Annotated in this window: 116 protein-coding genes, 2 tRNA genes and 2 pseudogenes (2 of these 120 cut by a window edge); 64 read left to right on the top strand and 56 right to left on the bottom strand. The window is 47.6% G+C overall.

What is annotated here, in order from left to right:
- The 4 genes from gcvH to VJ249_08125 form a co-directional block, all read right to left on the bottom strand.
- Positions 1-323: the 5' portion of a glycine cleavage system protein GcvH gene (gene gcvH / locus VJ249_08140; GenBank protein ID HKZ94531.1), read on the bottom strand. 94 nt of this gene lie to the left of the window's left edge; only the first 323 of its 417 coding nucleotides appear in the window; its start codon is at positions 321-323; its stop codon lies off the left edge, out of view.
- Positions 324-435: 112 nt separating this feature from the next.
- Positions 436-1,704 (bottom strand): replication factor C large subunit, encoded by a 1,269-nt coding sequence (locus tag VJ249_08135; protein HKZ94530.1) that lies wholly within the window; start codon positions 1,702-1,704, stop codon positions 436-438.
- Positions 1,705-1,716: 12 nt separating this feature from the next.
- Positions 1,717-2,679: a replication factor C small subunit gene (locus VJ249_08130; GenBank protein HKZ94529.1), complete on the bottom strand. Its 963-nt coding sequence runs from the start codon at positions 2,677-2,679 to the stop codon at positions 1,717-1,719.
- Between the two features lie 273 nt (positions 2,680-2,952).
- On the bottom strand, positions 2,953-3,528 hold the full coding sequence (locus tag VJ249_08125; GenBank protein ID HKZ94528.1) for a hypothetical protein: 576 nt from the start codon (positions 3,526-3,528) through the stop codon (positions 2,953-2,955).
- Positions 3,529-4,049: 521 nt separating this feature from the next.
- On the opposite strand from VJ249_08125, the gene VJ249_08120 reads away from it, so the two are divergent.
- From VJ249_08120 to VJ249_08105, 4 genes are all read left to right on the top strand, one after another.
- Entirely contained in the window at positions 4,050-4,361 is a 312-nt protein-coding gene (locus VJ249_08120; GenBank protein ID HKZ94527.1) for a hypothetical protein, read from the top strand.
- On the top strand, positions 4,358-5,695 hold the full coding sequence (locus VJ249_08115) for a DNA primase small subunit domain-containing protein (protein ID HKZ94526.1): 1,338 nt from the start codon (positions 4,358-4,360) through the stop codon (positions 5,693-5,695). The genes VJ249_08120 and VJ249_08115 overlap by 4 nt, the downstream gene beginning before the upstream one ends.
- A 163-nt stretch (positions 5,696-5,858) precedes the next feature.
- Complete coding sequence (locus VJ249_08110) at positions 5,859-6,038, top strand: hypothetical protein (GenBank protein ID HKZ94525.1); 180 nt, start codon at positions 5,859-5,861, stop codon at positions 6,036-6,038.
- Positions 6,039-6,071: 33 nt separating this feature from the next.
- On the top strand, positions 6,072-6,302 hold the full coding sequence (locus tag VJ249_08105; GenBank protein ID HKZ94524.1) for a hypothetical protein: 231 nt from the start codon (positions 6,072-6,074) through the stop codon (positions 6,300-6,302).
- A gap of 212 nt (positions 6,303-6,514) precedes the next feature.
- On the opposite strand, the gene VJ249_08100 is transcribed toward VJ249_08105, so the two are convergent.
- From VJ249_08100 to VJ249_08085, 4 genes are all read right to left on the bottom strand, one after another.
- Positions 6,515-8,956: a DUF87 domain-containing protein gene (locus tag VJ249_08100; protein ID HKZ94523.1), complete on the bottom strand. Its 2,442-nt coding sequence runs from the start codon at positions 8,954-8,956 to the stop codon at positions 6,515-6,517.
- A gap of 73 nt (positions 8,957-9,029) precedes the next feature.
- On the bottom strand, positions 9,030-10,085 hold the full coding sequence (locus VJ249_08095) for a hypothetical protein (protein HKZ94522.1): 1,056 nt from the start codon (positions 10,083-10,085) through the stop codon (positions 9,030-9,032).
- A 47-nt stretch (positions 10,086-10,132) separates the two neighbouring features.
- On the bottom strand, positions 10,133-11,209 hold the full coding sequence (locus VJ249_08090; GenBank protein HKZ94521.1) for an SPFH domain-containing protein: 1,077 nt from the start codon (positions 11,207-11,209) through the stop codon (positions 10,133-10,135).
- A 4-nt stretch (positions 11,210-11,213) separates the two neighbouring features.
- A complete protein-coding gene (locus VJ249_08085; protein ID HKZ94520.1) occupies positions 11,214-11,747 on the bottom strand; it encodes a hypothetical protein in 534 nt (177 codons plus the stop codon).
- Between the two features lie 226 nt (positions 11,748-11,973).
- Here VJ249_08085 and VJ249_08080 point away from each other — a divergent pair, with 226 nt between their 5' ends.
- Both VJ249_08080 and VJ249_08075 read left to right on the top strand, forming a co-directional pair.
- Positions 11,974-12,264 (top strand): hypothetical protein, encoded by a 291-nt coding sequence (locus tag VJ249_08080; protein ID HKZ94519.1) that lies wholly within the window; start codon positions 11,974-11,976, stop codon positions 12,262-12,264.
- 324 nt (positions 12,265-12,588) lie between these two features.
- Positions 12,589-12,813 (top strand): hypothetical protein, encoded by a 225-nt coding sequence (locus tag VJ249_08075; protein ID HKZ94518.1) that lies wholly within the window; start codon positions 12,589-12,591, stop codon positions 12,811-12,813.
- Positions 12,814-12,847: 34 nt separating this feature from the next.
- Here VJ249_08075 and VJ249_08070 read toward each other — a convergent pair whose 3' ends face one another.
- The 6 genes from VJ249_08070 to VJ249_08045 form a co-directional block, all read right to left on the bottom strand.
- Positions 12,848-13,504 carry an MBL fold metallo-hydrolase gene (locus VJ249_08070; GenBank protein ID HKZ94517.1) on the bottom strand — a complete coding sequence of 219 codons (657 nt, stop codon included), beginning with the start codon at positions 13,502-13,504 and terminating at the stop codon, positions 12,848-12,850.
- 52 nt (positions 13,505-13,556) lie between these two features.
- Positions 13,557-13,799, bottom strand: coding sequence for a hypothetical protein (locus VJ249_08065; GenBank protein ID HKZ94516.1), 243 nt, complete (start codon positions 13,797-13,799; stop codon positions 13,557-13,559).
- 151 nt (positions 13,800-13,950) lie between these two features.
- Complete coding sequence (locus tag VJ249_08060) at positions 13,951-15,561, bottom strand: glutamate synthase-related protein (protein HKZ94515.1); 1,611 nt, start codon at positions 15,559-15,561, stop codon at positions 13,951-13,953.
- A gap of 116 nt (positions 15,562-15,677) precedes the next feature.
- Positions 15,678-15,806 carry a hypothetical protein gene (locus tag VJ249_08055; GenBank protein HKZ94514.1) on the bottom strand — a complete coding sequence of 43 codons (129 nt, stop codon included), beginning with the start codon at positions 15,804-15,806 and terminating at the stop codon, positions 15,678-15,680.
- 15 nt (positions 15,807-15,821) lie between these two features.
- Positions 15,822-16,742 carry a trypsin-like peptidase domain-containing protein gene (locus VJ249_08050; protein HKZ94513.1) on the bottom strand — a complete coding sequence of 307 codons (921 nt, stop codon included), beginning with the start codon at positions 16,740-16,742 and terminating at the stop codon, positions 15,822-15,824.
- An 80-nt stretch (positions 16,743-16,822) separates the two neighbouring features.
- Positions 16,823-17,434, bottom strand: coding sequence for a hypothetical protein (locus VJ249_08045; protein ID HKZ94512.1), 612 nt, complete (start codon positions 17,432-17,434; stop codon positions 16,823-16,825).
- A gap of 506 nt (positions 17,435-17,940) precedes the next feature.
- Here VJ249_08045 and VJ249_08040 point away from each other — a divergent pair.
- Together VJ249_08040 and VJ249_08035 are read left to right on the top strand one after the other, a co-directional pair.
- Positions 17,941-18,420, top strand: a complete 480-nt coding sequence (locus tag VJ249_08040) for a PIN domain-containing protein (protein ID HKZ94511.1) — start codon at positions 17,941-17,943, stop codon at positions 18,418-18,420.
- Positions 18,417-18,623, top strand: a complete 207-nt coding sequence (locus VJ249_08035) for a hypothetical protein (GenBank protein HKZ94510.1) — start codon at positions 18,417-18,419, stop codon at positions 18,621-18,623. Before VJ249_08040 ends, VJ249_08035 begins: the two co-directional genes overlap by 4 nt.
- Before the next feature lie 150 nt (positions 18,624-18,773).
- On the opposite strand, the gene VJ249_08030 is transcribed toward VJ249_08035, so the two are convergent.
- Positions 18,774-19,043 carry a type II toxin-antitoxin system RelE/ParE family toxin gene (locus tag VJ249_08030; GenBank protein HKZ94509.1) on the bottom strand — a complete coding sequence of 90 codons (270 nt, stop codon included), beginning with the start codon at positions 19,041-19,043 and terminating at the stop codon, positions 18,774-18,776.
- Complete coding sequence (locus VJ249_08025; GenBank protein HKZ94508.1) at positions 19,043-19,261, bottom strand: ribbon-helix-helix domain-containing protein; 219 nt, start codon at positions 19,259-19,261, stop codon at positions 19,043-19,045. The genes VJ249_08030 and VJ249_08025 overlap by 1 nt, the downstream gene beginning before the upstream one ends.
- Positions 19,262-19,416: 155 nt before the next feature.
- Here VJ249_08025 and VJ249_08020 point away from each other — a divergent pair, with 155 nt between their 5' ends.
- The 3 genes from VJ249_08020 to VJ249_08010 all read left to right on the top strand — a co-directional run bounded on the left by VJ249_08020 (position 19,417) and on the right by VJ249_08010 (position 20,760).
- Positions 19,417-19,710, top strand: coding sequence for a nucleotidyltransferase family protein (locus VJ249_08020; GenBank protein ID HKZ94507.1), 294 nt, complete (start codon positions 19,417-19,419; stop codon positions 19,708-19,710).
- Positions 19,703-20,044 carry a DUF86 domain-containing protein gene (locus tag VJ249_08015; protein HKZ94506.1) on the top strand — a complete coding sequence of 114 codons (342 nt, stop codon included), beginning with the start codon at positions 19,703-19,705 and terminating at the stop codon, positions 20,042-20,044. Before VJ249_08020 ends, VJ249_08015 begins: the two co-directional genes overlap by 8 nt.
- Before the next feature lie 149 nt (positions 20,045-20,193).
- Positions 20,194-20,760, top strand: a complete 567-nt coding sequence (locus tag VJ249_08010) for a hypothetical protein (GenBank protein ID HKZ94505.1) — start codon at positions 20,194-20,196, stop codon at positions 20,758-20,760.
- Between the two features lie 67 nt (positions 20,761-20,827).
- Here the strand turns inward: VJ249_08010 and VJ249_08005 are convergent, their stop codons facing one another.
- The 4 genes from VJ249_08005 to VJ249_07990 form a co-directional block, all read right to left on the bottom strand.
- Positions 20,828-21,763, bottom strand: coding sequence for a DMT family transporter (locus tag VJ249_08005; GenBank protein ID HKZ94504.1), 936 nt, complete (start codon positions 21,761-21,763; stop codon positions 20,828-20,830).
- A gap of 183 nt (positions 21,764-21,946) precedes the next feature.
- Positions 21,947-22,333, bottom strand: a complete 387-nt coding sequence (locus tag VJ249_08000; protein HKZ94503.1) for a hypothetical protein — start codon at positions 22,331-22,333, stop codon at positions 21,947-21,949.
- Positions 22,334-22,391: 58 nt separating this feature from the next.
- Positions 22,392-23,159 (bottom strand): arginine deiminase family protein, encoded by a 768-nt coding sequence (locus VJ249_07995; GenBank protein ID HKZ94502.1) that lies wholly within the window; start codon positions 23,157-23,159, stop codon positions 22,392-22,394.
- 300 nt (positions 23,160-23,459) lie between these two features.
- Positions 23,460-23,828, bottom strand: coding sequence for a hypothetical protein (locus tag VJ249_07990; protein HKZ94501.1), 369 nt, complete (start codon positions 23,826-23,828; stop codon positions 23,460-23,462).
- Positions 23,829-23,982: 154 nt separating this feature from the next.
- Here VJ249_07990 and VJ249_07985 point away from each other — a divergent pair, with 154 nt between their 5' ends.
- Positions 23,983-24,252: a hypothetical protein gene (locus VJ249_07985; GenBank protein HKZ94500.1), complete on the top strand. Its 270-nt coding sequence runs from the start codon at positions 23,983-23,985 to the stop codon at positions 24,250-24,252.
- A 40-nt stretch (positions 24,253-24,292) separates the two neighbouring features.
- On the opposite strand, the gene VJ249_07980 is transcribed toward VJ249_07985, so the two are convergent.
- The 3 genes from VJ249_07980 to VJ249_07970 form a co-directional block, all read right to left on the bottom strand.
- Positions 24,293-24,907: a hypothetical protein gene (locus VJ249_07980; protein HKZ94499.1), complete on the bottom strand. Its 615-nt coding sequence runs from the start codon at positions 24,905-24,907 to the stop codon at positions 24,293-24,295.
- 99 nt (positions 24,908-25,006) lie between these two features.
- Positions 25,007-26,545 carry a hypothetical protein gene (locus tag VJ249_07975; protein ID HKZ94498.1) on the bottom strand — a complete coding sequence of 513 codons (1,539 nt, stop codon included), beginning with the start codon at positions 26,543-26,545 and terminating at the stop codon, positions 25,007-25,009.
- Between the two features lie 322 nt (positions 26,546-26,867).
- Positions 26,868-28,286 (bottom strand): sialidase family protein, encoded by a 1,419-nt coding sequence (locus tag VJ249_07970; protein ID HKZ94497.1) that lies wholly within the window; start codon positions 28,284-28,286, stop codon positions 26,868-26,870.
- Between the two features lie 938 nt (positions 28,287-29,224).
- Between VJ249_07970 and VJ249_07965 the strand changes: the two genes are divergently transcribed.
- The 3 genes from VJ249_07965 to VJ249_07955 all read left to right on the top strand — a co-directional run bounded on the left by VJ249_07965 (position 29,225) and on the right by VJ249_07955 (position 34,813).
- Positions 29,225-31,270 carry a minichromosome maintenance protein MCM gene (locus tag VJ249_07965; protein ID HKZ94496.1) on the top strand — a complete coding sequence of 682 codons (2,046 nt, stop codon included), beginning with the start codon at positions 29,225-29,227 and terminating at the stop codon, positions 31,268-31,270.
- A gap of 242 nt (positions 31,271-31,512) precedes the next feature.
- Positions 31,513-33,747: a DEAD/DEAH box helicase gene (locus tag VJ249_07960; GenBank protein ID HKZ94495.1), complete on the top strand. Its 2,235-nt coding sequence runs from the start codon at positions 31,513-31,515 to the stop codon at positions 33,745-33,747.
- Between the two features lie 553 nt (positions 33,748-34,300).
- Positions 34,301-34,813 (top strand): hypothetical protein, encoded by a 513-nt coding sequence (locus VJ249_07955; GenBank protein ID HKZ94494.1) that lies wholly within the window; start codon positions 34,301-34,303, stop codon positions 34,811-34,813.
- A 144-nt stretch (positions 34,814-34,957) separates the two neighbouring features.
- Here the strand turns inward: VJ249_07955 and VJ249_07950 are convergent, their stop codons facing one another.
- From VJ249_07950 to purB, 4 genes are all read right to left on the bottom strand, one after another.
- Positions 34,958-35,347, bottom strand: coding sequence for a hypothetical protein (locus VJ249_07950; GenBank protein ID HKZ94493.1), 390 nt, complete (start codon positions 35,345-35,347; stop codon positions 34,958-34,960).
- An 83-nt stretch (positions 35,348-35,430) separates the two neighbouring features.
- A complete protein-coding gene (locus VJ249_07945) occupies positions 35,431-37,518 on the bottom strand; it encodes a hypothetical protein (protein ID HKZ94492.1) in 2,088 nt (695 codons plus the stop codon).
- A 152-nt stretch (positions 37,519-37,670) separates the two neighbouring features.
- Positions 37,671-38,345, bottom strand: a complete 675-nt coding sequence (locus VJ249_07940) for a hypothetical protein (GenBank protein ID HKZ94491.1) — start codon at positions 38,343-38,345, stop codon at positions 37,671-37,673.
- Positions 38,346-38,532: 187 nt separating this feature from the next.
- Entirely contained in the window at positions 38,533-39,903 is a 1,371-nt protein-coding gene (gene purB / locus VJ249_07935) for an adenylosuccinate lyase (GenBank protein ID HKZ94490.1), read from the bottom strand.
- Positions 39,904-40,224: 321 nt separating this feature from the next.
- On the opposite strand from purB, the gene VJ249_07930 reads away from it, so the two are divergent.
- From VJ249_07930 to VJ249_07920, 3 genes are read left to right on the top strand one after another with little or no spacing between them, the layout of a single operon-like run.
- Positions 40,225-41,709 (top strand): hypothetical protein, encoded by a 1,485-nt coding sequence (locus VJ249_07930; GenBank protein ID HKZ94489.1) that lies wholly within the window; start codon positions 40,225-40,227, stop codon positions 41,707-41,709.
- A gap of 14 nt (positions 41,710-41,723) precedes the next feature.
- Positions 41,724-42,257, top strand: a complete 534-nt coding sequence (locus VJ249_07925) for a hypothetical protein (protein HKZ94488.1) — start codon at positions 41,724-41,726, stop codon at positions 42,255-42,257.
- Between the two features lie 8 nt (positions 42,258-42,265).
- Positions 42,266-43,333 carry an SPFH domain-containing protein gene (locus tag VJ249_07920; protein HKZ94487.1) on the top strand — a complete coding sequence of 356 codons (1,068 nt, stop codon included), beginning with the start codon at positions 42,266-42,268 and terminating at the stop codon, positions 43,331-43,333.
- Here VJ249_07920 and VJ249_07915 read toward each other — a convergent pair.
- From VJ249_07915 to VJ249_07905, 3 genes are all read right to left on the bottom strand, one after another.
- The gene (locus tag VJ249_07915; protein ID HKZ94486.1) at positions 43,330-43,641 is read right to left on the bottom strand and encodes a zinc ribbon domain-containing protein; all 312 of its coding nucleotides are present in this window, start codon (positions 43,639-43,641) and stop codon (positions 43,330-43,332) included. The genes VJ249_07920 and VJ249_07915 overlap by 4 nt on opposite strands.
- Positions 43,642-43,764: 123 nt before the next feature.
- Positions 43,765-44,301 carry a GNAT family N-acetyltransferase gene (locus VJ249_07910; GenBank protein HKZ94485.1) on the bottom strand — a complete coding sequence of 179 codons (537 nt, stop codon included), beginning with the start codon at positions 44,299-44,301 and terminating at the stop codon, positions 43,765-43,767.
- Between the two features lie 15 nt (positions 44,302-44,316).
- Positions 44,317-46,377, bottom strand: a complete 2,061-nt coding sequence (locus VJ249_07905; protein HKZ94484.1) for a DUF4910 domain-containing protein — start codon at positions 46,375-46,377, stop codon at positions 44,317-44,319.
- A gap of 736 nt (positions 46,378-47,113) precedes the next feature.
- On the opposite strand from VJ249_07905, the gene VJ249_07900 reads away from it, so the two are divergent.
- From VJ249_07900 to VJ249_07885, 4 genes are all read left to right on the top strand, one after another.
- Positions 47,114-47,191, top strand: a tRNA-Ala gene (locus tag VJ249_07900).
- A 46-nt stretch (positions 47,192-47,237) separates the two neighbouring features.
- On the top strand, positions 47,238-47,789 hold the full coding sequence (locus VJ249_07895) for a nucleotidyltransferase domain-containing protein (GenBank protein HKZ94483.1): 552 nt from the start codon (positions 47,238-47,240) through the stop codon (positions 47,787-47,789).
- A gap of 123 nt (positions 47,790-47,912) precedes the next feature.
- Complete coding sequence (locus tag VJ249_07890) at positions 47,913-48,122, top strand: hypothetical protein (GenBank protein HKZ94482.1); 210 nt, start codon at positions 47,913-47,915, stop codon at positions 48,120-48,122.
- A 5-nt stretch (positions 48,123-48,127) separates the two neighbouring features.
- Positions 48,128-48,382 carry a type II toxin-antitoxin system RelE/ParE family toxin gene (locus VJ249_07885; protein ID HKZ94481.1) on the top strand — a complete coding sequence of 85 codons (255 nt, stop codon included), beginning with the start codon at positions 48,128-48,130 and terminating at the stop codon, positions 48,380-48,382.
- A gap of 167 nt (positions 48,383-48,549) precedes the next feature.
- Here VJ249_07885 and VJ249_07880 read toward each other — a convergent pair whose 3' ends face one another.
- The 4 genes from VJ249_07880 to VJ249_07865 are packed head-to-tail and all read right to left on the bottom strand — an operon-like array spanning position 48,550 to position 50,313.
- Positions 48,550-48,936, bottom strand: coding sequence for a DUF6114 domain-containing protein (locus tag VJ249_07880; GenBank protein HKZ94480.1), 387 nt, complete (start codon positions 48,934-48,936; stop codon positions 48,550-48,552).
- Between the two features lie 15 nt (positions 48,937-48,951).
- Positions 48,952-49,599 carry a hypothetical protein gene (locus VJ249_07875; GenBank protein HKZ94479.1) on the bottom strand — a complete coding sequence of 216 codons (648 nt, stop codon included), beginning with the start codon at positions 49,597-49,599 and terminating at the stop codon, positions 48,952-48,954.
- Positions 49,600-49,610: 11 nt separating this feature from the next.
- Complete coding sequence (locus VJ249_07870; protein HKZ94478.1) at positions 49,611-49,967, bottom strand: DsrE family protein; 357 nt, start codon at positions 49,965-49,967, stop codon at positions 49,611-49,613.
- 16 nt (positions 49,968-49,983) lie between these two features.
- Positions 49,984-50,313, bottom strand: a complete 330-nt coding sequence (locus VJ249_07865; GenBank protein HKZ94477.1) for a metalloregulator ArsR/SmtB family transcription factor — start codon at positions 50,311-50,313, stop codon at positions 49,984-49,986.
- A gap of 208 nt (positions 50,314-50,521) precedes the next feature.
- On the opposite strand from VJ249_07865, the gene VJ249_07860 reads away from it, so the two are divergent.
- Complete coding sequence (locus VJ249_07860) at positions 50,522-51,028, top strand: chromate resistance protein ChrB domain-containing protein (GenBank protein ID HKZ94476.1); 507 nt, start codon at positions 50,522-50,524, stop codon at positions 51,026-51,028.
- Positions 51,029-51,089: 61 nt separating this feature from the next.
- Positions 51,090-52,295 (top strand): MFS transporter, encoded by a 1,206-nt coding sequence (locus tag VJ249_07855; GenBank protein ID HKZ94475.1) that lies wholly within the window; start codon positions 51,090-51,092, stop codon positions 52,293-52,295.
- A 103-nt stretch (positions 52,296-52,398) separates the two neighbouring features.
- Here VJ249_07855 and VJ249_07850 read toward each other — a convergent pair whose 3' ends face one another.
- The gene (locus tag VJ249_07850) at positions 52,399-52,887 is read right to left on the bottom strand and encodes a GNAT family N-acetyltransferase (GenBank protein HKZ94474.1); all 489 of its coding nucleotides are present in this window, start codon (positions 52,885-52,887) and stop codon (positions 52,399-52,401) included.
- A gap of 297 nt (positions 52,888-53,184) precedes the next feature.
- Between VJ249_07850 and VJ249_07845 the strand changes: the two genes are divergently transcribed.
- The gene (locus tag VJ249_07845) at positions 53,185-53,892 is read left to right on the top strand and encodes a hypothetical protein (GenBank protein ID HKZ94473.1); all 708 of its coding nucleotides are present in this window, start codon (positions 53,185-53,187) and stop codon (positions 53,890-53,892) included.
- 83 nt (positions 53,893-53,975) lie between these two features.
- Here VJ249_07845 and VJ249_07840 read toward each other — a convergent pair whose 3' ends face one another.
- Positions 53,976-54,143 (bottom strand): hypothetical protein, encoded by a 168-nt coding sequence (locus VJ249_07840; GenBank protein HKZ94472.1) that lies wholly within the window; start codon positions 54,141-54,143, stop codon positions 53,976-53,978.
- A gap of 200 nt (positions 54,144-54,343) precedes the next feature.
- Here VJ249_07840 and VJ249_07835 point away from each other — a divergent pair.
- Positions 54,344-55,516 (top strand): annotated as a pseudogene (locus VJ249_07835) (winged helix DNA-binding domain-containing protein).
- A gap of 1 nt (position 55,517) precedes the next feature.
- Here VJ249_07835 and VJ249_07830 read toward each other — a convergent pair.
- The 3 genes from VJ249_07830 to VJ249_07820 all read right to left on the bottom strand — a co-directional run bounded on the left by VJ249_07830 (position 55,518) and on the right by VJ249_07820 (position 56,363).
- Complete coding sequence (locus tag VJ249_07830) at positions 55,518-55,790, bottom strand: hypothetical protein (GenBank protein ID HKZ94471.1); 273 nt, start codon at positions 55,788-55,790, stop codon at positions 55,518-55,520.
- An 18-nt stretch (positions 55,791-55,808) separates the two neighbouring features.
- Positions 55,809-56,165, bottom strand: a complete 357-nt coding sequence (locus VJ249_07825; GenBank protein HKZ94470.1) for a hypothetical protein — start codon at positions 56,163-56,165, stop codon at positions 55,809-55,811.
- A 72-nt stretch (positions 56,166-56,237) separates the two neighbouring features.
- Entirely contained in the window at positions 56,238-56,363 is a 126-nt protein-coding gene (locus VJ249_07820; protein ID HKZ94469.1) for a hypothetical protein, read from the bottom strand.
- A 42-nt stretch (positions 56,364-56,405) separates the two neighbouring features.
- Here VJ249_07820 and VJ249_07815 point away from each other — a divergent pair, with 42 nt between their 5' ends.
- A complete protein-coding gene (locus VJ249_07815) occupies positions 56,406-56,741 on the top strand; it encodes a hypothetical protein (protein HKZ94468.1) in 336 nt (111 codons plus the stop codon).
- A gap of 71 nt (positions 56,742-56,812) precedes the next feature.
- Here the strand turns inward: VJ249_07815 and VJ249_07810 are convergent, their stop codons facing one another.
- Together VJ249_07810 and VJ249_07805 are read right to left on the bottom strand one after the other, a co-directional pair.
- Positions 56,813-57,079 (bottom strand): hypothetical protein, encoded by a 267-nt coding sequence (locus VJ249_07810; protein ID HKZ94467.1) that lies wholly within the window; start codon positions 57,077-57,079, stop codon positions 56,813-56,815.
- Positions 57,080-57,168: 89 nt separating this feature from the next.
- Positions 57,169-57,495 carry a MazG nucleotide pyrophosphohydrolase domain-containing protein gene (locus VJ249_07805; GenBank protein HKZ94466.1) on the bottom strand — a complete coding sequence of 109 codons (327 nt, stop codon included), beginning with the start codon at positions 57,493-57,495 and terminating at the stop codon, positions 57,169-57,171.
- A gap of 89 nt (positions 57,496-57,584) precedes the next feature.
- Here VJ249_07805 and VJ249_07800 point away from each other — a divergent pair, with 89 nt between their 5' ends.
- The 6 genes from VJ249_07800 (at position 57,585) to VJ249_07775 (ending at position 63,945) form a co-directional block, all read left to right on the top strand.
- Positions 57,585-57,842: a U32 family peptidase C-terminal domain-containing protein gene (locus VJ249_07800; protein HKZ94465.1), complete on the top strand. Its 258-nt coding sequence runs from the start codon at positions 57,585-57,587 to the stop codon at positions 57,840-57,842.
- A gap of 109 nt (positions 57,843-57,951) precedes the next feature.
- Positions 57,952-59,115: a S8 family serine peptidase gene (locus VJ249_07795; protein ID HKZ94464.1), complete on the top strand. Its 1,164-nt coding sequence runs from the start codon at positions 57,952-57,954 to the stop codon at positions 59,113-59,115.
- 131 nt (positions 59,116-59,246) lie between these two features.
- Positions 59,247-60,536, top strand: a complete 1,290-nt coding sequence (gene larA / locus VJ249_07790) for a nickel-dependent lactate racemase (GenBank protein HKZ94463.1) — start codon at positions 59,247-59,249, stop codon at positions 60,534-60,536.
- Positions 60,537-60,556: 20 nt separating this feature from the next.
- Entirely contained in the window at positions 60,557-61,066 is a 510-nt protein-coding gene (gene rimI, locus VJ249_07785) for a ribosomal protein S18-alanine N-acetyltransferase (GenBank protein ID HKZ94462.1), read from the top strand.
- A gap of 141 nt (positions 61,067-61,207) precedes the next feature.
- Positions 61,208-62,626 (top strand): TldD/PmbA family protein, encoded by a 1,419-nt coding sequence (locus VJ249_07780; protein HKZ94461.1) that lies wholly within the window; start codon positions 61,208-61,210, stop codon positions 62,624-62,626.
- The gene (locus VJ249_07775) at positions 62,623-63,945 is read left to right on the top strand and encodes a TldD/PmbA family protein (protein ID HKZ94460.1); all 1,323 of its coding nucleotides are present in this window, start codon (positions 62,623-62,625) and stop codon (positions 63,943-63,945) included. The genes VJ249_07780 and VJ249_07775 overlap by 4 nt, the downstream gene beginning before the upstream one ends.
- 209 nt (positions 63,946-64,154) lie before the next feature.
- Here VJ249_07775 and VJ249_07770 read toward each other — a convergent pair whose 3' ends face one another.
- From VJ249_07770 to kae1, 3 genes are read right to left on the bottom strand one after another with little or no spacing between them, the layout of a single operon-like run.
- The gene (locus VJ249_07770; protein HKZ94459.1) at positions 64,155-64,748 is read right to left on the bottom strand and encodes an XTP/dITP diphosphatase; all 594 of its coding nucleotides are present in this window, start codon (positions 64,746-64,748) and stop codon (positions 64,155-64,157) included.
- Positions 64,735-65,370 carry a KEOPS complex kinase/ATPase Bud32 gene (locus VJ249_07765; GenBank protein HKZ94458.1) on the bottom strand — a complete coding sequence of 212 codons (636 nt, stop codon included), beginning with the start codon at positions 65,368-65,370 and terminating at the stop codon, positions 64,735-64,737. The genes VJ249_07770 and VJ249_07765 overlap by 14 nt, the downstream gene beginning before the upstream one ends.
- A 9-nt stretch (positions 65,371-65,379) precedes the next feature.
- Positions 65,380-66,387, bottom strand: coding sequence for a KEOPS complex N(6)-L-threonylcarbamoyladenine synthase Kae1 (gene kae1, locus VJ249_07760; GenBank protein ID HKZ94457.1), 1,008 nt, complete (start codon positions 66,385-66,387; stop codon positions 65,380-65,382).
- A gap of 129 nt (positions 66,388-66,516) precedes the next feature.
- Between kae1 and VJ249_07755 the strand changes: the two genes are divergently transcribed.
- Together VJ249_07755 and VJ249_07750 are read left to right on the top strand one after the other, a co-directional pair.
- Entirely contained in the window at positions 66,517-66,894 is a 378-nt protein-coding gene (locus VJ249_07755) for a transcriptional regulator (GenBank protein HKZ94456.1), read from the top strand.
- A 2-nt stretch (positions 66,895-66,896) separates the two neighbouring features.
- Positions 66,897-67,505: an RlmE family RNA methyltransferase gene (locus VJ249_07750; GenBank protein HKZ94455.1), complete on the top strand. Its 609-nt coding sequence runs from the start codon at positions 66,897-66,899 to the stop codon at positions 67,503-67,505.
- 11 nt (positions 67,506-67,516) lie between these two features.
- Here the strand turns inward: VJ249_07750 and VJ249_07745 are convergent, their stop codons facing one another.
- Positions 67,517-67,726, bottom strand: a complete 210-nt coding sequence (locus tag VJ249_07745; protein ID HKZ94454.1) for a hypothetical protein — start codon at positions 67,724-67,726, stop codon at positions 67,517-67,519.
- 757 nt (positions 67,727-68,483) lie between these two features.
- Here VJ249_07745 and VJ249_07740 point away from each other — a divergent pair.
- Positions 68,484-68,620: transfer RNA gene (locus VJ249_07740), tRNA-Asp, on the top strand.
- A 268-nt stretch (positions 68,621-68,888) separates the two neighbouring features.
- The gene (locus VJ249_07735) at positions 68,889-72,851 is read left to right on the top strand and encodes a PKD domain-containing protein (protein HKZ94453.1); all 3,963 of its coding nucleotides are present in this window, start codon (positions 68,889-68,891) and stop codon (positions 72,849-72,851) included.
- A gap of 170 nt (positions 72,852-73,021) precedes the next feature.
- Here the strand turns inward: VJ249_07735 and VJ249_07730 are convergent, their stop codons facing one another.
- Both VJ249_07730 and VJ249_07725 read right to left on the bottom strand, forming a co-directional pair.
- Entirely contained in the window at positions 73,022-73,201 is a 180-nt protein-coding gene (locus VJ249_07730; GenBank protein HKZ94452.1) for a hypothetical protein, read from the bottom strand.
- A gap of 196 nt (positions 73,202-73,397) precedes the next feature.
- Positions 73,398-73,613, bottom strand: a complete 216-nt coding sequence (locus VJ249_07725) for a hypothetical protein (GenBank protein HKZ94451.1) — start codon at positions 73,611-73,613, stop codon at positions 73,398-73,400.
- A gap of 219 nt (positions 73,614-73,832) precedes the next feature.
- On the opposite strand from VJ249_07725, the gene VJ249_07720 reads away from it, so the two are divergent.
- Positions 73,833-73,958 carry a hypothetical protein gene (locus tag VJ249_07720; protein HKZ94450.1) on the top strand — a complete coding sequence of 42 codons (126 nt, stop codon included), beginning with the start codon at positions 73,833-73,835 and terminating at the stop codon, positions 73,956-73,958.
- 160 nt (positions 73,959-74,118) lie between these two features.
- Complete coding sequence (locus VJ249_07715; GenBank protein ID HKZ94449.1) at positions 74,119-75,060, top strand: CBS domain-containing protein; 942 nt, start codon at positions 74,119-74,121, stop codon at positions 75,058-75,060.
- Between the two features lie 407 nt (positions 75,061-75,467).
- Here VJ249_07715 and VJ249_07710 read toward each other — a convergent pair whose 3' ends face one another.
- A complete protein-coding gene (locus tag VJ249_07710) occupies positions 75,468-75,710 on the bottom strand; it encodes a winged helix-turn-helix domain-containing protein (GenBank protein HKZ94448.1) in 243 nt (80 codons plus the stop codon).
- A gap of 133 nt (positions 75,711-75,843) precedes the next feature.
- The gene (locus tag VJ249_07705) at positions 75,844-76,038 is read right to left on the bottom strand and encodes a DUF6485 family protein (protein ID HKZ94447.1); all 195 of its coding nucleotides are present in this window, start codon (positions 76,036-76,038) and stop codon (positions 75,844-75,846) included.
- A 323-nt stretch (positions 76,039-76,361) separates the two neighbouring features.
- Here VJ249_07705 and VJ249_07700 point away from each other — a divergent pair, with 323 nt between their 5' ends.
- Positions 76,362-76,625 (top strand): hypothetical protein, encoded by a 264-nt coding sequence (locus VJ249_07700; GenBank protein HKZ94446.1) that lies wholly within the window; start codon positions 76,362-76,364, stop codon positions 76,623-76,625.
- 12 nt (positions 76,626-76,637) lie between these two features.
- Here the strand turns inward: VJ249_07700 and VJ249_07695 are convergent, their stop codons facing one another.
- Positions 76,638-77,606, bottom strand: coding sequence for a GNAT family N-acetyltransferase (locus VJ249_07695; GenBank protein ID HKZ94445.1), 969 nt, complete (start codon positions 77,604-77,606; stop codon positions 76,638-76,640).
- Positions 77,607-77,686: 80 nt separating this feature from the next.
- On the opposite strand from VJ249_07695, the gene VJ249_07690 reads away from it, so the two are divergent.
- From VJ249_07690 to VJ249_07680, 3 genes and pseudogenes are all read left to right on the top strand, one after another.
- Positions 77,687-78,166: a DUF3795 domain-containing protein gene (locus VJ249_07690; GenBank protein ID HKZ94444.1), complete on the top strand. Its 480-nt coding sequence runs from the start codon at positions 77,687-77,689 to the stop codon at positions 78,164-78,166.
- Positions 78,167-78,263: 97 nt separating this feature from the next.
- Positions 78,264-78,410 (top strand): annotated as a pseudogene (locus tag VJ249_07685) (AbrB/MazE/SpoVT family DNA-binding domain-containing protein).
- A gap of 259 nt (positions 78,411-78,669) precedes the next feature.
- Positions 78,670-78,951: a cupin domain-containing protein gene (locus VJ249_07680; protein ID HKZ94443.1), complete on the top strand. Its 282-nt coding sequence runs from the start codon at positions 78,670-78,672 to the stop codon at positions 78,949-78,951.
- Positions 78,952-78,968: 17 nt separating this feature from the next.
- On the opposite strand, the gene VJ249_07675 is transcribed toward VJ249_07680, so the two are convergent.
- Positions 78,969-79,457: a peroxiredoxin gene (locus VJ249_07675; GenBank protein ID HKZ94442.1), complete on the bottom strand. Its 489-nt coding sequence runs from the start codon at positions 79,455-79,457 to the stop codon at positions 78,969-78,971.
- 209 nt (positions 79,458-79,666) lie between these two features.
- On the opposite strand from VJ249_07675, the gene npdG reads away from it, so the two are divergent.
- From npdG to VJ249_07660, 3 genes are all read left to right on the top strand, one after another.
- Positions 79,667-80,380: an NADPH-dependent F420 reductase gene (gene npdG / locus VJ249_07670; GenBank protein ID HKZ94441.1), complete on the top strand. Its 714-nt coding sequence runs from the start codon at positions 79,667-79,669 to the stop codon at positions 80,378-80,380.
- Positions 80,381-80,591: 211 nt separating this feature from the next.
- Complete coding sequence (locus VJ249_07665) at positions 80,592-84,311, top strand: DUF2341 domain-containing protein (GenBank protein HKZ94440.1); 3,720 nt, start codon at positions 80,592-80,594, stop codon at positions 84,309-84,311.
- Between the two features lie 349 nt (positions 84,312-84,660).
- Positions 84,661-84,909: a hypothetical protein gene (locus VJ249_07660; GenBank protein HKZ94439.1), complete on the top strand. Its 249-nt coding sequence runs from the start codon at positions 84,661-84,663 to the stop codon at positions 84,907-84,909.
- A gap of 16 nt (positions 84,910-84,925) precedes the next feature.
- Here VJ249_07660 and VJ249_07655 read toward each other — a convergent pair whose 3' ends face one another.
- Positions 84,926-85,978 carry a radical SAM protein gene (locus VJ249_07655; GenBank protein HKZ94438.1) on the bottom strand — a complete coding sequence of 351 codons (1,053 nt, stop codon included), beginning with the start codon at positions 85,976-85,978 and terminating at the stop codon, positions 84,926-84,928.
- A 71-nt stretch (positions 85,979-86,049) separates the two neighbouring features.
- Between VJ249_07655 and VJ249_07650 the strand changes: the two genes are divergently transcribed.
- Complete coding sequence (locus tag VJ249_07650) at positions 86,050-86,883, top strand: DUF2334 domain-containing protein (protein HKZ94437.1); 834 nt, start codon at positions 86,050-86,052, stop codon at positions 86,881-86,883.
- A gap of 20 nt (positions 86,884-86,903) precedes the next feature.
- Positions 86,904-88,049 (top strand): glycosyltransferase family 2 protein, encoded by a 1,146-nt coding sequence (locus VJ249_07645; GenBank protein ID HKZ94436.1) that lies wholly within the window; start codon positions 86,904-86,906, stop codon positions 88,047-88,049.
- Here VJ249_07645 and VJ249_07640 read toward each other — a convergent pair.
- Positions 88,020-88,886, bottom strand: a complete 867-nt coding sequence (locus VJ249_07640) for a DUF362 domain-containing protein (protein ID HKZ94435.1) — start codon at positions 88,884-88,886, stop codon at positions 88,020-88,022. The genes VJ249_07645 and VJ249_07640 overlap by 30 nt on opposite strands.
- 127 nt (positions 88,887-89,013) lie before the next feature.
- Between VJ249_07640 and VJ249_07635 the strand changes: the two genes are divergently transcribed.
- The 3 genes from VJ249_07635 (at position 89,014) to VJ249_07625 (ending at position 90,937) form a co-directional block, all read left to right on the top strand.
- Positions 89,014-89,199 carry a phenylpyruvate tautomerase MIF-related protein gene (locus tag VJ249_07635; GenBank protein HKZ94434.1) on the top strand — a complete coding sequence of 62 codons (186 nt, stop codon included), beginning with the start codon at positions 89,014-89,016 and terminating at the stop codon, positions 89,197-89,199.
- 210 nt (positions 89,200-89,409) lie between these two features.
- The gene (locus VJ249_07630; protein ID HKZ94433.1) at positions 89,410-89,754 is read left to right on the top strand and encodes a hypothetical protein; all 345 of its coding nucleotides are present in this window, start codon (positions 89,410-89,412) and stop codon (positions 89,752-89,754) included.
- 40 nt (positions 89,755-89,794) lie between these two features.
- Positions 89,795-90,937: a glycosyltransferase gene (locus VJ249_07625; GenBank protein HKZ94432.1), complete on the top strand. Its 1,143-nt coding sequence runs from the start codon at positions 89,795-89,797 to the stop codon at positions 90,935-90,937.
- 47 nt (positions 90,938-90,984) lie between these two features.
- On the opposite strand, the gene VJ249_07620 is transcribed toward VJ249_07625, so the two are convergent.
- A complete protein-coding gene (locus VJ249_07620; GenBank protein ID HKZ94431.1) occupies positions 90,985-93,072 on the bottom strand; it encodes a hypothetical protein in 2,088 nt (695 codons plus the stop codon).
- A gap of 60 nt (positions 93,073-93,132) precedes the next feature.
- Between VJ249_07620 and VJ249_07615 the strand changes: the two genes are divergently transcribed.
- From VJ249_07615 to VJ249_07595, 5 genes are all read left to right on the top strand, one after another.
- On the top strand, positions 93,133-94,767 hold the full coding sequence (locus VJ249_07615; GenBank protein ID HKZ94430.1) for a hypothetical protein: 1,635 nt from the start codon (positions 93,133-93,135) through the stop codon (positions 94,765-94,767).
- A gap of 269 nt (positions 94,768-95,036) precedes the next feature.
- Entirely contained in the window at positions 95,037-98,408 is a 3,372-nt protein-coding gene (locus tag VJ249_07610) for a DNA-directed RNA polymerase subunit B (protein ID HKZ94429.1), read from the top strand.
- A gap of 2 nt (positions 98,409-98,410) precedes the next feature.
- Positions 98,411-102,235, top strand: a complete 3,825-nt coding sequence (locus VJ249_07605; GenBank protein ID HKZ94428.1) for a DNA-directed RNA polymerase subunit A' — start codon at positions 98,411-98,413, stop codon at positions 102,233-102,235.
- Positions 102,232-102,591 (top strand): 50S ribosomal protein L30e, encoded by a 360-nt coding sequence (locus VJ249_07600; protein HKZ94427.1) that lies wholly within the window; start codon positions 102,232-102,234, stop codon positions 102,589-102,591. Before VJ249_07605 ends, VJ249_07600 begins: the two co-directional genes overlap by 4 nt.
- On the top strand, positions 102,584-103,021 hold the full coding sequence (locus VJ249_07595; protein ID HKZ94426.1) for a NusA-like transcription termination signal-binding factor: 438 nt from the start codon (positions 102,584-102,586) through the stop codon (positions 103,019-103,021). Before VJ249_07600 ends, VJ249_07595 begins: the two co-directional genes overlap by 8 nt.
- A 10-nt stretch (positions 103,022-103,031) precedes the next feature.
- Here VJ249_07595 and VJ249_07590 read toward each other — a convergent pair whose 3' ends face one another.
- Positions 103,032-104,909 carry an aldehyde ferredoxin oxidoreductase C-terminal domain-containing protein gene (locus VJ249_07590; GenBank protein ID HKZ94425.1) on the bottom strand — a complete coding sequence of 626 codons (1,878 nt, stop codon included), beginning with the start codon at positions 104,907-104,909 and terminating at the stop codon, positions 103,032-103,034.
- Position 104,910: 1 nt separating this feature from the next.
- On the bottom strand, positions 104,911-105,438 hold the full coding sequence (locus VJ249_07585; GenBank protein ID HKZ94424.1) for a 4Fe-4S dicluster domain-containing protein: 528 nt from the start codon (positions 105,436-105,438) through the stop codon (positions 104,911-104,913).
- A 169-nt stretch (positions 105,439-105,607) separates the two neighbouring features.
- Between VJ249_07585 and VJ249_07580 the strand changes: the two genes are divergently transcribed.
- From VJ249_07580 to purQ, 8 genes are all read left to right on the top strand, one after another.
- Entirely contained in the window at positions 105,608-108,073 is a 2,466-nt protein-coding gene (locus VJ249_07580; GenBank protein HKZ94423.1) for an AAA family ATPase, read from the top strand.
- Positions 108,074-108,150: 77 nt separating this feature from the next.
- Entirely contained in the window at positions 108,151-108,726 is a 576-nt protein-coding gene (locus VJ249_07575) for an AIR carboxylase family protein (GenBank protein ID HKZ94422.1), read from the top strand.
- Complete coding sequence (locus tag VJ249_07570) at positions 108,726-109,559, top strand: phosphoribosylaminoimidazolesuccinocarboxamide synthase (protein ID HKZ94421.1); 834 nt, start codon at positions 108,726-108,728, stop codon at positions 109,557-109,559. Before VJ249_07575 ends, VJ249_07570 begins: the two co-directional genes overlap by 1 nt.
- 104 nt (positions 109,560-109,663) lie before the next feature.
- Positions 109,664-111,100 carry a DUF1297 domain-containing protein gene (locus tag VJ249_07565; protein ID HKZ94420.1) on the top strand — a complete coding sequence of 479 codons (1,437 nt, stop codon included), beginning with the start codon at positions 109,664-109,666 and terminating at the stop codon, positions 111,098-111,100.
- A gap of 16 nt (positions 111,101-111,116) precedes the next feature.
- On the top strand, positions 111,117-112,214 hold the full coding sequence (purM, locus tag VJ249_07560) for a phosphoribosylformylglycinamidine cyclo-ligase (GenBank protein ID HKZ94419.1): 1,098 nt from the start codon (positions 111,117-111,119) through the stop codon (positions 112,212-112,214).
- An 87-nt stretch (positions 112,215-112,301) separates the two neighbouring features.
- A complete protein-coding gene (gene purS, locus VJ249_07555; protein HKZ94418.1) occupies positions 112,302-112,550 on the top strand; it encodes a phosphoribosylformylglycinamidine synthase subunit PurS in 249 nt (82 codons plus the stop codon).
- Positions 112,550-114,943, top strand: coding sequence for a phosphoribosylformylglycinamidine synthase subunit PurL (gene purL, locus VJ249_07550; protein ID HKZ94417.1), 2,394 nt, complete (start codon positions 112,550-112,552; stop codon positions 114,941-114,943). Before purS ends, purL begins: the two co-directional genes overlap by 1 nt.
- A protein-coding gene (purQ, locus tag VJ249_07545; GenBank protein ID HKZ94416.1) for a phosphoribosylformylglycinamidine synthase subunit PurQ crosses the window boundary here: on the top strand, positions 114,933-115,343 show its 5' portion. 408 nt of this gene lie beyond the right edge of the window; only the first 411 of its 819 coding nucleotides appear in the window; its start codon is at positions 114,933-114,935; the stop codon falls past the right edge of the window. Before purL ends, purQ begins: the two co-directional genes overlap by 11 nt.

The following is a 115,343-nucleotide window of genomic DNA, read 5'->3' as shown; positions in this document are numbered from 1 at the left end:
ACCAGCAGCCATCCTTTGTTGAAGGGGTCTTCATTCAGGATTTCAGGCTTGGACGTCACCTCTGGGTTGACTTGATCGATTGTGCCGCTTAACGGTGATATCAGGTCTGAAACTGCTTTGACTGACTCAACACTTCCGAAAGGCGTGTTGGCGCTGACTGTTCCGCCCGCGCTTGGCAACTCCACAAACACGATTTCTCGAAGTTGCTTCTGAGAGTAGTCAGTGACTCCCATTCTCACTTTGTCACCTTCAACTTTTGCCCAGAACCAGTCTTTGCTGTAGTATAAACCCTCAGGGATTTCATAGCCATCTACCTTGACCATTTTGAACATTTCACCTCTACTTTGAGTCTACCTATTGTGTACGGATAGTGTTTTAAAACTAACGATTGGCAGCTCGAGGGTTTCACTGAAGGAGAGCGATTCAACTCGAATTCTACTCGGTCTCAGAAAACTTCTTGACTATTGTCTTTGCCTGTTTCTTGCTTCCCGCCAAACACTCGATCATAGCTTCGTCCAGGTCTAGCCACTTAGCTAGGTCAGCGGCATTCTGTGCATTGTTTTCGAACATGATGCGTATGTAGGGCAGGATTTCCTTCGTCGCCAGTTTGACGGATGTGTGGCAGCGCTTCTTGATTTTGAAACCGATGGCTGACCGCATCTGGCGCTCTGCCCGAGTCTGAGACAGCGTCTTTATCCGCGTTGGAAACTTCAGGGGCACGAATCCAGCGGGCTGCGTTTTTTCTCGTGCCATGGCTACGCCTGCCGTCATGAAGTCAATCACGTAGCGCATTAAGGTCCAGTTTTGAGTTTTTGCGATTCGTCCACGGTAGAGGTCGGCTGTTGCCAGCGAGTCCATGGCATTGGCCAGGTCATGAGGGTCGCTCAGGTGGTGCGGGAGGTTCTCATAAATCCATTCGAATAACATGTCTGGGTCAACATCCGCCATGTCAACCGCATGCTTAGCTTGCTCTGCGCTCTTGCCATAGAAGACTAGGCGCAGGACGTTGAATATGGCTTCTTTTCGGTCTCGGTAAGCCAGCCAAGACACATCGTCGAAGGTCAGCGTCTGTTTGCCCTGTGCCAAAGCCTGCAGGTCGTTGACAGCTGAACGCACGTCGCCTTCGCTGCGTTGAGCAATGAATTTCAGCGCTGATTCTTCGGCTTTTATGCCTTCTCGGTCGCAGATGCGGTTGAGATGTTTCATAACAGCGCCTGCAGCGGGTTTTTTGAACTCAATGGTTTCGCAGTAGAAGCGCAAGGCGCCTAGTCGTGGGTCATAGGCGTTGTTAGCAATTAGTATGATGGGTACGAGCGCGTTTTTCGCGATTTGGGTGATGGCGCCGACGCCACCTCTATCTTCTCTGCCTGTCAAGCCATCTAGTTCGTCGAATAGGATTAAACGTTTTTTTCCGAACAATGTGCCAGACTGTGAGGCTAAGCCTGCGAATTTTTGAACTGCTTCTTCTGTGCGGTAGTCGCTGGCGTTCCGTTCGACCAGCTCCAAGTTGAGGTCGTTGGCTAAGGCTTCAACAGTTAACGTTTTGCCAATGCCCGGAGGACCAAAGAGAAACGCGGCTCGCCTTTTGGGTACGCTCTTATCCCATGATTTAACCCAGCTGACGAGTTTCTGAATTGCTTCTTCGTTGCCTACAACCTCGCTTAGCGAGCGCGGTTTGTGTTTTACAGTCCAGGCGGCATACATGAGAAGGTGACCTTAACGTGTATGTCTTATGTCGGAGCCTGCCTCAACCATTCTTGCCAGCAGTGAACTAAGTTGAACTTCCTCATCCGCGCCTTGAACTAGTCGGAAATCTACTTCGCCTATTACATCGGCGAGTTTGATTTTCCATGGTTCGGGCACGTCTTTCATCTTGAAGATTTCGATGTGCACTTGGCGGATTATGTCGCTGCCTGCAACTCCGTACTTAAGCATCATTTCGCGCAGTTTTTCACGTGAGCTTATGAAGTCGCCTTTCATGGCTACGTTGAGCATTTCGCGTACGTCAGCCGGGTTGGCTCTGCCGATAACTGAGTAAACCATTTCGTGGGTTATCGGTTTGCCCAACGAGGCTGCGGCTTGCAGCGCGTTTAAGGCTCGGCGTAAGTCGCCGCCGCTTACTTCAAAAATGGCTTCTAACCCGTCTGGTTGAAGCTTGATTTTTTCTTTTTCTGCTATTCCACAGAGGTATGTGTCTTGGTCTCCTCGGCTCAAGTACGTGAATCTAAAAGGTGCACAACGCGACTGTATGGGTTCGATGATTTTGCCGCTGTAATTAGCGATGAGAATGAACCTGCAGCTTGCACTGAACCGTTCCATCGTGCGCCTCAAAGCTTGCTGCGCGTCAGAGGTCATGTTGTCGGCTTCGTCGAGTATGAGGATCTTGAACGGGATTTCGCCTATCGACTTGATGCGGGCAAAGGTCTTCACGGTTTCCCGGACTACGTTTATGCCGCGTTCGTCGCTGGCGTTCAACTCCATCAGGTGTTCGCGGTAGCCTTCGCTGTACAGGTCACGTGCCAAGCACAGAGCGGCTGTGGTCTTGCCTGTGCCAGGTGGACCCGCAAAAATGCAGTGTGGCACGTTGCGGTTCTTGACGAAGCTTTTCAAGCGCTCTACGATTTCGGTTTGATCCATCATCTCGCTCAATGTCTTGGGGCGGTATTTCTCAGCCCACATCTCGTAGCTCAAGTAAGCGTTCACTCCCAGAGTAGGCTATATGCTTGTTGTGAACTGGAATAAAATACTATCCAATGCGTTTTTGAGTATATTGCAGTGGTTTCTTCACTGTGGCTTTCTAAAGATCTGGGCGCCTTCTATGGTCGTGACATATTAAGAAACAGAAAAAAAGGAAGTTGCGGTAGATTTCGCTACTGCAGTCGAGGAGCAAATCTCTCACGACCACCATGGGTCTTCTTTTGAGGAAGAAGCCATTAGCGCGTACAAGACAGATTACTCTAAGGGAGCCGCACAGTGGCTACACACAAAGTTGGTCGCAGAGTTGTTGGTATTACAGTATTTACAGCGAACCACTTGACGGGCACGTTCCAAGATTCCTTCTAATGCTTCCACTGCCCTCTCGTTCAAGGACTTAAGTTCTATGAAGCTCAATGATTTTGGGTTAGTAATCCGGACATTGAACACTGGTTGTTCATTAACTGTCCCAGCGGTCTGCTTGTCGAGGAACTGGCTGATGGGTTTTCCCATGAAATCTGCAAGTGCGATTTCTTTAACGATCTTATCAAATCTAGTTTCAACTATTCTCTGGTTTGTTAAAATATACTGGGTCGACTTGACTACTGCGAAGGAGATTGCTGTATAGCCGAGTCCCATCAGAATCAGGGCAACGCCTGTCCAGCCAAGAGTGGGGTTAGGTGGGAAGGCTTGACCGTCGGTCTTACCTCCAAGGAAGCAAAAAATCGCAAGAAAAGCTCCAACAATTGTACCAGAAAATGCTAGGACGAGAGAAAGGCTGAAAAAACCTTTTCGTGTTGTCCACTCAACGTTTTCATTTGGAAGCAAACGCAAACTAAACACCGTGCCAAGTATTTAATGAGACATGAGTCTAAATGCTTTTAGACGTCTTACTTGGAAATTCGTCCCGCAATATTGATTGTGAATGCAACGTTGAGCATTTATCTCTTACCGCCTGAATCGATCCGCCGTTACCTAGACATCAAGCGGGATTCCGCTTATGCGAGCTTGAGAGTCTGCTAAAAGATGTTTAAGGGTCGCAAAACATCGACGGAATACTTTGGGAAACTAGGAAAAAAGAGGGACTGGAAGTTATCTCGAGCGTTCATTGATTTCAAATGTAGAGGTCGTCCCTACCCCGTACCCCTTGCTTGAAGGATTCCTGCTGCGCTCGTGCAAGACAAAGCCTTTCTTTCCTGTGTACGCCCAGTTCAACAAGTTCATCGTGTTGTCTCTTCCTTCTTGCGGTGGTTTAGCCTATTGATTGTTAAGGATTTACGATTTTTCTTAAAGCATCTTTGGGGTAACCGCAAGAGTTTTATTTAGACTGGCGCAAAGTGGAGGGCATGGGCTTTTTGGATAAGCTTAAGAAAGGCTTGAAAGTAGAGAAAACTTGGGGGGGAAAGCCAACCCGCCCTGAACCGGAACGCGCACCCATACCAAGGGCGCAAAGCCGCTATGGTAGACTTGCTGCATGGATCAAAACAACGTATGGAAACCGATTTAGAGACGGCTTAACAAGCACTGAGGTTGAAAAACAGCTCCAAAACCTTTTGAAAGAACTGGAGAAAACGGAGGATTTCAAGAAATACCCCAATATTGCCAACGGTTTTCGGGCATACATAAGTGAAAGAAAATACGGTGACCTCGTCAGAGTAATCGAATGAAACTGGTAAATGAAAAAGAGATGGAAACGGATTCGATTCTCTCTACTTCCCAGCGCTCTCAGCTCAAGTGCTATTACAAATTCTGTCCTATAGATCTAGCCGTGGTACCGAAGGTCAATTTCCGCCACTTTCGATTTCGCCTGCCCGACGGCTCGTTCTACAAGGTTGAACGCAAAATCCGCGCGCTGAGTGACCTGCGAGAACATCTTGCAAGGAAGGTGCCTACAGATGTGTATTATTCTACCGCTTGTTGGCTCAACCCGCATCTACTGGGGAGCCGAGTTGAAAAGGATGTTCTAAAGAATGTGATGATTTCATGCGACCTTGCCTTCGACATTGATGTCAGCGGAGAAATAAAAACCTTGGAGGATGCGAAACGGCAAACTATGGCGCTGATTGATTTTCTCGAGTCGAGGAGAATCAACGTGCGGTATTCCGCATTTTCTGGAAGCAAAGGCTTTCATGTCGTGTGCGACGACCCGTGGAATAAAGAGATAACCGAAGAGAACCCCATGAAACGTGAGCTAGAGGCCGTTGAAAGAAGAAAGAGAGTCGTGAAAGAAGCGAAAGACGGGAACCTTGTATTCGATGAAAAGGTTACGGTGGACACGCGGCGCATAATCAGGCTGCCTGGAACGATAAACTCAAAGACTGGTTTTGTGTGCACTGTGCTTGAAAAAAAGGAGCTTCAATCCAGCACAGAAAAAATACTTAAGTCAGCGCAGCAGCATGGTATTATCACTCCCAGGATCCCGAGGCGTCGGGAGATGACACGCGATTTCATCGTGGCAAAATTCTTGGGGAGGCTGGGCCGATTGGGAGTAAGGCCCGCTCCCGAACGTGGACCTTGTTACTCTACGTTCATTACCAGCAATGTACCTGGAACTCTGCTCAAGATACCTGTGTTAGAGTTTGGGGACTGGAAGAAAATGGAGGAAGTGGTTGACGTTGCTGAGAAGGTTCAATGCCAGTACGACCTTGGTGACTTTCTGGTCTTCAGCGACGGCAACAAGTTTGACGCGTTTAGCCTCAAGGCAGTCTCAAGAAGAAGACTTGAAAAGATTCTTTTCGCAGCTGGTTCTATAAACTTGAATGCGTGTCGCAAGTACGGGTGCACGTACACTCGTGTTGGGAAAAGTATAGGGTTGGACGGTAAGATAGCGCGCAAGGAGCCTGAACTGGTCGGGGTGCTGGAGTCAGACCTGAAGGGTCAGGCGAGCAAGGCGCATTTCGAATTCTTTTCGTCATTAGGGATAAAGATCCGTGGAGAAAGGTTGAACTTTTGTGGTGCCGGAAAGGAAAAGCTTGAGTTGGTGCATGCTATCATTGAATAGCACTCGTGGGCTCTCTCATTGCGGGTGATTTTGCCACGCGCGACTTGGCAAAGATCGCTCAAAGACAAGAGAAAAAGAGAAAATTGTTGTCCAGACAGCGATGAAGGATACGCGTTAGCTGAAGATACACACTCTTATGGTGTTGGTGGTGAGGATTTCTGGCTTGTCAAGACTGATCCGTCTGGCAACCCGTTTGGAGTCAAACTTACGGTACAGGAAACTGTTTTTTTCTGTTGTTCAGACTGTTGACCGCAGCAACGCGCTGGCGACACCAAACCTCATCGTTCTAACAATGTCGATGCTTGGCTTACCAAGACAGACGTTGAGACAGGCTTGGCTTTAACTCGCCTAACAAATAATACAGTCATGCTCTGTCGTGGCAAAACAAACCCTCTACTGGAACTTCGTCCGCGTACGCGTCTGGGTAATAAAGGAACCCACTTGGCAGTGCAGCGACATCAACCAAGACGGCATAGTCGACGTCAAAGACCTGCACATACTTAGCAAAAACTATGGCAAGACCCTCAGCCTAAGGCATAGTAGCCATAGCAAGCATGCGAAGCGCGCGCTCTCTCGACTAGTTTGCACGCCTCTTCCAAGGTTTTAGCGACTTTGACATTGTATTCGTCGGTTTCTTGACTGAAGAGAGCTCTCTCGAGGTGAATGTAGCGCATGGTGTTCCTGGAGTCCCGTGTCTTGGGAAGTTCATGACATAGAACGGGTTCTTTGTTTGATGACATAGCACGCGCAAAGAGCTGCAAATCAAATTGAAGGCCATCATGTTTCAGTGGGCTAGGTTGCATCTTTCCTTTTCATATGTTATTGCCAAGCGGGGGTTGTTTTGTGCTGCTCATCTATCCAGTGTGGGGTCCATAGCAGTGCAACCAGCTTCGTTGAAATGTGGGCTTTGGTGGGTCTAATGGAAATGCTCTCTAGTTTTTCAGTCAATGGATTGATTTTCGCTTCAAGCAGGGATGTTTCGGATTGGAACTGTGCTTCAAGTTGGGCGCGTTGTTTTTGTAATGCTTTTAGCTTTTCCTGTGCATTCGCCTCAGACTTGGATTCCTTCATTGCGCGACCCATTCTACGTGCAGCTCTTGCTGCTCCCCTCGCGGACTTCCTTCCAAGAAAAGAACCAAGCAAGCTGGCTCCGAATGATACGGCGCTGTCATATTTCTGTTCACTATCCCTAGCTTTATGCCTCTCAAAAGCCGCTTGCGCGCTTCCAATGCGTTGATCCAGCCTAGCAAAGGCTGAGGCGTATTTGAAACGTAGTTTTTCTGCACTTTGGTCGCGGTGCTCCCTTGCGGCTTGTTGCAGCCGTACTCTGAAGTCGCGTTCTGCCTCTCCTGGTTTAGAGAGCTCTCTGAGGCTTGGGCTTCTAAGCAATTCGAGTTTCTGTGTCCTTAGCAACCAGTTGGTGAAGTCTTTTTGCCAGATGTCGTAGTTCTTCACGTTTGAAGCTGCAGGAGCTAGCTCAGCGAATTGTGCAGTTTCAGATGATGCGCTCTTTAGGTTGTCGAGTGTCAGGTTTGCCTCAGTTGAGTTGTCCCAATTGACGGGGACAGGGTCATTGGTGATTGAAGACAGAAAAACGGCATCTCGCGTCGCATCGATTCTGGTCTTCGCGTCTGCGAAGCGAACTTGGGCGGCGCCCAGAATCATCGGGCAGTAGGTAAGGGAGACTCCGTTGGGTTTGGCTCTAACTGTGGGCAGGAAATACTGTAGGATCTCGGGTGACAGAATTGGTCTTTGGCTTCCTATGGTTCCGCTTGGGATGGATAATGCTGCTACTGATGGTGCTGGTGAGATAGCAGATTCGGCTGTCGAAGGCGCCCATTGAGCCGTTCGTATGGGATCCATGATTGTCTTGATTTGGTTGCGCGTTAAGGGACCACGTAGATAAGACATTGCCCACCTAGTTTCAAACACTACAGGGGCATCTTCGTGCACATTATGCATTAGGAAAATCCGTTTTCCCAAGGAGCTGATAGTTTGATCCATTGTCTGTCGGTCGAATCGGGTGTCTGAGCTGGCTGAAACAGTTTCTAGAGCGTCTAGGACACGCATCTTGTCGCGGTCTGTTTGCAGACGGCCAATGAACCACGTGCCAGCGTTGGACAAACCCTTGTAGTCTAGATCCACTGGGTTTTGAGTGGCCAATAAGACGCCTAATCCAAAGGCGCGGGCTTGTTTCAGAAGAGTTAGAAGCGGAGTCTTCGAGGGCGGATTAGCTAATGGCGGTAAGTAACCGAAAACTTCGTCCATGTATACGATAGCGCGAAGGCTTGTTGTTCCGGATTGAGTGCGCATCCAACCTACGATCTGGTTTAGCAGCAGTGAGACGAAGAACATGCGTTGCGCATCGCTCAGTAGTGCAATATAGAATATGGACACTTTCGGCTTGCCAGAAGAATTGTACAATAGTTTAGTAATATCAAGCGGTTCTCCCTGCAGCCAGAGTTCGAATCCTGGGGCTGCAAGAAGATTGTTGAGGCGCATGGCTAACGCAAACCGTTCCTTAGACGGATAGAAGGATTCCAGTTCTAGCACTCCAACACGCGCAACTGGCGGGTTCTGGATTTGCTGGATTAGCTTTTCAAGATTCAGATCCACGCCCTGCTTCCAAGTCGTGGCCAGTATGGTCGATATCAGTATGTGCTCTCTCGACTGAATTGGATCTGCTTCAATGCCTAAAAGTCCAAGCAGGCTGGTTACAGTAGTGCTTATGCGTTCGTGGAAGAGTTCATTGTCTTCTATTATTTCGGGTGGCGGAGTGGAGAATGATTTGAGTATTGACACGGGCAGACCAGCGTTGCTGCCAGGAGTGTAAATAACCAAGTCGGCGACTTCTCGCAAGCGCTGAATGCGAGCACTGTCTTGGCCCCACTTGGCGAGTCCGTCCTTCCACAGTTGAGCCTGTTGAACTGCGTAGTCTTGTGAAGAAAGCCCTTGCTTGACTGCGTCATCTTCGTTTATCCATGGGGCGAAATCTTCGGCTCGCAGTTCCGGAAAAGTGAGAAGAAGATTTGTGATGTCTCCTTTTGGATCTATTACAATTGATGGAATACCGTCTAAAGCGGCTTCTTCAAGAAGAGATATGCATAGGCCTGTCTTCCCGCTGCCTGTCATGCCGATGCAGACGCCGTGTGTAACTAAGTCTTTTGAATCATAAAGCAGTAAATCTGCTAAAGATGTTTTGTTCCGCACATCATAAAGGCGCCCTAAGTAAAAAACACCCAGCTTCTCAAAGTCCTGCATCTCTAGCTCACCTCATCTGCTTACCCACTTTGATAACGAATACTGTTGTCTTACGCGCGGGTGTCCGTTCAGATTATTGGACCACTATTTGGGTTCCGCAATACTCGCACTGCACTGAGGTTTGTCCCTTGTAGATCTCACGGGTGTATGGTGCGCTGCAACGGGAGCATCGGGCAAGCTGAATGGTTGGTGCCGCTATAGCTGGGGTTCCCTTTATAGTGGCTATGTCTCTGTCAGCTTCTCCACCCATAACATAACTGAAGAATCTTCCTATCACGTCAGCTTCCCATCCTTTCACGTCAAACGGTGTCTCTTCCAGTTGGCGTTCCGGCTTGAAACGAATATAGATCCCTGTCCAAGCGATTAGACCTACTCTGCCCTTAGATATCTCCTGTAACGCGCCGATGGGCTGATCTATCTGGACTATCCTTTCGGTCTTCTTCTTGGTGGCAATGAAGAATTTTTTCTCCAGGACAACTTCCTTTTTTCCTTCAAAAATGAACCTTTGATTCGTGAAGTATAGAGTTCCATCGCTTTTGTCGCCCTTCATGATTTTTCCTTCGATGGCCAAAACAGGGCTTTCCTCTTGCTTTAGTGGAAAATTCGCTTGTGCAAAAAGTTCTACGGTTTTTTCAGCTACTTTCAAGTCTCTATCTATGGCATTGACACTTGACGTTAATTCGTTGAGTGGCTCATTGACTTTGCTCACTTCAACGGTGGCTCGAGTCCTAAGAGAAGAAGCGTCCATTGACAAACGACTTGCCAAAGATTGACTGGACGCAATGTTTCCACTATCTATTTGGCTCCGCAATCCTCGCGCTTCAGCTTGCAGTCCATTGACCTGAGCCGTCAGCGGTTCAACGCTGGCAAGAAACGCTTGTTTAATGACGGGAGAAACATCCATCCACTTTCTGGTGAGCAAGTCGATGCTTTTCTCGAGATGCCCCATTGCTGCGTAGCCGCGCCCTCGAACTCCTGCAAGTCTGCTTGGAAGAGAACCCATAGCTCCCTCAATGTAGGCTAGCTTGCTGTGTGCATCACTTATTGCGCCTGACGCGCTTGAAAGATCAGACTCAATCGAGCGGAGTCGAGAATAGAGAGCTTGCTTTTGACTGTCAATCTGTGACATCTTTGTTTATCCCTCATGCATTTCCTCAACATAGCGCGCGCTGGTATCTAGGGCAGTTTTTCTCCGCAGTTTCCGCAGAACTTTGTTCCAGGAGGGTTCTTTGTGCTACATTTGGGACAAGCGACTTCAGTTGCCGCTGTAAGAGGCTTGCCGCAGTTCCCACAGAACTTCAAGTCGGCGGGGTTTTCTGCTTTGCAGTTTGGACAAGCAACCTTTGCCACAGGGGCGAGGCTTGCTCCGCAGTTTCCGCAGAACTTGACTGTAGTTGGATTCTTGGCACCACAGCTTGGACACATGACCACTTGCTGGGCTTGTGCGGCTTGCGCTTGTTGCATTTGTTGCGCCATCATGAAGGGCATGGTTAATCCTATTCCAGCGCCCACTCCTGCTGCGGCTGCGCCTCCGCCATCGGCTCCTTTAAGTTCGGCTGCTGTTTCTTTCATGTACTGCATCGTCATGGCTTGAGCCCCGACTCCAGATGCGAACCTTCTTGCTTCCTCTGGGATGTTGACGCCTTCGAAGACACAGTCTATTATTTTCAAGCCGATTCTTGCGCCTTCGTCACTGATCTTCAAGGCTACTTTGTCTGTGGTGATGTCCACGTTCTTAACTAGGGTGAATGTGTCGTAGTCACCGAAATCGTTTATGATACGTTCATTGATGAAGCCGCGGATGTAGTTCTCTATGTCTTTCGATGTACTGGCACCTCTGTTGCCAAAGAATTCTACGACAAAAAGTTTTGGCTCCTCAACCTTGTAGAGCATATATCCGAAGAACCCGATTTCAGCCTGGTACTTTATGTCTCCGCTTGGCGCGGAATAAGCTGTTCCTCCAAAGTTTCCCCTGAATTGACTGTTGCTCACGAACACAACTTCGCAGTCAAATATGTCCCCTATTATGCCTAGCTTCTGCAAGGCAGCAGTCAAAAACGGAATGTTGGCGCTCGTGATTGTGTGTCTTCCGGGACCAAAAACGTCGTAAGCTTTGCCATCTCTGAAAAACACCCCCCATTGGTTCTCCTTGACGATCACCTGGCTTCCGAATTTCAGGTTGAGTTTCTGAAATCTGTAGGCGATCTCATCCGGTCCCGCATAATCCCAAGATACCTTTTCAATTACAGGCATTTAATCAAACCTCCAAAGGTCTGAACTCCTTTTCTCTACCGTCCCATTTGGACTCGAAACCAAGGATTAAGGATTTGACGTTTCTGACTTTAGCCGTTGCTTCAACCCATCTTTCGGCTTCGCTGTCATTGTAGAGTTCGCCGACGACATTAACTATGCCTTGAATATCGTTACTCAAAACCTTATCATAGTTGAAGACTCTGGCGAGTGCGGTTTCCTCTATCTGTCCCTTCCGGTCCATTAACCCTGCGTATCCATAGTCAGCGCGATGGATTTTTTCAGCAACTCGGTCCATAACTTGTATGACCTTTTTGAAGTCGTCTCCTGCTTTCTTCAGTCCAGAGTTCAGAGCGGTTAGGTATATTTCCTCCCATTTGTGGCGCAAGCTTTTGAAGTCCGCATAGTAGCTGTCTCGAAGTTTCTTGTCAAGCTCGCGCAGATCTTCCTTTGTAGCATAGCCGAAACCAAACAGGTTTTCGATCTTTGCCAGAACGCCTTGTCTTTGCTTTACTTTTTCGATGGTATCTCCTTCAGACATTTTCCAAACCTTTTATGGCAATTTAAGCATGCTTTTCTCTCTATATGTCTTTCAAGCTTTATGTTTATTTAAAACTTGTGAGGAATTTTTTTGGAATCATTTCAGATATTATTCCAATTGGAAAAGGTCATGAATTCACAAGTTGGCAGACACAGTTTCATGTGCGCGCAAAAACTTAAATCTCTTAGATATTGAATATCGATAATGCAATGGTGGTTTGGCAGAAATGAGTTTTCTAGATGAATTATTCAGCGAGGTAGGCGAAGTTGCAGAAGATGTTCGTTCAGTTATGCTTGCACGTGGTCAAACTGTTCGCCTTCATGCAAAAGTGGAAAGTGGAGGACCATTTGAACTATTGGTTCTGGATCCTGACGGAGAGATTCTTAAGACCTTTGGCGGTATCTCTAAAGAGCACGAATTTGAACTGGCAATTTCCGAGAATGGCAGCTATGGTTTTTCCTTCCAAAGCACCGGCAAGCCTGGGACAGTTAATCTAAAAGCATCCTCGAAACCTTAGCACTATTTTCACCTTCTGCGATACTACAACATACGTGCGCACTTTATACAAGGCGTTTACGTCATGAATGCCCGCTGTGGGCAATCTTGGCGAGACTTACGCATGCATGAATGCCTCGAATCAGCGCACTGACTTGTTATTCCTGATGTCTTGATTTAACATCTTTAATCTCTCAGCCTGTTCTTCCAATCAACCGCTGTTGGTGTAGGGCTCACCGCTTCATCGTTGACAATTTGGAGGACGGGATAGAAATTTTATTCAGATGCCTAGAAGCCCAAGTTATTAGTGCACGCGTACACAGCTGAGAAGGTTGGAGAATATGCAGTGAGGGCCTCCGGTTTGCTTGAGGGTAGGAATGTGAATCTTAGGGTTGTGGAGAAGGAGGACTTGCCTTTGCTGTTGGAATGGAACAACGATTCAGAATTCGGGGATGAATATGAGCCTCTTGAGCAAGTTCCTATGCTGAGTTTGAGAAGTGGTATAGCGGTCTTCGTTCCGATGAGAATCTCGACAGCAATAAAACAGTATTCTCATAGATTCTCGTTTTGATGTGTGAGCCAACTAAGGTTTTTCTGAGGGCGTTCTAGCGAACTGTGTATTCCTCTCCTTCTTGTGGCAACACTACTTTGGTTTTTGATTCGGCTTCGGCTTTCTTTTTGAATTCTTCGCGGTTTGTTTCCCATGTGTGCATTGGCATCGCAGTTTTGGGTTTGATTGCTTTTACTGCTTCGGCGGCTTCAGCGTTGTCCATGGTGTATTTGTCGCCCGTGGGAAGTAAGGCTAAGTCGATGTTTTTGAGGTGGCGCATTTCCGGGATGAAATCCGTGTCTCCTGCGTGGTAGATAGTCTTGTCTTCAGCTTTGATCAAGTAGCCTACTCCGTAGCCTTTTGGGTGCCAAGGCTTTCCTGAAGGCTTGAACCGCTTAGTGTTGTAGGCTTCGACTGCTTCAATTGTCACTCCGTGAACGGTTGTCTTTTCGCCGGGTCTGAGACTCTTGACGTTTCCGGTAATTCTGTTGACGCAGTTTTTGGGGGCGATAATTATGGTGTCTTTCTTGCTGAGGTTTTGGATTTTTTGTGGGCTGCAGTGGTCGCCGTGGTTGTGCGTTACCAGAATTATGTCTGCTTTTTCTGAGGTTTGAATCACTTTGCCGTATTTCTTCAGGTCAACGTAGAGGATTTTGTCTGTGGTTATTATTTGAAAGCTGGAGTGCCCCAGCCATTTGACGTGGATTGTCATTTTAGCGCCGAGTTTCACTATGGACCGGTGAATGAAATATGTGGCTTGTGGTTCAAGCAGTGGGAGCCTTCCCGGGTTCTTGCCTTTTCCTGGTTCTATGGATAATCCATCTGATAACTAGCGCAATGGCAAGAATTATTGTGTAGAGTAACGTTGCGACTATTCCAAATGTGAGGAATATGATGCCGATGAGGATTCCTCCTAGGCCTCCGGAGAATGTGAGGCTGGCTGAGATCAAGAGAAAAATGAGAATCAACGCGTATGGGATTAGAACTAGGATTTTCCAGACTTTCATGGCTGACGCCTTCGTGCTGTGGCTTGCATGAATTAAATATTGATTTCTATTATAAAAAACAGCGCATTACGGCGGGCAAATGAAGCCTAGATGGTTTTGAGGGTAAAAAGGCGAATTTGTGAGGAGATAGAAAGAATGGGGGCTGGAGAGGTTATGCGTTTAGTATCCTCTCTATTTCGTCTGTTTCTTGGTCTTCGGGTAAGGGTATGCCTGTGACTTTTGCGGCGCGTTCTGTTAGGCTCATTAGGTCTTTGCGGCTGATTAGGTTGAGTTTCCATTTGCGTGAGCCGGCGAGTAGCTGCATTAAGCCGACGCCTATGCGTTCGTGCAGGTACGTGTACACGCCTATGGCTTCGAATGGGATTTCGCTGAATTTGTCGCCGAATTTTTCTTTAAGCTTGGGCGTTGCGATGAAGAATTTGTCTGGTGTTGTGCCGTAGCGGTCAGCGAATGTGCGCGCCAGTCGACCTTCTTTGGCTAGTTGTACGAAGTAGCTGGATTTCATGCAGGCTGTGATTGGGCTGCGTCCTAGGAGGACTGCTTTGACCATGGGTCCGTCGCCGTAGTTGCTCATGGCTATGGCTTTGTACATTTGGGTTTCGCTGATGAAGCCGCCTGCCATGATGAGGTCGGGTACATGCTTGCCTTTCTTTTTGAGTATGTTGGCGCATTTGAGCATTTGAGCTTCTAAGTAGACTGTGGGTGTGCTCATTTCGTCCATCATTGGTACGGGGCTCATGCCTGTGCCGCCGCCTGCGCCGTCGAATGTTAGGGCTTCGATTTTGGCGTCGGATGCCATTTTCATGGTCCATGCGACTGCTGACGGTCGGTACGCGCCTGTTTTGAGTATGACGTGTTTGGCTCCTTGGTCTCTGAGCCATTGGATGTCCTCGACGAATGTCTTATAGTTGGGCATGCCGACTCGGCTGTGACGTTCGAACGATTTGAATGAGCCTTCTTTGAATGCTTCTTGCACAGTTGGGTCTTCTGGGTCAGGTATGACTATGTAACCTCTTTTTTTGAGGGCTATGGCTTTTTCTAGGTCGCGTATGCGGACTTCGCCGCCTATAGCCTTGGCGCCTTGTCCCCATTTACGTTCAATGACATTGACTTCAAGTTTGTTTATGGCGTAAAGGTCTACGCCTAATCGTTGGTCTTCCACGTTGGTTTGGACCACGACGTCGCCGTGTTTTCCATCCCAAAATTTTCTGAACAGGTCAACTCGGCGTTTGAGTTCTTCGCTGTATGTGAATTTGTTGTTTTCAATTTGGGATTTCATGTCCATGCCGCAGACGTTTTCGCCGATTGTGATGAGGCAGCCGGCTAGGGCGGCGCCTATGGCTAAACCTTCCCAGTTTAGGCGGGCTACTTCTGTGCTGCCGAATGCACCTGTTACGATTGGCACTTTGAGTGGTATGCCTGCTACTGTGGTTGAGACGTCGGCGTTTTCGAACAATGCGATGTCGCTGTTGGCTTCGATGCCTTCTACTCCGAATAGGTTGGCGTGGATGTTGATGTCGCTCCAGTCTAGGCGGAAGTCTTTGAGGGCTCCTGCTGTGCTGTAGCCAAACTGCACTGGCTCAGGGTAGAGTGCTTCTCTGCCGCGGAAGGCGCTGAGGCTGATTTCGCAGAGGATGGGGCAGTCGCGGATGCATATAGGGCACATGCCGCTGGTAGGACTCACATCTTTGACTCGGGTAGTGGTGCCGCATGTGGATTTGCCGTTCAAGTAAGCGCTGTTTTTGGATACGCGTTCGCTCATTTATCCTTCTCACCTTTACATATGTAAACCTAGAATACTGAGGGAATATCCTTCATACTTTTAAAGATTACGTAGAATCAAGCGTCTGAAAAAAACATCTGAAAAAAAGAGGAGTTTCAGTGCACTGCTTCGACTTGCAGTGATGGTGGAGTCGGTTCAGGCGTTGGAGATGGCGAAGGCTCTGGCCAGAACGGTCTGGGCTCGAAGGGATGTGCGGGTTTGGGCCAGAATTCGATGGTTTTCATGTTTTTTCTTCCTGTTTACTCTGTTTTGGCATTTGGTGTGATTGTTAGTTCTGTCAGGTTTTCTCCGCGCAGTGTTTGAAGTTTCGTGGGTTTTCCGATGATTTCTTCTGTTAGGTAGCGGTGTAGGTCGTTTATGTTTTCGATGTTTTTGTCGTTGAATTTTATTATTACATCGCCCATGGCTAGTCCTGCTTTTTTGGCTGGGCTGCCTGCCTCTACTTGGTATATCATTACTCCGCTGTGTTGATTTACCTGTGCCTGTGTGGCTACTTCCTCCGGTAGCCTAACTGAGTCTGACACGATGCCTAGGTATGCTCGTTTGATTTTGCCTTCGTTCTTGAGGCTTTGGACGATGTGTTTGATTGTGTCGATTGGTACTGCGATGCCTCGGTTCCACACGTATGCGGTGTTGAGTCCGATCATTCTTCCGTGGACGTCGATTAGTGGTCCGCCGCTGTAGCCTGGGTTTAGTCGTGCGTCTGTGATGATTGTGTCTTCGATTGTTATTCCGCCCCATGTTCTGATGGTGCCGTGGACTGCGGTTATGATGCCTTGGGTGGCGCTGACTTGGCGACCGAAGGGATTGGCTAAGGCTAGGATGAATTGGCCTGGTTTGAGGCTTTGTGGGTCGCCGGGTTCGATTGGTTTGAGGGTTTTGGCTTCGATTTTTAGGAGTGCGATGTCGGTGTAGGGGTCTCTTCCAATGACCTTGGCTTCGTGGCTCTTGCCGTCTCCTAGACTTACTTCGACTGTGCTGCGTTTTCCTATGACATGGCTGGCGGTGACAACGTAGCCGTCTGGGCTCCAGATGATGCCTGAGCCGCTGCCCATTCCGTTGTTGACTGTGACTACCGATGGTGCTGTTTTGCTCACGATTTCGGCTGTGGCTTCGGACAGAGATTGTAGAATCTGTAAAGGTGTAATTGTTTTGCTCATTTTTTGATTCACCTCAAGTAAGAGAGATGGAGTGGGCTGTATTTGTTGACTAAGTGATCGGGCAAGTTAGTCACAGAGGTTTATGATGCCATGTGGTAGGGGCTGTAATCCGTAAGGAAGGCTATTGGTCTGGTTTGGGCGGGTCTTGAGTAGAGTTTGGTTATGTAGCCGACCAGTTGGTATGATGCTTTCAAGGCTTTGTTGAGGTCTTTTTCCGTGAGGGGTTTGGCTTCGATGCTTAGTGTGCCTTCTGTGAATATGGCTTCGATTTGGGTTCCGCCGTCTTCAGTTATCCATTTCAGCGCTGTGGCTTCAAGAGTCTGTGAGGTGCCAACCCATCTGAGGCTGCCGAACCATTTGCCTCTGAGGCTGCTGATTATTTGTTGAATTGGTATGTCTGGGGATAGAAGTGTTTGTAGGATTGGCACTGTGGGTTGGGTTTCGTATGTGAGGTGCTGTCTTAGAAGTTGTTTGGCTTTTGGTGTGACGTTGTAGCCTCTGGTTGCTTTTTGGATGATGCCTTGTTCTTCGAGGCGGTACAGGATTCTTGACAGTGTCTCTGGGTGGACGCCTAAGCGTCGTTTGAGACCGTCGAATGTGAAGCTGGTCAGTTCCTCCTCTCGGATAACGTGTAATACGCTTGTATCTCTTCGCCCAAGAGAGTCTGGTGCGCCTGACCAATCATTTTCCATAAGTCTGATGGTACTCCAGAAAATAGAATGAGGGCTCAACGAGCTTATTGAACCTTACTCCCTGAACTAAGCAAGCTGTGCTGACTGAGAAAGGATTCCTTAGTCGGCAAACGCATCGTTTATGTTGCTCGTAAGCTTTCTGAACCGAGACTTGTCATGAAGGGCGGAAGGCATCGGGGACTGGAAGGAATCTCATACGACGCAGAAGCATACATAAACACAGCCGTCCAAAAATAACCACACACCACCTACTCATGAAGGCACACGCCGCTTGTGGACGATAAGTCTTTGACTCTGGTTGTGGTTCCGCATGTGGATTTGCCGTTAAGATAAGCGCTGTTGTGGCTTACTCTCTCGCTCATTCTTGCATTACTTACTCACTTTTGCACATGTAAGCCTAGAAGAGGGGGACGAAAGACACCGGGTTGTTGAAGATGACTAAAATCAGGATGTTTTAAGTGTCGTGTTTGCAGTAGATTCAAGCATTTCCGTTAGCCGGGCTGAAGATGGTTGAACAAGTCTATTTGGATACGAATGTCTATTGCAGACCGTTTGATGATCAAAGCGTTAGGCGCATTCGAGTCGAGTCCAGAGCGTTTCTTGGAATTGCTGAGATTGTTTTGCGTGGTGAAATTGAGATTGTGAGTTCTGATTACGTGAAGTTTGAGATTGAGCAGATTTTGGATTCTTTGAAGAGGAAGGATGTCAGAGGCTTTGAGAGAACTTTGAGTTCAAAAAGCGTTAGCGCTAGAAGGCGGCTTATTGCTGTAGCCAGAGAGTTTTCCTCTAAATGCGGTCTTAACTCGTTAGATGCTCTGCATGTGTCGGCTGCCTGCTTAGTCAAGGCTAGCTTCTTTCTAACTTGCGATGACGAGATTTTGCGGAGCAGGGTCTGTGTTGAGAGGCTTGCCGTTGAAAAGAGGTATAGGTTAAAAGTGAGGAATCCATTTGATTATTTAAGCGAAAGAAGGGGTGTTAAAAGGTGACTACGCAGCGAACTGTGACGGTTGAGGTGCCCTTTGAAGCGCTTGTTAAGGAGTTGGGAGCCAAGAGGGCGATCAAGTTCATTAGTGAAATCAGAAGACGCTATGGAGACTCTGTTGTCGAGCTGAGGAAAGCAACGGAGAAACTTACGGTTGAACAGATTGAAGCCGAAATCAAGGCTCTGAAGAAAGAAGGAAAGCTATAATACCATAATAAGAGACTGAAGAGCTGCTGAAGGCTGCTCTTTTCACTCTGTGAAAAAGACTGTTTGCTTGTTATCACCTTTTATCCTGTGAGGCGGGAGCAGTATGGCGTATAAAGTCAGGTACGACGCAGAAGCGGATGTCCTCACGGATTAGAACATCTTAGAGAAGTCATCGTAGACTTTTTTCCTATGTCCAATGAACAATACAACCACCTGGCTCTTTTCCCTGTCGATTTCGTAGATGGCACGGTAATCACCAATCCGTAGGCTCCAGAAATTGCTGTACCTTGATTGCTTGCCAGCTCGATCCGGATGCTCCTTCAAGTTTTTTAGCTGCTCTCTAATTCTCTTCCTCAACGTTTCGTCGAGGTTCTCGAGGGTCTTAGCGGCTTTCGGATGCAAGAAAACGGCGAAAGCCACTACGATTCCTCTAAAGGAATCAGCATCTCCGGATGCTTCTTAGCCTCCTCGCTTCGACTAACCAGCATTTTGAAGAACTTTCGGGTTTCTTGCCGCTCCTCGTAGAAACTTATGATTGCTCTGATGGCGTCACTTCTGCTCTTGAACCCCTTCTCCACAACCCACTTGTCAATCTCTTTCACAATTCTCTCGGGCAACCTGATCTGAACCTGAGTCATGAAACAACCACCGTAAACAATACTGTTTACAAAACACTTAAACCTTGCTCCCCGCATTCGACACGCAACAAATCTAACCTTCAACTCTATTATGGATGCGGACAACCGAAAAATCTTCATTTAGCATACAGCATATCTGCTCTTAGGTCATTCGAATGCTGACAAAAAAGGAGATAATCCACAACATACAGGAAAGCAGAGAACAAATCCAAAAATACGGAGTCAAAAAGATAGGCCTATTTGGCTCATTCACCCGCAATGAACAAAAAGAACAAAGCGACGTCGATATTATCGTTGAGTTCAAAAAAGGCATGAAAACCTTTGACAACTACATGGAACTAAAATTCTACCTTGAGAAACAACTAAAATGCAAAGTTGATCTGGTCATCTTAGACGCCTTGAAACCTCAGATAAAGCCATACATAATGAGAGAGGTAGAATATGCCTAAGACCCAACAGGTCTACCTGAGAGACATAGCCCAAGCAATAGCCAAGATAGAGAGGTATACAAGAAATCTCTCTTTTCAACAGTTCAAGAAAACTGAGCTAGTCATAGATGCCGTAGTTCGAAACTTAGAAATCATAGGCGAAGCCGCAAAAAGAATACCCAATGAACTTAAAGAAAACACACCTACCATCGAATGGAAAAAAATATCGGGCTTAAGAGATATTCTTATCCACGAATACTCTGGAGTCGACTTGGAAATCATCTGGGACATAGTCGAGAACAAACTCCCAGAACTGAAGAAACAGGTCTCCCAAATTCTCAAGGAGCAAACCTGACCCTCAACAAACTGCTTGCCCACCTTCAGATATCGGGAATTTTCCGCGCTCGTATTACGACCTGAGTTTCCTCTGCTAACCTTAAATCATCCAAACCACAATTCTCTAAAACAGTCCACTTCTTGGAGAGAAGGAGCCGTTCACTCACCTTGACCGCTAAAGAATCCATGTCCATAAGGGACACAGACTTCGCTTTCGAAAACGCCCCAGTAAGAGTAATGTGCAACCGCAACTGTCCAGAAATCCAACTTGTCGGCATGAAGGTTGGGCCTTTTGAAGAGGGCAAAGAATACGAAGTTCAATACTGGGTAGCCACTGAGCTTGAGCGTGCTGGAATTACCAGATTCCGTGAAGAAGAGCTGCTAGACATCAGGAAGCTAGATAAGATTCTGTGGAAAGAAAAAGTACAGCATGCCAGGCAGGTAAGCCATGTTGAAGAAGACTTCTATCCGCGCCTGAGACGCTTCTTATCTCGCCTTAAGAAAGGCGCCAACAGCAGTCCAGAGAGAAACGCGGAATACCGTAAGGCTGAAGCTGTAGCCAGAGACATTATCAACATACGCCAACGCAAGATCGTCTCCTTAGCCAGCTCGCCTGAACAAACAAATGAAACCCTAAACGACCTAGCCAAAGAAGAACGCACACTATACAACCAACTATACGCTCTAGTAAATGAATGGAAAACAGGAATTATGAAAGAGTCAAATGAGCCATGAAGCTGATTCTGTCGTTGATTAGAGGCTTAGAATAAGCGAGAAGGCTCATGGTCGCCGTTTTGTAGGACTATGGTTCCTTATACAGAAAGTAGACGCCGAGAAACATTACTAGGCCAGCACCTACCTGAACAACGGTTAAGGTCTCTTTGAGCACAATGAACGCGAATATGGCTCCAAAAATAGAGGAAGTTGAGAATATTACCCCTGTCTTCATGGAGCCTATTTCCCTCAAAGCAAACATGAACAAGACAATAGAGAACCCGATGCTGAAAGCTCCAACAGAAAACAAATACGGTAAAGAAAGAACTGAAATCCTAAAGTTCACATTAAGAAGCAACGCCGAAACCAACACGATCGAACCACCCAAAAGACATTTCAAAGCAACTAGATGAGGCAAATCACGTTTCTTACTCAAGAACCTGCTAAGATTGTTGTCAATTCCCCAAAACAAACAGGCAAGAACAATCAACAAGTTTCCAGCAAACTCTGTTGCCGACGTGAGACTCTGAAACTCGCCTCTAGTAGTTACAAGAACGGCTCCAAGGACTAGCAGAAGAACACCAAAGTAATCTTTTCGCAACCCCCTTTCCCTCAGAAAAATGAAAGCTATAACAACCGTAAACAAAGACTCCATGTTAAGCAACAGAGACGCATTTACAGCGGTCGTCAAGCTTAGACCATGAATAAACAGAAAAGAAGCCACCACCGCACCAGAAATCGCAACCAGCAAGAGAACAGCATAGTCTTTCTTCTCCATAGTTGGTTCCACCTTCGTAGGAGTCTCCAACCAGCTAAGGATTATCGCATGAAGCGGAGAAAAACGAACAACAAAAAGAAACACACCAGCAATGAAATAGATGAGCCCAGCGACAACAAGCGGATGAACCTCTACCAAGATGATCTTATTCAGCGTTGAACTCAATCCAAACAAGACTGCAGCCGATACAGCCCCAACATATCCCCAGTGATGAGTCATATAGACAAGGTCCCGCTTAGTATCCAAGATTTCGAAAACAACATGATAACCTTTTCCCAGAAGCTCTAAACGACCCTAGCCAAATGGGAGCGCACATTGTGCAACCAACTATGCACGGGGGTAAGCTGATGGAAAGCACGCATATTCAAAGAAACAAACGAACTCTAACGTAATCTGGCAGACATTATCCACGTACTTGAGTTAGCCGCACTAATTCCGAAGTCTCGAGCCTAAGAACACAGCTTCGGCTACGTCCAATGCGCCTGCCGCAAGGCCCAGCACCAGAGCCCCTGAACAAATGATTCCGAGCGGGCTTCTGAGGTTAATCATCAAGCCTCCAAATGTGACATACGGTCCAGCCATGCCAAAGTACCACCACAGGAACGCAAAACCTGCAACGATGAATCCGCCAATGACCTTGCCGCCAAGCCTTACGAGGACAGCTCCAAACAACACTGCGAGAGCGAACAGGAATAATAGCGAAGTCATAGACAGAAAGCGTCCGAAGATGAAAGTAAAGCCTGCATAAGCCAGTCCAGCCGCAAGTGACATGTAAAATCCTAGCCTATGCCGCCTCAAAGGTTTGGGTTTTACCAAACACCTCACTCAAGAGATATTCAAGCGCGGTTCGAGGTTTTATGTTTAGTGGCATATGCTAGCACAATATCGAAAGGCATGTCAAGGCGCCGTCTCCTTTGCGGAACTCTGATATATCAAGCTCTTTGACTGCGAAGCCTTTGCTTTCAACTAGCCTCACCGTCTTAGGATGACCCTTCGCTGTCAAAACCGTTCCGTTCACAGACAGACAATCTGCAGCACGTTCCTCACCTCTAGGAACCACGATCTTACTGTAGCCTTTCAGAACATCTATGTCAAAGCGGCCTTCAGCCACAATAACATAATTGCCGCCGAGATAAGTGCACGCAGACTTCAGGTGAAGCACTTTGCTAACCTTAACAGGCGTTACATCAAAGCCGTCTTTCCGAACGATTTCTCTTAGCTGACGTACAGCGTGCATGTTGGTCCGTTTGGAAAGACCCACAAAAACTCTACTTCCAATATTGAGGACGTCTCCGCCATCAATCGTCGCCGGCGGCTTGATGTAACAAACATTCTTCAATGTTTCCAGCACCTTGGCAACTTCAACCACTTCCTTGGCTCGAGACTTCACCTTTATGTTACAGATTACAGCCTTCTCGCCTAGAATGAAAGCCGTGTCCTCAACGAAGCAACCATCTGGTAGAGTATTATCGCCTCTAACCCAAATCAGCTTCAACCCAAGACTCTGCAAAGCCTCACAGTAGTCTCTATGCTGCTTCTTCGCAAGCGCAACATCAATCCTCTCGTTACCCGTCCTCACACACTGGTCATATGAATCAGCTACAGGTCTGACAATCGCATGCTTGGCTTTTGGCGTGTTCATACAATTCACCGATTTCTCAGGAGCGCTTTTTATGGGTTGTTTTGAAGAGGAATCGGAAGGGTCAATGAAGCTCTAACGCGGTCTTTATGTCTTCTGCTATCATCTTTCGTTTCGATTTCTCGATTAAGTAACTCTTGCCCGTCTACAGGTATGAAGGAAAAACCCGGAGCTGTTTAAAGAAGTACTTGCCTTTTCTGATCTTGTAGGTTGGACCAGAAGGAACGATTCTCTTGCCCGTGCTTCTTTGGGCAATCAGATTCATCGCTTTGATGGCAGTGTCCCCCATAAGCAAGACAGCCTTCAACTTCGGAACAGGCTTAGCTCATTCTCCAATATCCGGATAGAGCAGTTATCTATGGTCTCTGCAGCTATCGAATAGGCAGTCTTACCACATTTAATGGCAGTAGTCACGTACACACACAAGCTCAACACGTCTTTCACGCTAGCAACATTGAAGCCGGCATCATTGAACGCCTGCACAGTTGTCCCAGCGTAGAATGGATTCTTAGGGGCGTAGAAGTAGTCGCCAAGGTTGTCGGGAGGCGCCTCTGAAATCATAAACACCGTGATCTTGTTGACGTCAACCTCTACGTTGGGAATTATGTAGCTCTTCTTGTTCACATCTTGACATGGAAAATCTGGGCATTTCACCCGTTCACTGGGGCGCATTTCAGCTTCACCTTTGATATCGAGATGCACCGCATTTCCACATATGCTTTCTCATCCCATCTCAGGCGGGTTAAAGACGAAACGTGAGCGCGCGCTCTAACAAGCAGTTTAATGGCCAAGACAGATAGGCGCAAAAGGAGGTGAATGAGCCGAAATGTTGAGTGTCTTCATCTGGTCGTTGATAGGTGCCTTAGTCTACATTTTGGGCGGTTGGCTGAAGCAGACACCGCAAGAGAGCTTCAGCGGAAGAAAAGCCCTTGAAACCCTTATCATAACCATTCTTGTAGCCCTGATTTCAATCGCCTTTAATATTCCGCCCGCAGAAGCGCTCACCATACTGAACCGGTGGATAGCAGCCTTTATGCAATTGTTAACCAGCACAGGTTTGATTGCCCTCTTCGAGTTCTGGTATAAGGCGTTATAGCGCAGAACACAAACAATACCGACAACAACCTAACCTTAACTTATTTTCGCTTTTTTGCGACGTATACTGTTGAGACAACCAGCGCTATTGTTGTTGCTAAGAATATGTATGCCGTGATTCTCGAGTTCTGTAATTCGATTCCAAGCTGGTTATACTTGTCTTGAAGGTTTTCGTAGTCTGGGCTCTTCACGTATGTTGCTCTGAAACTGGCTTTGTCCCATTGTGGTTCCCAGGAAAGTGTGCGATATATGCTCCAATCAAGGAATAATATTCCATAGGTTAAGCCTAGGTCGATGTCTGAGGGCATCGTTATGTTGTATGCTTCTTTCTTAATTGTTCCAGTTGGAAAATCTGTGACATCAAGGACTGTGAAAGAGGTGCCCCATGGAGTATAGCCTTCAGACTTGGAACCCCAAATGAACAGGGTTACAGAAGCGTTCTTAACGTCTTCTAAAGCCTCAATTCTCACATTAACCGTAATAATTTCTCCGGCATCGCATTGAAGAGGGGCATGAACCTCCACTCCGAGACCTACATAGCTGCGACCCAGAACCTTCCGTTCCTCAGCAGCGGAAACAACTGAGAACATTATTATTGAGGATAACAGGAAAATAGGCAAAACCAACGACGCTATGCTCTTTAGGTTCATTTCCAATTTTTTCCTCCCAGGTACCTAACGCATTCAAGTTTAAGAAACTTCGTCACTTTGTTCAAACAGAAAAAGCGGGGGTTGCTGGAATTTCCAGCTTTAAGCTTATTTCTTTATTACGGTAATCGTGTCGGTGCCTTCAAACAGTGTTCCGTCTGTGAGTCCACCTGTGACCGTCAATGTAATGTCATAGAACTTTGGTGCAGTCTCGTAGTCAGGCTCATTTGTTAGATAAGTTTGCACTGTCGCTCTGTCAAACTTAGCCATATACACGCTGTTTTGGATATCTGACCAAGCTGCTGAAATACCGTCTACTTCAACCGTTTCAAGAAGAATGTCTTCAACGCTATATCCTTCAGGCAACGTTATGTACGCTGTAATCCATTGGCCGTTGCTCTTCAAGTTCAATGTATTCGGGTCAACATCAATCGTTGCTGAAATTACAGGCGGTGCAAGTCCAGCAAGTTTTATTAGCCAAAAATCACCGCTTCCAGCGCCGAAAGAATTCGTGAAGCCTGCTATTGCATATCCGCCATCTCCTGTCTTAATCATAGAGATTGCTTGATCCCTGTTTGTTCCTCCGTAAGTCTGATTCCATTCCATGGTTCCACTCAGGTCTGTCTTGACTAACCAGAAATCCCACTCACCAGCACCGTAGGATGCAGTATAGCCTGCCAATGCATATCCGCCGTCGTCTGTATCAACCAAAGAAAACGCTTGATCCTCGGCACCTCCTCCGTAAGTTCTGTCCCACTCCCAACTTCCTGCAGCATCAGTCTTAATCAGCCAGAAGTCCTTATTTCCAGCACCATATGATGTTGTAAAAGCTGCTATTGCGTATCCTCCGTCTCTTGTTTCAACGATTTCTCGTCCCATTTCTTCACCTGCTCCTCCATACCTTTTGTTCCATTGCATGATTCCAGACGAATCAGTTTTAACCAACCAAACATCCCGCTTTGCGGGATCCCCATAGCCTCCACTATAGCCCAGCAATGCGTATCCTCCGTCTCTTGTCTGAACGATTGGTTGAGCTACGTCACCTTCTTCTCCGCCATAAGTGTAATTCCACTCAATGTTTCCATACGAATCGGTCTTGACCAGCCAGAAATCACTGTCGCCAGCACCATAAGACGCAGTAGCTCCAGCCAATGCGTATCCCCCATCAATCGTTTCAATCAAACAATAGGGATAGTCGTTGTTCGTTCCTCCATACGTCCTGCTCCAAAGCTCATTGCCCGAAGAATCCGTCTTAACCAACCACCAATCAGAGCCACCAGCACCAAATGAATATGTATAGCCAACGAGTGCATATCCCCCGTCACTTGTCTGAACCAAACTCTCAGCTTGGTCAACATTTGCTCCTCCGTAGGTTCGATTCCAAAGCATGTTTCCGACCGAATCGGTCTTAACCAGCCAGAAATCGTAGTTACCAGCACCATAGGATGTGGTGCGACCCCCCAATGCGTATCCTCCATCCGACGTTTGAATAACCGAATAGGCCGAGTCTTCGCCTGTTCCTCCATATGTTTTACTCCAATCTGTTGCAGGCGGTTCAGAAGACATTGTTGCCCGAATGTTAAATGCCGACATTAGCATGCTGGTTAACAGCAATGGTAACACTACTCCAAGTATTACTTTCTTCATTGCACTTATCTCCCAATCTTTGTAAAATCATGTTATCTCAGGGTTTGTCTTAAAACATTATTGTAGGATATATTTATAGAGGAAACTTCTATCTCACCCCAATTACTCATTGACAAAATATTTGAAAAATCGACTGAAGTTAGATCTGCAGCATGTTCGTTTTTGCTACAAAAGATACTCTTAAGATGAGTTAAAAAGATTTGACACGTGTACTTGAGAAATTCTCGTCAAGCTTAGAAAAAGCCTAATTCAGAGCGCGCTCTACTTGGCAAAAAAGTGTTAAAGGAAAAAGAGGTTGTGAGTCTTGTTCAGCTTTTGTTTTCTACTGCCTTATTACTGTGATGGTGTCGGTGCCCTCAAACGGTGTTCCGTCTAAGAGTTCACCTGTGACTGTCAATCTGAGGTCATAGAACTTTGGTGCAGACTCGTAGTCTGGTTCATTTGTTAGATAAGTTTGCACTGTGGCTCTGTCAAACTTCACCATACGCTCCATTATTCCGTCTCCATCGTGGTCCACAAGGTATGCTGCTGGGTCGGTGACGAAACCGTACTGTGGGTCTGTTATTGCTGAAATACCTTCAAGTTGGACTGTTGTGAGGTCTATGTCTGCTACATTATAGCCATTAGGCAATTCAATGTAGACGGTGACAAATTCGCCATTGCTCTTCAAGTTCAGCGTATCGGGGTCAATATCTACTGTTGCCGAAACTATAGAAGGTGGAGGCGCACCGGCCGTTATTCCAGTCATATACCAAATGTCGCTGCTGGTTGCGAAATAGGATCCCGGGCTATAGTCCCAAGCCACCCAGACCATGTTATCTACTTCTGCCAACCCCATGTCTTCATGCATGAAGTAGTATGAAGTAGTGCCAGCGATGTCTACTGGTACCGTCCATCCCCCTGTCCCGTATTTGATGTAAGTAACATTGTATAGAGGGGTGGGACCCCCATCGAGCCTGACCCATCGTTGGAAGAATAGGTAGATCTCTCTCTGGTATTCCAGGAATATCGGTCTTTCAGCCCAGTATGTTCCTTCCATGGCAGTCGCCTGCTGTTCCAGTGACCAAGTAGTCCCCTCGTCATCCGATGTTTTGTAATAAATGTCGACCGGTCCCTGATACTGTCCTCCCACGTATCTATTGAAGGCTAACCAAATCCTTCCAGAAGAATCCCTCATTGCGGACGGGGAATGATTCTCACCATAGGGTGGCGAGGCAATGACTGTTGGGGCAGACCATGTCGCCCCAAAATCTCCAGTAATACTATAAGCCACGTTCGGGTACGGCCGGAAGAAAAGCAGTATCCCACTGGGCGTTTCGACAAGGCTCGGTAGTCCAACTTGATGCCCACTGAAGAGCATCCTTGGTTGAGCCCATGTTGCGCCATTATCGGAAGACTGCGTAATGTAGATGGCAGAAGGTCCGCCTCCATACTGGGTTGTGGCTGACCAGGCAACCCATAAGGTTCCCATAGAATCTTGAAGGAGGCTGATTCTCTCGACGTTAATGAGACCTGTAACCAAGATTTTCGGTCCAGACCAGGTGTTTCCAAAATCTGTAGACGTAGAGTATAAGATGTCCAGGCTACTATAATATCCAGAGGACGTATACCTTCCCCATACAAGCCAGATCTTATCGCTTCTATCCTGTAAAATGGCAGGCCAGACATCGATAGGGGCATCCGAGGTAAATGGCTTAGGATTGTTCCAAGTTATGGCGGGCTGTGTGGTAACCTGAGCCATCGTGTGTATCGATAACATTGAGAGGCATAGGAGACCAATTATTACCACCGACAATATCTTTTTCAATACCTTTTTCTCTCCTAACTTTCTCGGTAACATCAAGTTACCATGCGTTCTGCACTTAACATTTTTGGAAAATAAAATATAGAAAATCTCTCTATATTGTCACATATCCCTTAGCTGTCTTTGAGGGGCTCGCAACCATACTTAGGGCCGTCCCAAGCCCGTCACCTCAACAACTTCTCAGCTTCCTTCAAGCTTAAAGCCAGCAAATCAGCCTACATCAAGTTGCTCCAACAGAAATGAGCATCAAGGAAAACCCCGATTAAAAACAGTGGTACCCGTGTCACCAACAACTGGCAGGGAATGGCGGATGAAAATGGAGATGGCGTGGAGGAACACTACACATACTTTGAAAATTGTCTACAGCCATCAGAAACTGCCTCAAACCTCACAAAAAATGAAACCCTGAATGTACGTAGTAAGAGAAACTGACACTGCGCCAGCTACGCGAACAGAAACCAGCTCGGTATTATTACTGATTCTAAGCGAGAGTTAATAACATCTGAAACAGAAACTGGCTCCACGATGCCATTGTTGACGAAGCCACGCCTAAACCTGACGCAGGACAGGGTCAGACAGAACCCAGAGCAGTATACAAGAACCCAAAAGGACCCCAAAGCACAATGTTCGAACTTGTTGATGTCATCCGGAACAGTCTTACGACGACATCCATACAACCTCTGCCGCAAAATGCGCTCCCGACCTGGTAGAAGAAGGCTAAAGGGAATCAGCGCCTTCTTCTTTTGAAATTCTCTTTTCCGCAACCGCCATCGTGCAGAAACCCTCATTTCCACTATTACCTTTAAATCTGCAAACAGCATTTCTCACTTAATCAACATTCACACTTCTCAACGAGAAAGGAGCAACCCTCAACATTGACCGAGGAAACCATCACGGGCATAGACCCTCAAACACGCTTCCAAGACTTCCTAAAATCCGACAAATACCGCAAACGCCTCAGCCAAATGGCAGTCGACGGCTCAACCAGCCTAACAGTGGATTTCGACGACCTACTAGCAGCAGACACAGACTTCGCCGAAACCCTAGTCGACAAACCAGACGAATACAGCCAGCATGCCAACCGCGCCGCCTACGCACAACTGCAAATCGAAGAACCCGAATACGCGCAGGAAACCGAAACCATAAACGTACGCTTCCGAAGCCTACCCGAAACCACCCAACTCCGCACCTTAGGCTCACTCCACATAGGCAACTTGGTCCAAGTTGAGGGCATAATCGTACGCGCCAGCCCAGTCAACCCCATGGTCATGCGCGCCGCATTCAAATGCAAACGATGCGAAAGCATCCAATACATCGACCAAACCACGCCTTTTCTACGCGCACCATTCGCCTGCACCGACCCAGCCTGCCGAAGCAAAGGACCCTTCGACTTCATACAGGAAGAAAGCACATTCATTGATTTCCAACGCGTTCGCATTCAAGAACGTCCCGAGGATTTGCCACCTGGACAACTGCCACGATGGCTCAACATACGCATGCCAGGACGCGACCTAGTCGACCTAGCCCGACCCGGAGACCACGTAGCAGTCGTAGGCATGGTGCGCGCCGAAGCCTCAACCGTACCTGGCGTAGGAAAACAACGCGTCTTCCGCCTCAACCTAGACGCCAACCACATAGACGTCAAAAGCAAAGACCCCGAAGCCCTCATATCGGCGCCCGAAGAGGAAAAACAAATCCATGACATAGCCCGAGACCCATGGGTCCACCGCAACGTCATACGCTCAATAGCACCCAGCATCTACGGATATGAACACATCAAAGAAGCCATAATGTACCTCTTATTCGGCGGCGTCATGAAACAGCTGGAAGACATCACAATACGCGGAGACATGAACGCACTACTCATCGGAGACCCAGGCACAGCAAAAAGCCAACTACTCCAATACGTAAGCCGCATCGCACCACGAGGCTTGTACACATCGGGACGCGGCACAACCGCAGCAGGCTTAACAGCAGCAGTCCTACGCGAACGCGGAGGAGGCATGAGCCTCGAAGCCGGAGCCCTAGTCCTAGCCGACAAAGGCGTAGCCTGCATCGACGAAATCGACAAAATGCGACCCGAAGACCGCGTAGCCATACACGAAGCCATGGAACAACAGACAGTTTCAGTCGCTAAAGGAGGCATTGTAGCCACACTAAACGCGCGCACCAGCCTACTCGCAGCCGCCAACCCCGCATTGGGCAGATACGAGCCTTACCGTACCGTAGCCGAAAACATCACCCTACCCGTCACCATACTCTCCCGCTTCGACCTCATCTTCGTCCTACGAGACCAGCCAGATAAAGAAACAGACGCCAAAATGAGCGCACACATACTCGACCTCCACAGACGCGGCTCAATGCCCAGCGCCGAATCACCCATACCCCCGCAACTACTACGCAAATACATCAGCTACGCCAAAAACATCAAACCCCAACTCTCTGAACCCGCACTGCAGCGCCTCAAAGACTTCTATCTGGAAATGCGCACAGCCGGAGGCGAATCCGAAACCAGCCCAATCGCCATCACAGCCCGCCAACTCGAAAGCCTAGTACGCATAGCCGAAGCCCGAGCCAGAGTAGCCCTAAGAAAAGAAATCCTAGCCGAAGACGCCGAAGCCGCCGTCAACATCATGAAAAAATCCCTAAGCGAAGTCGGCATAGACGTAGCCACAGGTAAGGCCGACATAGATCTCATCTACAGCGGCAAACCAAAAAGCATGAGAGACCGACTACAAATCATCCTCACAACCATAGTCGAAATGGAAAAAGAAACAGGCATGGTAGAAAAAACAGCATTACTCGACAAACTAACCAAAGAACGCGACGTAACAGCCCAAGAAGCAGAAAGACTCCTACAACAACTGGAAAAAGACGGAACCATATACCGCCCACGAGAAGGATACCTCAAGAAAACATAGTACAAACCCCGCAAAAGACGACGAATGAATCACTCCTGACTATGCTTAATCGCACCACAAACTATGTTGAAGCGCACCACAAGCCATGTTGAAACGCACCACAAACCAAAAGCAAACAGAGCCTGAAACGCCAATCAAAAACCAGAACAGAACCCATAGAACAAACAGAAAAGTCTAACTTCAACCGCAAAAATTTTTTCCGCACGCATACTAATACCCTTCACTAAAGGCGCCAACAACCATTGAAAATCACAGACCTACCCGTACCTGAAGAGGCCAAGCAAGTCATACTAGACTCAGGAATAACAGACCTCTACCCACCCCAAGAAGAAGCCATAAAAGCCGGAGCCCTAAAAGGCAAAAACCTCATACTAGCCAGCCCCACAGCCAGCGGCAAAACACTAGTCGCCGAACTCTGCGCCCTCAAACACCTACTAGAAAAAGGCGGCAAAACCCTCTACCTCACACCCCTAAGAGCCCTAGCCAACGAAAAATACCAAGAATTCCAAAAATACACCAAAATCAAAAAACCCAACGGCAAACCCATCCGAATCGGCATAACAACAGGCGACCTCGACAGCAGCGACCCATGGCTCGAACGCTACGACATCATAATCACAACAAACGAAAAAGCCGACAGCCTACTCCGCCACAGAGCCAAATGGATGGACGAAACCACACTCGTCATAGCCGACGAAATCCACCTACTCAACGACAGCGAACGCGGACCCACACTAGAAGTAGTCCTAGCCCGCCTAATGCAAATCAACCCCGACGCTCAACTACTAGCCCTAAGCGCCACAGTCAAAAACGCCCAAGAAGCCGCAGAATGGCTCAAAGCAGACTCCATCACAACCGAATGGCGACCCGTAACACTACGCGAAGGAGTACTAAACCAAACAGAAATTCAATTCAAAGACGGCGGAGCCCAAAAAATCGAAAAACACGCAAGCAACCCAGCCATCAACCTAGCCTTACACACAATCAGAACTGGAGGACAAGCCCTAATCTTCGCGGCTACAAGAAAAAGCGCAGTCAGCTTAGCAGCCAAAGCGTCAGCCGACGTAGACAAGCTTGTATCAAAACCACTCAAACGAAGCTTACAGCGACTCGGGGAAGAAATCCTAACCGCAGGCGAACGAACCCGCATCAGCGAACTCCTAGCACACTTGGTCGAAAGAGGCACAGCATTCCATCACGCAGGACTCGGCGGAGCCCACAGAAGACTAATAGAAAACGCATTCAGAGAAGGAAAAATCAAAGCCCTAACAGCCACACCAACACTAGCCTTCGGCGTCAACCTACCAGCCCGCATGGTCATAATACACGACTACAGACGATACGAACCCGGCTACGGCTGGTACCCAATAACCGTACTAGAATACAAACAAATGGCAGGCAGGGCCGGTAGACCAAAATACGACAAAACAGGCGAAGCCATACTCATAGCAAAAACCGAAGACGAACGCGAATACCTCATGGACAGCTACGTATTAGCTGAACCCGAACGCATCTGGTCCAAACTAGCTGTAGAGCGCATCCTACGCGGACACGTACTAGCCACAATAGCCTCAGGTTTCGCTCATACTGAGCAAGGCCTATACGAATTCTTCAGCAAAACCTTCTACGCCTACCAATACGACCCAAAAGCAATCAAAGGCGTCATCATCAAGATCCTAAAGTATCTTTACGACGAGAAAATGATAGAAGCCAACGGCGAGAACGTCACAGCCACAAGATTCGGACGCAGAGTCAGCGAGCTGTACATAGACCCCGTCTCAGGAGTTATCATAGGAGACGCACTTCAAAAACCGCCGCCGACTCTAACCGACCTCAGCTACTTCCAATTGATCGCCCACACGCCAGACATTTTCCCGAAACTGCGCCCCTTTTCCACCGAAATGGACGAGCTAGCCTCGTTCGTGGATCAGCACCGAAGCGAATGGATGTTTCCCATGCCAGAGGAATGGGAAGACCCCATCGCCTACGAAGAGTTTCTAACAGAAGCTAAAACCGCACAAGTGCTCCGCGCATGGATAGAAGAAGCAACCGAAGACAGCATGATCGAGCAGTTTAGGGTGCAGCCAGGTGATCTATACCGCGTGCTCGAGTCGGCTCGATGGCTACTACATGCTTCACACGAGTTGGCGCGCCTGTTCGGAGTACCAAAGGAAGTGCTGTCACACTTAGACGTAATCAGCGAGCGCATTGAGAAAGGCGTTAAAACTGAACTACTGCCCCTAGTACGACTTGAAGGAATAGGCAGAGTCAGAGCACGCACACTACACAACGCCGGCCTAAAATCGTTAGATGACCTAAAGAAAGCACCACTCGAGAAACTGACAAGCCTGCCCATGATAGGCCCAAAGGTGGCAAAGAAGATCAAGGACCAAGTCGGGGGCTTGATCAAAACTGAAGACTTGAAGAAGCTCAGAAGAGGCGAAGAATGGGAACAAAGAGCCCTGACCGAATACTGACTCTAACATAAGGATATCAAGGTACGCTCAGACGGTTCAAAAAAACTATCCCCCTCAACAGACCCTTGCATGAGGAGCACAACGAGAAGAGCAGAAATGCTTGGTGGGACACGAACCCATACAAGCTTGATCTATATGCATGGAATGTTTGTGGAGCATTCAGTCGCGAGCTCTCTATGTCCTGATCTTAGAGTTCATTAGCTTTGAATGGTTTGTTCTGCATCAATAATTCCCTTCTTCGCTGAGGCTACGTGACTAGTTCAAAGACCGCTGCATTGTTGTTTCATAGTTCAACGCCGAGGCTGAATTATTTTGCACAAGGACAGCACAACTAAGCTATTCAAGTTCACCTTTTGGACTCAAAGTTGTAGGCTAAGTATATCAAAATTGCCGATACAGGAATTTCAGATGCCATCAATCACACCTTAGAATCAAGATGGTGCATAATGATAGACAAGGCAAAGTCCGCATTCGAATTCCTTGTACATAACATACAAATAGTCGTCGATATAGGGTATATGTAGACGTAAGATAAACTATATGAGGGAAACACTTGGCGGTTGAAAGCTGGATTGCATCATTGGTTTCTGCTCTCCTATCTCTTGCCAATGTGCAATCCGTCGTTGAAGGCGATGGAATATACGTCTTCTCGCTAGACCACAGATTCGTGGTGACTTTGACGTGTCTGGACATTGTGGGCATAGGCTTGTGGACTTTTATCTTTGGTTTCGTTGTCTGGATCTATGTCAGCATGGTAGGAGTAACGTTTTCTGTCCGCAAATACGCTTTACTGAGCATACTTAGTTTTCCGGTTTTCTTCTTGGCGAATATTCTTAGGATGTTTGTTGAAATCTACTATGTATCAGGCGTTGGGCCAAGTTTCGCAGGCTATCTTGGCCAATGGCAAGCCTTTGAAGAGCAAATGGGACTCGGCATTATGTTCGCAACATTCGCCATTTTGCTACTCAGTTTTCACTTAACCTTCAAAAACCGTAAAATCCCTAGTGTTGGGGTAGAGCAAGAATGGAACATGGGCAAGAAAACGCAGAAGCCAGGGAAATTTTAAGATTTCTCTTAGTTGCATTGCTACGCGAATCAACAGAGCTTGAATGCATAAGAGTTGTCTTTTCGTCCGAACAGAATGATCTGTAGGACAAGCGTCCAGCTATCGTAGTACTTGTTCTGCCCTTGGGAATTCGGTTGCTATGACTCATTCTTTCCTTAGGGTAATTATGCTAATTAGGCCGCTTAAAGGAGCTGGTAGAAGAAGGAAGTATCCTAGTGGTTCAAATCGCTGAAGAATAGGGAGATATATGGTGAAGTATAGATAGATTCCGACAGTTATTGTTCCAGCTATTATGTTGCATATGCCTCCTAGAACAAAATGGTTTCTGTAAGTCAAAACGCATCCAAAGAGTATCAAAGCAGTCGAGGTAATGGTCATAACTATAACAGCGATCGCCGCCGCGAGAAACGTGCTTAGGAAAGCAAGTTCCAAGCAAAAACTAGCTATGTAAACCCCTAATAGTACAACATCTGAAATGCTGATAAGTCCTAGTAAGATGCTGATCAGCTTCAGAATCTTTCTGGGTTCCAGCAAAGGAGAGGGCCTCTCTCAAAGATTGCAAGCAACTATTACGCAGAAACAAAAAAAGGGAGAATGAGAAGATCTTTCGGTTTCGCTTATGCAGCTACCTTAAGCCTGCGAGTGACAACGACCGCTGCAGCTATGGCAGCTATGGCAGCGACTGCTGATAGAACCGCAGCTATAGGTGTGCCAAGAGTCGTAGTACTTACAAGCTGGTTCGTGTTGGCCAATGTGTCGTCAGTAGTCTTCTTTATCGCGGCAATTTGGGCTGATGAGAAATCCGCCAGTTTTACCTTGATGTCACCAACGTCTGTCTTTATTGTTGTAATGTTACCCCAGACTATTGTGTCTGTTTTGGCTTTGATTAGACCAACATCAGTTTTTATCAAGATAACGTTAGCTGCGATTGTATCTATCTTGCCTTCAATCGTCCCAAGTTTCGTCAGTATTTGAACAATGCCGTCCATGAGTATTGTCATGTCTGCAATTACCTTCTTGACGTCTGCCTTGATGGTTCCAACATCTGGAATAACAATATCAGCGATGTTATTGTCAATTCTTTCGATTGTTGGCTTGAGTTCGTCCATTGTCTTCTTCAGGGAATCCATAGCGTCGAGAAGCGATTCAAAGTCATTGGCAACATGCACTATGTTGAACACTATTTGTTCATTGTTTGGGAAGGGTTCCCAACCTCCTTCAACCGCTGTTCCATCCCACCAGCGCCCATTCACTATCCGCAATGATATGTTATATGCTCCGTTTTCAAGTAGTGGCAGGAGGAAACCTGGCTTGGGTGCCATTGAAGTCGTCAACACACCAAACTCGGTAGAAGTCCAATATTCCACAGAGTGCCAGTCAACTGAGAGCAAGGCGTCAGTGTCGTCAATCATGAATCGATCAATGTACCCATCGCTGGTAAGTCCCGTGGCTTTTGCTTCAATCACAGCTGGCCCGGTTACGATTTCAGGCTTATAGATGATTTCCCAGTCTACTGTGAAAAAGCTGTAATCAGATACGCCTCCCAAGTCTCTGGCTAAGATCATGTAGGTGCCGTAAGGCACTGTTATCATGTAGAATGATCCTTTAAACTCTCCTTTGTCTCCTGTTTTTAATCTAAGGACTTCGGCTGATCCGCGTATTGGATCCTCAACCGAGATGGTAACTGTAGATTTCGGAGTGAAACCTTTAGACAATGGAGGTGCCGGCGGTAGACCTTCCACAGTAATCAACGTTCCAAGAGTTTTCTTTCCGTGAGAATAAATGCTTCCTACGTATAGCTCTGATTCCTCGTCGAAAGTTGTCGTTGGACCAACAGTTCCTTTGTCTGGCGTTATCTTGAACAGCTTAGGTATTTCGTACGTAAACTTGTTCTCGTCAGGCACAGCTGCATTACCTACTCCGTCCCAAGCTTCTGCCTTGACTGTGTGGGTGCCTTCTTTTATCGGACCATCAAGACCATAGTATTGTTCAGATATGGGCTTGGTAACATCAGTTAGCGTCTTGATCAATTTATTGTCAAAATAGATCTTGACAGTTGATATGCCCGTGTTGTGCTTCTTCAAGGGATCTACGTCGTCGGTCGCTGTTATGTTGATCCATACGTAATGCTTGAGAGGATAGGGGTTCCAGATGGCCTTGACAGTTTGTCCGTCAGCAGGAGCGTGTATTTCCACTTTTGGCTTGACGTTGTCAATCTCCAAGTAAAGCCATCTGAGATTGGTTACGTCACGAGTATCCACTGTGTAGATGGGAAAATCATAGTTGCAGAAAGCTGGGCCTAAGATGAATCTGACTGCAAATTTCTGAGGACCTGTTGTCTGATCAATGCCCGGAGCAGTACGTGCATCAAAGATAATGACTGTCGGCCATCCCATGCCATCAAACTCATCTGGAGTTGCGGTCCAACCAGATGGCGTATCGCTTTGGGTGAAGCGGAACCATGCGAGTTCCGATTGGTTCTTTGGAATCACAAACTTGAATCTTATGATTGCATCACCAGTATTTGCTACAGTGAAGTTGAACCAATTAGGCCATGGGATTGACTGTACAGCCATTTTGTCTTTACCTGTTTTCGTCCAATACACTGTGGGATTGCTTTCAGCGAACACTAGTGGAATCGCTTGCGTGCATAATGCTGCTGCAAAGAATACGATGAATAGCGATGTCATCAATTTCTTTCTCATTTTACTCTCTCCTAAAGTTTATCGGTAATATGGATTATAGATATACAGTACTAATATGTTGAGTTTAAACTTCTAAACGCTCAGACGTTGAGTCTTTACCAATAGCAACTTTAGTTTACTTCAGTTGACTCGCTTCTGACCAAGAATCGTCATCAAACTTGAACCGATTTTGGGTCAGATAGGCTACCGCTACCCTTGGTCCTTCTGCCTGCAGTTTTTCTGGCGCCTTCTTCTTCAGCTTCTTTCCTTTCAAACTCCTGCACTGTTAATCCCTTTGATACGTCCTGCTTTACGAGTTCGTATCCGAATGTGGATATTATGCCTTCTATGAACTTTGAAGCCAATTCGGTGTACTCTAAGGAATCATTCAGAGATAACCTAGTCAACGAAAGCTTGCCTCCATCCTTAGATATCCGTATCTCTCCCGAATCCCAAGAGCAAGAACACAAGAACTTTTCAAGCATGTCTAACGGCTCGCTGTCATCAAACTTGACCTGCAGATATTTCCCGTACCATCGTCCAGACCCGTACCAGTTCTCAAGAAGTGCTTCCTTCTCCCGCTGGTAAAGCTTCTCCACCATAAAAAGCAGTGTATCCTTTGTCGCAAAAACCGCTCCACCACTCCGCTCTATTTCAAGAAGCCTGAAACGTTCAACAATATCGTCTAGAGATCGATTCATGCCTTCGGCTTTAATCGCCTGCTGCAAGATATCGTTAGTAAGATTGTAAACAGTCATGCCCTTCCTATTAGCTATTTGAATAACTTGTTGTGCCAAATCTCCTTGAACGGCCAAGAGCTTCTTATCTTTCTTCGTTGCGTTGTTCAAAGAACTGCACCTAACGAACAATAATACAATTCAGATGAAGACAATAAAAGGCTTTTGCTGAACTCTAGAAGCCATGTCATGAATCATTTGATACCCAGAACATCAGATAGCCTTTGATAGCTCATAACAGCAAAGTCGAGCGAGCTTTATAACTAGCGCAAGATTATGTTTCAAAGTACAAGTTGTCTTAATCGATTACGCCTCTCTGATTCCTTTCATGTCGTGTCATACTGATAATGACATCTATCTGCTTGATGGCAGTGCCCAAGTAATTGTGCGGGTTCAAGGCTTTATCAACATCTTCCTCACTCAGCTTTGACGCAACAACTTTGTCTTCAAGAAGCGCCTTTTTGAAAGGTTGTCTCTCGGTTTCGCTCTTTATTGCGAGGATTCGCAGCAGTTCATGCGCCTCTTGCCGGCTCATTCCCCTGCCCACCAGAGCAATCATAACCGCTTCAGACATAGCACGTCCCTGCGACAAGTCTATGTTCTTTCTCATCCTTTCCTCGTTGACTTGGAGACCGCCGAGGATATTGATCGTAAGATGAAGCATGTAGTCCACAAGAATGCATGACTCAGGAATAATGAACCGTTCAGCCGAAGTTTGAGTCAAGTCTCTCTCATGCCATGTCGGAATATCTTCCAAAGCCGGCACAACAAGGCTTCGGACAATCTTAGCCAAGCCTGAGATTCGTTCGCACAATTCTGGGTTGCGTTTGTGCGGCATAGTTGAACTGCACACCTGCTTCGTCTTCTCAAACGGCTCAGCCAACTCGCCGATTTCCGGCCGCTGCAATTCTCGAATCTCTGTAGCAATCTTGTCCAAAGTCGAGGCAACCATAGCCAGCAACAACACCAATTCGGCGTGTATGTCCCTCTGGATGATTTGGTTCGAAATGTCCGCGGGTTTCAAACCCAGCTTCTTCATGACCAGTTCTTGGATTTCACGTGAACGCGGTTCTAATCCAGCTTGAGTTCCAACTGCCCCGCTCATCTTTCCAACCAGAACGCGTTCCTCGCATTGGCGCAACCTTTCTATGTGACGTGCACTTTCTCTCAACCATATAGCAAACTTAAAGCCCAAAGTAATCGGCAAGGCGTGCTGACCATGAGTTCTGCCTATCATCACCGTCTGTTTGTACTGCTGAGCTCTTTCCAGCAGCGTTTTCTCAAGATCGTTCAGTTTTGCCTCAAGCAGTTCTGAGGCTTTATGAAGCTGCAATGCAGTGGCGGTGTCGTTGATGTCTTGACTTGTGGCCCCCAAATGCACATATGCCCCACTTGGCCCGGCGACTTCCGACAGGGCGCGTACAATGGAGGTCACATCATGTTTTATCTGAGATTCGATTTCTTTGACACGGGTGAGCTTGACCTGTTTGGTGGTCGCTGCCTCCATGATTCTCTGAGCATCCTTTTTAGGAATGTTGCCAACTTCGGCGTGCGCCCAAGCTAGAGCCGCTTCAACATCCAACATCATTTGAAGGCGGTTTTCTTCCTCGAAAACTGCTCTCATTTCAGGAGTTCCGTAGCGACCTGTATCTATCGGCAGAATGGGCAAGTCCTGATCCTCCATCGTCTGATTTAGAACACTGTCTGTGGAAATAACACTTTCAGTCTCCAGTTCCCGTGAATGTTAATTATAGACGATTTGCAGGCTACGGCAAGTGATCTTCCCCCAACGCGGAAGGAGATGAACTTGTGCATCGCGCCTTCTTCCTGCGCGTGCGTCCATGCGCTAGTCTGGGGTCTGCTAGCTCTGGCGTTAATTTTGCAACTGAAGCTGTAATTCACAAGTCTTAAAGACAATTCCGCTGGAACATGTGTTTTGCCGCATATCTCAATATATCATATGAAAACCCCAAAAAAGGAGACAACATTCTTGCCTTTGCTCAAAACGTTCCAAGCTCCGAAGGCCTCGCTTACAGTCAACATTGCCAAGGACAATTATGCGTTGGGCGAAGCGATAACAGGCGAGTTGACGTTCACTTCAGATGAAGAGTTTGAGGCTAAAGAAATACGCGTAGAGTTACATGGCGTTGAACAGCTTCGAAGTGGCGGAGAACCTATTCGAGGGGCTTCTGAAACTCTTGAAACTCGCATCTACAGCCCAAGAACCACGACGGTTCAGAAAGGATCTACCGTGCAGTATGTGATGTACAATGGACAAAGCAAGGTTAACGACAGATTTATGGTTTCAAGAGGTTTCAGCCAGCAGTTTCCTTTCAGAATAGGGATTCCGTCTCAACTTGGACCAACGTTCCAAGGCGTGCGGATGGATGGTCAATGGCTCGAGAGGACATGGGCTCTTAAAGCTGTTGTATCCATCGGAGGGAGACCAGATGTTGAGGCGAGAAGAGTCTTGCACGTTTCTCTGCCGTCAGTTGCACTCCAGTCTACGGCCTCAGCTCCATCTATTTCAGTCCAGCCAAGTGTTGCTTCCGCACAGCCAATGCCTATGGCCGTGCCTGTTGCCCAACCTCAGCCTCAGCCGAAGCCTGCGCCTGCACGAGAAATGATAACCAGCTGCACGCGATGCAGCGCACCCATCAGCCCAAATCAAGAGGACCTCATAATCACGTGCCGCTATTGCGGCTACACAGTTTCTGTGGCAACGCAAGATGAAATCAAACGCCATAGCATGCTTGAGAACCACTTGCTCACTCAGCAGGCTGTAGAGGCAGCTCAGAAGTACATGGACAAGGGCATTCTCAGATCAGGCGTGTCAAAAGAAGCTCAGATCGCTAACGTCAAGCTGCGTTTTATTCCTTTCTGGGTTTTCCCCAGCAACGCAACGACTCAGATGAGTGGCGTGGCCGGGCAAGGGGTCGCGGGAGAGCTTCGGCAAGCACAGGAAGCCTTGTCGGATAAGAGAAGCAGTAAGTTGTCGAAGTTTGGCAAGCTGGTTATAGCTGGCGCCAGTGCGTACGCTGATATGCAGCAGAAAGATAGAAAACCGCGTAATGTTGTGCTGAATTTCTCTAACTACTACGTCTGTCCTATGTTAGCTAGGAAGACCATGATCAGCGAGATCAATTTCTATGATGTGCCGGCTGCTAAGAAGATTCCGTTTGATGCGGGAAAGATTCCAAGTGATGCTGAGTTTCTGAACACTGAGTTCAATGAGGAGGAAGCGAGGAACAGTGTGAAGCCGGAGATCGAAGCCAAGGAGAGGCTGATTGCCAGCGGCAAGGTGGATACTCTGCAGTCGTGCTCTACGAATGTGACTATCGGCGAGGGCGAACTGGTGCATTCGCCCATATGGTTTATTCAATATTCGTTGGGCGGCGACAACTATGTCATTCTGGTCGACGGCTGCGAAGGCAAGGTGTTGGGCGGCGGACGACCGTTGTTCAAGTTCAAGTAGGAGGAAGATGCGAAATGTCTACAGCGGAAACAATCGACAAAGTGAAAGAGCGACAGGGGTTATTTGGAAAGATTCAAGACGTGTTCACGTTTGGGTACGCCACAAAAGAGGACTTGCGCGAGCTGGACAAGAAGCTGAGGGACAATTATTACGCTGACTTCAAGGGTTTGCGTCACAAGTGGGAAGAGATTTACTTGGCTGCTTTGAATGCTGGGCAAATGGCATTGGGGGACGATTTCAAAAAAGTCATACAAGTTGTCGACAGAGTGGCTGAGAAAGTTCATCGCGCTGACTATGGCTACGCTGGCTTATTTGATCGCAAGGGACATATCAGAGAGACGGAGTTGGCTCGGGTTTTCAATTATGACAAGGCTTTGGGCGATGAGATTCAAGGCATCAGCAAGGCAGTGGACGAACTGTATGGCGACATGGAAGCCGACAAGTGGACTGATGCGCGACCTAAGGTGAAGAACGTCAAGTCGCTGATATTGGGTCTTGAAGCCAAATGGGATAATCGTGAGAGAGAGTTCAGACCTTTGGAGGTGTAGCTGAGAATATGCCATTAATTGAGAAAGTTGCATGGGACTATGCCGGCGCAGAGGATATCGCCTACAGATTCCCGAATTTGTCGTTGAAAGCAGGAAGCCAAGTGACGGTAAAGGAGAATCAGTGGGCTGTGTTTTTCAGAGATGGCAAAGCTTACGATGTCATGGGACCTGGACGGCACACTATTACAAGCAATAACATTCCGTTGTTGACTAACGCTTTGCGTAAGATAGGTTTGATAGGTGACATCTATGAGTGCGAGGTTGTTTTTGTCAGTAGCAGTCAGTTCGGGGGTAATTTTGGGGGGAACGCTTACTCGGCGCCCAGTGGAGACATAAAGTATCAGGCTGAGCTTGGATTCTTTGGTTATCTCCTGTACAAGGTTGAGGATCCGAAGCTTTTCGTTGTGGAGTTCTTTGGTAATCGGTCGGCGAGCAATTCCCGGGATGTTGAGAACTACATTAGAGGCTTTGTTAACGAGCGTATCATAAATGAGTTTGGCAACCACGACATTTCCACGGTGGTCAAGAATGTAGACGTGACTACGGATAAGGTGGCTTTGAAAATCAGCGACGAAGGGGCTAGAGTTGGCCTGAAGATCGTTGATTGCGTGTTTGAAGGCGTTAAGATTCCTGAAGAGGCTAGAAGGTTTGCGTCTGGCGTGGGTGCACAGGCGATGGCTATGCAGTACATGAAGGAAACCGCGGCGGAGCTTAAGGACGGTCAAGGGGGAGGCGCAGCTGCAGCGGGCGTGGGTGCAGGTATCGGGTTGACTATGCCGTTTATGATGGCTCAGCAGATGCAGCAAGGTCAGGCAGCGCAGCAGGTAGTGGTCTGTCCAAGTTGTGGCAACAAGAACCCAGCGAATGTCAAGTTCTGCGGTGGCTGCGGAGGCAGTTTGGCGCCACCGGCGAAGGCTACGTGTCCTCACTGCAAGGCTGAAGTTCCAGCGAATTTGAAGTTCTGTGGTAACTGTGGCAAGCCTATGGTTGCTAGTGAAGTCAACTGTCCAAAATGCAACACGAAGAACTCGGCGGGAACGAAGTTCTGCGGCAACTGCGGCGAAAAACTAGCTTAGCCGCGAACATCCTTTTTTTGTTTCACTTTTCTTAGTTGTGCACCGCAGTTTCCACAGTATTTCATTGAAGGTACTTTGGCTTTGCACTTAGCGCATTGTGTTGTGGGTAGCGGATAGAGGGATTGCCCGCATTGCCAGCAGTATTTGTTTTCCATCGAATTTCTGCGTCTGCAATTGAGACACACGACTAGCGGTTTGGCTGTGCTTTCTGGCTGTTTCAGGGCTTGAAACATGTAGCTTGAAATTGCTAGTCCAAGGCCTAGTCCTACTCCAGTTGAGACTGCTTCGCCAGCTTTGATGTGTGCCATGTCTGCTGGACATCCCAGGCTGGTTTTCGATGTTAACTTTGTGTAAGCTTTGGTTTAGGTGTTTTTGTATCTAGGCGACTTTCTGTGCGGGTGTCGTCATAGCTCATGCCTAGTGACGACGAGTTAGAGTTTGAGACCTAGTTCGAGGCGGATTTCCCCTTTTTCGATGTCGTGGTTTGAGTAGGCTGTGGTGTCGAAGCCGATGAGTTGGAATCCGTGTGCAAGGTAGAAACCTATGGCTTTCGCATTGCAGCTTTGTGTTTCTAGGATTAGCATTCTTGCGCTTTTCTCTTTGGCTGTTTTGATGGCGTGCTTGAGTAGTTGTGTGCCGATACTTTTGCCTCTGTGTGCCTCTTTTACTAGGAGTTGCCAGACTCGCATGCGGTTGTTCCATTTGTGGTAGCCGATTTCGATCCAGCCGACTGGTTCGTGGTTGAGGATTGCTGTGAAGGCTCTGGGTTCTTCCACGTAGTCTGCGAATAATTCGCTTTCGAACTGTTTTTTCAGTGGTTTGGGCAGAGGTTTGAGGGTTAGTTTTGCTGTCCAGGATTTCGTTGTTTGGGTTATCGTGAGTTGGTAGTGGCTGTTTGTGGTGTACTCGTATTTCAGTTTGGGTAGGGGTTTGTCGTTTCGGGAAATTTCAGCGATTTCGATTTTCATATGTCTCTCTGTTTCTCAACTGGTTTGCAGCGTTGCGAATCCTGTTTTTTCTAGGTCTTTGATGAATCTCAGGGCGTGTTCCATGTTGGTTTCTCCGTATTCTGCTGAGACTGCTTGGATTATGTCGTGGAGGTTTCGTTTGCCGTTCATGAAGTTGAGGATTTCGAATTGTTTCAAGCCGAGTTTGGTGTCTTTTTCGCTGGTTTCTTCGTACCATTTGTATGGTTCGTCGCCGAGGAGTTTTTTGAAGGTTTCCATGGATAAGGTGCATTTGACTAGGCGTTGTGGCACTATGGTTTTGGCCTGTTTTTCAGTGTCTGTCTCTGCGATTTGGGCTGGCAGGGTGATGCCGAGTGACCTGCTTATGAATAATACTGTTTCATGAACCCTTGCGATTGCTTGGTTTCCTGCCTCTTCGATGTTTTTGGTGAATTTTTGGATCAAGGTGTCGAGTTCCGGGGTGTTTGCGAGTTTTTTGACTGAGTGCAGTGCTTGGGTTTCTCGTTGTGTGATGTGTTCGATTTTGTTTTTGTGGTGTTTGGCTGTTTTGGTTAGGGTTGTGGCGTGTTCTGGCTGGTTTGTTTTGGTTTTTGGGTCGTGCTTTTTTTCGTAGAGTTCTTGGATTGCTTGGTGTTGGGCTGTTTGTATTCGGGTTAGTCCGCGGCTGCAGGTTTGGTTTAGTAGGTAGACTGCTGTGTCGATGTCTGCGTTGGCTAATGTGAGCGTGGCTACTGTGGTTATCCAGCCTACGCGTTTGAGGCTTTCTGGGCTTACTCTGTCTATCGTGTCCATGCTGGTATGGTAGAATAGGTCTGGCCATTGTAGCAGCATGATGCAGGGTACGGCTATGGTGGAGTCTACGAATATGTGGTGGTCGCTTCCGCCGCTGTGCATGCTTTCGGCGTAGCGGAAGGTTGAGGATGTGCCGAAGTCTGTGTCGTGGTCGAATTCTTTGATGGTGTCCTCTGTTAGGTTTAGGATTAGGTCGTTGAGGTATGAGGGATGGGAATCGGGTGTGCGGTCTATGTTCAGCGTGGATTTGCATTGTTCTTGGTTTTGTCCTACCATGTCTAGGTTGATTCCTGCGATGAGGTGTTGTGGTAGGTCTTGGTGTTGGTGTAGGTAGGCTATGGTGCCGCTGAATTCTGGGACCCATATGAAGCGTATGGTTCGTTGTGGTCTGGGTATTTTGTTTGTGTCGATTAGGGTTTGTATTGTTCGGGCGATTTCGATGAGGAGTCCGCTTCCTGAGGCGTTGTCGTTGGCGCTGGGTTGGGGGTGGCAGAGGTGGGCTATTATGAAGATTTCCTCGTTGGTCTTGGTTGAGCCCTGAATGGTGGTCACGACTACATCCATGTTTCCTGGGAATAGGCGGGCGTCGACTTTGGCTCGGAGTTTGACGGTTTTTTTGTCGCGTAGTAGGGCTCTGAGGTGGTTTCCTTGGCGTTTTGAGAGTGAGAAGCCGAAGCGGATCTTATCTAGTATGTCGGCTGTGGGCCATATTCCTTGGTATCCGTGGGCGTCGGGTATGTCTATGCTTTCGCGTACGTTTTTCATTTCCTGTGCGAGTGTGTCGGTTATGACGCCTGCGGCTCCGTGTTTGTAGACGGCTTCCTCGTGTACTGTTCGGGCGCGTCCTGTTGCGAGTACGAATTTGTTTTTGACGTCCAAGCCCTCGTAGTGTTCGGGTTTTGTGCCTATGCCTACGTCGATTAGTTCGGCTGTTGTGCCTTCGGGTGGTGTGGCGTTGCTGCATGTGTGCAGGGATGTGGGGATGTCAGCGTAGCGGACAATGAGTTGCTGTTCTGGTTCGATTAGGCGTAGTTCGGCGCTTTTGGCTTCCCAGCCCATGGGTGATATGTGGGTCCAGTATTTTGTGGCGCCGTCAGATGTGAACTGTTCGATTTTGGCGTCCTGTAAGCCTATGTCTAGTAGTTGCTGTTTTACGTGTTCTGCGGCTTGGTGGAACATTGTGGAGGCTTGGATGCGGTGGTACTGGCTGATTTGTGCTACGTGTTCTTTGGCTTTTTCGCCTGAGAGTTCCTCTTTGACGAGTTTTTTGAGTTCGGGGTTCATGGTTGAAAGGTTAGGATCAACGGCGTATTTGTGGTTTTATGTTGAAGGGGTGTTGTCTCGTTTTGGTGGGAAAGAGGGTTAGTATGAGTCTGGAAAAATTTTTTTGCGGTGAAAGTTGAACTTTTCAGTTTGTTTCTCTGGGGCTGTTCGTGGTTCTGTATGGTGTTTCTGGCGCTGTTGGCTCGTGTTCTTGCGTGACGTTCTATGTTGGCATGCGTGACGTTTAATGTTGGTATGCGTGGTGTTCGAGTATGTAGAACGGTTCTGCGGGAAAAGAGATTTCAAAAGAAGAAGGGAGCAATCGCTTAGCGCCCTCTTCTACCGTGTTGTGGTTTGGGCTGCGGGCGGCTTGGACAGTTGTAGTTGAACATGCAAGCGCAGACTGTTTGTGTGGGTGTTGTTGTTGACGTTGAAGGGTTTGCCGCAACAACTTCTTGAATGTTGAGGTGATGTTGTGGGAGTGGTTTCTGTTTCAGATGTTATTAACTTTCGCTTAGAATTGGTAATAACACCGAGCTGGCTTTGCTCAGAAGTAGTAGTCAGCGCCGCGTGTGTGTTGACTACTACTTTCATGTTTGTTAGCGTTCCTTGCAGCGACGTGTGCATGTTCATGGGTTGTTGGTTTTCGCTTGGAGCAGTTTACATATACAGCAATTGTGTTGGTTCTCGGAGGCTTTGGGAAGTTGTTAGGTAAAGTTTAATAGTTTTTTGACGTGGTATGCGTATGCCAACAGTCGGGCGGGTAGATCAGTTTGGTATGATCGCAGCGTTGGCATCGCTGAGGCCGCGGGTTCAAATCCCGCCCCGTCCACCACAAGTTTCTTATGGAACTATTGTTCTATGTATGGAACGATTGTTCTATGAAAGATCCGTTCTCTTATCCTGGCTTGCGGGTCCTTCTCGTTTTTTTCAACGAGCCCTACAGGGAGTTTCATCTGAGAGAAGTAGCTAGATGTGCAGAGGTGGGTTCGGGGACTGCGAAGAGGTTTCTTGATTTCTATGTTGAAGAGGATTTTCTTCAAATGCAGAGAAAAGCCAATCTCGCGTTATTCAAAGCAAGCGTGGAAAACCCTGCTTTCAGGTACATGAAAGTAGGCTACTTCATTTCAAAAGTGCGTTCGCTGATGGATTATCTGAGCGAAGTCTACCCGAACTCTTCTATCGTGTTGTATGGAAGTTGCGCAAGAGGAGAGGACGACCCGAAGAGCGACATAGACCTTCTGGTCATATCGAGGAAAAAAGAAAAAGCTGAATTAAACACATTTGAAAGAAGGTTTGAAAGGAAGATCACGTTGCTGGTCTATGAACCCAATGAATGGGATGAAAAAGCTAGAAAAGACAAAGCGTTCTACGAAAGAATATTAATTGACGGCATCGCCATGAAGGGTAACTTGCCGGTGGTGCGGCTATGAGGTTAAGAGAATGTTTTCAAAAGCGACTATTGAGGAAAGAGAGACCCGTCCACCAAGTTTGATCAGCCTTTTTCGGATAGCTTAATTATCTTGTTACTCATCTATTTTCAAATGGTGCTGGGTTTGACTGAGACTGTTTTGGTTCCTCGATCTTTGCTGAAAGAACTTTATGAGCATTTTGCAAAGATAGATGAGATCTTGGCTACTTTAGAAGAACTTGCGAACAAGGAAGGATTAGAGAGAATAGAGAAAAGCCTTCAGGAATACAAAAAGAAAGAGTATACGACTGTAAAACGTCCTGAGGATATCAGAGAAGCCTTGATGAAGGCTTAACACTTTTGCCGTACAAGTCAGTTCTTACCCGAAGCTTCAGCAAGGAATTCGATAAACTGCCCAGAACAGTTAAGGAAAGAATCCGAGAAGCTCTGGAGAAAGCTGCAGAAAACCCTTATCTAGGAACCAAGTTGCGGGGAAAACTTGAAGGATTATGGAGATGGAGGTTAGGCAAATATCGCATGATCTACATGATAGACGAGAGAGAGAAAGCAGTAGTCTTCTTGGACGTAGGACTGAGAAAAACGATTTATGAATGAGTTGTGAAAACGAAGAATCTAAACGAAAGTGTAAACCTAGCCCCCGTCCACATGATTCCTTTTTGAGAAACATGCTTGAATCATCGATATCTCCTAAGAAACAAACTTAATTTGAGGGATTCGGAGTCTCATAAAGTTCAATTATGGAGCTTGTTCTGCGTCGGCTTTCAGGACGTTGGTCTCCAGCTCAGCGCCAAGGCGCCACCCGATATTCCCAATGCAGCGCCTATGAAGAATCCGCCCATGCCTAGGAAGCTTACTATTGAGAAGACAAGTATTATCACGCCCCAAGCTGTATGTTCTCTTGCTCTCGCATTAAGCATCAGTGCACCGATGATAACGACTATCCCCGCAACTAGTCCTATGAGTGAAAGACCGCTCATGAAACCAAAGGGAGCCCCCCAACCGCCCATCATGCCTCCGCCCATCATTCCGCCCATGCCATATCCTCCAGACATAAACCACAGAGATGACACGACGCCGCCCAAGAATATCAGCACACCACCAATCAAGGATAAGATAAATGCAGTGATAGGAGTTTCTTGCGAATTCAATTATTCCACCTCCTCCTAATCGTATTCAACCATACCAATAAACTTGCCATGCCAACTGTGAAACCAAACATCGCCCGTAGAACCGTTCACACTGAGCATCCCATACGTGCTTCCGTCCTTTGCCACATCAAATGTGTAATAACCGTAGAATGTCTCTGGCTCCTCGACCACAGCGCCTGGATTGCTAACATCCAACCATTTCTGGGCGTATTCAGAGGCATTGTGTGCGGTTATGGGCATGTCAGCTGTGGGTGTTCCTTTGGATCTCCCCATCATTCGCTGCATCATTCCATACTTCGTGTTCCACATCATATTCGGTCCGTATTCAGGCATCACTCTGCCAGTGTGCCTGTCCACCAAAAGCTCAAAAGCATTTATTCCCGTGCTACTCTCCTGAACTATAACATAGAAGTTGTTTGAGAACTCCATTATCTCCTTGATCCTCAAGTCTGAACTTGTCCCCAAATATTGATTAGCCAACTGCTTAGCTTGGTCTAAACTGTTGACGCGAGTGGCGCCATAAAGAATGGGCGAAAATTGAAGCAAAACAACAGCAGTTACAGCCGTCAATCCGATAACAAGAACAAACAATGCTGCGGCAGGGAACCGGTGTTTTTTTGCTGCAAGAATGTCTTCTCTTTGGATCTTCCCCACTTTGTTCATGTATATCCCCACTAAAATGAGAGTACCTTTTGGCTCTCTTTTATCCATTGGGCGAGTCCAAGCATTGACCCTATTTCCACGCCTTCAATAACGTCTTCTTTAGCTAAGCCCCTTGCCTGAATGCATGTGCCACATGCTGAAACTCTTGCACCTCGTTTGAGGAGATCGATGAGCATCTGCTCCAAGTTGTAGTACCCTTCGGGCGTTTTCTGACGTTTCTTAGCGGCGCTTACGGCGTCTCCAAGCAAAAAGATGTTTACACTCATACCTACTGCTGCGGAAACAAGTGACGATGCAAGTCTTAAGGCATTCCAAACTCGCTCGGTGCCATACGGAGGATCATTAACAATGATGGTTAACGTTTCCAAAAACATCCACTCTCGCTCAAATCCTTTTTGTTAACTCTTTGGCTTTCGCCAGTTGTTCGAACAACACTTCTCTTATCGTGTCGCAAGCCCGGATAATCTTGGGATTCGTAACGGTGTAATAGATGTTTGCTCCATGCTTCCGAGTTGTCACAACTCCTCTCTGCCTCAACACGGCTAAATGCTGAGAAACATTGGCTTGCTGCGCCCCAACCAACGCAGCCAATTCACCCACAGATTTCTCTCCGTCCCGCAAAGAATCAAGAATCATCAACCTCGTAGAATTCGACAAGGTCTTGCAAATCTCAGCATGCAACTGAAAAACTGTTGCATCAACCTTCCCCTTCATCGTTAGAGTCGCCAATATTCGAATATATGAATATCCTTTTAAACGTTCCTGTAAGTTTTGAACCCAGCCCGTCCACCATGCATTAATCTTTCCATATGGGATTACGTCAAAGCACTCAGTAGAGCATGAGCATTTCCACCCCAAGGAACTGAAATATTGTTTTACTGCTAGCTATAGATATTCCAGACGGGTGAGTAATGTGAAGTGGGTGACTCGCGAATTCGTACATGTTGACAGAACAGCATGCCCTTGGCTAATTAGAAAAATCATAGATCCACAAGCGGAGTTCATCTTCGTTCCTACAGAGAAGATAGAGGAAATAGCGAAAGACCAAGACGCAACACCCTTTGATGCACCTGGAGTCAGACTTGGACATAGAGATGGAAAGTGCAGTTTCGAAACCATAATAGAAGAATACAAGCTGAAGGATCCCGTGCTTCACGAGCTTGCCAAAATCGTGCATTCAGCCGATACACGTGACACTACGTTGGCTCCAGAAGGGCTAGGGTTAAGTGCAACAATGACTGGAGCGAGGTTCAACGTCAAAGATGATTTTGAAGCCGTTGAGAAAGCTGCATACGTTTATGATGCACTCTACAGTTACTGCAAATCTAAGTTGCTTCAAGAGAAATACAAAGATGAATTGGCGAAAATGAGCTGGACGGAACGAAGGACTTTCCTAACCGCAAAGATGAGAGAGAAAGCGACGAGTTAACGATTTCATCTCCGTCTATTCTTATTAGCTTGAATTTCAGTTAACACAAAGTTGATTCCTGATGCTAAGTGCAAAAGATGCGAGAACCAGCATACTCCTAACACTCTGCATAGCTGGAATATTCGCGATTCTGAGTTCAACGATGGCTAAGAATCCAGTATTGAAACCATTCGCAGCCAAGCTTGAAACCCCTGAAGGTTTCTGGACGGGTTTCGTTGCCTCCGCCTCAACAATCCCAGGAATATTAGTCAGCTTACCCGCTGCTTCCCTTTCAGACTTTTTCGGCAGAAAAAAGGTCTTATTGGCATCGGCAGTTGTCTTTGCCTCTGCCCCATTCCTTTATCTTCTCATATCAGTGTGGTGGCAACTCGTACTGGTTCGATTCTACCACGGTTTTGCCACAGCAATCTTTGTCCCTGTAACTGAAGCCTCAGTAGCTGAGCTATTTCCAGCCAAACGTGGGGAACGCATATCCTTATTCTCTTCAGCAACAAACCTTGGGCGAGCAGCCGCGCCTTTTCTGGGTGGTTACATCCTCTTCGCGACAGACTATAGTTATAACACTCTCTATTTGGCTGTGGGAATAGCTGGCGTAACCGCTTTCATGACAACTCTCTTCCTTGTGACTGATATGAAAAACCCTGATTTTCAACCCAGCAGTTCAGAGAAAACTGTTGGAAAAATGCTGTTTGGATGGAGGACTGTCGCAGGAAACCCAAGCATCCTAGCGGTTAGTTTCATCCAAGCAAGTCAATACTATGCCTTTGGCGCGGTGGAATACTTCCTAGTGGGCTATCTAAAGGATCTTGTTCATCTAGATGCATTTCAAATCGGCATCATAATGGGAAGTCAAATAATCGCTGTTATCCTCGCTAAACCGTTCATGGGATGGGTTTCAGACAAGACTGGAAGGCGAACCCCAATAATTGTTGGTTCCACAGTGAGTGGACTGCCGTTGCTCATAATTCCCTTCTCAACCCAGAGCATAACTCTGCTGCTTCTGTCCATAACATATGGGCTTGGCTTTGCAATGGTAACCTCGTCCACCCCCGCCTTAATCAGCGAACTTTCTCCTAGTAACCTCACCGGAACAGCAATGGGTTTTCTCGGCATGACAATGGATGTTGGGCAGACAGTAGGACCTCTCATCACTGGGATGTTGATTGCAACAAACCTAGGATACCAAGGCTCATTTCCTGCAATAACCGCTGTATTACTGCTCTCTGCTTTAGCATCTGCCTTTCTCAGAGTTGCGAATGCTAGATGAGCATCGGAAAAGCGGCATTTGCCTACGCACTATCTTCGTAAGAATGTATAGATCCATAACAGGATTAGAAAGGCACACATTTGCTCATTTTCGACAAATCGCTTCACAGGTGCAGCTCGTATCTTTCTTCGGTTACTCTCTTTCCCCAAATCTTGCGCGTTTTCTCTTCGGTTTTCTTGAAGCCAAAACACGCGTAGAGATGACCCGCTTCTTTCAGTTCGCTTGTCGTCCAGAGGAATATGGTTTTGTACTTCCGCTCCTTGCAGAATTGAATCGCGTCTTCTAGGAGCTCTTTTCCGATTCCAAGCCCTCGATAGTCGGGATGAACTAGGAACCAGCGAAGTTGAGCAGTTGTCTTTGAATGCCCAACAATGGCGATGGAACCAATAATCCGACCGTTTGTCGCTGCCAGCCAAATTCGATCTTTGTCAGGACTAAACGATTGAACAAATTCTGCCAGCCCGACTGCAACATACGCCTCGAATGTTTGGTCGTAGGCACACTCTCTTGCATACAAGATACCATGAAGATAAGTGACATAACCTATATCCCCAGGCTCAATATGGTGACGTATCTCCCATCTAACTTTCATGTCACTCCTCCTTGCATTCGTCATGGTATTTCACATAACTACCGTTAAACATACTGCCTTTAGCTATAGTCGTGAGGAAAAGAGAAGAACTCAGAGAGTTGTCAAAAAATGACCCGTCAACTCACGCTCAGAGTAGCTTTCAGTTGACCCTTTTTCAACGTTCTGTTAGCAGGCGCTTTGTTGAAATATGGCCGCGAGTTCAAATCCCGCCCCCGTCAAAATGGGACTCCCCTTGCTGAAGATCGACTAGGGACTTCTTGCGCAAGCCATAAGAACTGAGCAGCAAGAACAGCTTGTATGGTTCTGCCCGCCAAAGTCTTTGAGATCAAAGAGGAAGCCGACATCGAACTCATAGCTGGCAAACTTAAACGCTTCCGTGAAGAAGAGCTTTACACAACCAAGGAAAAAGAAAAGATCACACTTGTCACGGAAATCCTAGACCTTAAAAGAAACGGAGACGCCTTGTCAGGCGTTTTCAGCAAGGATTTCATTCGTCAACGCTTGTACAGACGCGAACTCGTTGAGACGCCAATGACCGAGGAAGCACCGTTTTGGGTTAAACCATTTCGGCAAAGGCTTTTCCTTATTGTGCAGGGGCCATCAGTTGCGCGCGGCGTGAAGAAGCTGCTAACAAACTCTGTAGCCAATAGACTCAGCAAAGCTCTCTTCATAACACCACACGCAATCGTTGAAACAAGAATTTCACACGAGACCCTGCAAAACCTCCATGAGTCCAGTCCACAGGCGACAAAACTCATATGGTTCGACCAAGTTGACATACCAGGCGTGGAAAAGCTCTGCTTAGCCGGACCTAGCATAGCTGACACGACACTTTACCGGGACTACATGAAACATGGACAAATCTGGTACGCAGTCTTCGAAGCTCAAAAACAAGGCATAGTGGTCGGAATCACAAGAAACACCGTGATCACATCGTTCAGCAAAAGCTCGACAGAGGAACTCATGAATTACATCTTAGAAGACCTGCTGAAACTGATTGAATAATCACAAATGCACAAGTGATACCTTGAAACCACACGACTAGCCATCGAGCGAAGCAAGAAAGAATATCATAGATGACTGCGTTTTTAATGATCTCTTTCGAATAGTAGGTAGTGATTCACGGTGTAGTGGATTGCTCCGCCCATGCCGGCTGCTTGATAGGTGTGCAGCCGCCAGCCTTGCTTTTCCCATTCTTCAATCACTTTGCCCACGTTTTCATGATGTCCAACAGCTACGCATTTCCATTCCTTCAATTATCACATCACCCCTCCACATCCTAGAATAGAGTTCAGAAAAAATAAGACTTCTCAAAGCGTGGATACTTGGTTCCAACTTGCTCATGCAAGTGTTAAGAAGCTAAGCCAGTACCTCCCGCCCAAAATGGAAATTAGGTCGTGCTACACAGCATATTAAGCCAGATTCGACAACACAACAAGCGCCAACAAGTGAGAACATGCTGAGCAAACTGAGCCTACGCCAATTGAACACTTACGTGCTGTCCAAGCAGCATCTGACCGACCGAGCCAAGACAAACGACGTTGTCCAAATCGTCAAAGACCTAATCGGTCTGCACGCTACCAGCCCCACAACGCCCTACCTCTCATTGTTTGCACGAACGAGAAACTTCCAACAACGAACCTTGGACCACGAACTCTATTCTAGGAGAAGACTAGGCAAGATTCGCTTTGTGAGGCAAACAGTACACATCCTCTCAAAAGACATGATTCCAACTGCATACGCTGCAACCATCAAAACACTCCAACTTACATCCACACAATACTGCAGATACTTGGGAATCACCCAACAGCAATATGAAGAGACCTCAAAGAAAGTCATAGAAACCCTCAAAGGCAGAAAAATGACCACAAAACAACTAAGAAACGAACTAGACACGACCCTCAACCTCTCGCCAATCTTGAACCTCATGTGCGACCAATTCCTATTGATCCGCGGGCCTCCAGAAAAAGGATGGAAAAGCAACCTCCACACGTACTACTTGTTCAACGAACACTTCCCAGACATAAACCTGAAAGCAGACAACGAAGAAAAAGCACGAGAACACATCGTGAAACAATACATAGCCTCCTTCGGGCCAGCCACGGAGAACGATGTTTGCTGGTGGACAGGATTCCCAAAACGCCAAGTCACACAAATGATCAGTGACATGAAAAACAGGATGACTCACATTGAAGTCGCTGGCCTGAAATAAGACTTCCTAGTAGCCTCTTCAGACAAATCCTCATTGCTTTCAAGCAAGCCGCCCAGAAACCCTGTGGTAAGCATTCTGCCCAGCCTTGATCCCTACCTGATGGGATACAAAGACCGAGAGCGCTACCTCAACCCTGAACACCACAATTTCGTTTTCGACCGCTCCGGCAACGCCACATCAACCATTCTACTCGACGGACGAGTCATCGGAATCTGGGACCTCGAAGAACCATTCATCAAGATACTGCTCCTGAGCAACGTAAAATCAGACATACTTAATGAAATACACTCAAAGGCAAGAAGCGTTGGCGCATTCACCTTAGGAAAGCAGGTCAAAACAAAACAATGCCACTCGATGACTCCACTGAACCAGAGAACTGCCGGAGGAGTAATGTCACCCTTGAAAGACGCGTCTTAACTCAGAAGATTGAGTCAGCTCTCTTTTTTCTGAGCTGTCTTCTCCTTCGAAACAAATGCACTGACCCTAAACCTATCACGAGCAGCAATGATGCAAACCCAGATGTGGTCAAGAGACCCTCTGAGAATTGTTGACCGGAGACAGCAATGAACGCTGAGTAGCCGAGCAGAATCACTGAGGCTGCTACTGCAAGGATTCCTAGTAAGAGAAAGAGGGCGGTGTTAAGGTTCTCAATGAATACGTCATCCTTGTCCTCAGCGGTTGCGCGAAGCATGGCACACTCAAGCTTCTTCTAGAATCGGTTCACGCTGCCACACGAAGGGCATTTAATTGCAAGGTTCTGCAGTTGAGGTCGCTTTATTTTCATAGCTAAGATATAGCCACATTTAGAGCACTTAATGTCCTTGTTTCCAACTCCGAGAATCGGAAGCACATTATCTCCCGGAACCAGAATTGTGTCTTGTTCTCCTATTAGGCACAGGTCGAGGGAAGGTAGAACAATGCTGTTGGAGAGATGGTACTCGCCTTTCTTCATTAAAACAGCCTTCATGCCCGACCCGTTGGCGGGCTTTTCTGCTTCCTGCTTCCGCTCTGGAGCCTGCGCTTGGGCCTCGTCCACTTTTTCTATAACAGCGTTTTCCACTTTCATAACTGGACCCTACTAATATTGAGTATTAATACATAATAAAGACAACTGTTTCATTGTTCGACATGGATACAGCTATATCGCAAGTGCGGATGAATTAAGTACAACGGCAACTTTGCCCGCAAAGATATCGATTTCTTTCATGCCCGAAGCTTGCACAGAATACTCGTTTTGGATTCGTATTCTAAATTCTGAAATCATTTATCCCAATAGCCATTGAACAAGAAAACAAGGGCATGCCCTATGCCGCCTTCCAAACTCGACAAATACCTCAACATCCTTGAAGTATTGGTGGAGCGACCTCAAAAAATAGACAAGATCGCCGCCAAAATCCACATGGAAGTGCCTGAACTGAGACGCCGCATGGAGTTTCTAGTCTCAAACAGCATAGTTGAGAAACGCAGATTCCTGAACAGCAACCAGAGCGTCTATGCAATCAATGACAGAGGCTTTGCGGTTTTCAAAACCTTGCGAGCGATGAAATATTTTGAGAAACTGAAGGAATCCGTGCTGGTAATCGACGAAGCCCGCGAAATCGCCTCAATACTGTCGAAAACAAGCAAACGTAGATTGGAGTAGAGGCGTAGATCTGCCGCTTGCTTCCAACCCGCAGTACATTCTTCCGAGCTTGAGAAAATCCTCAGAATGGATTAAGCTGGTTGAGGGAGGACCTGTTCTTCAGCTTCCGGCACGTAGACGTACTCGCCATTTGCATCTTTGCTCTTGGCTCCGCCGTCCTTGCCGTAAAGCTTCTTCCTGATTACAAGGCACTCGTCCTTGAACTCGCATAATGTACAACTACCTTCAGGTATCATCATATCTTCGCAACTCAACCACCAGAGCTTTAACAAGTGAAGCTCGCGTCGGTTCAAGCCAATCTTCATTTCGTTTCGTCCTCCCAGTTTCGGGTTCCACAATTCTCTCACTTTAACGCACTGGGACAATTTTCTGCTTTATGAAACCAGAATTCAGATTTAAGAAATCCTCAGCCCAAGCCAGCAGGATTTTAGGTGAGCAACCTCAGCAGGTGGTCGTTCACCTGCTCCAAAAAACTCTCTTCCAAATCGAGTCCGTAATGCTCGGCCAAAACAAACACGCAATAGAGCACATCGTTCAACTCTTTCGCCAACGTCTCTTTGGGCTTCCTTTCGTTAGGAGGCCTAAAGCTCTCCAAACCTTTGACGACAGCTGCCACTTCTCCCGCCTCTTCAAGCAAGTCGGCGACAATGACAAATGCGTCACGGCTTTTGCCGTTCTCAACTCCCAGTCTATCATTGATCTTACGGAAAATCTTCCATGAAGCATGTTGCGCATCCTGCAAAGTCAAGGTCATATGCGATCATCTCTGCAAATGCAAGCTCTTCTGATAAGCGTTATATGCGTTGCCATTCACTCTTATTGTTCAGAGGGTGGAACTCAAACATGGAAGAACAGCCTCAGGAGATAGGCAAAGTCACGCATTACTTCACCAAAATAGGTGTGGCTGTAGTTGAGTTGACGGCGCCGCTCTCTGCTGGAGACAAGATACGCATTATGGGTCCAACCACAGATTTCGAGCAGACAGTCGAATCTATGCAGATCGAACACCAAAACGTGAAGGCGGCGAAAGCAGGCCAAAGCATCGGGTTGAAGGTCAAAGAGCACGTTCGAGAAACAGACTCCGTGTACAAGATAGTCTGATTGTGCGCCACGCCATTCAACATTTTTTCCTAGTCGTCAACATATGGAGCATTGTAGCCGAAACGTTCTTCTGCAGCCTTATTCAACATCTTTGTTGGAGAGATTGGAAATGAAACTGAAGGCGTTACTTCTAGCGTTGATCCTATTCGGCATCTTCATCTCCTCAGCAATCGCGTTGAGGCCAGCAACTGACAAGGTTTCAATCATAGTGCGATTCAAAGATAAAATCGACACCGAAACAATAGCGAAAGCAAATGGCCAAATCCTAAAAACCTACAAATCAATACCTGCCCTTGCAGCTCACGTAGACGCTGCGTCAGTTGACGTTTTGCGAACAAATCCAAACATAGCCTACGTTGAAACCGACAAGGAAAGGCGCATTCAAGGACGGTTAAACGAGGTTCAAGCAAAACCGGGCAGTGTGCAGCCTCCTCAAACTTTGCCTTGGGGCGTCGACCGCATAGACGCTGATCGAGTGTGGCACAGAAACGAAGGCGAAGGCACCAACATCGCCATAATCGACACGGGCGTGGACCCAGATCACCCCGATTTGATAGGTAATATTGAAGGCGTATTCTCAGCGGTGCCGCCAAAAGCGGACACAGTTGACGATCACTACGGACATGGCACACACGTTGCAGGCACAATAGCAGCTGTCAACAATGAAATCGGCGTAATCGGTGTGGGACCAAGAATCGACCTCTGGATAATCAAGGCTTCTGCGGGCGGCATTCTCCAACTCAAAGATTTGCTGGAGTCCTATGACTTTGTCATCAACACTTGGTTTGATAGTGACCTAAACAACAACATACAGGTGGTGTCCATGAGCTACGGCGGTGGCTACTCCCAAGCTGAGGATGAAATGCTTCACGAGGCGTGGGATATGGGCATAATCCTAGTTGCAGCCGCGGGCAACGAAGGAGGCGCAGTGATCTATCCAGCCGCTTTGCCCTTCGTAATAGCTGTCTCAGCCATGAACATGACTGACCAGATAACCAGCTGGAGCAACCGCGGACCCGAAATCGACCTGGCAGCACCTGGCTCACGCATAACATCAACCTATCTTAGAGGACAATACGCAACATGGAGCGGCACAAGCATGGCCACCCCGCATGTGAGCGCATCAGCAGCCTTAGCACTTGCAGCACACCCTGAAATGACGAGCTCAGAAATAGTTCAACTCATGTTCGACGAAGCCGAAGACCTAGGAGACCCAGGACTCGACATAATGTTCGGCCATGGATTGGTAGACGCCGAAGCAGTGGGCAAATAAACCCGCCTTCACACCTTCTCTTTTTCTTTGCTGCCACTGTAACTTTCAGATGAAAGCGGTCATTCCGCTATGTTTAAAAGAAATCCTAATCTTTCATAATCCACTTACATTTCAGAAAGAAGGAAGCAGCCTTGGTTGACATCTGGGTGCCCTACGGTAAAACCGAGATCTGCGCACGCATTCCAACACGCAACTATTTGGGCAACATTGAACCGAAAGAAAAAGAAGGCGTCAAAGACCCAAAGGCAGAAATTACGCGAGCGCTAAACGAACCGATCGGAACTAAACGGCTAGCTGAAATGGTCAATCCAGGCAGCAAAGTTGTCATTGTGGTTAACGATCAAACCCGCTCCACACCCAGCCATTTGATCTTGCCACCTGTCATCGAAGACTTGAACAAAGCAGGCATCCCGGATTCCGACATAACAATAGTTTTCGGATGCGGAACCCACAGAGCACCAAAGCCTGAGGAACAGAAAGTCATCCTAGGCGAAGAAACCCTCGGAAGAATCAAAACAGTAAGCCATGACTGCAAAGCCAAAGACCTAGTCTATTTAAGTAGAACCAAAACGCATCTGAACAAAGTTTACGTCAACAAAGTTTTTGCGGAAGCTGACTTTCGCATCCTGACAAACAGCATTGAACTGCATTATTATGCTGGTTACGGTGGCGGAAGAAAAAGCGTGCTGCCAGCTGTCTCAGGAGAGGAAACAATCCAACACAATCACGCTATGATTCTGAACCCAAAAGCAAAAACTGGCGTGTTGGAGGGCAACCCTGTGCATGAGGACATGGTTGAGGCAGCCAGACTAGCCAAGGCTGACTTTATCGTTAACGCTGTAACCAACAGTAGGAACGAAATCGTCAAAGCCTTCGCCGGCGATCTCGTACAAGCGTTCTCCGAAGGGGTCAAACTAGTCGACGAGATGTACAAAGTCCAAATCGAACGAAGAGCAGACATAGTTGTTGCGAGTTCAGGTGGACATCCACACGACATTGACCTTTACCAAGCACACAAAGGACTGGAAAACGCGCTAGAAGCCACGAAACGAGGCGGAGCAATTATTTGGGTGGCTGAATGCCCGGATGGTCATGGCAACGAAATCTTCTATGACTGGATGACCAAGTTCAAAGATCCGAAAGAAATGGAAACCGAAATCAAGCGTCATTTCAAACTAGGCGGGCACAAAGCGTACTACTTGGTCAAAGCACTGCAACGAGTTCAAGTCATCCTGGTTTCTACCTTGCCCGATTACCATGCTGTTGGAACTTTCAGACTTCGAACGGCTAGAGCGTTAAATGACGCCTTAAGAGACGCTTTCGATATTGTGGGCAAAGATGCAAGGGTTTGGGTGATGCCGCATGGAAATATCACTCTGCCCATTATTCAAACATCTGAACAGCCAGTACAAAACGCTTAACTCAAAGCAGTAATTAACCAATGAAGTCAGATGGCACGCAAATGGTTCAAACAACGTTCACGTTGAGGCGCTTCCAACCGGACGATTTGGAGAAAGTCATGCATATCAACCAGGTGTGCCTGCCAGAAAACTACTCTACCTACTTCTTCATGGAACTGTATGAACGCTATCCCGAAGCGTTCGTCGTAGCTGAAGTTGCTACTGAAATTGTAGGCTACATTACGTGCCGCATAGAAACCGGGCTTCCAGACTTCGGCTTGCTCGGCATAACCAAACGTGGGCATGTCATTTCAGTCGCTGTTTTGCCCCAATACCAACGGAGGGGCGTGGGCGAAGCTCTGATTCGCGAAGCCATGGTGCGCATGCGAACGTACAAGGCTAAAGACTGCTACCTTGAAGTACGTGTCAGCAACACGCCTGCCATAAACCTCTACAAGAAACTAGGCTTCGACACCTCAAGAACAGTGCAGGGCTATTACGCTGACGGCGAAGACGCCGCCATAATGACACGTAAGTTGCCTTCATTGTAGGAAAAACAACAACTCGTCCCTTGCGCACCAGTTATGTGAGTTCTGATCTGAGCCGAATTTCAAGATGAAAAGCCGCTTTTTGGAAAAAGCTTTTCTACCTCTACAAAACTGTATCCAATGATTCACGAGGGGAGAACCGAAATGGACAAAGACATAGCAGATTTCGCATTAACGTATGCCCAAAGCAAGAAAGTTGACTACGCAGAGGTCAGAGCGCACACTGAGAAACAAGAAGGCCTAGTTATGAAAAACGGCCTCTTAGACGCCTACGTTTCATCAGTAGACGACGGCTTCTGTGTGCGGATTCTAGCAGACGGTGGCATTGGCTTCGCTTCAACTAACAAGTGGACAAAGAACGAGGCCAAAACAATTGTTGACATGGCGCACAAATTCGCTAAGACGGCAAAACGCATGGAAAAAATCACGTTTGCTGAAGAAAAAAGCGTCAAAGCCAACTGGAAAGCTGAGGAGAAAAAGAAGATAGCAAACATATCGTCTGAAACCCGAATTGAAACAATGGCAGAAATCGACAAAGACTTGACCTCGCAGGGAATAAATGTTCCATCGAGAATGCTCAACTTCGGCTCAAATCTAGTAGAAAAATACTTTGCAAACACTGAAGGCTCGGTGATTTCATCGTATGTTCCGCGAATCAACGCTTTCGCCTTCGTAACAGTGGTTGAAAACGGCAAACCAGAACAGGCGTACAAGCAGTTTGGCTATGCTGGCGGATGGGAAGCGCTCGACCACTGGAAAATGAGTGAGCAGATGATTAACGAAGCAAAAGTGCTACAGCGCGTGATCAAAGAAGCCAAGGCTGTCAACCCCGGCAAGATGGATTTGGTTTGCGGATGTGAGGTCGCGGGCATCGCGGCGCATGAGTCTTGTGGACACCCAATGGAAGCCGACCGAATTTTGGGAAGAGAGATGAGTCAGGCAGGGCGATCGTTCATCTACCCAGGCGGGTCCTTCTGGTTGGGAACAAGAATCGGCAGCGAAGCAGTTACTGTCGTTGATGACCCCACGGTTAAGAATAGTTTTGGCTACTACGAGTATGATGACGAAGGCATCAAGGCTGGGCGCAGATGCTTGTACAAAAATGGCGTGATCAACGAGTTTTTGCACAATCGCGAGACTGGGGCAAGGTTGAAAGCGAGAAGCAACGGTTCTTCACGGGCTAACAATTATGATCGCGAAGCCATTGTGAGAATGGCAAACACGTTTGTTGAACCTGGCGACTTCACCGAGGAAGAAATCTTCAAGGACGTTAAGCAAGGCATATACATGAAATCGTTCACCGAATGGAACATCGACGACAAACGGTTCAACCAGCGTTACGTAGGACGCGAAGCTTACTGGATCGAAAAGGGCGAGCTAAAGCATCCTATAGCTCGACCCGTCATCGAGACTACTACAAAGATCTTCTGGACCGCCGTGGACGCCGTTTCCAAGAAGATTGAGTACAACGCAGCTACCTGCGGCAAGAGTGACCCCATGCAGGGCGTCCCTGTCTATACTGGTGGACCCATCATCAGGTTGAGAGGGGTGTATGTGAAATGAGCGAGCAACTAGCAAAAACTGAAGCAATCGTTAAGAAAGGCAAAACACTTGGCGCAGACGAAGTCATCGCTAGAACAACGTTAGGGCGTTACCGTCAAACAAGGTTCAGCAACAATGAAGTGGACATCACAGTAGCATGGAATGACTACGTCACCGATGTGGCGCTTTCTTGGCAAAAACGTCTAGTAGCAACGCAGATACACGATTTCAAGGACATTGACGCAACAATGAAACGCCTCTATCAGTTGGCAAAAGCTTCAAAAGAGAATCCAATGTACGGCGGCGTTGCCAAGGGCAAGTTTCGCTACGAAAGAAGCAAGGCGGACAAGTCTCTTGAGAACTTGAATCAAGCAGAATATGTTCATGAATCCATAGAAGCCGCACGCAAAGAAGCTGGACCCGACTTGAACGCTGGAGGAATTCTATTCACAAAGCTTGAAGACGTCTATCTGGCATCTTCTGAAGGTCCGACGGGCGAAGACCGCCGATCGGCGATTGAATTATCGATCAGAGCCTTTTCTCAGCAAGAAGCCTCTGGACATGGTGTTGAATGCAGCTCAACCGCTAAAGGCTTCGACCCGGCTAGAGCGGGCAAAAAAGCTGGAGAAATCGCTAAAATGGCGAAGAAGCCAAAAGCAGGAGTAGAAGGACGCTACGACATTATCTTCGACCCATTGTTCACGGGTGCGCTATTGGGAACGTGGGGTGGCATGACGTCCGCTTACGCCGTGATGATTCAAATGTCCATCTTCGTTGACAAACTAGGTCAGAAGGTTGCGTCTGATATGGTAACCATGCGTGACGTTCCCGCTCGGTATTCAATGAGCAATCGAGTGTTTGACGATGAAGGAGCGCCAGTGAAGGAAAACGTGTTAATCCACAAAGGCATGCTCAAAACCTTCGTGCACAACACCTCAACAGCTAAGATCTTCAAAACTGAAACCACAGGCAACGCTGGACTCGTGTTCCCGAGTCCATGGAACCTTGAACTAGACGCAGGTGACATGAGCAGAGAAGAAATGTTCAAAGACATGAAACGCGGCCTGTACCTAACAAACACGTGGTATACTCGGTTCCAAAACTATGCTAAAGGAGACTTCTCAACGATACCTAGAGACGGCATCTTCCTCATAGAAAACGGCGAAATCACACAATCATGGAAAGACGTACGCTTAAGCGACAACGCGCTCCAAATGCTCAACAATGTCGCGGGCATATCCAAGGAACGCCAACACGTGCACTGGTGGGGAGAAGCAGATCCGCCATCACTATCGCCATACATACTCATGAAAGACGTCCAAATAACAAGGCCAAAATAGGCGCCTCATGACACCTCACTCTCTTATTTTCCTTCCACCAGTTTTCCACAGCCATTTTGATGATGGTTGGCTCGATTTCACGAGGCGACATATCTTGGCGTTAGAAATCTGAGCTCTGGGTCACTGTGCTAATTTACATGAGCAAAAGAAAGCCAACTGGAGCCTAAGCGAAACAATTCTGTTTCTCTTTTCCTCTTTTTCTATTGCTTTCAGAGTTTAGATCGAGTGTACTTTTGACGAAACCAAGCTCCGAATTTTCGCAGCGCTTGAGCCCTGTGGGAGTGGTTGTTCTTTTCTTGCTGCGTCATTTCTGCGAAAGTCCTGTCGAGTTGGGCTGATGGTGCAAAGATGGGGTCGAAGCCGAAGCCATGTTTTCCTTGCTCTTTAGCGGTTATCTTTCCGTCGATTCTGCCGCTGAAACATTTAAGCGAGCTTGATTTGCCAGAGTCACAAAAAGCCACAATGGAGTGAAAGTATGCCTCTCGTTTGATGGTGTTTTTCATCACTTTCAAAATGCCCTCGTTGCCCAGTGTTTTGTGAACGTAAGAGGAGTAGGGTCCTGGGAAACCGTTGAGGGCTTGGATGAAGAGTCCAGCGTCTTCGACGAAGATATGCATTTTTGATTTCATTGCTGCTTCTAACGCGCTGGCTTTGGCAATTGCGTCTATATCATCGGCTTGGATCTCTTTGGTTTCCATGCTGAGCATGGCGGTTGAAATGTCGAACTCTTTGAGCACGGCTCGTGCTTCGTGAAACTTGCCCACGTTGCCTGTGACGAAGAATGCTATTTTACCTTTCCTCAATATAACGTCCCCTGCGCTCGATTTCTTGGATTTTTGCGAGGACTTTGGCTGCGGTTTCCTTTCCGACGGTCTCAGTGTATCCGGTTGTCACGGCTTCGAAGCACTTTTTGGCTAATCTGTGGTGTGTGCTTTGAAGTGCTCTTTTCATTAGGTGAAGGTCGACTCCGCGAATCTCCAGTTCCTCGGAGTGTTCGCCCAGTCCAAAGTCTACAAGGTAGATTTTCCTGTAAGATGTGAGAATCATGTTTGATGTGGTTAAGTCGCCGTGTATTATTCCGTGTTTGTGGAGGCGTCCGATTAATGTGCCGATGTGGCGGCATAAGCGTAGTTTTTCCTCGGGTGGCAAGGTGTTCAAGACCTGTTTGACCTGTTTGCCTTCGACGTATTCCATGATGATGTTTGACTCTGCTAAGTCTATCATGTAGATTGTGGGTGTTGGGACTCCGGCTTCTTTGGCTCGGTGAATGAGTGCGGGTTCGCGAAGTGTGCGCTGGGTTCTTACAGCTAGGTCAAGTTGTGGCAGTCGATATGCTTTTGGGAGTCGCCGTTTCATTACGACTTTGTGACCGTGCCACTGTTCGAGGTGGAGGTCGGCTTCGGCGCCTTTTCTAATGAGCACCATTGAGTTTTTTCACTCTGCCTCTTCGACCCACGGTACTGGAACTTGGTCTAGTCGCCATTTCAGTTTGACGATGCTTTTCTCTATTGGAGTGGTGATTCCGCTTTTGTAGGTTAAGGCGCCTGTCCATGCAATCATGGCTCCGTTGTCTAAGGCGTATTCTTTGGGCACGACGTTGAAGCGAGCGTTGTGTTCCTTTGCGATGATTTTCAGCATGGTTTGCAGTCGTTTGTTGGCTGCGACGCCGCCTGTTAATAGGACCTCGGGTTTTTCTGTGTGCGCCAAGGTGCGCTCTGTCACTTCGGTTAGCATTGAGAACGCGACTTCTTGAAGGCTGAAGCAAAGATCTCCCAGACCGTGCTTTGCGCTGCGCAAGGCTTGAACTGCGGCTGTGAGCAAGCCGCTGAAAGAAAGGTCCATGCCTTTGATTGTGAGCGGGAGCGGAACCAAAGTTTTGCCTGCTCTCGCTAGTTCCTCTATGATGGCGCCGAAGGGTCTGCCTGGGCTTTGCTTTAGTTCTGCTTCTCGTGCGAATACGTCGAGGCAGTTGCCAACTGCGATGTCTAGGGTTTCGCCGAATACGCGGTAGTATCTGTCTTCGTAGGCTGAGATGATTGTGTTGCCGCCTGACACGTATAGTGTGACTGGGTCTTTTGCGCCTGTGATTAGTTTGCCTATTTCGATGTGGGCTATGCTGTGGTTGATGCCGACTAGTGGGATGTGCAGGTATGTAGCTGTGGCGCGGGCGGCTGTGGCGCCTGTGCGTAGGCATGGTCCTAGTCCGGGTCCTTGTGAGAAGGCTACTGCTTTGATTTGGTTGGGGTGGATTTTGGCTTTTTTTAGTGCGTTGTGTATGACTTCGCCGGCTACTTCGGCGTGGTGTCTTGCTGCTTCTCTTGGGTGGATGCCGCCTTGGGTTGGTATGAAGGTGCTGGTGATGTTGGCTAGGATTTTGCCTTGGGATGTGGTTATGCCTGTGCTGAAGTCGTCGGCTGTGGATTCTATTCCAAGTATGTGTATGGGCTCTTTGGGCACGTTGCGGTTGGCTCCATGGTTTTTTTGGGTGGAAACACGTAGATTTTTATTCTATTGTTGTATACATATATGTCTGTAGATTTAAGGGGAAGATTGTAAGGGTTCGTTTGATCTATGCCTAAGCGTGATGATTTGGAGTACAAGGCTTTGTATTTTATTTCGCATACTCGGAGTCAGGGTGTGTTGCAGTCTGATTTGTGGCGTAGGTTGGGGGCTAGTAGTCGTGAGGGTTCGCGGATTGCTTTGAAGTTGGAGGTTAAGGGTTTGGTGCGGCGTGAGCGTGAGCTTCGTGGTGGGCGTTGGACTTATCGGTTGTTTCCGAAGCGTCAGCCGTCGTCGATTAATTCGATTATTGAGTGTCCGTGTCTCATGTGTAGTAATGATCCGCGTTGTGGGGCTTTTGGCGCGGTTTCTCCGATTGTCTGTGCCTCTTTGACTGATTGGGTTCATGTTTTGGCTGGGGAGCCGTTGGTTCCTATTGGTGACGCCTAGCCGTGCCTAAGAGTTGGGCGCGTGAGCGTCAGAGGGATTATTTTTATCGTCGGGCTAAGGAGGAGCAGCTTCGTTCTCGTGCTGCGTTTAAGTTGTCTGAGGCTGTTGAGCGGTACCGTTTGATTAGGCGGGGTGATGTGGTTGTGGATTTAGGCGCTGCGCCTGGTGGTTGGATGGTGGCGGCGTTGTGGGCTGTGGGTGAGCGTGGTTTTGTTTTGGGTGTGGATGTCCGGTCTGTTGAGCCGTTTGAGGCTGAGAATTCCCGGTCCATTATTGCTGATGTGACTGAGCCTGAGGTTGTTGATACTATTCGTGGTTTTTTGCCGGATGGCTTAGCGGATGTGGTGGTGTCTGATGTTTCGCCTAATGTGTCAGGTATTTGGGAGGTTGATCAGGCGAGGCAGTTGGATTTGGCTCGGCGTTCGTTGTATGTGGCTGCGTGTGTGTTGAGGAGGGGTGGGAATGTTTTTTTTAAGGTTTTTCAGGGTGATATGTTGGATGGTTTTGTTTCTGATATGCGTCGGGAGTTTCGTGTGGTTCGGTTTTTGAAGCCTAAGGCTAGTCGGAAAACGAGCAGTGAATTGTTTTTGATGGGTTTTGATAAGCTATAGTGGCTTATTGTCTAGTATGGTAGTGTGGCTTGGGTGATTTCGGTTCTTTCTTTCATTTTTTCTGCTGCGTATTGTGTGAGTTCTCTGAATTGCACATCAGTGAGTATGTTTTTGGCTCGGGCTAGGATTTCGAGTGTGATTTCTTTGAAGACTTTGTCGCTGCTGCCGTTTTTTGCGTCGTCGATTAATTCTTTACATGCCATGTAGAGTGCTTCGTTCATTTTTTGTTTCAGGTCTCCTTTTTGTGTTGTGTTTGAGGGTGTTTTAGATGATGTTTTCATGGGCTAATAGTTTGCGACATAGGAATACTGATTCGGAATATGGAGAAAGTGATGGACTTTTGTTAATGTTTAACGTGTGGGAGTAGGGTTAGTATGAGTGCAGAAAAAATTTTTCAGTGTTAAAGCTAGACTTTTCTGTTTGTGTTTTGGGGTTTGTTGCTGGTTCTGTATGGTGTTTCCCGGGCTGTTTGCGCGTGTTTTGTGGTGCGGTTCAACATAGTTTAGCGTGGCATTTAACATAGTTATGCGTGGCTGTCGGGCATGTTGAGCGGTTGCGGGAAAACGAATTTCAAAAGAAGAAGGCGCTAATCCCCTTATACTTTCTTCTACCATTTTGTAGTGCATTTAGCGGCTAAAGGCTGTGTGGATGTCGTCGTCAAACTGTTCCTAGTGACATCAACAAGGTTGGGCATTGTGCTTTGGAGTCTGTTCGGGTTTTTGTATGGTGTTTTGGGTTCTGTTTGCGCGTTGTCTTGTGTCAGGTCTCGTCACTGTTTAGGCATGGTTTCGTCAAGGACGGCGTGTGGGGCTGGTTTCTGTTTCAGATGTTATTAACTTCGGCTTAGAACAAGTAATAATACCGAGGTGGTTTCGGTTCAGAGGCTGAGTTCTTTCAGAAGTTGTTGTGTGGTTCAAGAAAGCTTAATTAATCGATGTTTTTCATTATTGCAAACGGCGCTTCTGGCCCGACAAGGCAGCCCTGGTAGTATAGTCCGGTCACAGTGAGGAACTTCCTCAATGCCGGAATAGTATAAGCGGCTGTCGCCCGCTGGACATCACAGAGAAAATATGCTTTGTGACAAGAGCCGGGTTCAAATCCCGGCCAGGGCGCCATAATTTCACGTGGTTGTGTATTATGATTCATTTGGGAGATTAATTTGTTCGACTTTGATGTTCTAGAACATGTTTCCATAAGGCATATATGCACAATGTCCTAAATCATGATTTTTGGACGCTCTTAAGAGAGAAATGTAGGAAACGGGTTGACTGTTATGGGAAAATCGTGTCAAAAGACACCTGCATTATTGGTGACTACTGACTGGCAACGGGGAATGTTTCGCTTGTTTCTCTCAGGTGAGCGTGCTAAAAAAAAGGAAAGAGAGTGAAAAAAGTGTTGAACTCTAAGAAAATTGCTCGATTGACAAAAATTGCTTTGCTTGTTGCTCTGGTTTCGTTCGCTTCGCTGCCGTTTCAAGCGCCAAGTGTTTCTGCTCTTGAACACAAGCAGATTCATCCGTGGATGTGCTCGCAGGCTGCGAGCCTTGTTCCTTCGCTTTCATCGATGCGCAATGAGATTGACACCTTCATTGGTCAGATACGGGCTGGAGCCACTCATGAGGATGAACTCGATCACGTCTACTCCCATTTAACACATGATATAATGGGTGTGCTCGCTATTCCGCACTTTTGGGATGCTGACGGGGGTCCAAATGATCCGGTAAAAGGTCTTCCCGAAGCTTTGGAACAATCTTTGGAACGAATATACGGTGAGATACCAGACGAATTCCCCAACGCCTACCAAAAAGCGAGCGCGTTGTTTCACTACGCTCGTGTTGCTTACTTGGTTGACAATGACAAGTCTATGGCTTACGAGTATCTGGGTCATGTGGCTCACCTCATCGGAGACATGATTCCTGCGCATGTTCATGAAGACTTCCATGTGTCTTATGAGGGCGTCAATCTGCCTGGGGGAGACGACTGCTACGAACACTGGATTTACGAGACAAATGCTTATGCCAATTGGTATGTCGACTCTCCATCGTGGCTTTTGTCTCCAGTAAGAGGTGGCTTGGTCAAGTTTCCCGAGACTGTTGAACAAAATATGCGGAATGGAGATTGGGCTGCTGCAGTGTACTATCTGATGTACACCGCAAATCAGCACGCCGACTATTTCGCTTCAGACGACTACGACGGCGACAAGGATGACCCTGAAGTCTGGATGGGCGGATATAGGGCTTGGCCATCTTCCCCCGTATATATAGGAGATCTGGAGGACAACGATCACGGATATTGGGGTGACACACTGGACGATGATGACAACGACCGTGACTTTCAACTTTCCGAGATCGCCAAGTATGTGATGGTCTACGGCATACGTGCAATTGCGACTCTCTACCAGATCTTCTATGAATCGGTCAACTGGCCTCAGGTGGAAGTGACAATCTCAGACTATAGCGGAGACGATGAAGCCCATTGGAGATGGGTTAAACTTAACCTGCAATATAGCGTGGGAGCAGCTGAACTAGCCAGCGACTTGGAGTGCAGATTCAGAAACGAAAACGAAGCTTGGCACGACAATTGGGAGACAATCTCTAACACGAAGCCTTGGACTCTTTCAGCAGGGGACGATTTGAAGACCGTCTCGTGTCAAGTCAGAAATCTGATGGGATTGACGAATGCGGACGACGATACAATTTACCTTAGGCAGGAAGGGGCGCCTCAAGTCTTCCATTACACCCTTTCTGGCACAGGCGTCGCATACTACGGGGCCGTAGTGGATTTCATCGTGAGATACGTCAAAGTCAAAAGGACCTCAGGCGACGGAGATGTGGAGCTTTACATCGAAACCTTTGTCAGCGACGGGCGAGACGGCCAAGGCCCAGAAGGACACGGCAACATGTACGTACCTCGACATCGTGAACCAGGCCCTGGAAGCTACTATCCACTGCATCCCGACGAAAACTACGGTTGGGGAGACGGCGTACTAGCCCTCAACATTCCAGGCGGCGGAGATCTCTGGCACAGCATTCCTGTCACGCCTGGAGAGCCAGTGAGGCTGCACACACGCGGACGCGACGACGACTATGGACCAGATGACGCGCTGGGTCATGTCTGGCTTGGGCCCTTCACCGTTCCCACTGACCCTGGGACATACACTCTTGCCGAAGGATGGTACGAGAACAGCGACTATGGGATAAACGTTTTAATCGTCGCAACAGTTGCGTTAGATCTCACCCAGGCATCTTGGGGACCACATGAAGCAGCTGTAGATTATGGGCGGCCTCCAACTCACGTAGAGACAGCGCCTACAGACTCGTTCTCTCAGTGGCAGGCAACAATCCACGACAATTCCGCAATAAACTATGCAATGATTGACACAGGAGACTTTTTTGACTCCGCCCAACCTAACGGCCCGTACTTCTGGTGTTGGCTTGATGGGCAACCCGACATGGTAGTGGTTGTACTAGGCCAGGAGCAGTTGTTCATGACAGACCCCGACGGTCAGAGAATCGGCATGTATAGGCATCTCCGTCGCTTTCTTAGAACTCTTCAAATACCTATCGAAGTCGACTTAATGGTCACAGATATATATAACGAAATTCCTGGAGCCAGCTTCTGGAACATTGACATAGACGACGACGGGGTCGAGGATACAGTGTTCGTCTTCGACAGCAGAAAAGGGGGAACCTACACTTTCCAAATGTCGCGGACCGAAGAAGCCACCTTGACAGACCGCTGTTCAATCGCAGTACTCACAAGATATCGTAAGCACGAGCCTTTACAAATCTGGCCTACACCCGCACCTCGGTTCTCATGGCTGGTTAAAGACACGCTGGTGAACGCAGTTCCATCAGCGCCAATAACAACCGTGTCAAGTAGTTTTGGAGTTGACCTTCCACCCAATGCTAATGCAGGAGGACCCTACGCAGCAACAGAGAGCGCAACAATCAACTTCGACGCAAGCAGCTCCAACGACCCAAACCGTGACCCAATAACGTACAGATGGGACTTCGAAAACGACGGAACATGGGACACCGACTGGTCAAGCAGTCCAACCGCGTCTCACATGTGGCTCGATGACTGGACAGGCACAGTCAAAGTTGAAGTCGGAGCCCGAACATATACCGACACCGCAACAGCCACAGCCACCGTCTCCAATGTAGCACCGACAGCTAACGCCGGACCAGACCAACTTGTGGCTCCGGGCAGTGAAGTCCACTTTAGCGGCAGCTTCACAGATCCCGGGGTGGTAGACACCCACACGATTGAATGGAACTTCGGCGACGGCACAACAGCCACTGGCACGTTGACGCCAACCCACGCATACTCTGAAGCTGGAAAATACACAGCCACCCTAAGAATCACAGACAACAACGGCGACACTGGAACAGACACATTAACAATCAACACAGGAGTAGAAATCTCCATCGACCCAGAAGCGGCTTTCGCCTTTCTAGGACAAACCGCAACCTATAACATCGTCATCCATCACCTAGGAAACACCGAAGATACATACAACCTTGCACTGTACGGAATAAATCCCGCATGGTGCTCGATGCCACATTCAGTCACACTTAGTCCAGACCAAACTGAAACGGTGTCTTTTACAATTTCAGCACCGTACACGGCAGCCTATGGTGGTTACAGATTCACCCTAATAGCAACGTCTCAAGCCGACCCCCCTGTCTTAGGCATGGCAGACGCAGACTTAATCGTTGGTTCCCACATACATCCTCTGTCAAGCATGATCACAAGTCTAAGAGAATACGTCACCTCCCTGTACGAAAGCGGAAACATAAACCAGTACAAGTTCGAACGCATAATGAGTGATCTCGGCAAAACTGAGATCAATGTTGGCGACATACTAAACTATCTCGAAACAGTCAGACCAGGATTCGATGACAAAGTCGAAGGCCTCAACACCCTAAAATCAGGCGTCCTCAGACTAGAGTATCTCATAAAGGACCTGCAAAACTGGGTTAAGTACGGCCAAATGCCCAGCGACCTCGCCAACCAGATCATTCAACAACTAACAGCCATAAACAACGAAATGACCCAAATAGCCAAGTCTGAAGCATACGCCGAAAAGATGCTCGCTGTTGCAGCGATACAAGACGCAGAGGCAAGAGGTAAATACGCGCCTTGGCTGTGGAACGAAATCGCATACATAGACCAATACCTTGCCCAAGCTGATTACTGGCTTACAAAAGGCTGGCTCTCAAAAGCCGTCGACTACTACAAAACCACCTTCTACTACTCTCAGTGCACAGTCAAAAGCGCATGGCACTGGTCATGGAACATCAGCCGCGAAGACTGGATAGACCAACTCGAACAAAATCAATAGAAGCTTAAGTCACAACCCTCTTTTTTTTAGATTTGGATCATGTGCTGCCGACAAAGGGAATACAGATATCTGTTTCCGAATTTTTTTCGGGTTATCTCCCGGCACCACCAAAATCCGTGGTTTGTTCAGGGATTTGAAGTTTTTATCGGTTCTCGGCCAGGGCGCCATATTCATAGCAACTCGGGTTTACTACTGGAGTTTACCCCCTCTGCTGTCTCTAGTTCAAGCGTGACCTCAGCACGCTTAATCATCTTCAAAACCTTAGCGTCTGGAACCTCAGCTGAACTAACATTAATCACGTCACGTGCATCATCAACGGAAACACTTGCCAAAGCTGACTCTAGCCCCACTTACTACGTACATCACGGGGGAAAAGCCAAATTTAACCTATTTTGGCGAAAAGAACCGTAGGAATAGAACCATGTCGAAAACACGTTCTTAAATTGCGCCAGATCTGGTCAATGGGCACCTGCAAGGAGTGGATTTGAACACTCGAGAAACTGGTGATATCCCCCGCGAACTCACTTTTTTCTATTTCGGGATCTGTTAGGATTTTTCCAATCTTGCTTCAATTTTCTTCAGTCTTTCGAATAAGGCACCCGCCATAGCGCAGAAGCCACCTGATAATAGCCAAATGCCTCCAACCAAGGGTAGAGCGATGCCTGGAGAGGAGAACCATATTGCAAGACTGATGAAGATTAAACCTGAAACGAAGCAGATGTGGCTAAACCACCATTCACCTTTTGTCAGACACCTTGGCACTTCTTTACCTCCACTCTTAACATTGATGAAGCTTAGTTTAACTCTTGTCTCTTGCGGTGTTCGTTCTAAAGAATGTTGTTGGCGCCGGGTGTGGGATTTGAACCCTATGAGGAGTGGTGATGGCACCACCGACTCCCACAAAATCCCTTTTTTCTGTTTTTGGTCCTTGCAGAAAAGGTCTTATCTTCAACTTGAAATAACCTCAGAGAGAGGTTTATTGTGTCTCGAAACAAGCAGCAATTTGGTTCAGTCAAACTGGCGAGAGCTCGGAACGCAGCTGACCTTAAACGCATTTTCAAAGACCCATGGCTGAAGACAGACACGGTGATTATCAAGCCCAATTAGGTGCAGGTAAATCTTGGCCTCTTCACGGATGGCGACACACTGCGCTTGCTGTTTGCGCGCGCTTTAAATTCAGGAATCACAGAGGGTTCAAGTCATGATAAAGAATTCCGCTTCTAGAGACCATCATACAGATTATCCACTTCGTTCTGCTGGAAGAAGAATGATTACAGAAGTTCCAATTGCAGGAGAGAACGAAACTGTTGAGAATATTATGGATAGGTTAGGGAAAGAAAGTCAGCATTTGAAGACTATCAACTACATATACGTAGTAGATGAAAATGAAAGATTAATCGGAGTCATATCTATAAGGGAAATCTTTACCCACCCTAAAGAAACCGAACTGGAAAAAATAATGAGGAGAAATTTGATCACGGTCAGCCCGGAAACTGATGAGGCGAAGGTGGCTGACATAGGTCTAAAGCACAACATAAAAGCGGTTCCAGTTGTCAAGAACAGAAAGCTTTTGGGCGTTGTTCCATCAGACAGAATGTTGTCAATCCTGAATAGAACGCTACTTGAAGACATATTTCATTTTGCTGGAATCCATAAATCTCATCTTGATTTTGAAAACACCATGGCTGAGCCTTTTCTTCAGAGAATTAAACATCGCATCCCATGGCTTTTAGTCGGTCTTTTTGGGATAATCCTAACTGCAGGCTTCATAAGCGCCTTTGAGACAACCTTGGAAAAAGTCCTTATACTTACGTCTTTTATTCCCGCAGTTGTGTACATGAGTGCTGCAATGGGAGAGCAAACCACAACTCTTTTTGTTCGAGACATAGCATTCTTAGGAAAGGAAATTAGGTTCAGGCTCTACTTTCTCAAGCAGTTGTCAACCTGCTTTGTAGTAGGCTTGATAATTGGTGGAATAGTCTTTTCTATTGTTTCAGTTTTTTGGGGGGACCCCTTCATAGGATTCATTGTCGCCTTGTCTATGATAGTAGCCTTCATATTCTCCACGTCTTCAGCTCTTTCAATAGTCTTTACATTAAACAAGATGAAATTGGACCCTGCTCTTGGAGGTGGTCCTTTTGCCACAGTTGTTTCAGATGCGATGAGCATAGTAATCTATTTGGTTATAGCCACTTTGTTGCTTGGTTAGAGAGATTGCTAAGCAGGATACCTGAACAATACAGAAGCATCTTTGTGCCGATTTTTCTTTCACCAGTTCAGAAAAGAGCTGAGCAGTGGGAATTTTTGCCCGCACCAAAGTGGAGAATGATCTACTCTTATGGTCTGAAATGGCTGCCGGAAGGTTACAAGGAGCTCATTAGGTAAGCAATGAGTATTAGGAGCTTTTCAGTGAGAGATTTTGACAGAAGATTGAAGGCTATTAGAGAAATATGGCACAAAACTGTGCTTAAAATAGAAGATGAAACCCGATTAACACCTAATCAGATTTCTAAATACTACGTTGAAAAAATACTTCGCACAACTTGGGTTCCTTCACGTCATTAAAAGAGATAGGCGAAAGCAGTCCAGATTATCTATGCAATGAAAGGAAAAATTCTAACTAAGAATTTCTAAGAGTTTTTCTCCCTTTTGGGTGATTTTGTAGACGCCTCGGCTGACTCGCACAACGTAACCGTTGGGTAGTAGATAGTGATAGAACTGTTTTCTGACTGTGTTTGTTGTTGCGAAGCTTAGGCATGTTGCACAGGCTTTTTTCTCAATATCCGTGTAGTGCACATGACCCTTCTTGACGAGTTCAAGAATGGTTTTGCGGAGAACATCTCTTTCCTGATCTTTCATCTTTGGTCTTTCTTTCTTGACACATGGTTGCGATCAATTGTGTTGTGAGATGGGTTTGCATCACGTCTAGAGCATCATAATCCACGTTCGCGATGAATTTGAGATAATAAATGTGAGATGCATCGCGCTCTAGTCATTTGTTGAGTGATACGAATCTCTTGATGGATCTGTCGTATGTTTTTTCAATTTCAGGCGGAAAGTAGCAGGCTGGAAGCTCCTTATGCTCCCTGTGACTTCTAACACACTCGCAGCATCTGCCCTTCAAATCGCAAGAATACGTGCACGGACAATCACCCAAGTTAATCTTCATGTTAGGACATTCACTCATCAAAGCCTCACCCACAGCCAACCAGCGAATACTGCCTCACACCAATGTTTAACAGTTTTCAACGCGCTTTCGAAAAACTCAAAAGATTTCGCCTCTCACTAAGACCTGAGGAATACTGCTTGAAGATTCTGGTCGTATACGACACGAGTTCCAAGATCAGAAACACCGAGAAAGTTGCCATGGCGATGAGTGAGGTTCTCAAATGAAAAGGGTTTGATGTCGACTGCGTACACGTTAAGGACGTTGACCAGGCAAGTGTGAAGAATTATGATTGCGTCCTAGCTGGAGCGCCTACGCAGTGGCTCAAGGCAACTTGACCCATTATGCAATTTCTTGACAAGTTTGCCAAAGACGAGTTTTCCGGGAAAATCGCGGCGGCTTTTGACACACAATTACAGAGAATGATGAGTGGAAACGCCGCAAAGGGGATAGAGAAGAAACTCGAAAAACTCGGCTTCAAAATAATCATGCCACCTCTGATCACCTACGTAGAAGGCAAGAACGTGTATGAAATGTACCTGAAAGAAGGAGAACTAGAGAAAGCGAAAAAATACGCCGAAGAACTAGCAAACAAACTCCACCAATAAGCACTGCTGCATCTACGATGTAGCGCGTGCAACATCCTTCGCGTACGTTACGTATTCCTGCAGCACTTGGAACCCCACCTTTTCATACAATGTCACAGCTCTTGTCGGGTTAGCATCCTCAGTGTCTAACGAGGCACTAGCCATTCCCTTGGCTTTGAGCCGCTTCAACACATGCAGCAGTAATTTGGTTCCAATGCCTCTTCTTCTGTAGGCTGCCAACACGCCGATTCCGCTGACAAACCCAGTTTTCACGTCATGTTGAACATTGTATCTTTCATCAATCCCTACGCCAATATAGCCCACATTCCTGTTGTCAAGCCCAGCGAAGAAGAACTCCTGCCACCTAAGAATCGGATTATCCAACAAAGACCGACGAGTCTCTTCAACCGTCTCGGGAACATGAAGCGGATCATCCTTGAAACACTCGTTAACAAGCCAATTAAGCGCCTCAATGTCCCCTCCCACTTCCGTCTTAAGGGGTCGAATAGCCACCTCCACGTTTTCACCTATATTGAAAGGCATGTCCGCCAACCTAATTCTCATGTCAAGGGTTCTATGAGAAAACTTGAAACCACTCTTCTCCAAAAACCGAATACGATCTGCCCTCTCGACTCCAGTCCAAGCACGCACACGGCTCATCCCATGCTTCCTAAACTCGTTTATGGCTGCTTCCAAAAGCTGCTCTTCAACCCCACTACCGCGCAGAGTCTGAAGGACACAAAAATCCTTGATGAAGCCCCGTTTCTCCTCGCCCGCTCTCTCAACATGCACATGCATTATGCCAACAGGTTTTCCATCAAGCTCAGCAACAAAGCGGCCTTCAAAATCAAAACTTGGGTTCTTCTCAAGCTCAAGCATCTCCTCCACAGTGGTGCCCCTCCACCAGCTCGCATAATCTCGGTACTCCGCGTTCAACAACTCAACCCACGCAGGCTCATCAACACCCTTCAAGAAACGCCGAACACTCACAACTATTTTCAACCGCTACCCTCTGTCTTCTGTTCAAAACAGTTATATCAAAACGATGTTTAAATCCGCTTAGGACCTTGGAGATATTTCTCTTGGAAGCTGAGCCTGTAAAGAATGTGAGAAATCAGATCGGCTTCTGTGGAATCTGGTGCGGCAGCTGCGCATCCGGCAACGGAGCCATAATTGAAATGGCAAAGCGATTCGAAAAAACCGTCAAAGGCTACGGACTGGAAAAATGGGTTCCAAAAGACTTCAACTTCAAAGAATTCATGAAAGGACTCGGCTCCCTACAAGCCACAGCAATATGCACAGGATGCCGAAAAGGCGGAGGACCACCCAACTGCACCATTCGAATCTGCGCCTTAGAAAAGCGCATCAACGACTGCAGCGAATGCAACCAACTAGCCGAATGCGACAGGTATGACCGGTTGACGAAAAACTACCCCACAATAAAACAAGACTTGATGAAGCTCAAAAACAGGAACCAAGCGGAACTCATCGCAAAATGGACAACCGAAATAAGAACAAAGTTCCCCCACTGCCTCGTCTACGACCCATCCTTCAAAGAATAAAATACCTAGCAACATCACATCGAACATACAAAGCCAGTATGCGCATAGTGGTTGAATCGGAAGAAGGTCTAAATATCGATAGTGACCTCGTTAAACGATTGAAGCCTTCACGGATGAGTGTCGTCACGCTTCCTTCAAGTACCAGATTGTTATCCCTCAGGATGTTAGGTGGAAGATGAACTTGAAGCCGGGACAAAAAGTCGTTGTCCTCGGAAAAGACGGCGTGATCCACCTGATACCCGAGTAGCCCATGAAGAATTTGAGGGGATTTGTTAAAGGAGTAATCACAGACAAGCTGAGACATGAAGAGGATCGCTTTTGATTCTCATCGACTCATACGGTTGGATAGAACAATAGGCGGCTGATGGAAAAGAAATTTAAAGCCACACCATTCAACTGCTTTCATGCTCCTACGCAGATCATCTGATCTTGAACCATTTGTTACAAAGGATGAGTCGCTGATTCAGGAATTTTTTCATCCACTTCATGAAGCTTCAGGTAAAGTGCCCAAGAACCTCCCTTTCAGCATAGCCTTGGCAACTGTGAAACCGGGCAAAAGAACACTCAAGCATATTCATGAAGCCTCTGCTGAATTCTATTACATAACCAGAGGAGTCGGAGTCATACAATTGAATTCCCGGAAGGAGTCTCTTGAAGAAAACACATTGGTCCACATACCCGCTAAGACTAGACACACAGTGACGAACACGGGCAAAGAAGACTTGCTAATCCTATGTATCTGCAGCCCACCCTACAGCCATGAAGACACGAAAATCAAAGAGTAGACAACGTCCAGCGAGTCTCAGTCTTTCTTAACTTCAACCAAGATTCTCAAAGCTTCCTCAATGTGCTTTGTCGGGTTAAACTGAGAGTTAAAGATGTATCTGACTATTCCTTTCTTATCGATGACGTAGGTTACTCTTCCGGGAACAAGCCCAAAAGACGAAGGAACCCCGTACAACTTCCTAACCTTCCCATCCACATCACTAAGCAGAATAAAAGGAAGCATATACGCCGAAGCAAACCGACTATGCGAGTCAACAGACTGCGAACTCACCCCAACCACTTCCGCCCCAGCACCCTTAAAAGCCTCATAACTATCCCGAAACGCACAAGCCTCAGCAGTACACCCACGAGAAAAATCCCTAGGATAAAAATACAAGACAATAGATTCCTTGCCAATCAAGTCTCCAAGCTTGAACACGTGGCCAGACTGAGTCGGAAGCGCAAAGTCAGGCGCAACATCACCTACTCTAACACCGCCCTTCGACACTTCTTGACTAGCAGTCACAAATCACACCTCCATTAAATGCACACATGATAAAAGCTTACAAACCTAAGAAACTTAAACAAGACGTTTTCACACGGTTGCAGACCAAACCACATGTGTACTGAAGCCACAGCCAAAGAATGAATCCAAATCGCGACTCGAATGCAGAAAGCATTATTTCACCAGAAAGATCATCATCTTCTGATAACTTTATCGAAAAGGTGTCACTCATGAAGATCGGCATCTTAGGCGGCACAGGAAACATGGGCAGAGGCCTGACGATTCGATGGGCGTTGAAGCACGACATCCTCGTCGGCTCCAGATCCCTAGACAAAGCCCGCTTAATTGCGAAGGAACAAGAAAACGTTGCGAGAGGATTTTACCAAGCAGATTTCAAGGGCAGCATCAAAGGCGCTCTCAACAGTGAAGCAGTTGTACAATCCGACATTGTAGTAGTCACTCTCCCCGCTGAAGCCGTGGTTCCAGCCATGAAGGAACTCAAGCGACATCTGCAGCCGAACCAAATCATCGTGTCCACAGTAGTTTCCATGAAGAAAAGCAAAGGACTGTTTGTCTACACGCCTCTGTCAGAAGTTGCACGTGAGCGTCAGGAGAAGTCAGCTGCAGAAGTAATTCAAGAAATAGTTAACCCGGTGCCCGTGGTCTCCGCCTTCCAAACTGTCCCAGCAACCTACTTGAACAACATCGACTCCGTCATGAACATTGACGTCCTCGTTGCCAGCAACCACAATCAAGCTTTCGCCTTAGCCTCCAAGCTAATCAGTGACATACCCAACCTGAGACCGCTCAAAGTAGGTCCTCTAGAAAACTCCAAGCTAATCGAATCCTTAACGCCATTGCTTCTTAACGCGGCAATCCTGAACAACCTGCAAGACCCATCTATTCGCGTCGTCCCGTGGATGCCCGCTTCATTCGAAGAGTAACCAGACTGGCCCCGATATATCAAGACTCGATTCATTGCCATTTTGGAGTCTATGCCATAAAGGATAACTCTATACCAGTATTCTAGTGCCTCGTCTTACAAGTTCCACAACCCTTTTAGCTTACCGTCATTCATGCTTGGTGAAAACTTGGATACGAAACGCGAATCCAACATTCAGACGTGACAAAACAAAAGATGGGCGTCGCAGCAAAATGGCTAAAGTGCAAGAAAAACTTCCTTTACTTTTCAGCCGCAAAAGAAACATCGGCTACGCATTAATTGCACTCTTGCTCATAGCGCCCTTAGCATCCATAATCGTTCCCTCGGCTCAACCTCAAAACGAATCGCAAACATGGTACAACGCAGACTGGCACAAAAGAAGACCCATAACAATCGATAACACACTAAACCCAAACAACCTGACCAACTTTCAAATCAAAATCAACCTCAACTACGATTCAGACATGAAAACCGATTTCTCAGACCTCAGGTTCACCGAAACCGGAAACTCAACATTAATTCCCTACTGGATCGAAAGTTACACGCCTTCAACTTCCGCGACAATATGGATCAGAGTGCCAAACATTCCCGCATCCAACACCACAACCATCCACATGTACTACGACAACCCGATTGCATCCGATGCAAGCAACGGAACAGACAGCTTCGAGTTCTTCGACAACTTCCCCGGAAACAGCCTAAACCCAACCAAATGGACTGAAGACGCCGTCGGCAACATAACTCACACAGTCAACAACTACTTCAGATTCGAAGACGCAACCAAAAGCGGCCAAACCTATTGGATAGCTGATGGAAATGGCAGAGGAAGCCAACACCACGCACAGTGGACCCCGATAAGCAACTTTATCGTGGATTTCACATCAAGAATCAACGATCTTACAGCAACCGATAGAGGCCAAGGATTTTTCGGTCTGCTCGCGCCAGACAACACGGTGATAGGCGTTGCAGGACATCAAGATCACAACGACGCAATTTCACCGTCAAGAGCGGTTGTAGTTGAAAACGCGGCGTCTTCATTGAGTCTAGGCATAAGCACGTACAATCGTATTTACTTCAAGGGCGTTTCAGCCACAGACTCTACGAATTGGAGAATTATGAACAATGGAAGCACCCTGAGATTCTATGACAACGACGGACCCTATTTGGAGGCTCCCATATCTTCATCAGTTTCAAAACTTGCCATAATCGCTGGCGCATGGGAACCCAACTCCTACATAGACTACGTTCAAGAAAGCAACATGCGAATCCGCAAGTACACCCCACTTGAACCCACAAGCCAAGTCGGCTTTGAAGAAGACTACAGAATGAAAGCCAAAATCACCTGGTGGAATCCTGTTTGGCGCTACAGAAAACCCATAAACCTAACTGAAAACTCTGGCACCACCTTAAGTAATTATCAGGTCAAGCTGACCATAGACTACATCGCGTCGAAAATGAACCCAGACTTCTCCGATTTGAGATTCATCGACAAAGATCAAACATCTATTCTCCCTTACTGGATTGAAAGCGCCATACCCTCAGTCTCAGCAGTGGTGTGGATAAAAGTTCCAAACATTCCTGCTTCTGGCAACCAAACAATATACATGTACTACGGTAACCCCTCAACTAACAGCATTGCCAATGGAAAAGCCACGTTCGAATTTTACGAAGACTTTGAAACCGAGTATGAAGGTCCCTCACTATGGACTGACAAGCAACCTCTGCCAGATCCTAGAGCTGACCCCTCAGCCGCAGTGTACAATGGCAAGATTTACGTTTTTGGAGGCTACTACTTCGGCACTGGCGATGTGAGAAGGGAAACATACGAATACGATCCCTTGTTGAATTCATGGACCCGGAAAGCCGACATGCCCTCAGCTCGTTGGGGACCAATCGCAGTTGAATTCAACGGGTTAATATACGTTTTCAGCGGCACAGTAAACGTGAACGAAGTCTACAACCCCACCACGGAGACATGGACAACAAAAAACCCACCGCCCTTCTATTCGAACCAAGGCTTGATGGCAGCAAAGTACGGTGACAGAATCCACCTTTTCTACAATCTCAACCACTACGAGTACGATCCCGCAACTGACTCGTACACTCCAAAGGCACCTATGCCGACTCCCCGAACATGGGCAGCATGCGCCGTAGTGGGCAACAGAATATATCTCATTGGCGGATACCGCGACACAGTCGGCGCAGTAAACGCGAATGAAGCCTACGATCCCGCAACAAACAGTTGGACAACCCAAGCACCCATGCCAACCGGCAAATATGGAGGAGGCAGAGAGCAACCAGTCATAAATGGCAGAATATACGTGACACACGGACGAAGCGTAGAATTCTATGTCAGCAACTACGTATACGATCCTTCAACCAACTCGTGGGAGCAGAAGTCACCTGCGGTTCATCCAAGAGCTGGATCAGCCGCGGCTGTGATCAACAATAAGATGTATGTGATCGGAGGGGTCGTCATCCGTGAAGGTGAAATCCCGACTGGATTAAACTACAATGAGCAGTATGACCCAGCCACTGACACTTGGATTGAATCACCATGGAATTTCTCAGACCCCAGCAAAGTCAAGAGAGATCCTTCTGCAAAGTATGAAGGCGGTTACGGGTTACTGGTTTACGAAAATGAGACCTCATCGATACAGTTTGCAGAGCATCCACAGAACTTCTCTACATGCGCCGTAGACTTTTACTGGGACGTAACCGACGCTCTTGGAGTGAACACAACGCAGCCAAAAGGAAGACTGCTTCTCGCCGACGCGAACAACCCCAACAATGGCGCACTATACTATTACGAAGAATCTGGAGCCAAATTCTACTGGTACCGAGAAGGACTGTACACGCTCCTGCATTATGGAAGCTGGAACACGTGGTATCCCATAACCGTAGTCTGGAGTGGAACCAACAGCAGAGTCGTCATCAACGGCATCGAACACTCAGTCTCAGCGGCTCAAATCAGCTCCGACAGAATTTACTTCGACACCATGCAACAGACAAAAATGTTTGTTGATCTTCTGCGAGTCCGTAAGCACGCGTCACTGCCTCCTGCAGCAACATTCGGAGCTGAGGAGGAACCCGCCACCATTCAAAGCTGCGATTCTTCGGGCAACATGAAAGCCAGCTTCAGTGCAGGCGAAGCACTCTATGTTAAAGGAAGCAACCTGAAAGAAAACACAGACTACAAAATCTACATCGTAAATGACGTTGCCCAATGGAACGACGGAGACCCCATTCCCACACGCATAACAGGCACAACCAGCACCGTCTATTCAGACAATCTTGGGGACATTCAGCCAACGCTCATCTGGAATTCAACTTTAGTTGGGAACTATGACATCATCCTTGACGTCTTCGAAAACGGGCTCTATGACAGCTCATTTGACGCGCTGAACTCCTTCGAAGTGACCGCTCCGCTGCTGCATGATATCGCAGTCATCAACATATCACCTTCAGAGACCAGCACGGGTAGAGGATATTTTCTGCCAATCAACGTAACCGTAGCCAACCAAGGCGATTTCACGGAAGACGTTAACCTGACGGTTTTCGCCAACGACACAGCGGTTGACACTCTTAGCGTCACCTTAGGAAGGGGGCAATCTTCGACAGTCAATGCTTCTTGGAACACCACAGGTTTCTCTTTAGCCAACTATGTGATAAGCTCCTACGCCACTCCGGTACTAGGCGAAACCGACATATCAGACAACACCTTAAACTCCACCAACGTGTTCGTGACCATTCCAGGCGACGTAAACAACGACCGATTAGTCGACGTCCATGACATGTGGGAACTGGGAAAAGCTTACGCCTCTGACAAAACCGATCCTGAATGGAACCCCAACGCGGACATAAACAACGACGGAACAGTGGACAACGACGACATCCGAATAATCAATGGTTCTCTCGGACAAAGATGGTGATGATGGCGCTCCGTCGCGTAAACGCTAATTAGATCTGGGTCCAAAGATCTTATTTGGCGTACGTTGGTTGAATAGGAAAAAGCAAATCACGCGGCTTGCCCTTCTTTCTTTTGCATTCAGCACACTTTTTTATGCACTTGCGGATGCGACCTTGTTTGGTGCGATAATTCCAGAGCCCCAGGCCCCTGCATATTGGATTCCTGTGAGTTTGGTGATGTTTCTCTTAACTTTCATGATGACGTTGACTCCACTTTTTTGGAAAAGAAATTTTTGGCAGACCCTCGGGGAGAACTACACTGGAGTAATTCTTCTTTTAGCCACTCCTGCAATTCTAGTTAGCTGTGGTTTTTTGGATTTGGTCAGCGCTTCGGTGATTGAAAGCATTCGTGGAAACGGACCTCTGAACTGGTTGAACTACCCTAACTGGTGGTGGATGGACCCGTACCCAGTTGGCGGGCGACCTGTTCCTTGGTCGATTGCGTGGCTTGTCTCGTTTGTTTCTGGTCACGAGCACACTTTGCTAGTGGACATGTTCATCGGGTCAGCTATAGGTTTGAGCTTGCTTCTTTTGATGTGGGCTGTGTACGCCCGCTACTGAAATGGGGTTCCGCCTTCTACACCATTTTTAGGGCTATCTTGCTTATTTGCAGCAAGTCTTGAAAACTCAAATCTGGTCTAAAATTGGTCAAAGTCCATTCTATCGCTGAAAGGTCAAGCCAAGCCTGGTCGTAACATTCGGTGCACGAATAAAATTTCGGAAAACTTGGATACTTTTCAGCTAGTTGCTCTATTCGGCAAGTTTTGGGCAAGTGAAGGCATGGATAGACCCATCCGTTCCAGTCTATGTAGATTATGCTTTCACCTGCAAAACATGGAATAGAACGCTTCCCCGTTTCTAGATACTGGATTGCATCGCGAAGTCCAAGCTTTGTATTAAAGATGGGGTTGCCTCTTTCCTTCAGAGCCAACGCTGACTTAAAGCATTTAATCAACCATTGTTTCGAGGGCACAGCCCAAGAATCCGCGTGAAGTGAACCTCCGACCTCGGGATAGGACAAGACCAAACTGGCTTTGAAATTCCTAGTGACTTCCACAAGCTTTGCTATTTCTTGGTCACCAAGAAGCAGCGTGCTGAAGTCTACTCGCAGGTTGGCACGCCTACACGCGTTTGCGCCGTTAAGCGCTTTCTCTAACAGGTGTGGATGCTCACGTGCCTTATCGTGCCCCTCGTCTGGATAGTCCAGTGAGATTGTCACAAGGTCTGCTTTGGAGATTTTCGGAATGCTCTCAGTCAAAAGTGACCCGTTGGTGTTTATCTGGACAATGAAACCCTTGTCGTGCGCGTAATTGACAACTTCCGCGAGGTAGGGATAGAGCAGCGGCTCTCCTCCCGTTATGCTAAGGCTGTAGCATCCCAGACTGTTCAATGTGTCAATAGTTTGTAAAGCCTGCTTAAGGCTGGGTTCAACTACTCGTTTACGCCAAACCTTACAGAAATAGCATCGGCAGTTGCAACGTGTCGTAATAGCCCACATGGCTATAGGCGGACCGTGCTTGTGTGATTTGGAAACCACTAGAGAATATTGTTTCCATTTGGCTTTCCGAAGCTTCAGAAGCGAAGCAGCGAGAAGCCCTGATAATGGAATTGCCGATAGGGCTCGACTCAATTAACCTGCTCCAAACTATTATCTAGAATACTCTTAATTATGCTTTAACCATAATAGCCATGTGCAAATCAATGCACAAACCCAAAATAGCCTTCACCTGTGATGACATCTCCCCGACAACAAAGGCTGAAAAGTTAAGAGAGTTACTTAGCACAATCGATAGATTCGACATAACCGCCACCTTCTTTGTAATCCCTAAGAGTCACAGCGAATGGAGCTCACGCAGTTCAATAGCAACGCTTCTAAATCACGCTCAAGCTAGTGGCCATGAAATAGCCCTTCATGGTCTTAGTCATTATCCCTTCGAAACATGGAACCCGCTAGGCCCACTCAGTCCATGCTACTCAGCGATCAGAGAAAAAATCTCGATGGGACTACAGATCTTCAATGAAAAACTGGAGATAACCCCCAAAGGGTTTAGAGCGCCTTATCATCAAATAAACAGAAGCCTATTGCAGGCGCTCAACGACCTAGACTTTCTTTATGACTCGTCCAAAATGGCTCTGACAAAGATTCTTCTCTCTTATGTCCCGCCGTTAAGAGCGATCTGGTTTTCAAGAAGACACGGACTCACTGCGTCGAAAATGTTTCACCCAATGAACCTGAAACTGTTGGAGATACCGATTACGCATGAGTTTACTTGGCACAATCTAAAGTGTGAAGTAAACTGCTTTCAGGCATTCCTGCAGAACAGCGTTTCACAAATGGAGACTGGATACATCGTGATCGATTCCCACATTGACGCCTTATCAAAATGGGGTTTACAAATTCTCAAAGAGCTCTTTCTGTGCATCAAAGAGAATGGATTGGACAGTTTGACCTTGCAGCAAATAACAGAAGAGCACGCCCGTCTTGGAACAACTGAAGCTTATTACATACAAGCATCTGGGAAACAATTGTGTTAATCGCAGCGCTGAGAGTCTTTTTGGTCGTTGTCACCGCTTTCTTGGTGGCCTTTTACGTTATCACATCGTATTTCGCATTTCGCAAACCCAAAACTCGCAGATATTCAGACATTAATCCTCTCAAGGTCTCCGTAATTATCCCAGCCTACAACGAAGAAGGCGTGGTCGAGAGCTTGCTTCAAAACCTCAGAAACTCAAGCTTCTCCATCGCTGAAACAATCGTGGTAGATGACCATTCGATAGACTCCACGTACGAGGTGGCCAAAAAGATGAACGCCACCGTAATCCGCAACGAAGCGAAGCTTGGAAAAGCAGCCAGCTTAAACACGGGCGCAAAGATTGCCAAAGAAGACATCATAGTCGTCCTAGATGCCGACAACCGCCCCGAAAAAGACTGCATCAAACATCTGCTCAAACACTTCGACTCAAAAGATGTGGCAGTTGTTACAGGAGTGACCAAGATTCATTCCAACGGATTTGTTAGCAGGCTTACAGCCTTAGAATTCAGTCTATGCTTCAACCTTTTTCATCCCTTCTCTAGCAGGTTCGATTTTTTTCCAATACTTCATGGAGCCTTTTTCAGCATGAGGCGAGAACTGGCTTCATTCAATGAGGACGCGTTGACCGAAGACTTCGACTTTTCAGTGGACATCGCGTCTAAGGGCTACAAAATAGAGTTTGAACCCCAAGCGATCAGTTACGTCTCCCCGCCGCCCTCGCTTTCCCTTTTTAAACGACAAAGAGAAAAATGGACAAGGGGCGCTGTGCAGGCCAGTCTTAGGCACAAGGGATTCTCAAAAAGAGTGTTTAGGCACGTTGGCTTCATAGGCTTGTTCTTAATGGCGTTGGGGTACATGTTGCCGCTAGTTTGGGCTGCCACTCTGACGTTCATTCTCATCTGCTACGTTCTGAGCGAACCACTCCTTATGAACATAGCCATACTAGCTACAGCAATTTACACCGTCGTCGTCTTTCTCGCAAATTCTCTTGCTGAGAACAATATAGGAAATGTCTTAGCCCTACCAGTTCTGGGCTACTTTTACCTCTTCTTTGTCATCTGGTACTTCATAAAAGCGGTCATCTTGGAGCGTCGTGGAGTTAAAGCTGAGTTCAGTAAGATACCGCACGTGCGACCTTTAGCCGATGTGCGCGAGCACCCGGGATGAGAGTGATCTATGGAACTTTCTGCAGACCTTCTCTATAGGTTCGCCTAAAACCGTGATGTTATTCAACGTGCAAGTTCCCAGTCCCTTTTTTTCAGCTAGCCGTAAGTGTTTGACATCGGTTGGTTGAATGCCCATTATCGCGGCGCCTACAGCGTCAACTGCTACCGGGTCTATTCCAGCGATGACTAGATTCATGGGCACGGGGTTGCCGCTGGTTTCGTGTCCCTCGCCTGCGATTATACCATCAATGACGGCTATGTTGGGCTTTATCACAGAAGCCAAATCGGCGATGTTCTCGCTTAGGCTAGTCCCCTTGTGCATCGAACCCTTCGAAGCCAAGGCTCCCATCATGTTCTTCAAACTCAAGGTTACAGTGGCTATTCGATGAGGTTTCAGCTTGGGCACACTGATAATCGTGCTCTCCAGCGCCGTTTTGGCAACCTTGGTCTTCTTCAGATTCAAGGGATTAGGCGGATAAACCTCAACAAACTCGTCGTGATTTAAGTCGACTAATTTCACGTTCCAACGTTCAGCAACGGCGTCCACTCCTGCAACCTTAAAAGCATAGAAAGTGTCTGCGAAACCACAACCCTCGCCTATGATTATGTTATTTGCCGCGTTGCGTTCTTTTAAGAACTGAACTATTCCTTCGATTACTCTGCTGTCTGTTGTTATGCCTGTTGACGGATGCTTGGAATTGATGTAATTGGGCTTGATCAAAACCGTTTTCATCCCAGACTGAGTGAGGGCGCTGGCAACATCTGACTCGACCATCTTCAAGGCGGTAACCGTCGCGTCGATTGGGTCCTCGTTCTTGACAATGGCAACTCTTGACATGTTTGGGGTCCTCGTTGAAAAATGTCATATGTCATACTGAGATTTGAACCCATCGGTTACATGCACCAAACTTATTACGGAAAATAGCCTAAAATTGCCAGAGCAGAAGGGAGGTTGCATCCAAAAAATGCCTTACGTTGAAGTGCACATGATCGAAGGAAGAACCAACGAACAAAGAGAAAAAATCGCAAAAGCTTTCACGGACACGTTATTTGAGGTCTTAGGCGTTTCAAAAGATGACGTGTGGATAGAGTTCGTGGACATGCCCAAGACACACTTCGCCACAGCTGGCACGCTGAAAAGCAAGAAATAGCAGAAGCACTCTCTATTTTATCATCCTTCGCTTCCGAACTTCACGCTTAACCTCATGGTTTGCACGGATAGTGCTCACTGAATGCCCAAAGCTTACTTCGTTTTTGCCGTCGAGATCGATTTCATGAATCACAAATAAAAAAAGACTATATGAATTGCCATTTCATAACTCCTAAAACGCTCCGAACGTAAGGTTCTCAGTAGAGTTGTAATGTCTTCTGAAGTGGAAGCTGGCAAGAGGCGGTTAGACGCCGAACGAGTCACTTGGCTAGCCCAAGGCTTCCTGAATCGACTGGGGTACAGACGCACGCAGCTACGTCCAAGAAAAGTCAGCCTAGAAGGCGAACGATACCTAGTCGAAGTTGACGTGCAAAAGCGAACAGCTACGGTTCAAGTGGATGTCGCAACAGGCGAGATTAAAGGCTTCCAAATCGAAGAATCAGCAGAATCGTCAGGTCTGCCCTCGCTGTCAAAAGGAACAATAGTCTTGATAGGTGGCATCGTCGGCATCGCGCTTGTAACCGTATTCGCCCTCAAATACCTAGGTTTCTTCTAAGGACAACCAAAATAAACGGCATACACTCTTGTAAACGACTATGAAGCTGCTCCTCAGCTGCACCGAGTTAGGCTTAGGACACGTAACAAGACTCATAGCGCTCGGCAAAAAACTTTCAGAAAGAGGACACGAACTCCACTTCTTCTCAGGAGGAACAGCTTACCAACTCCTAAGAAAAGAGTTCGAGAACGTTTACCCGTGCACGCCTGTGGCATGGTACGAAACGGCGCACGGAGTCATAGCCTCAGCATCTGTTCTGAACATTCTTCTTCCACTCCCATTCTTCAACCACGAGAAGGGTCGGCTGAAGATCAAGAGCTCAAGCGCAGCAGAAACAATACAACGGTACTACGACCTCAGAAGACAAATACGAAAAATCAAACCCGACTTGCTAATCTCCGATGGCGACATGCATGCGCTTAGGCTGGCCCACAGGTGGAGAATCCCATCAGTTTACGTAACCAACATAATTCGACCAAGCTACTCCTTCTCACCGTTCCTCATTCCAGGTGAAAGGTTCACGGAACGCTACGTCAAGAAGTGCACAAGGATAATCGTTCCAGATAATCCCAGCCCATATACCATCTGTGAACACAATCTCGGTAACTTAACCGCTATGCGGCTAAACGACAAAGTTGACTTCGCGGGCAGCTTCATAGACCTAACCCCTGTCAAAGGCAGCGAGGAACGTATTTTCGCGCCGATCAGTGGACCATTAGGCACAAGAGCCCAACTCACCCAAACAATTCTACCTGTTCTGCAGAAACTGAAAACCAAGAGCATCATAAGCTTAGGACAGCCAGGCAAGAAAATAACCAAGACTGTTGGAAACTGTGAAGTTCACACATGGCTGACTCCAGAACAACGCCGCAAATGCATGGCTGACTCAAAACTTATCTTGTTCAGCGGCGGACACGCAACATGCTTCGAAACCATAAAACACGTCAAGCCAAGCGTCATCGTTCCAACCCAGCCTGAACAGATGGGAAACGGCAAGAAACTTCAGGAATTAGAGTGTTCAGTCCTTGTTAAGAACAAGAAAGAATTGGTTTCAGCCCTCAAGGATATAGAAAGCAACATCAAAGCCTACAAGCAAAGCGTTCAAAGGCTGAGCACATTCTCGAGAAGATTCAACGGTTTGAATGAAGCCACAAAAGTCATTGAGAACACTCTCTCAACTTAACGAACCATAGTGGAAAAAAAGGGAGTTGTTACTTCGCGTCTTGCGTCTCACTCGTCTCGGACGTTGTCGAAGACACTTGGTTTCAACGACTGCTCTGATGTCGCTGGCTGTTCCACTGCCCCAGCTGGTTCCGCTGGAGTAGTGGATTCCGTCGGAGTCAATGTTTCTGTCAGAGCCGCTGTTTCCACCGCGGTTGTCTGCTGCGTCAGAGACTTCGGCTCCGCAGGGTCTGCTGGTGGCTGCGCTGGGCTCGACGGTGGCGTTGGCACTGGCGGCTTCATTTTTCGGATGAAAAGAAACGAGAGCATCGATCCTGCAGCTGCAACCAATGCCACGATCAACGTAGCTGTTTCCAGTTGAAATCCAGTTGTGGTTACATGGGACTTGACTGTGCCCAAGTCGCTTGAGATCGTCGCCACATCTCCATCGATTGAAGTGACTTCGGCGTTGATTGCGTCAGCAGTTGTCTTCAAGGTGCCAATATCAGATTGTATTGTTGCTTCTGTCCCTTGAACACTCACCAACCGTGCGTTGATAGAGGTCAAGTTGACCTTTATCACGCCAAGGTCAGGAATCACAATTGTGCCAATTTGGTCGTTGACATCAATAAGTTGCGCATTTGCACTCGTCAGAGTGGGGCTTATGAGAAAGCTGCCTGATGCAGCGCCATAAGCTTCTACACCGTCTGCGTAATAGTGTGCCTCAACCACCAGCGTATAAGTTCCCTGTGACGCGTTGCCAGGTATTGAATACGGAATTCTAAACAGCCCAGTGGCTATGCCCTGAACGCTTGATGTCAGATCAAGACTAGCCGCACCACTTGAGTAATAGAGCTTCGCAACATCGATTTTGCCGTTGACCAAGTTTCCGCCAAACGCTGTTTTGACATAGAACTCAGCTATTTCACCTCTGAAGTGTATGGCGCCAACATTCACTTCCATGTCTATGGGAGAATTGTCATTGATTGTCAGTGGAGCAGAAGCTAGTTCCTTTAGATCAGTTGGAGCGCCGAGCATCATAAACGCTGTAACCGTATAGACTCCGGGCTCAGTTACTGGGACTATGAAAGAATACTCAAATGATCCGTCATCCATTACAATTAGGTTCGGAGACATCCACATCAAATCGATCAAATGCGTCATTGCTACGTCTTCCAAGTAAAGCAGTATACGCGCATTGGGCATGAAGCCGATTCCTCTCGCCACGACAAGCGACGCCTCAGAAGTCCTGTTCGGTGTTAACGTCAGAATTGGCGATGGCACCATGAACTGGAGGAAAGCCATGTTTCCATCGGTGTCATTCGCTTCAATAGTGTAGATTCCATCAGGCACGTCGGGAACAAAGAACGGCAATTCAAACGAACCATCAAAGTTCGTTAACATCCAAGGATACGGCGTGAAATCAACTGAACCGAAACGCAAAGTGATGTTGACCGAAGACCCAAACCCAAAACCATCAAGAACAACCAAAGTGGATGGGGAGCCACTTGCTCCAGGCCATACACACATTATCCTTGGAACAACGTTGAACTCAGTTGAGGCTGAATTTCCCCACATGTCAGAAGCCGTCACCGTGTACGTTCCATTGGGCGCCGAAATAACAAAGAAACTGGTTTCAAAGGATCCAATAGGATCTGTTTGGGGCGTTGGGCTTGGCGTGACATCTGTTCCATCAAATAGTATGGTTATGTCGCTGAATCCTTGGAAGCCATCTCCTCTGATAAAAACCTGGGTGTTATATCCTCCCATCGTGGGATTCAGAGTTATGATGGGCTCAGCGGTGAACGTTGTAGACGCCGTGTCTCCTTCAGCCACGTCTAATGCCATGATTAAGTACATGCCGAAAGGAACCGCAGGCACTGTGATGTTGACAGAGTAGCCTCCCGTCTCGTTAGCCGTAGTGGTTTTCAGAAGCAGAAATCCAATTAAATAGATTCTTACCTCCGCGCCTGCCGTTGCGTTAACTCCCGTGACCGTCACGATGGTGCCAACAGGGGCGCTGGCTGGTGAAACATTGATGGTTATCGGGTCTGCTTTTGCTGTTTGAATGTTCGAGGCTGCAATCATTGAAAAGAGTAGGATCAAGACGAATACTCTGCCACAATTGACTGGCTTTTTCAACAACTCTAGTGACATTTCTTTTTTCCTCTGCACTGCTTTGACGAATGAACCTATGCAAGTCTGGTTAAGTCGTTTATGAACTCAGAATCCACATTGGACTCGGATGCATGGAACTGCCCTTCATCAAACGTTGATTTCACCTCCGTAATCCTATTATCTTCGGACATCCACCTCTCTTCGAGTCGTGAAATCAAAATGCAGAGGAAAGCATTATACGGTATATTGCTAGTGCTAACACTGTCAGCTACATTAACAGTTAAACCCGCAACTGCAGACACTTTAACGCCAAACGACTTTAAGCTAAAAAGCTTCAGCAAGACAGTGGACTTCTTTGATTTTGCACGTTCATATGCTGCAGCCGCAGGCAAGCCTATTCCACCCAGCAACTGGCATGCTTACCTTTATCAAACCTATATCAATACAAGCGGTTTTCAATTATACTACAGCGGCTTGGTCAATATTACAGCTGGAACTGGCGCGCTAACCATTCCGGTGCAGAGCTTTATCGAGCATTACAAGACGCCCAACGGTAAAGACGTGCTCACAAGCTCATCTTTCATCATGCTCTTAGCCTTCAACGACACCGCCACATCTAAACACCCTGACTCGCCTGACTTGAACGACAATCTCTACGCTTCGTTCTCCTTGGGACTCGATCTAACGCCGATTTATGGCAACGCCACCAAACCAGCCTTGAGCAGCAAAACAGAGATCATACCGTTGACTTCGTCAAACAACGAACTAACGTGGACATGGGGCATGCGATACACAAACCTCACAGCCGTATGGTGGAGAATGTGGACAGATCCAGCTAACCCACGTTTTGAAGCGTTGCCCATAGCAATCACAACCTACGACGAACTAACGTTTACCTACCAATTAGACATAGATCCGAACAACCATACAGCTACAGTCACAGGCAATTACGTCATAGGCAGAATGACTAACCTCTGGCTTATCCGCTGGCTCTTCATAATTCCAGTTGTCGTCCATTATAATGCCACTGGAGCCTACACGCCGAACGGAAAAACCAAAATCAGCAACGAAAACATTTACCAGTTCCTGGATAAACAACACATCAAAATGAGCATTGTCCTGTTCCAGAACTCGCTTGTCCTCGGTGACATAAAAACCCAAAGCAGCCACAACAACCAAAACGTCACCGACGCAGAAGTCGACGTAGGCAACGGGGAAATATCAACTAAAGCGGGCAATGAAGAAATATTCAAAACAGACTTCGGCACAAAAGCAACATACCAACTGTACAATTACACGGCTGACCCAACAGAAACAGAATACACCGAGCACGACGCAGTGGCTCGAACCGCACCCAGACCTGGATACGCCAAAAACCCATTGTTCAGCATCCACGTCGCCCTGTTGAGATACGTGCCACTGATTGTGCAACATATGGCTCCAGCATTGTATCAGAAAGCAAAGGAATACATGCTGAACATGACGTACGCCGACTACTTCTACCTCATCTCCTACCCAGAGTACAGTGGCTTCAAGGTTAAGCATGACCCAACATACACAGCGTACATAGGAACGACCGCAGGCACAGCACCATTGTCAGGCAACTGGTTCGGGCTTCTACTAATAGGCGGCATAATCGCTGTAATCGCCATAGCCGTCATTCTTGTCATGAAGAGACGGGGCGCCAAAACACAAACGCTTCAACCGCCAACTCAACCCACGGCAACCAGCTAAAACCGTTTTTCCCACCCTCTTTTTTCTTCAACTTACTCTAAGCTTATTTCAGCAAAAGAAACGAGTTGTCAAAAGCAAAGTTTATAGGCGTGATGTGTCGTTTACGTTTTAGCCCCATAGATAAAATGGGGTAGCCCATTGGAGACCAGACTTTTCAGGTCGGATGACACCGGCCCGCTGGAGGAACCTCATAGTTTGAAAGAATCCCTCATCGTCCGTTCCTATGAAGCTGATTCTCTAATCGGAAATTTGAAAGGAGTTTGTTAGATTTGGAAACGAATTTGGCGCAAGATGATTTTCTCCTGTTACAGAAAGCGTTCTTTAAAGAGAAAGGTCTAGTTAGACAGCATTTGGACTCATACAACGAGTTCATTGAAAAAGGCTTGCAAGAAGTCATAAACGAAAACAACGAAATCAACATCGAAGTACCAGAGCAGCCCTACAAAATCAAACTTGGACAAATATGGATAATTGACCCTCAGTCCAAGATAAGCGGACCATACATGACTGAGGTTGACGGCACAAAACACGAAATTTACCCACTCGAAGGGAGATTCCGCAATCTCTCTTACTCAGCCCCGCTTTCATTGGAGATGACGCCGATTGTAGACGGCAGAGAACAAGAAACCGAACTCGTCTTAATCGGCAACTTGCCTGTCATGCTCAAATCGAAACTCTGCGTCTTATCTCAGCTCTTGCCTGAAGAACTGATATCCCACGGCGAAGACCCAAACGATCCAGGTGGCTACTTTGTCATAAACGGCTCTGAAAGAGTTATAGTCGCCTTGGAAGACTTGGCTCCCAACCGAATACTAGTTGACATCGACACACGTGGCACGACGCCAGTGTATCAATCAAAGATATTCTCCACGACGGTAGGCTTTAGAGCCCGTATCGAGCTGCATCTGAAATCAGACGGCTGCATTTATGTCTCCATGCCAGGAGTCCCATCGGAAATACCATTCGTAATCGTTATGCGCGCTCTAGGGTTGAAATCAGATAGGGAAATTGCAGAAGCAGTTTCACCCGAAAAAACGATTCAGATGGAAATTGAGCCGTCGTTCGAAAAGGCGTTAGGCATCGACACAGTTCCCGAAGCCGTAATGTACATTGGAAGTCGAGTGGCTCACGGGCAAGTTGAGGAATACAGACGCCAGAAAGCCGAGGGAATACTCGACCGCAATTTCTTGCCGCACATAGGGCGAACGCCCGACAAAAGAAAGGAAAAAGCTCTCTTTTTAGGCGAAATGGCTAACCGAGTCATCGAACTCAAACTGGGCAAACGCAAAACAGACGACAAAGACCACTTCAAGAACAAAAGATTGAAACTCGCTGGGCCATTGCTGGCGGATCTATTCAGAATTGCATTCCGCAACCTCACACGCGACATCAAGTATCAACTGGAACGTATGGGTGTTAAGAGACAACTGCTCTCCGTCTCCATAGCAGTACGCCCCGGCATAATCACCGAACGGCTCCAGCATGCGGTTGCGACAGGCAACTGGGGACGAGGACGCGTAGGCATAACACAACTACTGGACAGAACAAATCGCACCTCTACACTGAGTCACCTCAGACGGTTACAGTCACCGCTCAGCCGAAGCCAGCCCAACTTTGAGGCCCGAGACCTTCACCCCACACATTGGGGCAGATTGTGTCCTAACGAGACACCTGAAGGCTCAAACTGCGGCTTGGTGAAGAACCTTGCATTAGGCTCATGCATATCCGTAAGTGTGAACCCTGAGAAAGTCAAACACTTCCTCTACAGGCTTGGAGTAATCCCAATTCAGGATGCCAATGACTCCGTTAAGATCTCAGGCGCCAAAGTGTTTGTCGACGGCAACCTAATTGGATCAAGTCTCACACCCAACGAACTTGTGTCTGAAGTCCGACAAAAACGCCGCGTTGGAGAAATCTCAACTGAAGTGAACATTGCGCACTTCTCAAAAGAATACGGAAAGGAAAAGGACGAAATCTACCTTAACGGCGACGAAGGCAGAGTGCGCCGACCATTAATTAAAGTTGAAAACGGCGCGCCTAAACTCACACTTGAACACGTTGAAAAAGTCCGCGCTGGCGAATGGACGTGGGAAGACCTAGCAAAGCAGGGTATCATCGAATATATCGATGCAGAGGAAGAAGAGAACCTATACATCGCTTTGAACTACGACGAGGTCAAACCCGACCACACCCACGCGGAAATCACGACGTACACGATACTTGGCATATGCGCCTCTATAATTCCCTATCCTGAACACAATCAGTCGCCGCGCAACTCCTATGAAGCAGCAATGGCCAAACAAGCCTTGGGCATTCATTCGACCAATTTCCTGATGCGTGTCGACTCTCGCTCACATATTCTGCATTATCCTCAAAAACCAATGGTTAACACGCGGGCCATGGACATTATCGGCTATGACATGCAGCCATCTGGACAAAACGCAATTTTGGCTGTTTTGTCGTTTGAAGGCTACAACATGGAAGACGCTCTCATATTCAACAAAGCGTCAATTGAGCGAGGCTTAGGGCGCTCAACGTTCTACAGAATCTATGAGGGCGAGTGCCGCCAATACTTGGGCGGGTTAAAAGACAAATTCCTAACCCCGGAGGCTGGCATAAGAGGCTATAGGGGCGAACAATATTATCGTTTGCTGGAGCCAGACGGCATCATTGGACTCGAAGCCCCTGTAAATGGCGGCGACGTACTAATAGGACGCACAAGTCCACCCAGATTCTTGGAAGAATACAAAGAGTTCGAGATCAAAGGCCCTACCATGCGCGACACCTCGGTGGACGTGCGGCCTGCTGAGACAGGAGTTGTAGATCAGATTTTTATAACTGAAACCGGCGAAGGCAGCAAACTAGTCAAAGTGCGAGTGCGCGACCAGCGCGTTCCCGAACTAGGCGACAAATTTGCTTCAAGACATGGGCAGAAGGGCGTTATTGGTATGATTATTCCCCAAGAGGACATGCCGTTCAGCTTGGATGGCGTAGTTCCAGATATCATAATTAACCCTCACGCAATGCCTTCACGCATGACCATTGGGCAATTCCTAGAATCAATCGCTGGAAAGGTCGGCTCAGCCAGAGGCAAACCAGTTGATGGCACGCCGTTTGTTAACGAAAAACCAGACGATCTCAAGCGCATGCTCAAAGATCTGGGCTTCAGCCACACAGGCAGAGACACCTTGTACAACGGCATCACAGGTGAACGATTCGGTGTTGACATTTTCATGGGCGTCGTATATTATCAGAAACTGCATCACATGGTCGCTGACAAGATTCACGCTAGGGCACGAGGACAGGTGCAGATGTTGACTAGGCAGCCGACTGAGGGCAGAGCTCGAGGCGGCGGCTTGCGATTCGGCGAAATGGAAAGAGACTGCCTAATAGGACACGGCGCTGCTATGTTGCTGCGCGACCGACTGCTCGAAGAATCCGATCGATATTTACTCTACATCTGTGAAAACTGTGGCTACATCGCTTTCTACGATATCAAACAGCGCAAGTACGTGTGCCGTGTATGCGAGGACAAGGGCAGCGTTTCGCCAGTCGTCGTGTCTTACGCTTTCAAGCTGCTCTTACAAGAACTTATGAGCCTGTGTGTAACCCCGAAACTGAAACTAAAGGAGCGGGCATAAGCATGGCAGCTACAGCTGGAGAAGAATCAGTTCACAAGATTGTTGATCAAGTCTACTTTGGCGTAATGTCCCCACAGGACATTCGTAGGCTATCCGTTGCCGAAATTCACACAGCCGACACCTACGACGAAGATGGCGCCCCAATCACATCTGGGCTTATGGACGGTCGCCTAGGAACGCTGGAACCAAGACAAAGATGCAAAACCTGCGGCAACACTGCCATCCGATGCCCAGGGCATTTTGGGCAAATCGAACTCGCGGCACCAATCATCCATGTGGAGTTCACAAAAATAGTCCATGACTTACTGAATTCCACATGTCGAAACTGCGGTCGAATTATGCTTTCCGAGCAACGCATTGGGAGGTTGAAACTGAAAATCGAGAAGACACGCAAGCTCTTAGGATTGGTGCCGGACGATCTTTACAAAAAGGTCTTCCACGAATCAAAGAGCAAAGAGTGTCCTCATTGTGGCGCGCCTCAATATAAGCTTGAGTTCACCAAGCCTACGACTTTCCATGAGATTGGCGACGAAGGCGCGTCCAGATCGACACCTAGCATGATACGGGAGCGACTTGAACGCATATCTAACGATGACTTGGAATTGTTCGGCTTCAATCCACTTGTGGCGCGACCTGAATGGATGGTCCTTCAAGTGTTGCCTGTTCCCCCAGTCTATGTTAGGCCGTCCATCACATTGGAATCGGGCATTCGCTCAGAAGACGACTTGACTCACAAACTCGTGGACATCATCCGCATCAACCAGCGCTTAAAGGAAAACATGGAAGCAGGTGCCCCCACGCTCATTATACAAGACCTTTCTGAGCTTCTCCAATATCATGTGACCACTTATTTCAACAATGAAGCCTCAGGCATTCCGCCGGCGAGACATCGTTCAGGCAGAGCGCTTAAGACGCTTTCCCAGAGACTTAAAGGCAAAGAAGGCAGATTCAGAAGCAATCTGTCCGGTAAACGAGTGGACTTTTCGGCTCGCACAGTGATTTCACCGGACCCGAATCTTGACATAAGCGAGGTTGGCGTGCCGCTTGAAGTTGCAATGCGGCTTTCTATGCCTGAGAAAGTCACGTCTTGGAATATCGAAGCAATGCGCAAGCTGGTGATCAATGGACCAGAGAAGTATCCAGGTGCTCTTTACATCGTTCGCCCCGACGGCAAACGCATACGCTTAGAGTTCGTCACGGACAGAGACAAGATCGCTGAAGGAATCGAACCGATGTTCGTTGTCGAACGCCATCTCACGGACGGCGACATAGCAATTTTCAACCGACAGCCGTCGTTGCACCGAATGTCCATCATGGCGCACTACGTTAAAGTTCTGCCGCACAAAACCTTCCGGCTTCACTTGACAGTCTGTCCCCCTTACAACGCAGACTTCGACGGAGACGAAATGAACCTTCATATACCTCAAAGCGAGGAGGCGCAAACTGAAGCCCGCATGCTCATGCAGGTGCAGGATCAGATTCTCTCGCCTAGATTTGGAGGACCGATAATCGGCGCCAAGACCGACTTTATCACAGCTGCATACCTGCTCACAAGAACGTCATCACTTCTCAACCGAGAAGAAGTGTGCAAACTTACGCTTGCTGCGGGCTATGACGGACCTCTTCCAGAACCAGAAATCAAGAAAGCTGAGCCACTGTGGACTGGAAAGCAGATTTTTAGCCTGTTCATACCTAAAGATCTAAACTATGCTTTCAAAGCGGCTACGTGCGTGGCTTGCGGAAAGAAGTGTCTGGACGGATGCGAGTACGACGCCTACGTTGTCATCAAAGACGGCGAACTGAAAAGAGGAGTCATTGACCGAGCTGCAATAGGCGCCGAACAATCCGAATCGCTACTGCACAGAATAATAAAGGACTACGGTTCAGCCAGAGGACGGGAATTCCTTAACCATGTTTGTCGACTTCTAAACATGTTCATGACGATTCACGGCTTCACGTACTCATATGACGAGATGGAACTACCTCCTGCGGCACAGAAAAGAATCCGGCAAATCATCGCTGCCTCTGAAGAAGCAATTAACGGGTTAATCAAACAGTACAAGGACGGAACCCTGCTACGTCTTCCAGGTCAAACATTAGCTGACTCCTTTGAAATCTACGTCATGAACGAGCTAGCTGAAGCCCGAGACAAAGCTGGCAGAACCGCTGAAACCGCCTTTGGAAGCCAAAACTCAGGCTTGATAATGACGCAGACTGGAGCACGAGGATCAAGCCTAAACATTGGTCAAATGACCGCGATTGTGGGACAACAGTCGGTGCGTGGAAAGCGAATCATGAGAGGCTATCTTGAACGTGCTTTGCCGCACTTCAAGCTAGGCGATCCGTCCCCCACTGCCCGAGGTTTCGTCGACGCTTCGTACCGTCAGGGATTGGATCCTGTGGAGTTCTTCTTCCACTCTATGGGTGGACGTGAAGGCTTGGTGGACACCGCGGTTCGAACACAACAGAGCGGCTACATGCAGAGACGCCTCATCAACGCTTTGGAGCATCTCCGCATCGAGTACGATGGAACAGTGCGCAACTCTATCGGCGACATCATTCAATTCCAATACGGCGAAGATGGAGTGGATCCAGCGAAAAGCGACCATGGCAAAGCCGTTAACGTGTCTCGCATCGCGGAACAGATTAGAATTATGGTTGAAAAAGGCAAAGCGGCGCCGAAAGAATACATAAAGGAAGCCATCGATCAAGTCCGAGACAAGCTCACGCCCATGCTGGTTGACGAACTAAGAAACGAAATGGGCAAAGAAGAGTTGCCACGAAAAGGCGTAGAAAAAGCTGTGGCGCTAACCCATGAAAATTACAGGAAAGCGTTGGTTGAGCCCGGCGAGGCAGTCGGCATTGTTGCCGCTCAGTCCATTGGTGAACCGGGCACTCAGATGACGTTGAGAACGTTCCATTACGCGGGCGTAAGAGAGCAAAACGTCACACTAGGCTTGCCCCGTTTGATTGAAATTGTCGACGCACGCAGAATGCCGTCCACGCCGATTATGACGATTTACTTGGATAAAGAGCACGGAGACAGCAAGAGCAAGGCTACAGAGGTGGCGCGTGAAATCATCTCAACCACGCTGCAGGACATCATCAAAACCGAGCCATACGTAGCGCCAGAACTTGAAGAGGTTGTTATTCAAACGGATCCAACAATGATGGAAGACCGGGGGGTAACGCTTAAGCAACTAGAGAACATCATGCGCCTGCCCAACGCCACCCTGCGAATTAAGGGTGACAAATTGTACCTCAAACCCAAGAAAGTTGACGCGCGTAAACTAAAGGACAAGGTGCCAAGCCATCATGTAAAAGGCATTCCTGGGATCCGACGAGTGCTTGTGACAGAGGAGAAGGGTGAATGGGTCATCCACACAGACGGCTCAAACCTACCTAAAGTGTTAGACGTTGCGGGCATCGATCCAATTCGTACAATCACGAATCACATTCACGAGATCGCTAAGACTCTGGGCATTGAGGCAGCTAGAAGCGTCATAATTCAGGAAGCCATGGGAGTCCTTGAAGAACAAGGCTTGGACGTTGACATCCGACACGTTATGCTTGTAGCCGACATCATGACAGTGACGGGCGAAGTGCGCCAGATCGGCAGACATGGTATCAGCGGCGAGAAATCCAGCGTCTTGGCCAGAGCAGCCTTTGAAATCACCGTGCCGAACATCGTTGACGCCGCCATCAAAGGCGAAAGCGACCCACTGAAAGGCGTGACCGAAAATGTTATTGTGGGGCAGTCCATACCTATCGGCACTGGACTAGTTGACCTTTACATGGCGACGCTTGCGCGAGGAAGCAATCAATGATCGATATGGACAGAGCCATTGCGACTGCAATGAAGACAGGTAAAGTAATGCTAGGCGGCAGCAATGCTGCAAAAAACGCCAAGCTTGGCAGGGGAAAACTCATCGTTCTGGCTTCTAATTGCCCGTCCAACGTTAGAGAGGATGTGACATATTACGCCAAGCTTTCAGGCGTCCCAGTAGTTATTTATAAAGGCGCCAGCATAGACTTGGGCATGACATGTGGGAAACCATTCGCGGTTTCTGCCATGACGATTCGCGAACCCGGGGACTCCGACATACTGAAGACAATACAGGAAGATGCAGAGGCGAGCGACGAAGAAACGGAGATGACGACTGCGGAGGAAACGGATGAATAGCGGTATTCGGCTGACGAGCAAAGAAATGCGTTACATAGCCTTGTTTGAAAGCATTACAAGCGCAACGGTCAGAGATTGCATTGTAGACGACGAACAGAGTCGTATCATTTTTGTGGTCAAAGAGGGCGACATCGGCGTAGCCATCGGTAAAGGCGGCAAAAACATCCACTTGCTTGAAAGAATGACTGGAAAAAAACACGAGATTATAGAGCATTCCACCAGCCCACAGCAGTTCATCAAGAACGCCTTAAAACCCGCACACGTAAACGAAATACGGATAACTGAGCGACCAGACGGCAAATCAATTGCAGTGGTTTCAGTAAACGCACGAGACAAAGGCGTAGCCATAGGAAAGAACGGGCGCAACGCGGAGCGCATAAGATTCCTGGCCAAACGTTACTTCCAAATTCAAAACGTAAGCATCACTTAACGACAGCTTCTTAGCGCTGCAGAATGTTGACTTTTCTGAGTTTTTCTTCCACTTGATCTAATCCCAGTTTTCTGAGCAGTTCTGGTGTAGGCAGACCAGCTTTATTCCATCCCATCGCGTCGTAGTATTCCTGCTTGTGCTCTTCAAACGATTTCTTGTCCACTGTCTTTCCCTTATAGGGGCCTGTGGGCAGCGGCTCATAGAATCTTAGTGGGTTATCGTCATCTGCGTTGGCTTTCCATCGTATGTCAGGTCCTCCCAAAAGCAGCATGGCGCGTTGCAGTTGAATTATGCGCAACGCGTTTGTGTCATGCCACTCTTGGCGCAGGTTTTCCCAACCCGTGACTGCATCGAAGAAATCCCAAACGAGATCCATCCCTGTGGAAAACGTGTTGAACGAGCAGTACACGGCTGAGTCATCCAGTATTGTGTTGAACTCGCCGTTTTCACGTTCCGTTGGCGAGGATGGTAGCGAAGTATGGTCGCCTGCTTGCACATTGCACGCATACGACATGACGGTGGGGTAGTCTCTGCCGCTTCGAATGCCATGAGCGCCGATAGCCATGCCTTTTTCAACAACCGCGTAAGGCAGTAGATTCATGCTTTTCCTTTTTCCAAGTTGTAGCGCAGCCCTATACGCACCCTCGGCGAACACGCTGCCAAGCCCCTCACGCTTGGAAATCTTTGTAGCCAGTTCTGCAAATGCCTTCGTGTTTCCCCATTGGAGTTCGATGCCACCTAAGTCCTCTGCGCTTACAACGCCGCGTTGATAAAGTTCAGCTGCAAAAGCCAACGTGTTGCCTCCCTGAATTCCACACAAACCCAAGTCGTCAATCAGCGAAGAAAGAAAAACATTGTCTTCAGGCTTAAAAATACCCAAATTCGGTCCTAAGTAAGCCTGCAACTCGTAGTCGGGATTATCGGTAACGCTTCCTTTGAACTCGCCAACCCTTGGCATGGCTACTTTTAGGCATGAAGTGGGACAACCATAATCAGCCCAGTACCTCTTAACCCACAGTCTTTGCTCAAATTTATCCACCGCAAAGCTTCTTTCGTCATGCCACTCCTCTTGCCAGTTTCGCACCGGCTCAGAGCTCGTCCGAGCTCCGAAGTTGTAGCCTCCTGCTCCGGTGCCCCATCTTCGAAAAGCTCCAGCCTTGTAGCACTTCTTGTCTGCGTCTTTTATGAGTTCGCCGACTTTCTCTATGTCCTCAACCTCTGGAAGCGGACCCAATCCTTTGACGACTATGGCCTTCAGGTTCTTGCTGCCCATTACTCCTCCGTAGCCGCCGTACCCAGCGGCGTGGGTCCACTTTTCCATAACCGCTGCAATTCTGGTCTGAGTCTCACCTGCAGGTCCAATGTAAAGGGCCTGTGGCTCCTTCAATTCTCCATACTCTGGATAAGTTGCTTTCAGCTCTCTTCTTGTTTCCTCAGTTAGGATTTTGAGCGTCTGCTTGCCATTCTTACCCCATACGTGACTTGCGTCTTTAATCGAGACTTGATCATCGAAGATTGATAGATAACAAGGGTTGGAAGCTTTCCCTGTGACAATTATGCCATCGTAACCAGCGCACTTCAAATCGACCCCGAACTCTCCACCCACAGTGGAGCCAACCATGCCGTTGCTCTGGGGTGACTTGCCTGATACACAGATTCTGGCGCCCGGAAAGAAACCTGTCAAGGGGCCAGTCAAAACTGTGAGCACGTTTTCGGGTGCAAAAGGGTCCACCGTCTCCCATTTTTCACCTAGCCTATCCCAGAGAATTTTGGCGGCTAGACCTCGACCCCCAATGAAACGCCTCAAAACGCCCTCGTCAAACTTGGTCTGCATTACTTTCCGTGTTGAAAGATCGATGTCTAGGAACTTGCCAGCATATCCTCGCATTTTAGATAAATTCCTCCCCTGCTTCACCGTAAAGGTTGCGCACTATCTCACGCGTTATTTCCTCAGGCTTGCGAGCGTGCACCTTATAGACTTGCCACGAGCTTCGAGTCGTGGTCTCAAGCGCATCCCAACTGCCTTCTTGGCAAACCTTGGCGCATAGAGGTCGCCCATTACACAGATCACAGATAAGTATCGTTTTCTTGACAGGATGCAGATGCGGCACCCTTCCTGGACAGGCTTCAATGCAAACGCCACAAGCAGTGCACTGTTCCTCGTTTACCAGAACTGCGCCAGTTTTCTGGCTTATAGACAATGCGCCCATTGAACAAGCTTTGACGCATGGGTAATCCTCACACTGCGCGCATAGGTGTGGGACCTCGGCGCCGGGAACAAGCATGAACACGCGAATTCGAGACGCCTCAGGCCATATTCGCCTTTCACGATGAAGTGAGCAGGCGATTTCGCATTTTCGGCAACCACTGCACTTTAGAAAATCACGGGCAATCCATATTCGCTTTCTAGAACGCATGTTATCCTTCGCCTTCGAATTGAGAGAATTATGCATGTTCGCTGCTTCTTATTAGCGTGTCGTTTGCGCGTTCTAACTCATTCACGGCGAGTAAAAGGCCACTCACAATATGCAGATTCGTTTAAATGGTGCTCCAGTCTATCACCATTATCTGGGTGTACAGCCGCCAATGCAGAAGCGCACGCTGTTTCCTTTCTCAGCCATTGTTGATCTCGATAAACTCCGTTTGTCCATACTCATCAACGCCATCAACCCGAAGGTGGGTGGTGTGTTGATTCGCGGACCAAAAGGCTCAGGAAAAACTACGGTTGTCCGCGCTCTAGCAGACATTTTGCCAAAAATAACAGTGTCGACGATTTGCCACTTCAACTGCAACCCAGTTGACCTCACCAACATGTGTGCTCTTTGCAGCGAACGCTATCGCAAAGCCGAGAAACTGCCCGCAGAAGAGCGAGAGATGATTGTGGTTGACCTGCCCTTAGGCGCAACTGAAGATCGGGTTGTGGGCAGCCTCGACGTGGAAAAAGCCATAAAACTCGGGGTCCAGGCCCTGGAACCTGGAATTCTTGCTGAAGCAAACCAGAACATTCTCTACGTGGACGAGGTAAACCTTTTGCCCGACCACATTGCCGACGATTTGCTAGATGCAGCGGCTACGGGCTGGAACGTTGTAGAAAGAGAGGGAATCTCGGTAAGGCATCCATCACGGTTCATCTTCATCGGCACAATGAATCCTGAGGAAGGCGAATTAAGACCGCAGCTTCTTGACAGGTTTCCGTTATCGGTAACGGTTGGCAGGATATCAACCGTTGAAGACAGGATAGAAGTCGTCAAAAGAAACACTAAGTTCGAAGTCGATCCTGAGAAATTCCATAAAGAATTTCAACCTTTGCAGGAGGAGCTTCGAAACAGGATTTTTCGGGCAAGAGAGGGTTTGCCAAAGGTTGAAATGCCGCAGGAACTTCTCGAAATAATCTGCAAAGCTTGCTTAGACCTGAAAGTAGACGGCATGAGACCAGATATAGTTATACACAAAGCCGCAGTAACGTTGGCTGCTTTTGAGAACCGAACCCAAGTCACATTAAATGATGTTATGGTGGCCGCAGAACTTGTCCTCAGCCACAGAACCAGAGAAGGCGGCTTTCTCGAGGCTGCTACGCCGGAAGAAATCAAACAAGCCCTTGCCACGAGGGCAAAAGAGATCAAATACCTGGAAGACACAGGACCGCCTCAACCGGGAACGAAGGGAAAAGCCAAAGGCAGAGTCCTAGTCTGGCAACAAAGAGAAGCAACAGAAAAGGAGGAAGACCGCCTGAAGAAACGTGAGAGGGCACGCTCCATATGGTCCCGCGCCTATTTCACTTTCAACAGGTTAACCGGCGGCGCAGTCTTTGCCAAGGGGAAGAGGCTCAAAAAAGGATTGAAGGACTCTCCGGTGGTGGACGGCGCACTCAAAGACGCGAACTTCAAGACGAGCGAAACAGCCGACGTGCAAGAAAAAGATGTTAAAAAGGACGACAAAGCCTCGCCGACGGTAAGTTCTGAGCCCAAAACACCTGATTCCGCCAAGGGCTTTTCCACGCTTGTCACTAGAGCACCCATTCCTACAGTTAGCTCGGTAGTTGGAGTCACGCACTTGAACGAAGGCGTGTCCGCGTTCGCCCGGCTGAAAGAGAGCTTTCTCGTCGCCTTCAGACATTCCGAGATGCGGACGAAGAAGAAAAAGAAGCTGCATAGTCACGTGGGTAGACGCGCTGAAACAGTCACAACGCAGCATCGAGGTCGACCTTATGGATGGAGGCTTCCAAGAGGCAAGCCAAAGGACATTCATTTGCCAGCAACTATCCGAGCCGCGGCAACTAAACAAAGTGTAAGAGAGAAACCGATTGCCACAGCGCTCCAAATAGGCTTACAGGATGTACGAGAAAAACTGAGACTGTACAAAGCTCCCATGACCATCATGTTTGTCATTGACCTAAGCGGCTCCATGCTCATGAACATAGAAGCCTTGAAAACCGCCATTCTAAGCTCTCACAAAGAAGCATGCCGTTCCAGGGATCGTGTTGGTATTGTAGCAGTCAAAGACACGGGCGCAGTGGTTGTTCAACACCCAATAACCAATCTTCGAGTAGTGGCAAGCAGGCTGGCGGGTCTGAAGATCAGTGGCTTCACGCCTCTAGCCACTGGCATGCTCAAAGCTTGGGAAGTTTTGAAAGAAGCGAAGAGAAGGGACGTCTCCACCATACCTGTCATGATAATCATGACTGACGGAAGCGCCAACGTGCCCTTGAAAAGAAGCATGTCGACCGGCGAAATCCGCCAATTCGATGAAGTGGGCATAGCTGTTCGAAAATACGAAGACTGGGCAATAAAGGACGTCATGGATGTTTCGAAGACTATAAAGAAAGAAGGAATCCACACAATTGTGGTGAACACCAATCCGAAGCTGTATGGTCGAGAAACCTATGGTCTGGTGGTAACAGAAAGAATCGCTTCTATAACAAATGGCGCTCTGCATCAAGTAGGGCGGGTCACTTTGGAGGATGAATTTGTGAGGAAGATCGTTGAGGGCATTGCTGAGGATCGGAGATTGATAGCGCACAACGAGCCGCTTTCCTCAGAACCGCCCGACTAGGCATTTGGCATCACAGTTCTTTCGTTATTACCATTATGATTTTATAATCGAACTGTCAAACAATAGGCGGATTGAAAATGGCAGAAGGGAAAATTGTAGTTCTTCTAGGCTCCATAAGTGACTTGGCGTTTGCTCATCGAGTCAAGGATTTTCTACGCGAGTCCCGCTTCCCAGTCAAATGCATATTCAGGATCAATTCTGCACACAGGCACACCGACAAACTGCTTAGTGATCTAAAGGGTTTCGAACAATCCGAGGACAATATTGTCTATATCACAATGGCTGGTTTGTCAGACGCGCTTTCAGGCGTTGTCGCAGGCAATTCCAAATATCCCGTTATTGCTTGCCCACCAGACCTTGAAAAGCTTGGGCTTCCAAAAATGTTCTCTTCGATGATGATGCCCCAAGGCATAGCTGTAAGTTTGGTGTCATCTCCCGAGAATGCCGCCCTCTTGGCGGTGAAAATCTTGGCATTATCTAATCCTTCGCTTACGAACCGCGTTGTCGATTGCATGAACACCTTGAAGAGCGTTGTGGCAAAAGCTGATGCCGATCTGCTCAAAAAAGAAGAGCATGAAAGGGAACGCGAACACATAGAACGCATCGATCACTTAGAACACGGAGAACATGCGGAGCACGCAGAGGACACCTGATGCAAACTGAAGTTGTGATGGAAACAAGTCTTCCACTTCCCTTATTTAAGAGGGGTAAAGTGCGAGACGTCTACGACCTAGGCGATAAGCTGCTCATTGTGTCAACAGACAGAATCTCAGCATTTGACGTTGTACTGCCAAACGGTATTCCATTTAAAGGCGAAGCCCTGAACCGAATATCAAACTATTGGTTCAATCAGACTGCAGATATAGTTGCCAACCACGTCATCGATGTAGTTGATCCCCGCTCAGTTCTTGTTAAGAAGTCAAAACCCATCAAAGTCGAATTTGTTGTCAGAGGCTATCTCTACGGCTCATTATGGGAAAGCTACAAGCAAGGCAAGTCGACGTCGTTACCAAAAGGCTTGGAAAAAGCGGAGAAACTCAAGAGCCCAATTTTGACGCCCACAACCAAAGCCGACACAGGTCACGACACCGAGCTGTCACGAGAAGACGTTTCAAAGCAAATCGGCAAATCCTTGGCTACCGAAGTCGAGGAAGTAAGCTTAAGAATCTATGAAAGAGCCTCAGATACGGCAGAGACACACGGCATAATAATCGCCGACACAAAATTCGAATTCGGCTTCTCCAATAATGAACTGATGCTCATAGACGAGTGCATAACACCCGACTCGAGCAGATTCTGGTCTAAGGAAAAACACCGAGTCGGGCAGGATCAGTTTAGCTATGATAAACAGTGTGTCCGCGACTACTTGGTTAGTGTAGGTTGGAATAAGCAGCCGCCTGCCCCAGATTTGCCTGAACACGTGATCCTTGAGACCTCAAAGAAATACATTGAAGCGTATGAGCTTTTGACAGGTAGAGATTTCTAGATTTTTTAGACAAGATATAGACACTAAAACTGTTAATATTCGTTCAAACACTCTAACGAAAACCGTTATATGCGGTTTTCTCTGTTTACAGAGGCGTGATTTAAATGGTCATAGCAAGAGAAGAAATGCAAGAAATAGCACGATCATACAAGGAACCGATTGGACTTAATCTTGGTTCTCATTCAGCCTTGGATGCGTGGCAAGGGCAAAGAAACTACGGCTTGAGAAGCATAATTTACACCACTCGTGGAAGGGCGCGCATCTATCTTCAAAATCCAATGGTTGGCGAGTCAGGCAAACCTGTAGAAGACCTGCCGGCTCAGGTGCGAAGCGACCTTGTCGTAACCGATGATCCATCAGACATCAAGAAAACTGATAAGAAATGGCGAAGCGTCATCCTGATTCTGAACGAATATAAAGACATACTGAAGTACACAGACGAGCTTGTCGAATTGGAGTGCATGCAAATCCCCAACAGGGCTTTCTCGGTCTACGTGGGCGGAGACGAATATTGCAGTGACATCGAAAATGATTACCCTGTTCCAATCCTTGGTTCAAGATTGGCTTTGAAGGTGGAGAATCGAGGCGAAATCGAAAAGGACTATTACTGGTTCGCGGAAAAAGCCCACATACCTTATCCGAAATCCTACAAATTCGAGGTGCACAAAACTGGGATACGCTTCAAAGAAGCCATCGAAGACCCCATTCTGCTAAAGGCGGAACATGCGCACCGATCCTTTGAGCGCGAATTCATCTTCGCGGCGGATTCCAACGATTTGGAAGCTAAGGTCGAAAGGGAAATGCAGATCGGCAACTTGAACAAGGAGTGCTTGGAACGCGCGCGCATCGAACAAATCGTGTTAGGACCACACGCCAACTTCAACTTCTTCTTTTCACCTCTTGACGCCCAAGAGGACTGGGGAGACGTTGACAAATGGTACGCCAAACTCCACAAAACCAGTTTAGAAGAGGCTAGAACTTGCCTGGCAAATCAGTTTCTATCCATAGATGAGCGGCGTGAAACAATTCTGGACGGCGTCAAACGTTTGCCTATGGATGTACAGGCGAAAATCAAACGAGTACCTTCATTCGAAGTTTCAGCTCACCTTGTCATGAGTCTGCGTGAATCGTTGCTGAAGGACATGCATCGATATGCCGATGCCTACTTATTGGCAATGAAGAAGCATTTGACACCAGGCATAATCGGTGCTTGGTGCCTACAGACACTTATCACTTGGGACAAGATATCAAAGTATGAGCACAATCCGTCAGTCAAAGTTGATGTCACAATGGGTTCTGAAGCCAAAACAGCAATGGATTACGGGTTGTACGATGTTCCAGAAGGCGCTGAACCCCTCATGCACATTCCAGTGACACAGGATGTGGCTTTGAGACACGGAGGCGGAACCAACGTGCACATGGGCATAGGTTCGCAATACGCTAACGCCAAGTATAACAAGACAATGAGTATGGGCGACCGAATTGCGTTGGAGATCAAGCGGGCATCGAAAGAGAAGAAACTTCATCTCATCGTAACTTAAACGAGTGAAGAATTCAATGCCTAAAAAACCAGCTAAGACGCTAACTTATGCCGAGGTAGGTGTGGATCGAAGACTCCGCACGAAATCAAAGAAAGCATTAGAAACCCTTGGTAAGACGTATAGGTTCAGCAGATACGGGCCTATTGTCAAGCTCCCGTACGGCAACATTTTCCCCATTGGCGGCAACATGTACCTCGACTTGGTCATCGAAGAAATCGGCACAAAGGTCTTGATAGCTCAACTCGCTGACAAATATGACACCATCGGCATCGATGGCATAGCCATGGCCGTTAACGATGTCATACGTTCAGGTGCGCGTCCTCTAGCGTTAGCTGACAACATTCACGCTCATGTTTCTAACCCTGCTCTAATCAGAGAATGGATGAAGGGCATAGTTGGAGGTGCTGAAGAAGCAGAGTGCGTGGTGCCAAGTGGCGAAATCGGCGACGTTCCTGACCTCATCAAGGGCATTGCAGAGGGAAAAGGCTTTGACATGGTCTTCGCTTCGGTCGGCGAGGTGCACAAACACAGCATCATTTATGGAAGTAACCTGAAGCCTGGAGACGTAGTCATTGGCATGCGTAGCTCAGGCATCCACAGCAACGGCATTTCACTTGCACGAAAGGTTTTGTTCAAACATTGGGGGGGCGCATACGAACCCTTCGACGTTCCAGATGGGTTGGGCAGAGAACTTGTTTACGAAGTTCTCGAGCCAACACGGATCTACGTTAAACCAATGGTCAGGCTTGCGGGAAGCCTCGAGATCAAGGCAATGGTTCACATCACGGGCGACGCTTACCTCAAATTCGACAAACTTATGCACATCAACAAATGTATAGGGTTCGAATTCGACAACTTCAAGTCGCAGCCAATATTCCGCCTTATCCAGCAAGTTTCTGAGAAGCGTCGAAAACCTATTTCGGACCATGAGATGTTCAAGACCTTCAACATGGGCTGGGGCTTCGCAGTGGTCGTGGACAGAGGAGCTAAGGATGAAGCTGTTGATTTGCTGTGCAGAGGTGGCATTGAGACCGAATCAATAGGCACGGTTACAGAAATGGGCAAGATCGTCGTTAAATATGAAGGAAAGAAAATGCATCTTTCTCGAGAATAGCCGTTGATTGTCTTTCGACAGGTTGAGTGAAATTTTACATAGGAATGTGATGAAAATTGATAAATACTTGTATATGAGATTCTCCGTATGAAATTCCGTGCTAGAGTTGAGGTTAGACTTAAACCAGGCCACTCTGACCCGGAAGGCGAAACAACGAAGCAATCGTTGGTGGAGTTGAACTACAAGGTCTCCAGAGTTGGCGTCAGCAAGGTCTATGAGATTGTATTCGAGGCTAGAAACCAAGTTGAAGCCAGAAAGACCGTTGACGAAATGTGCAAGCGACTGCTGGCAAATCCTGTAAAGGACAGCTATCGTTTTGAGATAGAGGAAGCTTGATGAAGACCAGCTTGTACAAAAAGCGCCCTTTGCCTTTTCCGCTTCATGAAATCCCATTGAAAGACGCTAGCGAAAAACAACTGCACCAGGTCAGTAGGGAACTTGCTATCGGTCTAAACTTAGAGGAAATGAAGAAAGTCAGGAAATACTTTGTTCAGAAAAGGCGAAGTCCTACAGATGTCGAGCTGCAGACTATTGGGCAAACTTGGTCAGAACATTGCTTCCACAAAACCTTCAAAGGCGAAATAATTGCAGGTCGAAAGAGAATCAAAAGCCTGTTCAGAACCTACATCGCCAAAGTCACGGAGAAAATCGATCCACCTTGGTGCGTCTCGGTTTTTGAAGACAATGCAGGCATAGTTGACTTTGACAAGGGATTCGCGGTTGCAGCCAAGGTTGAAACACACAACCATCCGTCTGCCGTCGAACCTTTCGGCGGGGCAGCAACAGGTGTAGGTGGCGTCATAAGGGATATCTTGGGCGTTTGGGCGGATCCAATAGCTTGCACTGACGTTCTCGGTTTTGGACCATTGGGCTATGATTATGACAAGCTGCCGTATGGAATCAAGCATCCGAAGTATGTTTACAGCGGTGTCGTCGCTGGCATAGGCGCATACAGTAACAACATGGGCATCCCAACAGTCAATGGAGCCATCTACTTCGACGAGAGCTACACAGGCAATGTTGTGGTATACTGCGGCTGCTTCGGCATTCTTCCAAAGGCTAAGCATGTACGAAACATAAAACCAAACGACATAATTCTGTTAGTCGGCGGCAAGACTGGCCGCGATGGCATTCACGGGGTCACATTTGCCTCAGCTGAGTTGACTGAGAAGTCGGAAGAGATCTCGCGTCCAGCGGTCCAGATAGCTAATCCGATTGAAGAGGAGAAGTTGAAAAGGGCAGTGCTCGAAGTCCGCGATCGTGGACTAGGTTCAGGAATAACAGACCTTGGTGGAGGAGGCTTATCCTCAGCTGTTGGCGAACGTGCTCTTGCAGCAGGCTGTGGCGCAATTGTTGAGCTCGATAAGGTTCCACTGAAGTATGCAGGTTTGGCGCCGTGGGAGATCTACATCTCCGAGTCCCAAGAAAGAATGCTGTTGGCGATTCCGCCACGAAATCTCCGAGAAGTTTTATCAGTCTTTGAGCGTGAGGACGTTGAGGCTGCGCCGATTGGCAGATTTACGCAGTCACCTGTGCTCATCATAAGTTATGAAGGCCGACGAGTTGCCGAGATAGACATAGATTTTCTATTTGAACCGCCTACAGCAAAAAGGAAGGCTAACCTAACCATTGAATTCCAGAGTGAACCAACTTTCAGAGAGCCAAGTGACGTAGGGAATGTTATTCTGAGGCTTTTGTCGGCGCCCAATATTGCCAGCAAAGAGGCAGTTGTGCGCAGCTATGACCACGAAGTGAAGGGCAACACTGCCATCAAACCGCTTCAGGGCACGTATGCTGGTCCAAACGACGCAGCAGTAATCAAGCCATTGGACAACTCTTGGAGAGGCATAGTTGTTTCATGCGGGATCAACCCAAACTATGGCAGAATCAGCGCATATTGGATGGCAGCATCGAATATTGATGAAGCAGTTAGGAACAACACAGCTGTGGGCGGACGCAGAATCGCGTTGCTTGACAACTTCACCTGGGGAAACCCCGAAAAGCCCGATCGTCTAGGCTCTTTGGTGCAGGCGTGTCAGGCATGCCATGATATTGCTTTAGGATTTAAGACACCGTTTATTTCTGGTAAGGACAGCCTCTACAACGAGTCGCCTCTTGGTTCTGTGACACCTACGCTTCTGATCACGGCTGTAGGAATAGTTCCAGATGTGCGAAAGGCCGTTACAATGGATCTGAAACAGCCCAGCAACTCACTCTATTTGATAGGGAGTAGTCTTCCCGAGCTAGGCGGCTCTGAATACTACAGGCTCAGGGGATTTCTTGGAAAATCGGTGCCTCAAGTTAATGTGAAAACAGCTAAGCAAGCCGTTGAGTCAGTTGTGAAAGCAATTGACGCGGGTTTTATACGGGCGTGCCACGATTTATCGGAAGGTGGACTGGCGATTGCCGCAGCTGAAATGGCTTTCACAGGCAACTACGGCGTGGAATTGTTCCTGAAAAACGTGCCCAAACCCAGAAGCTTGATTCGCAACGATCTCATCCTGTTCTCAGAATCTAACAGTCGCTTTCTGGTTGAAGTCGATGCAAACCACGAAGGGGATTTCGAAGAACTGATGAAAGGTAAATCATGCGAGTTAATTGGGCGAGTCAAGAAAGAATCTAAATTCACTGTCTACTCCACGAATAGCAGGATGATAGTTGGAACAGATTTGGCGACCCTTAGAAAAGCTTGGAAAACCGCTTTCGGAGCCGTAGCCTATGAAACCTAAGGACATCAGAGTGTGCATTTTGCGCGTTGGCGGAACCAACTGTGACGCGGAAACTCGACGTGCTTTCATCAATATAGGGGTCGGAGCTGAAGTTGCTCATCTGAACGATGTTGCCAGAAAAAACAATCTACTTGATTATCACGTACTTGTTTTCCCAGGGGGCTTTTCCTATGGGGACTACGTTCGGGCAGGCGCCATACTTGCGAAGAGCGTGATAGCAAGGCTTGGGCACAGCCTAAAGGAGTTCGTTAATGAAGAACGTCCGATTCTTGGCATCTGTAACGGCTTTCAAATTCTAGTTGAAGCTGGCTTGCTCCCCGGGTTCAACGGGTTAAGTGAGTTGCCTCAAGCCGCGTTGGCGACAAACGTACCGATCGGTTATCGTTGTGTCTGGGTTCAT

Source organism: Candidatus Bathyarchaeia archaeon, assembly GCA_035283685.1.
Taxonomy (GTDB): domain Archaea; phylum Thermoproteota; class Bathyarchaeia; order Bathyarchaeales; family Bathyarchaeaceae; genus DATETJ01.
This window is presented reverse-complemented; position numbering and strand designations above follow the sequence as displayed.

Coding starts and splice junctions, on each gene's coding strand:
- VJ249_08135 (HKZ94530.1), bottom strand. CDS start 1,704: ATGTATGCCGCCTGGACTGTAAAACACAAACCGCGCTCGCTAAGCGAG.
- VJ249_08130 (HKZ94529.1), bottom strand. CDS start 2,679: ATGTGGGCTGAGAAATACCGCCCCAAGACATTGAGCGAGATGATGGAT.
- VJ249_08115 (HKZ94526.1), top strand. CDS start 4,358: ATGAAACTGGTAAATGAAAAAGAGATGGAAACGGATTCGATTCTCTCT.
- VJ249_08100 (HKZ94523.1), bottom strand. CDS start 8,956: ATGCAGGACTTTGAGAAGCTGGGTGTTTTTTACTTAGGGCGCCTTTAT.
- VJ249_08095 (HKZ94522.1), bottom strand. CDS start 10,085: ATGTCACAGATTGACAGTCAAAAGCAAGCTCTCTATTCTCGACTCCGC.
- VJ249_08090 (HKZ94521.1), bottom strand. CDS start 11,209: ATGCCTGTAATTGAAAAGGTATCTTGGGATTATGCGGGACCGGATGAG.
- VJ249_08085 (HKZ94520.1), bottom strand. CDS start 11,747: ATGTCTGAAGGAGATACCATCGAAAAAGTAAAGCAAAGACAAGGCGTT.
- VJ249_08080 (HKZ94519.1), top strand. CDS start 11,974: ATGAGTTTTCTAGATGAATTATTCAGCGAGGTAGGCGAAGTTGCAGAA.
- VJ249_08070 (HKZ94517.1), bottom strand. CDS start 13,504: ATGACAATCCACGTCAAATGGCTGGGGCACTCCAGCTTTCAAATAATA.
- VJ249_08065 (HKZ94516.1), bottom strand. CDS start 13,799: ATGAAAGTCTGGAAAATCCTAGTTCTAATCCCATACGCGTTGATTCTC.
- VJ249_08060 (HKZ94515.1), bottom strand. CDS start 15,561: ATGAGCGAACGCGTATCCAAAAACAGCGCTTACTTGAACGGCAAATCC.
- VJ249_08055 (HKZ94514.1), bottom strand. CDS start 15,806: ATGAAAACCATCGAATTCTGGCCCAAACCCGCACATCCCTTCGAGCCC.
- VJ249_08050 (HKZ94513.1), bottom strand. CDS start 16,742: ATGAGCAAAACAATTACACCTTTACAGATTCTACAATCTCTGTCCGAA.
- VJ249_08045 (HKZ94512.1), bottom strand. CDS start 17,434: ATGGAAAATGATTGGTCAGGCGCACCAGACTCTCTTGGGCGAAGAGAT.
- VJ249_08040 (HKZ94511.1), top strand. CDS start 17,941: ATGGTTGAACAAGTCTATTTGGATACGAATGTCTATTGCAGACCGTTT.
- VJ249_08025 (HKZ94508.1), bottom strand. CDS start 19,261: ATGACTCAGGTTCAGATCAGGTTGCCCGAGAGAATTGTGAAAGAGATT.
- VJ249_08020 (HKZ94507.1), top strand. CDS start 19,417: ATGCTGACAAAAAAGGAGATAATCCACAACATACAGGAAAGCAGAGAA.
- VJ249_08015 (HKZ94506.1), top strand. CDS start 19,703: ATGCCTAAGACCCAACAGGTCTACCTGAGAGACATAGCCCAAGCAATA.
- VJ249_07995 (HKZ94502.1), bottom strand. CDS start 23,159: ATGAACACGCCAAAAGCCAAGCATGCGATTGTCAGACCTGTAGCTGAT.
- VJ249_07990 (HKZ94501.1), bottom strand. CDS start 23,828: ATGCGCCCCAGTGAACGGGTGAAATGCCCAGATTTTCCATGTCAAGAT.
- VJ249_07985 (HKZ94500.1), top strand. CDS start 23,983: ATGTTGAGTGTCTTCATCTGGTCGTTGATAGGTGCCTTAGTCTACATT.
- VJ249_07975 (HKZ94498.1), bottom strand. CDS start 26,545: ATGAAGAAAGTAATACTTGGAGTAGTGTTACCATTGCTGTTAACCAGC.
- VJ249_07970 (HKZ94497.1), bottom strand. CDS start 28,286: ATGGCTCAGGTTACCACACAGCCCGCCATAACTTGGAACAATCCTAAG.
- VJ249_07945 (HKZ94492.1), bottom strand. CDS start 37,518: ATGAGAAAGAAATTGATGACATCGCTATTCATCGTATTCTTTGCAGCA.
- VJ249_07925 (HKZ94488.1), top strand. CDS start 41,724: ATGTCTACAGCGGAAACAATCGACAAAGTGAAAGAGCGACAGGGGTTA.
- VJ249_07920 (HKZ94487.1), top strand. CDS start 42,266: ATGCCATTAATTGAGAAAGTTGCATGGGACTATGCCGGCGCAGAGGAT.
- VJ249_07915 (HKZ94486.1), bottom strand. CDS start 43,641: ATGGCACACATCAAAGCTGGCGAAGCAGTCTCAACTGGAGTAGGACTA.
- VJ249_07910 (HKZ94485.1), bottom strand. CDS start 44,301: ATGAAAATCGAAATCGCTGAAATTTCCCGAAACGACAAACCCCTACCC.
- VJ249_07905 (HKZ94484.1), bottom strand. CDS start 46,377: ATGAACCCCGAACTCAAAAAACTCGTCAAAGAGGAACTCTCAGGCGAA.
- VJ249_07895 (HKZ94483.1), top strand. CDS start 47,238: ATGAAAGATCCGTTCTCTTATCCTGGCTTGCGGGTCCTTCTCGTTTTT.
- VJ249_07875 (HKZ94479.1), bottom strand. CDS start 49,599: ATGAACAAAGTGGGGAAGATCCAAAGAGAAGACATTCTTGCAGCAAAA.
- VJ249_07865 (HKZ94477.1), bottom strand. CDS start 50,313: ATGAAGGGGAAGGTTGATGCAACAGTTTTTCAGTTGCATGCTGAGATT.
- VJ249_07855 (HKZ94475.1), top strand. CDS start 51,090: ATGCTAAGTGCAAAAGATGCGAGAACCAGCATACTCCTAACACTCTGC.
- VJ249_07850 (HKZ94474.1), bottom strand. CDS start 52,887: ATGAAAGTTAGATGGGAGATACGTCACCATATTGAGCCTGGGGATATA.
- VJ249_07845 (HKZ94473.1), top strand. CDS start 53,185: ATGGTTCTGCCCGCCAAAGTCTTTGAGATCAAAGAGGAAGCCGACATC.
- VJ249_07830 (HKZ94471.1), bottom strand. CDS start 55,790: ATGCTTCGCGCAACCGCTGAGGACAAGGATGACGTATTCATTGAGAAC.
- VJ249_07825 (HKZ94470.1), bottom strand. CDS start 56,165: ATGAAAGTGGAAAACGCTGTTATAGAAAAAGTGGACGAGGCCCAAGCG.
- VJ249_07820 (HKZ94469.1), bottom strand. CDS start 56,363: ATGATTTCAGAATTTAGAATACGAATCCAAAACGAGTATTCTGTGCAA.
- VJ249_07815 (HKZ94468.1), top strand. CDS start 56,406: ATGCCGCCTTCCAAACTCGACAAATACCTCAACATCCTTGAAGTATTG.
- VJ249_07805 (HKZ94466.1), bottom strand. CDS start 57,495: ATGACCTTGACTTTGCAGGATGCGCAACATGCTTCATGGAAGATTTTC.
- VJ249_07800 (HKZ94465.1), top strand. CDS start 57,585: ATGGAAGAACAGCCTCAGGAGATAGGCAAAGTCACGCATTACTTCACC.
- VJ249_07795 (HKZ94464.1), top strand. CDS start 57,952: ATGAAACTGAAGGCGTTACTTCTAGCGTTGATCCTATTCGGCATCTTC.
- rimI (HKZ94462.1), top strand. CDS start 60,557: ATGAAGTCAGATGGCACGCAAATGGTTCAAACAACGTTCACGTTGAGG.
- VJ249_07780 (HKZ94461.1), top strand. CDS start 61,208: ATGGACAAAGACATAGCAGATTTCGCATTAACGTATGCCCAAAGCAAG.
- VJ249_07775 (HKZ94460.1), top strand. CDS start 62,623: ATGAGCGAGCAACTAGCAAAAACTGAAGCAATCGTTAAGAAAGGCAAA.
- VJ249_07765 (HKZ94458.1), bottom strand. CDS start 65,370: ATGGTGCTCATTAGAAAAGGCGCCGAAGCCGACCTCCACCTCGAACAG.
- VJ249_07755 (HKZ94456.1), top strand. CDS start 66,517: ATGCCTAAGCGTGATGATTTGGAGTACAAGGCTTTGTATTTTATTTCG.
- VJ249_07745 (HKZ94454.1), bottom strand. CDS start 67,726: ATGAACGAAGCACTCTACATGGCATGTAAAGAATTAATCGACGACGCA.
- VJ249_07715 (HKZ94449.1), top strand. CDS start 74,119: ATGATTACAGAAGTTCCAATTGCAGGAGAGAACGAAACTGTTGAGAAT.
- VJ249_07710 (HKZ94448.1), bottom strand. CDS start 75,710: ATGAAAGATCAGGAAAGAGATGTTCTCCGCAAAACCATTCTTGAACTC.
- VJ249_07705 (HKZ94447.1), bottom strand. CDS start 76,038: ATGAGTGAATGTCCTAACATGAAGATTAACTTGGGTGATTGTCCGTGC.
- VJ249_07700 (HKZ94446.1), top strand. CDS start 76,362: ATGCAATTTCTTGACAAGTTTGCCAAAGACGAGTTTTCCGGGAAAATC.
- npdG (HKZ94441.1), top strand. CDS start 79,667: ATGAAGATCGGCATCTTAGGCGGCACAGGAAACATGGGCAGAGGCCTG.
- VJ249_07665 (HKZ94440.1), top strand. CDS start 80,592: ATGGCTAAAGTGCAAGAAAAACTTCCTTTACTTTTCAGCCGCAAAAGA.
- VJ249_07650 (HKZ94437.1), top strand. CDS start 86,050: ATGCACAAACCCAAAATAGCCTTCACCTGTGATGACATCTCCCCGACA.
- VJ249_07640 (HKZ94435.1), bottom strand. CDS start 88,886: ATGTCAAGAGTTGCCATTGTCAAGAACGAGGACCCAATCGACGCGACG.
- VJ249_07635 (HKZ94434.1), top strand. CDS start 89,014: ATGCCTTACGTTGAAGTGCACATGATCGAAGGAAGAACCAACGAACAA.
- VJ249_07630 (HKZ94433.1), top strand. CDS start 89,410: ATGTCTTCTGAAGTGGAAGCTGGCAAGAGGCGGTTAGACGCCGAACGA.
- VJ249_07625 (HKZ94432.1), top strand. CDS start 89,795: ATGAAGCTGCTCCTCAGCTGCACCGAGTTAGGCTTAGGACACGTAACA.
- VJ249_07620 (HKZ94431.1), bottom strand. CDS start 93,072: ATGTCACTAGAGTTGTTGAAAAAGCCAGTCAATTGTGGCAGAGTATTC.
- VJ249_07615 (HKZ94430.1), top strand. CDS start 93,133: ATGAACTCAGAATCCACATTGGACTCGGATGCATGGAACTGCCCTTCA.
- VJ249_07605 (HKZ94428.1), top strand. CDS start 98,411: ATGGCAGCTACAGCTGGAGAAGAATCAGTTCACAAGATTGTTGATCAA.
- VJ249_07600 (HKZ94427.1), top strand. CDS start 102,232: ATGATCGATATGGACAGAGCCATTGCGACTGCAATGAAGACAGGTAAA.
- VJ249_07595 (HKZ94426.1), top strand. CDS start 102,584: ATGAATAGCGGTATTCGGCTGACGAGCAAAGAAATGCGTTACATAGCC.
- VJ249_07590 (HKZ94425.1), bottom strand. CDS start 104,909: ATGCGAGGATATGCTGGCAAGTTCCTAGACATCGATCTTTCAACACGG.
- VJ249_07585 (HKZ94424.1), bottom strand. CDS start 105,438: ATGCGTTCTAGAAAGCGAATATGGATTGCCCGTGATTTTCTAAAGTGC.
- VJ249_07580 (HKZ94423.1), top strand. CDS start 105,608: ATGCAGAAGCGCACGCTGTTTCCTTTCTCAGCCATTGTTGATCTCGAT.
- VJ249_07575 (HKZ94422.1), top strand. CDS start 108,151: ATGGCAGAAGGGAAAATTGTAGTTCTTCTAGGCTCCATAAGTGACTTG.
- VJ249_07570 (HKZ94421.1), top strand. CDS start 108,726: ATGCAAACTGAAGTTGTGATGGAAACAAGTCTTCCACTTCCCTTATTT.
- VJ249_07565 (HKZ94420.1), top strand. CDS start 109,664: ATGGTCATAGCAAGAGAAGAAATGCAAGAAATAGCACGATCATACAAG.
- purM (HKZ94419.1), top strand. CDS start 111,117: ATGCCTAAAAAACCAGCTAAGACGCTAACTTATGCCGAGGTAGGTGTG.
- purS (HKZ94418.1), top strand. CDS start 112,302: ATGAAATTCCGTGCTAGAGTTGAGGTTAGACTTAAACCAGGCCACTCT.
- purL (HKZ94417.1), top strand. CDS start 112,550: ATGAAGACCAGCTTGTACAAAAAGCGCCCTTTGCCTTTTCCGCTTCAT.